Origin of the sequence: Streptomyces sp. NPDC087422 (assembly GCF_044744145.1) — a bacterium.
In the GTDB taxonomy this organism is placed as follows: Bacteria; Actinomycetota; Actinomycetes; order Streptomycetales; family Streptomycetaceae; genus Actinacidiphila.
In genome coordinates this window covers 114,088-229,430 of sequence record NZ_JBIUXT010000008.1, presented here as the reverse complement: position 1 = coordinate 229,430, position 115,343 = coordinate 114,088, and the positions used below count along the sequence as shown (strand labels likewise).

The window sequence follows — 115,343 nt, the reverse complement described above, 5'->3', positions numbered from 1 at the left end:
GGCAAGACCGGCTACTACTTCGCGGTCATCGCGGCGGGCAACTTCCTCGGCCCGCTGCTGCTCGGCAAGCTCTTCGACACCGTCGGCCGCCGGATCATGATCTCCTCGACGTATCTGATCTCCGGCATCCTGCTGTTCGGCACGGCGTGGCTCTTCCACCGCGGCTCGCTGGACGCCACGACGATGACCGCGTGCTGGTGCGTCGTGCTGTTCTTCGCCTCCGCCGGTGCCAGCAGCGCGTATCTGACCGTCTCGGAGATCTTCCCGATGGAGACCCGCGCCATGGCCATCGCCTTCTTCTACGCGATCGGTACGGCCGCCGGCGGCATCAGCGGTCCGCTGGTCTTCGCCGACCTCACCAAGTCCGGTGTCGTGGACGACACTGTGCTGGCCTTCGTGATCGGCGCGTCCCTGATGTGCGCGGCGGGCCTGGTCGCGGCGGTGCTCGCGGTCAAGGCCGAGGGCCGCTCGCTCGAGGACATCGCCACCCCGCTGTCGTCCGCCGAACCGGCGTCCGCCTCCGCCTAGCGGCGGGCCCCGCGGGGCGAATCGAGTGGACGCGGCCGGATTCCGGTCGCGTCCACTGTCTTGTCCGGGGCCCGGAGCCGGTGCTACGTTCACCGCCAATCGAACGAATCGAATCAGTTCGACAGTCGAGGGACTCGGAGTCGGTCATGACGGTGACGATCGCGGATGTGGCGCGGCACGCGGGCGTTTCGCGCAGCACGGTGTCGTACGTCCTGAGCGGCAACCGGACCATCTCGCCCGAGACCATCAGGCGCGTCGAACTGAGCATCGAGACGCTGGGGTTCAGGCCGCACGCCGGGGCGCGGTCCATCCGCACCCGCCGCACCGGTGTGATCGCGATGGCCCTGCCGATGGTCTACGGCCCGCACAACCAGGTGCAGATGCCGTACGTCTGGGCCGCCCTCACCGCGGCCCAGGACAGCGGGCTCAAGGTGCTGATGCTGACCGACGACGACGGTGAGGCGGCCATCAGGGACGCGGTCGCCAGCGCGCTCGTCGACGGCGTGATGCTGATGGAGGTGCAGCGGCAGGACCCCAGGATCCCGCTGCTCACCGAGTTGAAGTGCCCAGCGGTGCTGGTCGGCACGCCGGACGACCCGCACGGACTGCCGCGCGTCGACTTCGACTTCGCGCTGGCCGCGCGGGCCTGCGCGGAGCATCTGCACGAGTCGGGCCACACCCGGGTCGGCTACCTCGGGCAGGCGCCCGAGGCGTTCGGCCGTGACGTGGCCTACGCGGTGCACGCCCGCGAGTCGGTGCTGGCCGCGCTGGAGAGCGGGGGCAGGACCGCGGTCTGGGCCGCGTGCGAGCCCGCTCCCGGCGGGGTGGTCCGCGCGCTGGACGACCTGCTGACCCGCGAGCCCGAACTGACCGCGCTGATCGTCTACAACGAGCGCGTGCTGCCGCTGGTGATGGACCGGCTCGCCGGTATGGGGTGCGCGGTCCCGCGCGACATCTCCGTCATCGCGATCTGTCCCGACGACGAGGCCGAGCGGTGCACCCCGCCGCTGACCTCGGTGTCGCTGCCCGCCGAGGAACTGGCCAGGGCGGCCGTACGCAGCCTGGCCCGGCGGATCAAGGGCGAGGAGCTGCCCGCGAGCACGCTGCTCGCCCCGACGCTGAAGGTGCGCGGCAGTACGGGTCCAGCCCGCTGAGGCGCGTCCACCGGCGCTTACCGCCTCCGCTCTGACCGGGCGTCACCGCTCTGACCCGGTGTCACCGCACCGACCCGGTGTCACACCGCACCATCCTCTGCGTTTCCTTGCCCACACTCCCTCACGCACGGCGCGGACCGGTGGGCGGTCCCGTGCCCGCGGCGCCACTGTCGAATCAATTCGAAAGGCACGTCGATGAGCCGCTCCCTCCCCTTCCCCCGCCTCTCCCGCACCGCCGCCCGACCCGGCACGCTGGCGGCGCTGGCCGCCGCCGGGGTGCTCGTGCTGGCCGCCTGCGGCACCGGCTCCGGCAGTTCGGGCTCCGGCTCCGACACGCTGACGGAGATCGACTACTACGACGCGGCACCGCAGAACACCCAACTGCCGCGGATACTCGACGAGTGCGCCGCCAAGTCCGGCGTGCACATCAAGCACCAGCAGGTGCCGCGCGCCCAGTTCATGCCGAAACTGCTCCAGCAGGCATCGGCCCGCACCCTCCCCGACCTGGCGCTGATCGACAACCCCGACCTCCAGCAACTGGCCGCCACCGGGGGCCTGGTGTCGCTGTCGAAGGCCGGACTGACCACCGAGGGCCTGTACCCGTCGATCGTCGCCGCGGGGCAGTACGACGGCCAGACGTACGGGATCGCGCCGGGCGTCAACGGCCTGGCGCTCTACTACAACAAGGACCTGTTCACCCGGGCGGGGCTCACGCCGCCGAAGACCTGGGACGAACTGACCGCCGCGGCGCAGAAGTTGACCAAGGGCTCCCGCTACGGCGTCGCGTTCAGCGCGGTCGGCACCGAGGAGGGCAGCTTCCAGTTCGAGCCCTTCTTCTGGACCGCGGGCGCCAGCCTGAAGGCACTGGACTCGCCGCAGGCCGTCAAGGCGCTCACGCTGTGGAAGGACCTGGTCGGTACGGGCTCGGCCTCCAAATCGGTGGTCACCTGGACGCAGGCGGACGTCAACGACCAGTTCCTCGCCGGGAACGCGGCGATGATGGTGAACGGCCCCTGGCAGCTCCCCACGCTCAACGCGGCCAAGGACCTGCACTTCGGCGTGGTGCCCATACCGGTGCTTGATCCCTCCGCGAAGCCGGTCGTGCCGCTGGGCGGCGAGGTCTGGACGGTCGGGCACAGCAACGCGGCGCGCGAGGCCAAGGCCGTCTCCGTGGTGAAGTGCCTGCTCGGCCAGGAGGAGAGCCTGAAGTGGTCCAAGGACGCGGGCTACATCCCCAGCAACCAGCAGGCCGCCGCGCAACTGGCGACCAGTCAGCCGCAGTTGGCGGCCTTCGTGGCGGAGGTCGGCACCGCGCGGGCCAGGACCACGGAACTGGGCACCGACTACCCCAAGGTCAGCCAGGCGCTCGCCGACGCGATCCAGGCCGCGCTCGCGGGCGGCACCAGCCCGCAGTCCGCGCTCGCCCAGGCGCAGCGCTCCGCGCGGAACTAGGCGGGGCCGACCGATGTCCACCACTGTCCGCAACGCCCCGGTGGCACGGGCGAAGCCCGTCGCCGCCCGGCAGGACGGCCACGGCCGCCGCCCCCGGCGCCGCACCGGCCGCTGGGCGGCCTTCGCCTTCATCGCCCCCGCCTGGCTCTACGTCCTCGGCTTCTATCTGTACCCGCTGGCCGGCAACGTCCGGATGGGCTTCCAGAACTACACCGTCTCCTCCTTCTACACCGGCGTCGCGCCGTACGTCGGCTGGGACAACTACACGGCCGTCCTCCACGACAGCCACTTCTCCCGCACCGTCGTCAACACCGTGCTGTTCACGGCCGGTTCGCTGGCCTTCCAGTTCGCCATCGGCTTGGCCCTCGCGGTCTTCTTCAACCGGTCCTTCCCGCTGGGCGGCCCGCTGCGCTCACTGCTGCTGATCCCCTGGCTGCTCCCGCTGGTGGTCTCGGGCACCGCCTGGCGCTGGATCCTCGACACCGACTCGGGCGTGCTCAACCACGCACTGCTGAGCCTGGGTCTGACGGGCCATCCGATCCCGTGGCTCGCCAGCACCCACGACTCGCTGATCGCCGTGACGCTGGTCAACATCTGGGTCGGCATCCCCTTCAACATGGTGATCCTCTACGGCGGACTCCAGAGCATTCCGGGGGAGCTGTACGAGGCCGCGTCGCTGGACGGCGCGAACGCCTGGCGCCGCTTCCGGCACATCACGCTCCCGCTGCTGCGGCCGGTCACCGCCGTGGTGCTGACGCTGGGGCTGATCTACACCATCAAGGTCTTCGACGTGATCATGATCCTCACCCAGGGCGGCCCCGCCGGGTCCTCGCAGACGCTGACCACCTACGCGTACAACCTCTCCTTCCAGCAACTGCTGTTCGGGCGGGGCGCGGCGGTGGGCAACCTGCTCATCGTGGTCGCGGTGGTCTTCGCCGCGGTCTATCTGCGCAGCACCCGTGAGCAGCGGCAGGCGGGACGGTGAGCGCCCCCGCCACCGGCGCGCGCCGGTTCACCCGCCCGCTGAACACCGTGATCGCGCTGCTGATCCTCGCGGTGATGCTCTTCCCGCTGTACTGGATGCTCAACGCGTCGCTGCTGCCCTCGACCGATCTGGTGAAGAGCTCCCCGACCTGGTTCCCGCTGCACGGCACGCTCCAGGGCTACCGCAGGGCGCTGTCCAGCCAGGGCGGCCACCTCCTGGTCAGCCTCGGGGTGTCGGCCGGGACCGTCCTGGTGGTGCTGCTGATCGCGGTGCCCGCCGCGTACGGTATGGCCCAGCTGCGGGCGCCCGGCGGCCGGATGCTCACCTTCGCCTTCCTGGTGGCGCAGATGATCCCCGGCGTGGTGATGGCCAACTCGTTCTACACGATGGCCAACAAGCTCCAGTTGCTGGATTCGCCGCTGGCGCTGATCCTTGCCGACTCCACACTGTGCGTGCCCTTCGCGGCACTCATCCTGAGCACCGCCATGCGCGGTGTGCCCGCGGAACTGAGCGAGGCGGCGGAACTCGACGGCGCGTCACGGCTGCGCACCCTGCTGTCGGTGATCCTGCCGGTCAGCAGGAACGCCGTGGTCACCGCGAGCCTGTTCTCCTTCCTCTTCGCGTGGGCCGACTTCCTGTTCGCCGTCACCCTCACCACCCAGGACGACCGGGCGCCCGTCACCGTCGGCATCTACCGCTTCATCGGCGCCCATCTCAGCGACTGGAACAGCGTGATGGCCACCGGGATCATCGCCTCGCTCCCGGCCGCGGTGCTGCTCGTCATCGCCCAGCGCTACGTGGCGGCGGGCGTGACCAGCGGCGCCGTCAAGGACTGACCCCCACAGCCCCGCCCGGCCCCGCGACCACGACCGGCCCCTGCGACCCCGCCGCCCGCGACCCCGACCACCGAGGAGAGACCTTGCCGTCCGCGTTCACCCGCTCCCCGAACCGCCTGCGGTGGCGTCACGGCCACCACGTGCTGGAGATCCAGCCGTGGGGACCCGACAGCGTCCGCGTGCGGGCCGGTGTCCACCGCGTCACCGACGGCCTGCCCGGCGCGCTGGAGACCGCGCCCGCACCCTCCGCGTGCGTGATCGACGTCCACGACACGCACGCCACCTTGACCAACGGCCTGCTGCGGATCACCGTCGCCGCCTCCGACGGACTGCTCACGGCCGTACGCGCCGACACCGGAGCGGAGTTGCTGCGCGAGGAGCCGCCGCACTTCTGGTGGCCGGGAGCGCGGCACTTCGAGTCGGCGGGCGGCGGCAAGTACCGGATCGAGCAGCGCTTCGCCGCGTACGACGACGAACGGATCCACGGCCTCGGCCAGCACGGCCACGGCCGCTTCGACCAGAAGGGCACGGTCCTCGAACTCCAGCAGCGCAACGGCGAGGTGACCGTCCCCTTCGCCGTGTCCAGCCGAGGCTACGGCTTCCTGTGGAACAGCCCGGCGGTCGGCCGGGTGGAATTCGCCGCCAACGGCACCCGCTGGGTCGCCGACCGCGCCCAGCAGCTCGACTACTGGCTCACCGCGGGCCGCACCCCCGCCGACGTCCTCGGCCACTACGCCGCCGCCACCGGACACGCCCCCGCCTTCCCGCGCTGGGCCTCCGGACTGTGGCAGAGCAAGCTCCGCTACCGCGACCAGGACGAACTCCTCGCCGTCGCCCGCGAATACGCCCGCCGCGGCCTGCCGCTGTCGGTGATCGTCGTCGACTACCTGCACTGGCGCAATCTCGGCGACTGGGACTTCGACCGCCGCGACTGGCCGGACCCGCGCGCCATGGTCGAGGAACTGCGCGCGCTCGGCGTCGAGTTGGCCGTCTCCGTCTGGCCGTCGGTCAGCCCGCTGTCCACCGGCTACGCGGCGCTTCGGGACGCGGGCCAGCTCGTCGCCACGTACAACGGCGTGACCTCGCACGGCGACTGGCCGGACACCGAGGACGCGGCCGAGGGCATCGGCGTCGCCTTCTACGACGCCACCGACCCCGCCGCCCGCGCCGCCCTGTGGGACCGGCTCCAGGAGCACTACTACAAGCTCGGCGTCCGCGCCTTCTGGCTGGACGCCTGCGAACCGGAGATGCGCCCCGGACACCCGCACAATCTCAGCTACGCGGCGGGCTCCGGCAGCGAGGTCGCCAACCTCTACCCGCGCGAACACGCCCGCGGTGTGTACGAACACCTCGCCGAGCAGGGCGAGACGGAGATCCTGTCGCTGGTCAGATCCGCGTGGGCGGGCTCGCAGCGGTACGGCGTCGCGCTCTGGTCCGGCGACATCCCCGCGACCTTCGACGCGCTCGCCGACTCCATCAGGGCCGGGCTCAACGTCGCCATGAGCGGCATCCCGTGGTGGACCACCGACATCGGCGGCTTCCACGGCGGCGACCCGGACGACGAGGACTACCGCGAGCTGATGGTCCGCTGGTTCCAATTCGCCGTGTTCTGCCCGCTGCTGCGGCTGCACGGCCACCGCGAGCCGCGCGTCTTCCACGGCCCGATCGGCACCGGCGGCGGGCCCAACGAGATCTGGTCCTACGGCGCGGTCGCCGAGCGCGCGATGACCGGCGCGCTGGCCCTGCGCGAGCGGCTGCGCCCCTACCTGCACGCCCAGTTGGACGCGGGCCGCGAGGACGGGCTGCCGCTGCTCCGCCCGCTGCTGCTCGCATTCCCCGACGACGCCACCGCCTGGTCGGTGGACGACCAATTCCTGTGCGGACACGACCTGTTGGTGGCCCCGGTCACACGCCCCGGCGCCCGTGAGCGCCGCGTCTACCTCCCCGCGGGCGCCGACTGGACGCACCTCGAAGGCGCCGGGGCCCCGGACCACCCCACAACGCCGACACCGACGCGGTACGCGGGCGGCCGGTGGGTCACCGTCCCCGCCCCGCTCGACGCCGTACCGCTGTTCGTGCGCGACCGCGCCGAACCGCTCGGCCCACCTGCTGACGTACCCCCCACCCCACCTGTCAAGGAGGACAGATGAACCCGTCCACGGCACGACCCCGGTGGCGCGCCACCGCACTGGCGGCGGCGGCGCTGGGCGCCGCCGTCCTGGCCTGCGCCACCCTCGGCCCGTCCCCGGCCGCCGCGGCCGACACCACCGTCTCCGTCGACCTCGGCAACCAGGGCGCGGTGCCCAACCAGGCCGGCTCCGGCTTCCTCTACGGCCTCAGCCAGGACGGCTCGGGGCCCGCCGACAGCCTGCTCCAACCGCTCAAGCCCACCCTCTTCCGCGGCGGCGGCGCCCGGATCGCGGGCGGCGGCTGGCTGGGCGACGGCTACACCGCGGGCTCCGGCTACCGGATACGCGTCGACTCCGCTCTGTCCCAGGCCCGCCGCGTCACCGCCGCGCCCTACCGCGCCACCTACCACCTGCTGGTCTCCGACGTCTGGGGCGCCGACACCACCCAGCCGTCGAACACCGTCTACCCCTGCGACAACGGCGACTGCTCCAACTGGGCGGCCTTCATCGACCGGCTCGTCGCCGACGTCCAGGCGTCCGGGGTGCCCGTCAGCTACGACATCTGGAACGAGCCGGACGGCACCGGCTTCTGGCAGCGCGGTGTCAACAGCGCGCAGTACTACCAGATGTGGGACACGGCGGTGCGCGAGATCCGCCGCCTGGTGCCCTCCGCGCAGATCGTCGGCCCCTCCTACAGCGGCTACAACCACGGCTGGCTCGACGACTTCCTCGGCCGTACCAAGGCCGACAACACCCTGCCGACCGTCGTCAACTGGCATTTCGGCAACGACCCCGCGGCCGACGCCGCCGACGCCCGCGCCCTGCTGTCCGCGCACGGCATCGCCCCGCTCCCGCTGACCATCAACGAGTACCTGTTCTCACAGCAGCAGAACGCCGCGTACACCGCCTGGTTCCTCGACCGGCTCTCCGCCTCGGGCGTCGCGTCCGCCGCGCACGCGATCTGGACCGACTGCTGCGGGGCCGGGACGCTCGACTCCCTGCTCGTCGGCGGCCAGCCGACCGGCCAGTGGTGGGTCTACCAGGCATACGCGCGGATCGGCGGCCACCTGCTGGGCACCACGGGCAGCGGCGGTATCGCCGTCGCCGCGGGCGCGGACACCACCGCCCACCAGGTCCTCGCGCTGATCGGCAACAACTCGGGCCAGGGCGGCACCACCACGGTCACCTTCCAGAATCTGTCCGCCGCCTCCTGGCTGCGCGGCGGCAACGGCAAGGTGCACGCCAAGATCCAGCGCATCCCCGACCAGTCCCCGCTCGGCGCGCCCGCCACCGTCCTGGACTCCGACCTCACCCCCGACGGCAACACCCTGCGCGTCCCCGTCACCCTCACCAGCGGCACCGACGCCTACACGGTCACCCTGACCGCGGGCAACGGCTCCACCGGACCCGTCGACCCGGTGACGACCGTCGTGGACGGCACCGCCACCAACTCCGGCGACGCCAACTACTTCCAGTACGGCGCCAACTGGGGCGTCGCCAACGGCATCACCGACATGTACCAGCAGACCGCCAACTGGACGTTCACCGCGGGCGCCTCGGCGACCTTCCACTTCCACGGGAGCGCCGTCGCCCTGCACGCCGTCCGCGACACCGACCAGGGCATCATGTCGCTCTCGGTCGACGGCGGTTCACCCGTCACCGTCGACAACTACGCGGTTGCCCGCAACGCCTCGGGCACCGTGTGGACCAGCCCCGCGCTCCCGTCCGGCAGCCACACCCTGACCATCACCAACACCGGCGCGCGCAACGCGCACAGCACCGGGAACAACATCGCCGTCGACCGCGCGGACGTCTCGTAGTCCCGAACGCCTCCGCCACGCACACGGGCCCGTCCGCGACCCCCGGCCTTCCGGCCACGGGGCCGCGGACGGGCACGGTCACACGGCCTCGCCGCCCACCGGCTGCCGAAGGACCAGTCGCAACGCGTAAGCGGGCTCCGTCTCCTGGCGCGCCCAGCCGACCGAGGCGACCGTGTAGGCGGGCCCCTCGCGCAGCCAGTCCGTGGCGGCCTGGAAGAGCTCGGCGGCGTCGCCACCGGCGAGGATCAGCACCCCGTCGTCCTCCACCGTCACCCACATGTCGACATGGCTGTTCACGAACGCGCCCGCCCGGTCGCGCAGTTCGTCCGACACCGACTGGCTGTCACTGGCAATGGTCATGGACCGCACCCCTTCGTCATCCGTCATCCGGATCCCTCATCCCGCAATCGTCAACTACCCCTCGCATTCCCCGTTCACTGTCCGTCACACACTTCACGTGTCGCGCAATCGACGGGGGAGCGGTACGGGCAGGCGTGAACGGCTGAGGGGCCTCCCGGTCCGGGAGGCCCCTCAGCCGTTCGTCGTGTTCGCTGCCTGCTTCCGGCTGCCTACTTCTGCGTCATCAGGCCCGCGCGCAGGCCGGCGATGGTGCGGCTCAGCAGCCGCGACACGTGCATTTGCGAGTAGCCCAGCTCCTCGCCGATCTGCGCCTGCGTCATCTCCTCGCCGAAGCGCATCTGGAGGATCTGCCGGTCGCGCTCGGGGAGCTTGGCGATCAGCGGGGCCAGGCTCTGGAAGTTCTCGATGAGGTCCATCGCGTAGTCGCACTCGCCGAAGGTGTCGGCCAGCGTGCGGCCCTCGCCGTCACCGCCGCTCTCACCGTCGTTGTACGGCGTGTCCAGCGAGCCCGCGGTGTAGCCGTTGGCGGCGACCAGGCCCTCGATGACCTCTTCCTCGGTCAGGTCGAGGTGCGCGGCCAGCTCGGCCACCGTCGGGTCGCGGTCCAGCACCAGCGCGAGCGCTTCCTTGGCCTTGCTCAGCTCGACGCGCAGCTCCTGGAGGCGGCGCGGCACGTGCACGGCCCAGGAGGTGTCGCGGAAGAACCGCTTCATCTCGCCGACGATGTATGGGATGGCGAAGGTGGTGAACTCGTTCTCCCGCGACAGGTCGAACCGGTCGATGGCCTTGATCAGGCCGATCGTGCCGACCTGGACGATCTCCTCCATGTCGGTGGCCGGCCGGTTGCGGTAGCGCCCGGCGGCGAAGTGCACCAACGAGAGGTTCATCTCGATCAGCGTGTTGCGGGCGTACTGGTATTCACGAGTGCCCTCCTCGACGGCCTGGAGCCGGTCGAAGAAGAGCTTCGACAGCGCCCGCGCGTCCTTGGGGGCTACCGCCGTGGCGTCGTCGATCCGCGGAAGTTCACCAATCAAGCCGCCCTCGGATCGCGGTGATGCCTCAAGCGTCGCCGTTTCGTACGCGCTGTCCGACTGCTGAACCTGTGTGGTCACGTCATCGCCTCGCCTCGGTAAGACTGTCCACAAGCCGCTTGCCCGCTGTCGAACGTCCTATGCCAACTTTTTTTTCGAGCAATTTTTCCGGGCCCCGAACGGGTCCGAGCGGCGGCCTGTTTCGCGTCCTTGTCCGTGTTCTGCCGGGTCCCGTCGCGCGTCCCGTCTCCGGCCGCGCGCCGCGACTACTGCCCCGCACGGTAGCGCAATCCGTCCATGAGCAGGTCCAGCAGGCGTCCCGCCTGCGCCCTGCGCTCCGGACCGGCCGCCGACAGCGCCACCCCGCCGAGCCCGACGAGCACGTCTTCGGGGTCGGCGTCCGCCCGCAGCGTCCCGGCCTCCGCGCCCGCCCGCAGCAGGGTGCCGACCGCGCCGAGCAGCGCCTCACGGCTGTGCGCGAAGGGGTCGCCGCCGGACGCGATCACGGCGCGCAGTGCGTCGGCCATGCCGCGCTTGGTCGTCATGTAGTCGATGAAGTGGTCCATCCAGGCGCGCGCCGCCACGTCGGGGGGAGCGGCGGTGAGCAGCCGGGGCGCGGCGTCGCACAGCCGGGTCAGCTCGTTGCGGTACGCGGCCTCGACCAGCGCCTCTCGGGTCGGGAAGTTCCGGTAGAGCGTGCCGATGCCGACCCCCGCGTCCTTGGCGATGGCCTCGAGCGTCACCTCGGGGCCGTCGTGGGCGAACGCGCGCACGGCGGCGGCCAGCAGCCGGTCGCGATTGCGCTGCGCGTCGGCGCGCAGGGGGCGGGGTGAGGTGCCCGGCACGGTGTCTCTCCTCGGTGGGACGCGGATCGTCGGGGCACGGCGGCCCGGCGAATTTGCAAGCGGAGGTTCCTCCGCTTACGGTGGATCTGAGCGGAGGTTCCTCCGGTTTTTATCGTACCGGCAGTGCCATGCCCTCCGCGCTACCGAGGAGACGCACGGATCATGACGTCAAACCCCCTCATCACCACCCCCTTCACCAGGGAGTCCACCGCCGCCGACGTGCTGGCGGGCATCGATCTGACCGGCCGCCGCGCCGTCGTGACCGGTGGCGCGTCCGGCATCGGTGTCGAGACCGCCCGCGCCCTGGCCGCCGCCGGGGCCGAGGTGACGCTGGCCGTACGGGACGCGGAGGCAGGCCGGCGGACCGCCGAGGACATCACGAGGACCACCGGGAACGAGCAGGTGCGGGTCGCTCCGCTCGACCTGGCCGACCAGGCGTCCGTCGCCGCCTTCGTCGCGGACTGGCAGGGCCCGCTGCACATGCTGGTCAACAACGCCGGAATCATGGCCTCGCCCGAGATGCGCACCCCGCAGGGCTGGGAGATGCAGTTCGCCACCAACCACCTGGGCCACTTCGCCCTGGCCACCGGCCTGCGCCCGGCGCTCGCCGCGGCGGGCGGCGCCCGCGTGGTCGCGGTCAGCTCCAGCGCCCATCTGCGCTCGCCCGTCGTCTTCGACGACATCCACTTCCGCGAGCGGCCGTACGAGCCCTGGTCCGCGTACGGCCAGTCCAAGACCGCCAACGTGCTGTTCGCCGTCGAGGCCACCAAGCGCTGGGCGAGCGACGGCATCACCGTCAACGCGCTGATGCCGGGCGGGATCAGGACCAAGCTCCAGCGCTATGTGTCCGACGAGGAGCTGAACCGGCTGCGCGCCGAGCGCGGCCCCGACCTCCCCCGGTGGAAGACCCCGGAGCAGGGCGCGGCGACCTCGGTGCTGGTCGCGGCCTCTCCGCTGCTCGACGGCGTCGGCGGCCGGTACTTCGAGGACTGCGACGAGGCGGCGGAGAACCGGCCCGGCGCCCCCGACGGCGTCGCGGCCTACGCCCTCGACCCGGAGGCGGCGCGGCGGCTGTGGGAGGTGTCCGTGGCGACCCTGGCCGCCGGATAGCGCGGCGGGGGCATCTCCGGGGACAACGGTGGGGACATCTCCGGTGGCATCGGCGGGACATCTCCGGGAACGCACGGAGACTTCCGTATATACGGTGGCGCCGCGGTACGTCACGCACCGCGGCGCCCGGCCGATGGCCGCTCACCCGCGCTTCTGACCGCCTTCGCGCCCGGTGCGGTCGGGGTCGGTGGTGCACCCGCCTTTACGGCAGTTCACGTCGGAGCATGACATCGTGGATCACCTCCTCTCGTCCGGCTCGGTCCCCGGCAGGTCGCCGGGGACGCAGTCCAGCAGGAGTTTGTCGACGCGCCTGCCCTGCCACAGCGCGGCGCTGCGCAGCCGCCCGGCGTCACGGAAACCGGCCTTGAGGTAGGCGTGCACCGCGGCGGTGTGCGGAGCGAGTACCTCCAGCCACACCGCGCTCAGCGACGCGATGGTGAAAGCCCAGTCGAGGGTGAGTGCGGTGGCCTCGGCGGCGTAGCCCAGGCCGCGGTGCTCCGGGGCGATGACAAGGGTGTACTCGGCGCTGTTGGCCGACTGGTCGACGCTCAGCGCGGTGGTCCCGACCGGAATGCCACTGTCCGTGGTGATCACTTCGAAGAGTTGGTAGTGGGTGGAGGTATGGCCACTGTGGAAACGAGCCTGGAAGACTTCCCAGGACACCGGCCAGCGGGCCCCGAATCCGACGACGGTCGCCGGATCGGTCTCCCACCGGTGGTAGTCCTGCATCATCTCTTCCCTCGCCAGTGCCAGCGCCAACCGTGCCCCGCTGCGCAGCGGAACGGGTGCGGCGGAGCGGCTGTTGGTCATCACGCGCGGTCTCTCCTCCGTGTGCCCTGTCCGGCTCCGGACAGCCGTCCGTAAAGCGTCATTCCACTTTCCGCGTCACCTGGGCAGATCCGCTGTATTGGCCATCGCCCGGTGGGCCGTGTGCTTGCGCCCCCGGCACGCGGGCGGCCCGGCCGGCCCCGGCGCACGTCGGCCGGGCGGCTCGCCGGATCTGGCGGGAAAACGATGCACCTGTTCCGCGCACGCCCGCCTGCGCGTGCCCCTGCGTCGTACGCGGTGCGGGTGACCGGTGTGACGCGTGGTCCAGTGCGATCCGGACGATTTCCCGCAGAACGGCCGCACCGCCGTCCGAGGCCCGCGCGACGCACGCCCGTTCGGGGGAATGCCGGGCCAGGGGCTCGCGTTCGCGGATACGGAGAACGGGCCGGCCGCTTGGCTAAGGTGACCGGTGGGACCCGTATTGACCACATCTGTCAGGAGCGGTGAATGAGCGACGGCGACGACTTCAATGCCCGGATCACGGCCGAGTTCCGGGCCAACCACGGGAAGGTCGGCGGCCCCTTCGAGGGCGCGCCGATGGTGCTGCTGCACACCCGCGGCGCCCGTACCGGCATCGAGCGCGTCAACCCGCTGATGTACATGGCCGACGGGGACCGCTATCTGGTCTTCGCCTCGAAGGGCGGCGCCGACACCCACCCCGCCTGGTACCTCAACCTCCTCGCGCACCCCGACATCGACATCGAGATCGGCGACGAGACCATCCCCGTGCACGCCGAGGAGCTCAAGGGCGCCGAGCGCGACGAGAAGTACGCCGAGCAGGCGTCCCGCTTCCCCGGCTTCGCCGACTACCAGAAGAAGACCAGCCGGGTCATCCCGGTGATCGCGCTCAGCCGCCGCTAGGACCGCGCGCGGCGGGTGCGACCTGCCGTCGGACCGCGCGGACGGCGGAATTACGTCACGCTCCCGCGCGGTAGGCCGCGTCCAACCGGGGAAGGCAACAGGGGCACACGGTTGTCGACGGCAGGAGGTCTCGGTGAAGGTGGGTCTGTTGACCCGGGAATATCCGCCGGATGTATACGGCGGAGCCGGGGTCCACGTGGAGTTCCTGGCCCGTGAACTGCGCTCATTGGTGGATGTCGCCGTGCACTGCTGGGGCGACGGGGCGGACAGCCCCGACACCGGGGTGACCCGGCACCACGCCCCGTCCACGCTCGACGGCGCCAACGACGCGCTGCGCACCTTCTCCGTCGACCTGGCCATGGCCGCCGGTCTTCAGGGCCGCGACCTCGTCCACTCGCACACCTGGTACGCCAACCTCGCGGGCCATCTGAGCAAGCTGCTCTACGGCATACCGCACGTGCTCACCGCCCACTCGCTGGAGCCGCTGCGGCCCTGGAAGGCGGAGCAGCTCGGCGGCGGCTACGCCCTGTCGAGCTGGGCCGAGCGCACGGCGATGGAGTCGGCCGACGCGGTGGTCGCGGTCTCCGACGGCATGCGCGGCGACATCCTGGGCTGCTATCCGGCGCTCGACCCCGACCGGGTGCACGTCATCCGCAACGGGATCGACACCGCCACCTACCGCCCCGACCCGCGCACCGACGTGCTCAGCCGGATCGGCATCGATCCGCAGCGCCCCTACGTGCTCTTCGTCGGCCGGATCACCCGGCAGAAGGGCGTGCCCCATCTCCTGCGGGCCGCCCGCGAACTCGACCCGTCCGCGCAGCTCGTGCTGTGCGCGGGAGCGCCGGACACCCCCGCGCTCGACCGCGAATTCCGCGCGCTCTTCGACGAGCTGAACGCGGTACGCGACGGCGTGCACTGGATCCCGGCGATGCTGCCACGCCCCGCCGTGGTCCAACTCCTCACCCACGCGGCGGTGTTCGCGTGTCCTTCGGTGTACGAGCCGCTGGGCATCGTGAATCTGGAGGCGATGGGCTGCGGCACACCCGTGGTCGCCTCCGCGGTCGGCGGCATCCCCGAGGTCGTCGAGGACGGCGTCACCGGGCTGCTCGTGCCCTATAGCGAGGAGGACCCCGCCGCGTTCGAGGCGGGACTCGCGCGGGCGCTCAACCGGGTGATCGGCGACCGCGCCGAGGCGGAGCGGATGGGGGCGGCGGGCCGGGACCGCGCGGTGCGCGAATTCGGCTGGGACACCGTGGCACGGCGTACGGCGGAGCTGTACGCGTCGGTGCTGGCGCAGGGCCGGTAGGCGGAGTGAGCCGGTGAACGCCGGAACACGGGACCGGGATCAGGCACGAGAACGGCACGAGGAGCAGATATGAGCGGCAGAGACGACAAGGGGGGGTCTCGATGCGTGGAGGACCTTCGGTACTGGGCATAGTGCTGGCCGGTGGCGCGGGAAAGCGGCTGATGCCGCTGACCGCCGACCGGGCCAAACCAGCGGTGACCTTCGGCGGCACGTACCGCCTGGTCGATTTCGTCCTGTCGAACCTGGTGAACGCGGACATCCTGCGGATCTGCGTGCTGACGCAGTACAAGTCCCACTCGCTCGACCGCCATGTGACCACCACCTGGCGGATGTCCAGCCTGCTGGGCAACTACGTGACCCCGGTACCGGCACAGCAGCGGCTCGGCCCGCGCTGGTACCTCGGCAGCGCGGACGCGATCCTTCAGTCCCTCAATCTCGTGCACGACGAACAGCCGGACTACATCGCGGTGTTCGGCGCCGACCATGTGTACCGGATGGACCCCCGGCAGATGCTGGCGCAGCACATCGAGCACGGCGCGGGCGTCACCGTCGCGGGAATCAAGGTGCCCAGAGCCGACGCGGCGGGCTTCGGCGTGATCTCGCCCGCCGCCGACGGCATACAAGTGGAACGCTTCCTGGAGAAACCCCTCGACCCGCCGGGGCTGCCCGGCGACCCCCAGCATGTCTTCGCCTCGATGGGCAACTACCTGTTCAGTACGAAGACCCTGATCGACGCCCTGCACGAGGACGCGGAGGACCCGCAGTCCGTGCACGACATGGGCGGCAGCATCCTGCCCCGGCTCACCGACCAGGGCGTCGCCCAGGTCTACGACTTCGACAACAACCACGTGCCGGGCGAGACCGCCCGCGACCACGGCTACTGGCGCGACGTCGGCACGCTGGACGCGTACTACGACGCGCACATGGACCTGATCTCCGACCAGCCCGCCTTCAGCCTGCACAACCGGCGCTGGCCCATCTACACCCACTCTGGGCAGCTCCCGCCCGCCAAGATCGCCGCGGGCGGCATCGTGGGCGAGTCGGTGGTGAGCCCCGGCTGTGAGATCCGCGGGCAGGTCACCCGCTCGGTGCTGTCGCCCGGCGTGGTCGTGGACACCGGCGCCGTCGTCCAGGGCTCGGTACTGCACGACAACGTACGGGTCGGGCGCGGCGCCATCGTCAGGGGCGCGGTGCTCGACAAGAACGTCGACGTGCCGCCGGGCGCCACCATCGGCGTCAACCCGGACCGCGACCGCGAGCTGTACACGGTCTCCGCGGCGGGGGTGATCGCGCTGGGCAAGGCCCAGTTGGTGCTCTGACACGCACCGCCCGTCCGCGGAACGGCGGCCACCCCTCGCACCGAGGGGTGGCCGCCGTTCCCGTGCGGCCGGGGGAGCGCCGCCTAGCTGCCGTACACCTCCAACTCGTAGATCCGCGCCGCCGGATCGGTGTTCTGGGTCGGCGTGATCACGCTGAGCCGCACATAACGGGCCGTAGCGCTCACCGCGTTGGTCGTGGAGTCAGCGGTGTTGCCGCGGACCTGGGCGACGGTGGTCCAGGTGCTGCCGTCGGCGGAGACGGCGAGGTCGAAGTCCTTGGTGTTCCAGCTCGGGTCCTCACCGCCCGCCCCGGCGTGCCGGACGGTCAGCGAGGACAGCGCGTGCGAGGCGCCGAGGTCGACCTGGAGGGTCTTGGTGCCCGACACCTTCGAGCACCACTTGTCGCTGTTGCCGCCGGTGTAACTGCCGTTGACCGCCTTGTCGGGCGTCTCGGTGGTGCCGCACGCGTCGGAGCCGGTCGCGGTGCGGCCGAGCGCGAGATCGGCCTGGCCGCCGCCGTACACCTCCAGTTCGTAGAGCCGGGCGGCCACGGTCGAGCCGGCCGCGTCGTTGACCGGCGAGGAGATGGCGACCTTCACATAGCGGGCCTGGCGCGCCGAGACCGGGTGGTAGGTACGGCTGGAGCGCGAGCCCGTGACGGTGGCCGCGGTGGTCCAGTTGGCGCCGTCGGTACTGGTCTGGATGGTGAACGCGGCCGTGTTCCAGCCGGTGTTCTCCCCGCCGAGCCCGGCGTGCTTGAGCACGAACGACGACACGGTCTGCACCGAGCCGAGGTCCACCTGGAGGGACGGATTGGCCACCGTGGAGCACCACTTGCTGTTGTCCTTCAGCGTGCCGTCCACGGCCTTGTCGCCGGACTCCGCGGTCGCGCACGGCGCCGAGGCCGTCACCGGCTTGCCCTTGGCCAGGTCCGTGCCCAGTTCGGGCGCGGCCGGCACCGGGGTCGCTCCGTCGGTGAAGGACGGCGGGACGTCGCCCGCGCCCGTTCCCCAACTCGCGCTCGGCGTACCGCCCATGGTGAAGTTCAGCGTCCCGCCGCCCGCCACGTCCGGGTAGCGCAGGTAATTGTGGCTGGTGGCCGTCCCGTTGACGCTGACGCCCTGCACATAGCCGCCGCTGCCCGAGGAGTTGATGGTGATGTTGCCGCCGGGCCGCTGGAGCAGCACGGACGGGAACTGCGGGCCGTGGATCGCCAGTGTGTCCGCGCCGGGCGTCGCCGGGTACACCCCGAGCGCGGCCCACACGTACCAGGCCGAGGTCGCGCCCAGGTCGTCGTTGCCCGGCAGGCCGCCGGGACCGGTGGTGTACGACTCGGTCATCACCTTGCGCACCGCGTCCGAGGCGCCCGCGGGGTCCCGCGCGTAGTTGTACGCCCACGGCACACCGTGCTCCGGCTCGTTGCCGATGTAGTAGTACGGCAGGCTCTGGCCCGCGTTGACCTGCGTGAAGTGGTGGTCGAGGCGCTGCACCGCCGTCTGCCGGCCGCCCATGTCGTTGATCAGGTCGGAGAAGTCGTACGGCACCATCCAGGTGTACTGCGACGCGTTGCCCTCGGTGAAGTTGTTCTGGCTGGCCGGATTCAGCGGCCACGCCCAGCTCCCGTCGGAGTTGCGCGGCTGCGTGTAGCCGGACTCGGTGCTGTACGTGTTGCGCCACCACTGCGCGCGCGTCATGTGCGTGGAGTAACTGGACGTGTTCCCCAGTGCCTTGGCGAACTGCGCGACCGCGAAGTCCGACGCGGAGTACTCGAGGGAGTCCGAGGGCGCGCCGGGCAGATAGTGCAGGTTGGTGTACGTGCCCTGATTGCCGCGGATCGGCGAGCCCTGCATCGTGCCGCCGTTGGACGCCTTCTCCATCAGCGACAGCGCGCTCGCGGTGTCGAAGTCCCTGGCCCCGAAGGCGTAGAGACTGCTCACGATGATCGGACCCGGATCGCCCGTCATCACGAAGTCCTCGTTGGTCTGCTGCGACCACTTCGGCAGCAGACCGCCCTGCTGCCCGTCCAGGACCATCGACTTGGCGATGTCGCTCGCCTCGGTCGGCGCGATCAGCGCGACCAGCGCCGCCCAGGACCGGTAGATGTCCCAGCCCGAGTAGTTCTGGTAGACCGGCCGGGTCGAATTGTGCACCGCGCCGTCGAAGCCCCGGTAGTCGCCGTTGACGTCACTGGAGACGTTGGGGCTCTGGAAGACGTGGTAGAGCGAGGTGTAGAACTTCTTGAGGTCGGCGGTCGCGCCGCCGGTGACCTGCGCCCGGTTGAGGATCTGGTTCCACGAGGTGTCGGCGGCCGTGCGCACCGCGCCGAAGTCCCAGCCGTTGTTCTCCGCCACCACGTTGGCCTGCGCGTTCGCCACGCTCACGTAGCTCAGCCCGACCTTGAACTGCACGGCCGCGTTGCCGGTCGTGTCGAAGGTGACGTACGCGCCGGTGTTGGTGCCGCTCGCGCTGGACGAGCCGTCGGTGACCGTGCCGCCCGACCAGGTGCCGTGCCCGGTCGGGGCGCGGTCGAAGCGGATGTCGAAGTAGATCTGGAAGGTCTTCGTGGAGCCGCAGAAGCCGCCCGCGGTGACGCTGCCGGTCACTTCGGAACCGTTGACGTTCACCGTGCCGCTGCGGTTTCCCGTCGCGCTGCGGCTGGTGTTGATCAGCAGCCGGGACGACGTGGACGAGGGGTAGGTCAGCTTCCCCATGCCGGTACGGGTGGTGGCCGTCAGCTCGACATTGGTCGCGTACTTGTCCAGCCGGTTCTTGTAGTAGCCGGGAGCGGCCGACTCGTTCGCCTTGGTGTAACCGGACGCGTAACTCGTCCAGTTGGTGCCCGGTGAGGTGCTGACCGCGCCGGTGACCGGCATCAGCGGCAGGTCCTCGTTGTTCGGGCAGCCCGCGCCGTCGAAGTGCGTGAGGCTGAAGTCCTCGATCGAGGTGTCGGAGTAGCGGTAGCCGGAGGGCGAGGCCGTCGGGGTGTCGGGGCTGAACTGCACACCGCCGAATGGCACCACCGCGCCCGGATACGTGCTGCCGCCCGCGCCGCCCGGCACGGGGTTGGGGGCCGAGCTGTCGTCGGTGCCGACGAACGGGTCGGCGTACTGCGTCAGCGGCAGCGTCGCGGCGTGCGCGGGGGCCGCGGCCAGGCCGCCGACGCCGAAGGCGGCCAGTAACAGGGCGCTCGCGGCGCCGACGGTTCTGATGCGGAACGGAGTGGGGGGCACGGAGGAGACCACCTTCTCGCGGAGGCGGCGCGCCGTCGTCCTTGCGGGCCGCCTCGGGGCACGGGGGGCTGCGCGAAGTGCATGTGAACGTTACCAAGCAGAACCGAATTGTTGAGGTGTACCTGACTGGATGTCAAGGGTGCGGACCAGGCCGGGACATCGGGTGTTTCCGGCCGTACGAGGCCCGTGCGGAGCCGCCGACGAGGTCCACGCGAAAGCGGCGTGACGATGCGTCGGGTCGAACGCGCGAGGGCCTGACATTTTGTGAACGTTACCAAGCACTCCACCACGGACGATGGTTGTCCGCGCCGTGGCCTGACATCATCGACACCAGCCCGTACGGCGGTCGGCCCGAAGCACGCCGAGGAGGAGGCCCGTGAAGCGCCCGACGATGAAGGACGTGGCCCGGACCGCGGGGGTGAGCCCCATGACGGTCTCCCGCGTCGTCTCGGGCGAGCCGGGCGTCTCGCCGGACACCGCCGCCAGGGTCGAGTGGGCGGTCAGGAAGCTCGGTTACCAGCGCAACGACAACGCGCGCAATCTGCGCCAGAAGAACCTCGGCACCTCCACCATCGCGCTCGTCGTCGACGACCTCGCCAACCCCTTCTACGCGCTGATGGCCCGCTCGGTCGAGGACGAGGCGCACCGCCGCGGCTACGTCGTGCTCGTCGGCAGCACCAACGACGAACCGCGGCGCGAACGCGAGGTCATCGCCGCCTTCACCGCCCGTCAGGTGGACGGCCTGATCATCGTGCCGACCAGCGGCGGCCACGGTTTCCTCAAGCAGCCCATGGAGGGCGGCACCCAGGTGGTCTGCGTGGACCGGCCCGCCAAGGGCCTCGCCGTGGACACCGTCACCGTCGACAACCGCGCGGGCGCCGAACGCGCGGTCAGCCACCTGCTCGGCCACGGCCACACCCGTATCGCCTACCTGGGCGACCGCTACGGCATCTGGACCCAGCGGGAGCGCCACCTCGGCTACCTCGACGCGCTGGCCGCGCACGGCATACCCGAGGACCCCGACCTCGTCCGGCACGAACTGCGCTCCCACCGCGAGGCGCGCGGCGCGCTCGCCGGGCTGCGCGCCCTGCCGGACCCGCCGACCGCGCTGTTCGCCAGCAACGACCTGATCACCATGGGCGTGCTCGACGGCCTCGACCACCCGGCCCCGGTGGCCATCGTCGGCTTCGACGACCTGCCGCTCGCCGAACGGCTCAGCCCGCCGCTGACCGTGGTCAGCCAGGACCCGGTGGCCATCGGCGGCACGGCGGCCAATCTGCTCTTCGCCCGGATCGGCGGCGACCGCTCCGCACCCCGCTCCGTGGTGCTGCTGACCCGTCTCGTGATCCGCGGCTCCGGCGAATTCCGCGGCCTCCGGCCTCCCCAACCCGCCCCGGATCAGCGGTGATTACCGTCAGCAGCGGAAGTCCACTGTCGCGTCATTGACATGCACACCATTCCCCATCAGGGTGAGAGCGCTCTCAGAACCGCTGCGGAGGAACGGATTCCGCGATGTCCGGCGACGTCTGTCCTCCGCGGTGCCCCAACTGATGAGGAGTACAGAGCGTGTACATCACCAAACGGAAACTGTTCGTACCGCTGGCCGCGGCCACGCTGATCGGCGGCGGGCTGACCGCCGCGGGGCTCGCGTCGACCGCCTCGGCCTCGGTGCCGGACACCATTCCGCTCACCTTCACCAACAACTCCGGCCGCGGCGACCAGGTCTACGTCTACGACATCGGTACCAACCTCGCCACCGGAGAACAGGGCTGGGCCGACGCGGACGGCGCCTTCCACGCGTGGCCGGCCGGCGGCAATCCCCCCACCGAGGCGCCCGACGCGTCCATCGCGGGCCCCGCCGACGGCCAGTCGCTCACCTTGAAGCTCCCCAAGTTCTCCGGCCGGGTGTACTTCTCCTACGGCCAGAAGCTGGTCTTCAAGCTGACCACCGGCGGCCTCGTCCAGCCCGCCGTGCAGAATCCGGACGACCCGAACCACGACATCCTGTTCAACTGGACCGAGTACACGCTCAACGACTCGGGCCTGTGGATCAACAGCACGCAGGTCGACATGTTCTCCGCCCCCTACGCGGTCGGCGTGAAGACCGCGGACGGGACGACGAAGACCACGGGACGCCTCAAGCCCGGCGGCTACAACGGGTTCTTCGACGGCCTCAAGGCGCGGCCCGGCGGCTGGGCGGGCCTGGTCGAGACCGCGCCCGACGGGAGCGTCCTGCGCGCGCTCGCGCCCGGCCACGGCATCGAGTCCGGCGCGCTGCCCGCCTCGGTGATGGACGACTACATCAACCGGGTCTGGGACAAGTACAGTTCCTCGACCCTGACGGTCACGCCCTTCGGCGACCAGCCGGACACCAAGTACTTCGGCCGGGTCTCCGGTGACGTCATGAACTTCACCGACTCCTCGGGCGCGGTCGTCACCAGCTTCCAGAAGCCGGACTCCGACAGCGTCTTCGGCTGCTACAAGCTGCTGGACGCGCCGAACGACCAGGTGCGCGGCCCCATCTCCCGTACGCTGTGCGCCGGTTACAACCGCACGACGCTGCTGACCAACTCCGAGCAGCCCGACGCGGACGCGTCCGACTTCTACCAGGACGCGGACACCAACCAGTACGCCCGCGAGATCCACGAGCAGATGGCCGACGGGAGCGCGTACGCCTTCGCCTTCGACGACGTCGGCAACCACGAGTCGCTGGTCCACGACGGCGACCCGCAGGAGGCGTCGATCACGCTCGACCCGTTCGACTGAGCCGCGTCAGCGGCCCGGTGGGGTGACGACGACGGCCGCGGCGGCGGGTGCTGTCGCCGCGGCGTTGTCGTTGTTGTTCCCGTTCCAGTCGGTCACGGTGTCGCCGACGATGTGGCCCGCGAGACCGACCGCCAGGAAGACCCCGACGAGGACCTTCGCCGCGGTGCTCATCAGCAGCGGCCGGGTGGCGGAGGCGAGGGCGCCGGGAACGGCTCCGGGCACCGCCCCGTAGGTGTCGCCCGGCACGGCGCCCGGCATGCCCGGCCGCACCGCGCCCGGTACGGCCCCAGGCGCGTCGCCGTCGCCGAAGAGCCGCTTGGGGTAGGCGGAGGTCAGCAGGAGCACGTAGGCGCTGAACCGCATGCTGTAGCGCAGCGTCGCGGCGCTCGCCTCGAACAGCGGCCGGGGCATGCGGCCGAGCACCAGCGTGATCAGCCAGATGATGAAGGCGAGCGCGTACCAGCCGGAGGTCACCAGGCCCTGCACGATGCCGGCCGGGATCATCAAGATGATGCGGAAGAACACCGCGAGCCGGTTCAGCGGCCCCGGCCGCAGCTCGATCCGCACCGGATAGTGCTCGGCGGGCCGCAGCGCGAACGGCGGATACCGGTCGACCAGCAGCATCGCGCTGGCGTGCACACGCGTCTCGTACGCCAGGAACGCGCCGAGGTAGCGGGCCACGCCCTCGGGCAGGTGCCCGGTGAACAGCGCGGCGAACCAGCCGACGATGACGGTGAAGAACGCGCCGACGCCGAGCACGAACACCACGATGAACTGCGGGATCAGCAGCAGCCAGCGCAGCAGCACCGTCAGCCGCCGCTGGCGGCCCGGGTCCGGCATGTCCAGTTCCGGCAGCCACTCCACCGGCTCGGCCCCCTCGGGCCTCGCCCACATCGGTTGCGTCATGCCCGGCGCTCCGTCCCGGGGCGTCCACGAAGACGCCCTCGTGGACGAACCTCGCAGTACGGAGCACCCCTCGCATGTCCAGCAGGGCGGCCGGGTGACGCCCGGACGGGCCGCACCGCCGTGCGGGCGCTCCCGCGGGCGGTGACCATGGAGCGCGAAGGGGGCTTCCGTGTAGGCCCGCACGTGCCGGGCAGGCGCGGGAACAGGGGCGCCGCGCGTGACCCGCGGGCGCCGCCGCAGCGATGACGACGACCGAGAGGTGCGAGCCATGCCCAGGGGATCGAGTGCCAAGCGCGAGCGCCAGTACGAGCACATCAAGGAGAGCGTCGAGGACCGCGGCGGGTCCGAGAAGCGGGCGAAGGAGATCGCGGCGCGCACCGTCAACAAGGAGCGCGCACGCTCCGGCGAGGCGCGCACCGCGAGCCGCAGTTCCACCCACGACATGTCGTCGGGCCGCCGCGGCGGCCTGCGCTCGCACTCCGGCGCGCAGGGCCCGACGAAGGAGCAGCTCTACAACGAGGCCAGGCAGCGGAACATCAAGGGCCGCTCGTCGATGACGAAGGCGGAGCTGTCCAAGGCGCTCGGCCGCTGACGCCCGTCCGCTGACGCCCACCGGGCGTCGGACGACTCGGGTCCAGGTCCAGGTCTAGGTCCCGGTCCAGGTCCGGGCTCAGGCTCGGGCTCAGTTGAAGGTGTCCGGGTCGGGGCCCGTGCGCTCACCGCGGTCGAGTGCGGTGATGGCGGCCATGTCGGCCTCGGGCAGTTCGAAGTCGAAGAGCCGGAAGTTCTCCTCGACGCGGGCGCGGGTGACCGACTTCGGGAAGACGATGTCGCCGCGCTGGATGTGCCAGCGGAGTGTGACCTGGGCGGGTGTGCGGCCCAGCCGTTCCGCGGCGGCCACCAGCACCGGGTCCTTGAGCACGTTGCCCTTGGCGATCGGGGACCACGCCTCGGTCGCGATCTCGTGCTCGGCGTTGAAGGCCCGTACGTCGTCCTGCACCAGGTACGGGTGCACCTCGATCTGGTTGACCGCGGGGACGACCGTGCACTTCTGGAGCAGGCGGCTGATGTGCGGCGGCTGGAAGTTGGACACCCCGATGGCCTTGGCGCGGCCCGAGGCGTAGATCTCCTCCAGCGCCCGCCAGGTCTCGGTGAAGTCGCCCACCGCGGGCCTCGGCCAGTGGATCAGGAAGAGGTCCAGATACGGCGTGTCCAGGTCGTCGAGCGAGCGGGCGAAGGCCGTGAGGGCGTCGCCGTACGCGTGGTAGGAGTTGTCGAGCTTGCTGGTGACGAAGACCTCCTCGCGCGGCAGGCCCGATGCGCCGACGGCCTGGCCGACTTCCTTCTCGTTGCCGTACATCTCGGCGGTGTCGATGTGGCGGTAGCCGATCTCCAGGGCGGTGGTGACCGCCTCCCGGGTGTCTTTCGGCGGGATCTGGAACGTCCCGAAGCCGAGCTGGGGGATGGCGACGCCGTTGTTGAGCGTGAGAGCGGGCACAGCAGACATGTGCGCGACTTCCTTGCGTGTCTCGGCGGATGATTCCCGGTGGAGCCGCCTGACCTGCGGCGACGAGCCCGGAGTGACAGGGCGGCCTTCACCCACCGTAACTTCTGCCGACGTATCCGGCCTGCCGACGGCAGACCCCGGCGCGCGGACCCTGAGCGGGTCATGAGGGGCGCCCAGCCGATACGACCGGACGACGGGGGGGATGCCGCCGGCCGTATCGGCTTGTGAGGCGGGGGGGTGCCTCAAAGGTTCGGGTGCCCGGGTCCCGCACCGCCAAACACCCCGAATCCGGGAGCGGGCCGAATTCGCTTCGGAGAGCGCTCTCTCGGTAGGGGTGTAACCCGTTACGCTGTGCCTGTTCCGTGCCACGCCGCCCCGCGTGAAGGAGACGTCCCTTGTCCGACCCGAGCTTCGCGCCGCGTCCTACGCTGGAGGCCGTCGCCGCGCGGGCCGGGGTGTCGCGTGCCACCGCCTCGCGGGTGGTCAACGGGGGAGCGGGGGTACGGGGACCGCTGGTGGAGCGGGTGCGCAAGGCCGTGGACGAGCTGGGGTATGTGCCCAATCAGGCGGCCCGCACGTTGGTGACGCGGCGCAATGACGCCATCGCGGTGGTGGTGGCCGAGCCGGAGACGCGGTTCTTCACCGACCCGTTCTTCGCGCAGCAGGTGCGCGGGATCAGCAAGGAACTCACCGCGCGGGACAACCAGTTGGTGCTGCTGCTGACCGAGGGGGCCGCGGATTACGAGCGGGTCGGCCGCTATCTGGCGGGCGGACACGTCGACGGCGCGCTGATCTTCTCGCTGCACACCGACGGTTCGCTGCCCGTGCTCTCCAGCAGGGGAGACGTGCCGATCGTCATCGGCGGCCGTCCCACCTGGTCCGATCAGGAGTCCGGCCGCCGCGCCCTGTACGTGGACTGCGACAACCGGGGCGGCGCGCGGGACGCGGTACGGCACCTGCTGGGCATCGGCCGCCGCCGGATCGCCCACATCGCGGGACCGCTCGACCAACTGGCGTCGGTGGACCGGCTGGACGGGTTCCGTGACGTGCTGCCGGAGACCGACCCGCGGATGATCGCCGAGGGCGACTTCACCCCGGAAGGCGGCGCCCGCGCCATGGCCGAACTCCTCCAGCGCTGCCCCGACCTGGACGCCGTCTTCGCCGCCTCCGACGTCATGGCCTCCGGCGCCCTGCGCGTCCTGCGCACCTCAGGACACCGCGTCCCCGACGACATCGCCGTCGTCGGCTTCGACGACATGGTCTCCGTCGCCGAATGGACCGACCCGCCCCTGACCACCGTCCGCCAGGACATCGAGGAAATGGGCCGCCTCATGGCCCGCCTCCTCCTGCGCACCCTGGAGCCCGCGCTGGCCGCCGAGGCCGTTCCGGCGCTGTCGTCCATCGTCACCCCGACCCGGCTGGTCGTCCGCGCCTCCGCCTGAGGCCGCCGGGCCGGATCGGCCGGACAGGATCAGACGGGCCGGACCAGTCGGGCCCGCACGGCCGGGCCGGACCCGACGGACCGGATCGGCCGGATCAGACGCGTCGGACGGACTGGTCCCGCTCGGCCGGGGCCGGATCCGACGGACCGTCACCACTCCACCGCGCGGGCCGAATTGCGGCACTCCTCCCGTATTCGTCGTGCGACGGCTCTTGACGAGGGGTCGCCGGAGCGGGCACGCTCCTTCTGGTGGCCTGAGAGCGCTCTCAGACGGAGCGGCCCCCCGACTCTCGGCGCACCGAACCCGCCCGTTCCGCCCGACCGTCGCGTATCCGCGACCCACCCGCTATGGGAGCGCTTCCAGATGACCGCTGTCGACGACCACGCCACTGCCGAGGAGCTGCGGTTCCCGGCCGGATTCCGGTGGGGGACGGCCACGGCCGCGTATCAGATCGAAGGAGGCGCGACGGAGGACGGGCGGACACCGTCGATCTGGGACACCTTCAGCAGCACGCCGGGGCGGGTGCGCAACGGGGACACCGGCGACATCGCCGCCGACCACCGGCACCGGATGCCCGAGGACGTCGAGCTGATGCGCGAACTCGGCGTCACGGACTACCGGTTCTCGGTGTCCTGGCCCCGCGTCCAGCCGACCGGCCGGGGCCCCGCGGTGCAGCGCGGCCTGGACTTCTACCGGCAGCTCACCGACCGGCTGCTGGAGGCGGGAATCCGGCCGGTGGTCACGCTCTACCACTGGGATCTGCCGCAGGAGCTGGAGGACGCGGGCGGCTGGCCCGAGCGCGACACGGCGGCGCGGTTCGCGGACTACGCGGAGCTCGTCGGCGAGGCGCTGGGGGACCGCATCCCGCTGTGGACGACCCTCAACGAGCCCTGGTGCAGCGCCTTTCTGGGCTACGGCTCCGGCGCGCACGCGCCCGGCAGGACCGACCCGGCCGCCGCACTGCGCGCCGCGCACCACCTCAACCTCGGGCACGGCATGGCCGTCGGCGCCCTGCGCGCACTGCTCCCCGACACGGCCGCGGTCTCGCTGGTGCTCAACCTGGCGGCGGTGCGCGGCCGTTCCGACTCCGCGGCCGACCGCGACGCGGTGCGCAGGATCGAGGCGCTGGCCAACCGGATCTTCCTCGACCCGGTCTTCCACGCGCGCTACCCGCGCGACCTGATGGAGGACACGGCGGCGCTCACCGACTGGTCGTTCGTACGGGACGGCGACCTCGCCGAGATCTCCCGGCCGATCGACGTTCTCGGCCTCAATTACTACAGCCCCACCGTGGTCGCCGCCGCGGCGGCCTCGCCCTCCGCCGTGCCCGGCCGCCCCTCCCCGGCGGAGCCCTCGCCGTGGCCGGGCACCGACGGCGTCGTCCGCTTCCTGCCCGCGGAGGGCCCGCGCACCGCGATGGGCTGGCCGGTCGACGCCGAGGGCCTGACCGGACTGCTGCGCCGCCTGGGCAGGGAACTGCCCCGCGTGCCGCTGATGATCACCGAGAACGGCGCCGCGTACCACGACTACGCCGACCCGTCGGGCGCCGTCCACGACCCGGAGCGGATCGCCTACCTGGCCGGCCATCTGGCCGCCGTGCTGGAGGCGGTGCGCTCGGGCGTGGACGTCCGCGGCTACTTCCTCTGGTCGCTGCTCGACAACTTCGAGTGGTCCTACGGCTACAGCAAGCGCTTCGGCATCGTGCACGTCGACTTCGCCAGCCAGCGCCGCACCCTCAAGGACAGCGCCCGGTGGTACGCCGACCTGATCGCGGCCAACCGCGCCGCGCCCGGCGCGCCGGGACCGCGCCACCCGCACCGCCGCCGTGCCGGAGTCCGCGCGGTGTGAGGCGGGCGGGGCGCGCGGGGGCCGGTCAGCGCGCGGCGGGCCCGGCCGGGTCGACGCGGTGCCGCTGTACGTGCTCGTACGCCATCGTCGTCTGCACATCGGCGATCTCGCGGCGCTCGGTGAGCCGGTCGATGACGAAGGCGTAGACGCCGTTCACGTCGGGGACGGCGATGTGGATCAGGAAGTCGTGCGGGCCCGAGGTGACGAACAGGCCGATCACCTCGGGCAGCGTGGCGGCCCACTCGCGGAAGCCCTCGATGACCGGCCTGGCGGGCGGCCTGACCCGTACCGCGATCAGCGCCTGCACCGGGCGGCCGATCGCTTCGAGGTCCAGGGTCGCGTGGTAGCCGGTGATCACCCCGCGGTCGCGCAGCTGCTTGACGCGTTCGAGCGAGGTGGAGGGGGAGACGCCGGTCTTGGCGGCGAGATCGCGGTTGGTCTGCCGTGCGTCGTGCTGCAGTTCCCCCAGCAGAGCCTGGTCCAGCGCATCAAATTCCACGAGAGTCCCTATCTGCCTGATGAAGTTCGGTGGCTCTGAGAGAAGACGGCACGTGTGCCTAGTCTAGGCGGCGGATTCCCGATCGGATGGAGGGCGCCGCATGGACGTGCGCACGGACCTGTCGACCCGGCAGGCGAAACTCAAATGGGTCATCGTCGTGGACGAGGAGCTGCCCGCCGGGCGGCTGGTGAACGCCGCCGCCTGCATGGCCGCCTCGGTCGGCAAGGAACTGCCCGACTTGGTGGGGCGCGGCGGCGAGGACGCCTCGGGCGGCGTGCACCCCGGCCTGCCCTGGGCGGGCTGCTCCGTCCTCGCCGCGGACGCCGGCACGCTGCGTGAGCTGCGCGGCAAGGCGGCGGCCAAGGACGGTGTCCTGGTGGTCGACATGCCCGAGGCGGCCCAGACCTCACGGGTCTACGACCAGTATCTGGACCAGCTCGCGGGCACCAAGGGCGAGGACGTGGCGTACAGCGCGATCAGCCTGGTGGGCCCGCGCAACGCGGTGGACCGGCTGGTCGGCAGGCTCCCGCTGCTGCGCTGAGCGCGAGTACGGGCCGCGGGCGCGTACGCACGGGCCGCCGCGTATCCGCCGGTAGGTGTCCGCGCGTGCGTCCCGTACCCGCGGTGTGCGCCCCGTACCCGCCGCGTGCGTCCCGTACCCGCCGGTACGTACTCGTCCCGGCGCTCCCGACGCGCCCGTCGGCGTCAGTCGAGCGATGATCGAGGGATGAGGCGTACCGGTCGCGAGATGGGCGTCCCCGAGCTGGAGCCCGAGGTGTTCGACCGTGCCATCGTGTCCGTGGCCCTGACGTCGGGGCCCGAGCACCGGCTGGTGTACTACAACGACGCCTTCCACGACCTGTTCGGACCGCGCCCGCTCGGCGTCCCGGCGGGCGAGGTGTTCGACGAGCCGCACGAGTCGCCGTACCTCGACCTGCTCGACGTGGTCTACACCGACAAGGCGCCGCGCCAGGTGACCACCCCGCGCACCACGCGCGGCAGCACGCCCGGTGCGCCCGGGCGGCGGCATTTCGTGTACAGCCTCTCGCCCGTGGTGTCCCGGCACGGCCCCGGCGTGCTGACCGTCGCGATCGACACCACCGCGCACATCGAGGCCGCCGAGCGGGCCGAGGAGCTGTCGGAGGAGCGCCACCAGGCGTTGCAGCGCTACGAGGCGCTGATGTCGGCCGTCTCGCAGATCGTCTGGCTGATGCGGCCAGACGGCGCGATCACCGAGCTGGTCGGCGGCTTCGAGGAGTTCACGGGGCTGCCGTGGCGGTCCAGGATCGACGAGGTGTGGCTGGAGTCGGTGCACCCGCACGACCGCGCCGGGCTCCTCCAGACCTTCCAGGAGGCGGCGACCGGGCCGGCCACGATGTTCGTGTGCACCTTCCGGATGCGTACGGCGACCGGCGCGTACCGGCGCGTGCAGTCGCGGGCGGTGCCGGTCGTGCGCGACGGCGAGACCGTCGAGTGGATCGGCACCACCTCCGACGTCGAGGACCAGTGGCGCAACCGGCTGCGCGAGCGGCTGCTGGCCCGGGTCGCCACCGTCACCGCCGCGCAGGACGTGGCCCAGGCGTTCGCCGCGACGGCCTCGGCGGTCGTACCGGAGCTGACCGACGCCTGCGTGGTGTTCCTGCTGCCCGCCGTGGGGCTGCCTCCCGGTCCCGGCGGGGCGGCCACCGCCACCCGGATCGCCGAGACGGCCAGAGCGGGACTGCCCGACCTGCCGCCGCTGAACGACCAGCCGTACCAGGTCGGCCCGGTCGTCCAGCAGGTGATCGAGAGCCGCAGGCCCCGGCTGGTGACCTTCCCCAGCGGCGAACCGCCGCCCGGCATCGTCCCCGACGCGTCCACCGCCTGGCTGCGCAAGGTCAGGGCCACCAGCCTCACCATCGTGCCGATCGTCATCGACGCGGCCGTGGTCGCCTTCGCCGTCGCGGCGGCCTGCGCCGACAGCCCGCCGCCGGGCCCCGCCGACCTCGCGCTGCTCGGCGAGATCCTGCACGAGGTGCGCGACCGGCTGCGGCAGGCGCTGGAGCTCCAGCGCACCCGGCACACCGCCCTCACCCTCCAGCGGGCCCTGCTCACCCCCACCCCGCGCGTGCCGGGCGCCGAACTGGCCGCGCACTACCAGCCCGCCAGCAAGACCGCCGAGATCGGCGGCGACTGGTACGACGCGCTGCTGCTCCCCGACGGCTCCGTCGCCCTCACCATCGGCGACATCGCGGGCCACGACCTGGAGGCGGCCACGTCGATGAGCCAGCTGCGCAGCATGCTCCGCGTCATCGCCTACGACCAGGTCCACCCCGGCACGCCCGCCGACAGCCTCGCCCGGCTCGACCGCGTCGCCGACGGCCTGGGCATCGCGCCGCTGGTCACCGCCGTCCACGCACAGCTCACGCCGGGGCCGGGCGGCGGCTGGCACGCGGCCTGGTCCAACGCGGGCCACCCGCCGCCGCTGCTGCTCCCGGTCTCAGGGGCGCCGCGCTTCCTCCAGGGCGAAGGGCCCGACCTGCCGCTGTGCGTCGACCCGGCGCTGCCGCGCGCCACCTGGCACCACGAACTGCGCCTGGGCGACACGCTGTTGCTCTACACCGACGGGCTGATCGAGGTGCCGGGCACCGACCTCACCGAGGGCATGGCGCATCTGGCCGCGCACGCGGAGGAGGCGCAGTCCGACGGGGTGCCGCTGGCCGCGCTCTGCGCCAGGCTGCTGGCCGCCGCCGACTCGCGGCGCGACGACGCGGCCGTGATCGGCTTCCGGCCGACCGCGCAGGGGCGGGTGTGGGAGGGGATGTGGGGCTGAGGACGGGCCGGGGCATCGGCCGCGGTCACCGGCGGTTCCTCAGAGCCGCACCACCATCACCACGCCCAGCGTCACCATCGTGACGGCGATGACCCCGTCGAGGACCCGCCAGGAGCCGGGCCGGGAGAACGGCCGCCGCAGCAGCCGGGCGCCGAAGCCGAGCGCGCCGAACCACAGGACGCTGCCCGAAGCGGCGCCGACGGCGAACGGCCAGCGGCCACCGCCGTACCCGTTGGCCACCGACCCCAGCAGGAGGACGGTGTCCAGGTACACATGCGGATTGAGCCAGGTCATGGCGAGGCAGGTGAGGACGGCCGCGCGCAGGGTGCCGCCGCTCGCGCCCGCCGGGTCGAGGTGTTCCGGGCGCAGCGCGCGGCGGGCGGCGAGCACGCCGTAGCCGACCAGGAAGGCGCCGCCGACCCAGGCCGCGACCGTGACGGCCGAGGGCCAGGCGTGCACCACGGCGCCGATCCCGCTCACGCCGAGGGTGATCAGTGCCGCGTCCGACAGCGCGCAGATCGCGACGACCGCGGCGACGTGCTCCCGGCGGATGCCCTGCCGGAGGACGAAGGCGTTCTGGGCGCCGATGGCGACGATGAGCGACAGGCCGGTACCGAGACCCGCCAGAGCCGCGAGAAGGGCTGCGTGCATGGTGACGAGGCTAGGAGAGCCACTATCATCAATCCAGCTAATGATTCTTAGGTAGCATAAGGGATCGTGATGATCGATCTCCCGCTGGACCAGGTCCGCACGCTGCTCGCCGCCGTCGACGAGGGCACCTTCGAGGCCGCGGCGCAGACCCTGCACGTCACGCCGTCCGCGGTCAGCCAGCGCGTCAAGGCGCTGGAACAGCGCACCGGACGCGTCCTGCTGCTGCGCACCAAGCCGGTACGGCTGACCGAGTCCGGCGAGATCGTCGTCCGTTTCGCACGCCAGCTGACCCGGCTGGAGCGGGACGCCAGCGCCGAACTGGGGCTGTCCGACGAGACCGCCGGCACGACGGCGCTGCCGATCGCGGTCAACGCCGACTCGCTCGCCACCTGGTTCCTGCCCGCCCTCGCCGAGGTCCCGGCGGGGCTGCCGGTCTGCTTCGACCTGCGCTGCGACGACCAGGACCACACCGCCGGGTGGCTGCGGCAGGGGCTGGTGATGGCGGCGGTCACCTCTTCGCCGGAGCCCGTGCAGGGCTGTACGGTCCGCGCGCTCGGCCGCATGCGGTACCGCGCCATGGCCGCGCCCGCCTTCCACACGCGGTGGCTGTCGGGGGCGCCGCTGCGGGAGGCGCTGCCGGACGCGCCGCTGGTGGACTTCGACCGCAAGGACGACCTCCAGGACCGCTTCCTGCGCGCCCTCGCGCCGCGCCGCGCCGCGAACACCCCGGTCGCGGGCCGCGCCGCGAGCACCCCGGTCACCCGGCGCGCCCGGCACTACGTCCCCTCCTCCGACTCCTTCGTGACGGCCGTCGCGGCGGGGCTCGGCTGGGGCATGATCCCCGAGGTGCAGGCCGTGGGGCACCGCAGGGACGGGACGCTGGTCGACCTCGCCTTCGAACGGCCCGTCGACGTCCCCCTCTACTGGCAGCAGTGGAAGCTCGACTCCCCGGCGCTGGCCGCCGTCGCCGAGGCCGTGGTGCGGACGGCGGCGGTCGCGCTCAAGGACACCGACGGCGCGCGGGCGGCGGGCTGACGCGGACCGGCCGGGGCGTGTGTGCGCACGCCCCGGCCGGTCACCGCCGGATGCCCACCGGCGAGTCACTCGTACGCGTCGGCTACCCGTACGCGTTGAACTCCGCGATCGACCACCAGGACGTGGCGCTGCCGGTCTGCGTCACCCGGATGTAGCGGGCGGCCTGCGCGGGGAACGACGCCGTGACGAGCGCGGCGGAACCCGTGCCGGTGGCCACCGGGGCGCTCCAGGTGGTGCCGTTGGCCGACAGCGCGACCTGATAGCCGCGGGCGTAGTCGCTCGCGCTGCCCGCCGAGTCCATCGTGATCTGGTCGACGGTGTGCGACGCGCCCATGTCGACGGTCACCGTCTGGCCGTTGGCCATCGGCGTGCCGGTGCTCCAGCGCGTCGACGAGTCCCCGTCCAGCATCCGCGCGGCCACGTCACCGCCGCCGGTCGCCGAGGCGGACGCCGTCCACCCCGTACGCGACAGCAGGGAGTGACCGCCGCCGCCGTTGCCCGCGGGGATGGTGGTCTGGCCGGTGAGGCGGATGTCGCGGGAGGAGGAGCCGACGTAGACGGCGTTGGTGCCGGCCGCGTTGGTCCAGGCGTTCGTCCAGTACTGGAAGCTGCGCGCGTCCAGGGTGACCGAGACGTGCTGGCTCTGGCCGGGGTTGAGGCTGACCCGCTGGAAGCCCCGCAGACTCTTGGGCGGTTCACCCGTCGTGGCGGGCTGTCCGACGTAGACCTGCGCGACCTCGGCGCCCGCTCGCGTACCGGTGTTGGTGACGTCGAAGCCGACCGCCACATTGCCGTTCGCGTCAGGAGCGCCGACCGTCAGACCCGAGTAGCCGAAGGTCGTGTAGGACAGGCCGAAGCCGAACGGGTACGCGGGCGTCTTGTTCTGCGAGTCGTACCAGCGGTAGCCGACGTTCACGCCCTCGCTGTACTGCACCGTGTTGTTCTGGCCGGGCCACTGCGCGGTGGTGTGCGCCGGGACGTCGGCGATCGAGGCGGGGAAGGTCACCGGCAGCTTGCCGGAGAAATTCGTGTCGCCGTACAGCAGCCGGGCGATGGCCGTGCCGTCCTCCTGGCCCGGATACCAGTTCTCGACGATGCCCCGCACCGCGTTGGCCCACGGCATCGTCACCGCCGAACCGCTGTTGACGACCACAACCGTGTTGGGGTTGGCCGCCGCCACATCGGTGACGAGCTGATTCTGCGCGGAGGACAGGTCGATGGACGACAGGTCGCCGCCCTCGGACTCGAAGTTGCTCACGAAGACCACCGCGAGGTCCGAGGAGCGCGCCGTCGCGACCGCCTGGTCGTGCAGCGACAGGCCCGGAATCTGCCAGCCGAGCGTGGCGTTGCTGCCGCCGCCCGCCTGGTAGTAGTCCACCTCGATGCTCACCGGCTGATTGGCCGTCAGACTGATCGTGCCCGTCCGGGTGGTCGGACCCTGGTCGAACCAGTTGTTGATGATCTGCTGGCCGTTGACGAACAGCCTGCTGCCGTCGTCGCTGTTGAGCGAGAAGGTGTACGTGCCGGTGGTCGGCGGGGTCAGCGTGCCGGTCCACTTCGCCGACCAGTTGGTGGTGTTGACCCCGGGGGCCGGGGACTGGCCGCCCCACACGTTGTCGACGGTCGAGTCCACGCGGCTCGCCACCACCGCGCCCGACAGGTCCTTGCTGTTGTGGTACTCGCCGTACAGGCCGCTGCCGGTGCCCTGCGACGGCTTGAGATACGTACTGCCGACCGGCGACAGCGAACCGTTCGCCGACGCGACGCCCTGCGCGTACGTCACCGTGGTGCCGCTGCCCGCACGGGACTTGAGGCCCTGGTACGGCGTGATCACATGCGGCGCGTTCACGCCCGCGCTGCCGCCGCCCTGCGTCATCGCGCCGGTGCCCGCGTCGTCACCGATCACGGCCATGGACTTGACCGACGAGGCGACCGGCAGCACCGAGGAGCCGTTCTTCAGCAGGACGCTGCCCTCCTCGGCGACCTGCTGCGAGATCGCCGCGTGCGCGGGGGAGGTCACGACCGCGTTCGTGGAGCCGTTGTTGGGGTTGTCGAACAGGCCCTGGCGGAACATCGACAGCAGGATGCGGCGCACATGGTCGTCGATCGTGGCCTGCGAGACCTGGCCGTTGTTCACCGCGTTGGTCAGCGCGGTGCCGTAGTAGTCCTTGCCCGGCATCTCCATGTCCAGGCCGTTGTTGGCCGAGGCGACCGTGGAGTGGGTGCCGCCCCAGTCGGAGGTGATGAAGCCGGTGAAGCCGAGGTCGCCCTTGAGCAGGCCGTTCTGCAACGGGCCGTTCTCGCAGGCGAAGGGGCCGTTGATCGCCGAGTAGGAGCACATCACCGAGTCGGCCTGGCCCTGCTTGACCGACGTCTCGAACGCCGGGGTGTAGATCTCGCGGATGGCGCGGTCGGAGACGATCGCGTTGTCCGAGGCGTTGTTGCGGTTGGTCTCCTGGTTGTAGACCACATAGTGCTTGACCTGGGCCATCGGGCCCTGGCTCTGGATGCCCTGGATGTCGGCGGCACCCAACTGGCCCGCCAGATACGGGTCTTCGCCCATCGACTCGAAGGCGCGGCCCCAGCGCGGGTCGCGCACGATGTTGATCGTCGGCGCCAGCACCACATTGGTGCCCTTGCCCCACTGCTCCGAACCCAGCACCTTGCCGTAGTTCTGCATCAGCGCGGGGTCCCAGCTCGCCGCGCCCGCGACCGGGGCGGCCATCTGCGTCACGTCGTTGAAGCCGTCACCCGCACCGACCGGGCCGTCCTGAAGGTGCAGCGGCGGAATGCCCAGGCGCGTGTTCCCGTCCACGCACCCGACGTACCCGCACGACGCCCCGCCGTGCAGCATCGTCAGCTTCTCCGCCTGCGTCATCGCCGCCAGCAGCTCGTCGGCCCGCTGCGCGGGCGTCTGCGCCGTGTTCATCCACGGCTGCGTCGCGGCCTGCGCGGGACTTCGGCTCGCGGAGACAGCGCTTGCTCCGGTCACAAGTAAGAGCGCTGCCGCTATGGGCAGCGCCGTTCGTATCCAAGGACGTGTTCGACGCATGGGGGGACTCCTGTGTGCGGCTCGACAGCGCGTGGGAGAGCGACGGAACGCACAGCCCGCACGACGCGTGGGGGCGCCGACAGCGGACTGCGCAAGCGACGATCGTCCCCCGCAGACCCCGTGTCAAGACTGACAGAGAGCGCTCTCCCGCGGCCGACGCGGGTTGCGTGACGGGCCGTGCGGGAAAGCGCGCCCGGCGGCCCGGCGAGGTCAGGGAGCGGCGCCCTCGGACGGCTCGCAGGCCAGGCCGTCGTGATCGCGGTCGAGCTTCGGCCGATAGCGCGGATCGCTGCTCGGAATGTCGCTCGCGCCGTGGTCGTGCGCGTCCGTGCAGTCCTTGTACGTGGTCGCGGGCGGACCGGTCGTCTCTGCTCCTGAGCCTGGCACCGCGTGGACACTGGCCCCGGTGATCCGCCCGCCGTCGACGGAGTACGTGCCCTCGAAGGACTTGACGGTGCCGTCGGTCTGGGTGGCGTCCAAGCGGACGGTGACAGTGGTGGGGGTGCTGGCGAGGACGGTCACGACGTCTTCTGAGGTGGACGAGAAGCCGTTGACGAAGGCCGAGTAGGAGGAGCTGACGTTCTTGCCGCCGAGAGCCCACGCCCGGCCGAAGTCGCGGGCGTTGATCGCGGCGAAGTAGTCGCTGACGACCGTCGTCGGGTCCGTGGCGGTGGCGGTGGCGGTGGCCGTCGCTGTCGTGGTCGTCGTGGGAGCGGTCGGGGTGGGCGTGGGTGTCGCAGGCGGCGGATTCGGCGTGGTCACGGTGGTCGTCACCGTCGCTCCGGGCGCGCTCGGAGCGACGGTGACGCCCGCCGACGAGTTGCCGTCCGTGCTGCCGCAGGCCGCGGCCGTGGCCGCCGTGACGGCGACCAGCAGCGTGGCGGGCAGGAGTCGTACACGGGCCATGGGACTCACCTCGCGGGTGGCTGTCCCCTTGTCCCAGAGTGCGCCGCCCCGGCCGGTACCGCTCGCCGATCAAGGACGGACGCGCGCCTCAGCGGGTGCGGTCCTCGTCGGGGGCCGGTGGGGTGTCGGGGGTGTCCTCGGCCATGGAGCCGGGGCTGGAGAAGTCGGGGCTGGAGAAGCCGTGGGGGGAGATGCCGACCTCCTGGGGGACGAGGTCGTCGGCGGAGTCGGCCTCGTAGTCGGGGCCCTCGAAGGGCGGGACGACGTAGTCGGGCGGGGTGTAGTCGTGGATCTCGGGCGCGTCGGGGCCCGTGAAGTCGGGACTGGAGAAGTCCGGACTGGAGAAACCGGGGCTGGAGAAGTCCGGCGCGTCCGCGTCCTTACCGCCCGCGTCGCCGCTTCCGCCGCCGTGCTGTTCGTCGCTCATCTCGGTCCCCTCACGGCGGTCCGCACCGCCTGTCCGCGGAACGGAATGAACCCGGCCGCATCACCGTTGCCATGCACACAACGAACAGTACGAGACTGTACGAGCAGGAAGGTGTCCCATGAAGGTCCGTAATTCGCTGCGCTCGCTCAAGAGCCGTCCGGGCGCCCAGATCGTCCGCCGGCGCGGCAAGGTCTATGTGATCAACCGCAAGGACCCCCGCTTCAAGGCCCGTCAGGGCTGACCCCCGCGACCGGGGCGGAATGCCGGGATCCGCCCCAACTCCCCTGTATCGGGCATGAGCCGGTTGAGCGTGTCGTGCACCGAACAGGGTGTGCGACAGTATCCCTTGCCCGGGATCGGGCGGCAGTACAGGGCGCGCCGAACAGGCCCGGTGAGAACCGGACGGCGCGTTCGGAAACCGGCGTGGGGTGCGGGGCGTCCGTGCTGGTGGGGGTACCGGCGGGTCAGGGGGCCCGACCGGAGGTGCGCGCGCGGTGGAGGCGTGGGAATGAGTTCCGAGATCTACTTCAGCAACAACTACCGGGATCTGTGCCAGGAGCACGGCACGGGAGCGGGCTTCCAGTTCGAGTTCTCGTGCCGGCGCTGCCAGGACACCTGGCGCTCGGCCTTCGAGCCGTACACCAGCGGCCGGGTCGCGGGCTGGCTCGGCAAGGGTGTCAGCGCGGCCTACGGCGTGCTCGGCCGTGGCGGCTACGGCATGTCCAGCGCCGCCGACGGCCTGGCGGGCGCGGGCTTCGGCAGCGCGCGCGACAAGTCCTTCCAGCGGGCGATCACCAACGCCGAGGGCCACTTCAACCGCTGCCCGCGCTGCACCGACTACGTCTGCAACCGCTGCTGGAACGCCGCTCAGGGCATCTGCCTGACCTGCGCCCCGGACACCGCCGCCGAGGCCCTCGCCGCCCAGCAGCGCGGCCTCAACGACATGGTCTCCGAGCGGGCCTACACCGTGGGCCAGCAGAGCGGCCAGGCGTTCGACGTGACCGCCGCGCGCCAGCTCGTCTGCCCGCAGTGCGGTACGGAGACGCGGGGCGCCGCCTTCTGCTCCGGCTGCGGCCACCGGCTCGCCCAGCCCGACAACTGCGCCTCGTGCAGCGCCCCGATCCCCGAGGGCGCCGCCTTCTGCCCGGGGTGCGGCACCCGCCGCTGACGACGCGCGCCGCCACCCCCTCGCGTCGGCCGACGCGTGAGGGGGAGCGGCGCCATCAGGTGAGGGCCGCGCCAGGGGCGCTTACGCGTCCCGCGCGCAGCTCGCGCGCCCCGCACCACTGCTGATGAGCGTCAACTGCTCGCGCGTGGCCGGGGCGTGGATCGCGGGCGTGCCGTGGGCGCGCAGCCCCGCGAGGTGGATGTCCAGATGCCGCTGCCACGCCTCCGGCGCGACCGGGCCCGCGGTCTCCACGATGCCGCGCAGCGCCCACGAGATGGCCATGATGTCGCCGAGCACGATGTCGGGACCGATCCGCCCGAACTCCTGCGCCTGGGCCAGGAGCTCGGTGATCAGGTCGCGCAACTGCTCGACGCAGGCCGCCTTGGAGTGGCCGACCGCCTTGACCGCGTAGCCCCGGTGGGTGCTCAGCGACTGGCCCATGGCCCGCAGATAGACCTCGAGCCCGGTGCCGTCGCCGAGCGCGAGCGCACGGCGCGCCTCGGCGACCAGCTCGCTGAGCATCTGCCCGACGATCTCCTCGACCAGCGCCTCCTTGTTGGGGAAGCGCCGGTAGACCGTACCGACGCCCACCCCCGCGCGCGAGGCGATCAGCTCCACGCTCGCTTCCGTGCCGAATTCGGAGACGACCTCACGCGCGGCCTCGATGACCAACTGCTGGTTGCGTACGGCGTCCCGCCGCATCGGCCGGTCCTGCGTGTCGCGCGCTGTCATCCGTCACTCCCGGTGGGTGCGGCCGTTCGTACGCCGGAGCTCACTCCGGCTTGTCACCCACGACCGTACCGCCGGGTACCACCGCCAACTCCGGATGCGCGGGCTCGTCCGCGAAATCCACCAGCCTGGTCTGCTGCCGGGTGACCGGGATCAGCATCGCGGCGAAGGCCGCGATCAGCAGCGCGACACCGAGCATCGCGAAGCCGTTGGTGTACCCCGACTCGCGCGGCAGGCCGTCGGCGGCCGGGTTCGAGGTGACGATGCTGGCCATCAGCGCCGCGCCGATCGAGCCGCCGATGGTGCGGATGTTGGCGTTCATGCCGCTGGCCACGCCGGTCTGCTCCGGCGGCACCGCGGCGACGATCAGGCTCGACATGGCCGAGAAGGCCAGGCCGAAACCGACGCCCATCACGCCGGTGGCGATGTACAGCTCCCAGGTCGCGCCGTGCGCGAAGGCGATCATCGCCAGCGAGACGGTGCCGATCAGCGAGCCGAGCAGGACGACGATCTTGCCGCCGATCCGCTGGGCGAGACGGCTCGCGCCCAGGCCGACGGCGAACATGGTCACCGACATCGGCAGCAGGATCAGGCCGGACTCGGTGATGCTCGATCCGAAGCCGTAGCCGGTGGACTTCGGGGTCTGCACGAATTCGGTGAGGAAGGCGAAGGTCGCGTACATACCGACACCGAAGAGCAGCGCGACCAGGTTGTTGGTCCACACCGCGGGCAGCCGCATCATCTTCATGTCGATCAGCGGTACGGCGGAGCGCAGTTCGACCTGCACCCAGGCGACGGCCAGGACGACGGCGGCGATCAGCAGGCCGATCACCTTGCCTGAGGCCCAGCCCCACACCGACGCCTGGCTCAGCGCGACCAGCAGGGCGACCAGCCAGCCGGAGAGCAGCACGGCGGGCAGCCAACTGATGCGTCCCGGTGTGCGGATCGGGGACTCGGGGACGAAGAAGTGCGCGGCCACGGCCGCGAGGATCGTCATGATCATCGGCAGCCAGAACAGCCAGTGGTAGTCCAGCACGCTGACGATGGGTCCCGCGAGGACGATGCCGAGGCCGGAGCCGACCGCGATCAGCGAGGCGATGGCGCCGACCGCGCCGTTCAGCTTCTCGCGCGGGAACTCGTCGCGGATGATGCCGAAGGCCAGCGGCAGCACACCGCCGCCGATGCCCTGGATCACGCGGGCGATGATCATCACCTGCACGTTGGACGCGAGCGCGGCCAGCAGCGAGCCGACCGCGAGGGCGGACATCGTCGCCACGAAGACGCGTTCCTTGCCGATCATGTCGCCGACGCGGCCCATGATCGGGGTGAATATCGACGCCGACAGAAGGTAGGCGGTCAGCACCCAGGTGACGGTGTTCTGGTTGGTGTGCAGGCTCTCCTGGATCGTCGGCAGGACGGGGGTGACCAGGGACTGCAACAGCGCGTAGGCGGCGACACCCGCCGCCAGGACCGCGAACGTGACCTGGTGGTGCGGTCGCCGGGTCTCGGACGCCATGGAACTCCTCAAGCTTGAACCGGAACGAACATTCCGTTAAGCCAGCAGAATATCGCATCAGGAATGACGCTTCCGTTTCGTGGAGGTCAGGTGTAATGCACACCTCACTTCGCCCCCGCCGGGAATAAACGGCGGGAACGCCGCCCCGAGGGCCCGTCCACGCTGGCCTGCCGCCGCCTCCCCGATCCACCCGGGCGGCGGGCCGGGCGTTCGCCGCGACACGGCGTCGCACGGCTTCGCACGGCCTAAGGTGGCCGGATGTTCTCCGATCAGGGGCCGAGCCTCCGCGAGTTGGCGGTGCAGGCGCTCTCCTCCGTCGACCGCGGCTACGACCTGCTCGCGCCGAAGTTCGACCACACACCGTTCCGCACGCCCGATGCCTTCCTCGACGCGGTGGCGGGCGCTCTCGCGCCCCTCGGGCCCTTCGACACGGGACTCGACGTCTGCTGCGGTACGGGCGCGGGCGTCGGGACGCTGCGGTCGCTGTGCGGGAAACGCGTCACCGGCGTGGACTTCAGCGCGGGGATGCTGGCCGCCGCGCGCGCCGCGTACACCGGCCGGGACACCGCCGAAGGACCGGAGCCGGAGTGGGTCCGCGCCGACGTCCGCGCGCTGCCCTTCGACGCGGAGTTCGACCTCGCCGTCAGCTTCGGCGCCTTCGGGCACTTCCTGCCCGCCGAACGCCCCCGGCTGTTCGCCGAGGTGCGCCGCGCGCTGCGCCCCGGCGGGCTCTTCGCCTTCCCGGTCACCGCGCCGCCGCCGGTCGACTCGGCCCTGTACTGGGCACTGTGGGGCTTCGACGCCGGAATGCGGGTGCGCAATCTGGTCTGGCGCCCGCAATTCGTCATGTACTACCGGACGTTCCCGCTGCGCGGGGTGCTCGACGACCTCGCGGGGGCCGGATTCACCGTGACCCACACGGCACTTGAGGAGTTCGGCCGCCGCCCGGACGGCAGCCCGCGCTGTCGGCTGGTGCTGGCCCGCAGCACCTGACCGGTACGGGGTCCGTACCCGGTCGGTGCCGCGGGCCGGGGCGCGGCCGGGGTCAGGCCGAGCAGCCGCTGTCGGCGATTACGTAGTAACCGGCCGCGGTCTCCTTCAAGGTGTGCGTGACGAAGACATTCCACAGCCCCATGTTCTGGTTGGAGCCGTTGGCGTACGCGTATCCGCCGCTCTGATGCGCGCGGCCCGCCGCCACCTGGGCGTAGTTCGTGGCGGTGAAGCACTGCCCGGAACCGCCGCCGCCCGACCCGGTGGTGGTCGCCGTGACCGCGCCGGACGCGGCGCCGACCGTCCCGGCAGAGTCGACCGCGGCGACGGTGTAGGCGTACGAAGTCCCCGCCGTCAGACCGCTGTCGGTGTACGCGGCCGAGGTGCTGGTGCCGACCTTGGTCCCGGCGCGGTAGACGGTGTACGAGGCGGCCCCGGTCACCGCCGCCCAACTCAGGCTCGCCGTCGTGTCGGTGGTGCCGGTGACCTTCAGCCCGGTGGGCGCGGGCAGCGCGCCCGTGCCGCCGCCGGAACCGGAGTCCAGGCCCCAGAAACGGGCGGTGTAGTAGCTGGAGCAGATCGTGTCGAGGTAGTACGCGCCGGTAGCGCCGCACTGCTCGGTGCCCGAGCCGGGGTCGACGGCCAGGCCGTGCCCCATGCCGGCGATCGAGTACATCTGCACCGCGGGCTTGCCGGAAGCGTCGTTGTACGTGGTCAGCGTGGTGTTGCCGGGCAGGCTCTGGGTGCTCGACGGGGTCTGGCCGATGCCCCACACATTGGTCCACTGGTCGCGCAGTTCGGTGGCGTTGACCGGGTAGACCGTGTAGTCGGAAGCGCCCTGCCAGATCGCCACCCGCGGCCACGGCCCGGTGTAACCGGGGTAGGAGGCGCGGACCTTGTCGCCCCACTGCGCCGGGGTGAGATTGAGGCTGCCGTACTGGCAACCGGAGGCCGCCGTCTGACTGGTGGCGCACTGCGCGGGCAGCCCCGAGTCCACCGAGCCGCCCGCGAAGACGTCCGGGTAGTCCGCCAGCAGGTCGGCGGTCATGCCGCCGCCCGCCGACAGGCCGGTGACGTACACGCGACGGCTGTCCGAGCCGTACTGCGTGACGGCGTGGCCGACCATCGACACGACGGACGCCGCCTCGCCCTTGCCGCGGGTGTCCTTCGCGGGGTCGAACCAACTGAAGCAGGACAGCGAGTTGTTGGCCGAGCTGGTCTGCGGCAGCACGAGCGCGAAGCCCCACAGGTCGGCGTACTTCTGCCAGCCGGAGTTGGCGAAGTAGTCGCTCGCGCTCTGCCCGCAGCCGTGCAGCGCGACCACGACGGGCGCGTTCGCGGGCAGACCGGCGGGTGCGTACTCGTACATCGCCAGATTGCCGGGGTTGGAGCCGAAGGACGTGACCTGGGTGAGACCGGCCGCGGCGGCCGGACCGGCGGTGACGACCGCGCCGAGGCAGGCGGTGAGCAGGGCGAGGACACCGAGGAGCGCGGTGGTCACGGCGCGGGCGGTACGGGGGAGGGGCGAACGGGCGCTGCCGGGCGGCGGGTTGGGGGGCATGCGGACTCCTCAGGACGGGGGGCGGCTCACGGTCGGCGGACACCGGCACGTCGGACGACAGCGGTAGGGGGCGTTCCTGATGTGACGGGGACCACGTGTCGGCTGGACGGTAGAACCGCCGCGGCGGCCCCAGACACGTGAAGGACCGCCACCCCTGCGCGGCGGAAGTGGGGGCCGCCGCCATTGCGTCCGCCGCGCCGCGGTGCGCCCGGCGGCGCGGCCGGCCGGCCGCCGCCCGCGCCGCGCGGCCGTACCGGCATGGGCCCTGGAGGGCCCGCGCGACATGGCTGCGGACGCCACCTCGGGACGGGGAAGTATGGTCACCGGCCACGTGTGCGGGCCCCCGCATCGTTTCTAGCGTGGCGGCCATGGAGAGCACTCAGAGCCCCGGCGCCGAGGGGCCGCCCGCTGCGCCGCCCGCCGCAGTCACCCCCGACGACCCGCCCGGCGCGCGGTTCCTGGCCGGGCGGACCGCCCTGGTCACCGGAGCCGCCAGCGGTATCGGACGGGCCTGCGCGGTGGCCCTCGCCGAGGCGGGCGCCGCCGTCTACGTGGTGGACATCGCGGCGGACGCGGCCAAGGAAGTGGCGGCGGAGATCGGCGGCACCTGCTGCGTCACCGACCTCGCCGACCCCGCCGCCGTGGACGCGCTGCCCGACGACGCCGACATCGTGGTCAACAACGCGGGCCTTCAGCACATCGCGCCCGTCCACGAATTCCCCCCGGAGCGCTTCGCGTTGATCCAGCGGGTGATGGTCGAGGCGCCGTTCCGGATCCTGCGCCGCACCCTGCCGCACATGTACGCGGGCGGCTGGGGCCGGGTGGTCAACATCTCGTCGGTGCACGGCCTGCGCGCCAGCCCGTACAAGTCCGCGTACGTCGTCGCCAAGCACGCGCTCGAAGGGCTCAGCAAGACCGTCGCGCTCGAAGCCGCGCCGCACGGCGTGACCAGCAACTGCATCAACCCCGGCTATGTCCGCACCCCGCTCGTCGAGGACCAGATCGCCACCCAGGCCGTCGCGCACGGCATCCCCGAGGCGGAGGTGGTGACCCGGGTGATGCTGGAGCGCACCGCGATCAAGCGGCTGATCGAGCCGGTGGAGGTCGCGGCGGCGGCCCTGTGGTTCTGCTCCCCGCACACCGGCTACATCACCGGGGCCTCGCTGCCGCTGGACGGCGGGTGGACCGCCCACTGACCCGCGCGCACCGAGCCGACCGTCGGGCCAGCCACGGGCCGACCACGAGCCGGCCACCGGGCGGCCCACTGATCCGGCCGTCGATCCGGCTACTGATCCGGCCACTGACCTCGCCTTTTACGGCGGCCGGTCGATAGGGTCGGCGTCTGCGGCGGCCGTCGTCCCGTCCCGGCGGGGCGGCGAGCCCCACCGCGCGTCCGTCGCACCAGCCGTGCGGCGCGACGGTCCCGACCGCCGCGCCGCACGGACCGTTCTTCGTCCCTCCGGCACGGTGACCCCTGATGTCCGCAGAATCCGCAGATCCCGCAGCCGTACCGGCGCCCGAGTCCGTAGCGGCACCGGCACCGGCACCCGCCCTCGGGCCCGCGGCCGAGCCCGCGCCCATCGCCCGCCATATGCGTCGGCTGCTCGAAATGGTCGCGGCCGACGCGCCCGCGGAGGACTTCGGGGCGGTCGCCGCGCAGGCGAGGATCAACGGGGCGGGCGCGTCCGACCTGTCGGAGCTGGAACAGGCCACCGGGATCGCGCTGCGGGTCCGCCGGGTGCTGCGGCAGCACCGCCGCCGCGAGACCGAACTCGCCGCGCTCTTCGACACCGCGAGCGACCTGGCCGCGCTCCGCGACCTCGACGCCGTCCTCCAGTCCATCGTGCGCAGGGCCAGGATGCTGCTCGGCACGGACACCGCGTATCTGACGCTGCGTGACGAGGAGGCGGGCGACACGTACATGCGGGTCACCGACGGCTCGGTCTCACCGCTCTTCCAGAACCTCCGGCTGTCGTACGGCGACGGTCTCGGCGGTCTGGTCGCGCTGACCGCCCGCCCGTACGCGACCCCCGACTACCGCACCGACGAGCGCTTCCGGCACACCGGCTCCATCGACGAGGGCGTGCTGGACGAGGGCCTGGTCGGCATCCTGGGGGTGCCGCTGCTGCTCGGGTCCCGCGGCGCGGGCGGTCACGCGGGCGGCGCCGTCGGCAGCGACGTGATCGGGGTGCTCTTCGCCGCCGACCGCACCCCGCGCCCCTTCTCGCCCGACGAGGTCGCGCTGCTGTGCTCGCTGGCCGCGCACGCCGCCATCGCCATCGACACCGCCAAGGCCATCACCGACCTCGCCGAGGCGGGCGCCGTGATCCGCGAGCACGCCGCCGCGATGCAGCGCGCCGAGGAGGCGCACGACCGGCTCACCGACCTGGTGCTGCGCGGCGGCGACCTGTCGGAAGTGGCCGCCGCCGTCGCGGGACTGCTGGACGGCGCCCTCACCATCCACGACCCGGAGGGCCGACGGCTGGCCGCCGTCGGGCGCGGCGGCGGCGACTTCGACGGTCTGCCCCCGCAGCCGGCGGCCCTGGTCAGGCACGCCGCCGACTCGCACGCCGCGGCCCGCGCGGTGTTCCGCGACGGCCGCTGGACCTGCGCCGTGCTCGCGGGACAGGAACTCCTCGGCAGCCTCGTGCTGTACGGGCGCGAACGGCTCGACGACTCCGACCGGCGGCTGTTCGAGCGCGCCGGGGTCGTCACCGCGCTCCTGCTGCTGCTCAGCCGCTCCGTCGCGGAGACCGAGAACCGGGTGCGCGGCGAGCTGATCACCGACCTGCTGACCGCGGCGGGGCGCGACCCGGCCGGTCTCGTCGTGCGCGGTCGCAGGCTCGGCGTCGACCTCGACCGGCCGTGCCTGCTGCTCGTCGCCGAGACCGTCACCGCCTGCCACGACAAACTGCCGGGCGCCGCCGTCCAGTACCTCTTCGGCGGCGACGGCATCAGCGCCGAGCAGTCCGGCACCGTCGTCCTGCTCCTCCCGTACGACGGCGCGCCGCCCGGCGAGGCCGCCAGGGCCGCCGTCGCCCAGCTCGGCCACCTGGTGGGCGCGCCCGTCACGGTCGCCGCGGGCGGACCGGCCGCGGGACCGCGGGCCCTGGCCGACGCCCACGCCGAGGCGCTGCGCTGCCTGCGCGCCCTCCAGTCGCTCGGCCGCGTCGGCGACGGCGCGAGCGCCGACGAACTCGGCTTCCTCGGCGTGCTGTTGGGCAACGAACGGGACGTCGACTCCTACGTCACCGCGACGCTCGGACCGCTCCTCGACTACGACGCGCGACGCGGCACGGAACTGGTCCGTACCCTCGGCGCCTACTTCGCCTGCGGCGGCACCCTCACCCGTACCAAGGACGAACTCCACCTCCACGTCAACACCGTCGTCCAGCGCCTCGACCGCGTCCAGGCCCTCCTCGGCCCCGACTGGAACGCCCCCGACCGGGCGCTGGAACTCCAACTCGCCCTCCGTCTGCACCTGTTGTCCACACCTCGCGGCTAGGAGCGGCGCCCGGCTAGGGGCGGCGCCCGACCGGGACCGCCTCCCGGCCGGGACCGCCTCCCGGTCAGCTCCTCTTCCGCGCCGCCGCGCGCAGCCGTTGCGGCAGGCGGGCCACGCCGCCGGGCAGCACGTAGACGACCACGACGAACAACGTGCCGAGCAGGAACAGGGGCTGGGAGAGCGGGACCCGCAGGACCGAGGGCAGACCGGCGACCGAGCCGGAGCCCGCGAGGTCGCCGAGCCGGTGGTCGGCCCAGGTGTAGAGGACCCCGCCGATCAGCGGGCCCCAGCGCGAGCCGGAGCCGCCGAGGACGACCATCACCAGCAGCGACAAGGTGAAGTCGGAGGTGGTGGTCTGCGGGGTGGCGCCGCCGGTCAGCAGCAGATGGACGATGCCGCCGACCGCGGCCAGCGCGCCCGCCAGCACGAAGGCCGTCAGCTTGAAACCGTACGGCCGCAGGCCCAGCACCTCCACCCGGCGCTCGTTCTCCTTGATGCCCTCCCAGACCCGCCCGGTGGGGGAGCGGACCGCCCAGTGCACGACGGCGACAGTCACCACGAGGTAGGCGAGCGCGATCCAGTAGAGATTGACGGTGTGCTCGATGCCGACGAGTGACGCGGGCAGCCTGTCCGCGGGCACCGCCCGGCCCTCCTCGCCGCCGGTCACCCCGCCCGGGTCGCGCTCCACCAGGATCGAACCGGCCTGCGCGAAGGCGAGTGTGACCATCGAGAAGGCGATCCCGGTCACCCGCAGCGACACCGAGCCCAGCAGCGCGGCCAGCGCGATCCCGAAGAGCAGCCCCAGCACGGCGGCGGCGGCGAACGGCAGCCCGGCCTCGATCATGATGACGTCGGTGGCGTACGAGCCCGCGGCAAAGTACAGCGCGTGGCCGAACGAGAGCAGGCCCGTACGGCCGAGCAGCAGGTCGTATCCGGTCGCGAGCGCGCCGAACACCAGGCACAGGGCGAGGAGTTGAAGGCTGCCCGCGCTGCCGATCGGCCCGTCGAGCAGGCCCGGCAGCGGCAGCGAGCTGTACGGGGCCGCGAGCAGCGCGGCCAGGGCGGCGGCGGGCCACCAGCGGGTGACCCGGCGCAGTTGTCCGGCCGGCGCGGGCGCCGCCTGGACGCGCGGCTCCTCGCGGGTCGGGGTTGCGGTGGTCATGCGAGCCTCCCGGTGGCGCCGTGCGGCCGGAGCAGCAGCAGCGCCGCGAGCAGGACGACGACCGCGAGATCGCCGAGCCCCGACGCGGTGTAGTAGTTGGCGAACTGCTGGACGAGGCCCACGCCGACGGCCGCGAGCGCGGCGCCCGACACCGACCCCATGCCGCCCATGACGACCACGACGAAGGCGAAGATCAGCAGCGAGGTGCCCTGGCCCGGGTCCACCGAGCCGTAGTACAGGCCGCCCAGCGCGCCGCCGAGCGCCGCCGCGGCCCCGCCGATCGCGAAGACCAGGGTGAAGGCGCGCCGGACGTCGATGCCGAGCGCGGTGACCATCGCCCGGTCCTCGACCCCGGCCCTGACGACGAGGCCGTGCCGGGCGCGGCCGAGGAACAGCCGCAGCGCCAGCAGGACGAGCACCGCGGCGCCGACCAGCACCAGCCGGTTGACGGGGACGCGCGCGCCGAACAGCCCGAAGGTGCCGGACAGGGCCGCGGGTCCGGGGAAGGTGCGCGCGTCGGCGCCCCAGATCGCCGACAGCAGCGCGGGCACCGCGAGCCCCACCCCGACGGTGGCGAGGACCTGCTCGCGCGGCCGTTCGTACAACGGGCGGATCAGGGCGAGTTCGAGCACCATCGCGGCGACGGTGCCCACAGCGGTGCCGAAGGCGACGGCGAGGACGAAGCCGAATCCGCCGGAGCCCGCGCCCGGCAGATGCCCGGAGGCGGCCCACCAGGTGCCGTACGCGCCGATGGACAGCAGCGCGCCGTGCGCGAAGTTCAGCACGTCCATCAGGCCGAAGATCAGGGAGAGGCCGGAGGCCACCAGGAAGTACAGGGCGCCGAGGCCGAGACCGGTGGCCGTGAGCAGCACGACGGTCGACATCAGGCGCCCGCCTCCCGTGCCGCGGACGGCGGTGGGTACGACCCGGCCGCGGCCTGGACGTGCGTCCCGGCGGCGTCGGTGGCGGATTCCCTGGCGGGATCGGATGACACGGCCTCTGCCTCTCTCACGTGCGCGTCCGCGCCCTTGCGTCCGACGCCCAGCAGCCTGCGGGTCGCCTCGGGATCGGCGAGCAGGTCGGCGGCGGGGCCGCGGTGCGCGGTCCTGCCGTCCGCCAGCACCACGCAGTGCTCGGCGAGCCGCCGTACCATCGCCAGATTCTGCTCGACCAGCAGCACCGGCACCGCCTGCGCGGCCCGCTCCAGCACCCGCGCCACCTCGGTGACGACCTTCGGCGCCAGGCCCTTGGTGGGCTCGTCGGCGATGATCAGCCGGTTGCCGTTGAGCAGGGTGCGGCCGATCGCGACCATCTGCTGCTGCCCGCCGGACAGCGTTCCCGCGCGCTGCGCCGCCCGCTGCCGCAGCTCGGGGAACAGTTCGTGCACCAGCGCGTAGGCGGGCTCGCCCGCGCCGCGCCGCTCGGCCAGCCGCAGATTCTCCGCGACGGTCAGTGCCGCGAAGACCCCGCGGTCCTCCGGCGCGTAGCCGATCCCTCGCCGCACCAGGGCGTGCGTGGCGAGCCGTACCGTCTCCTGACCGGCGAAGCGCACGCTGCCGCTGCGCGGCACCAGGCCCAGCACGCCGCGCACCGTCGTGGTCTTGCCCGCGCCGTTGCGGCCGAGCAGCGCGGTCACCCCGCTCGCGGCGACATCGAGGTCCACGCCGTGCAGGATGTGACGGCCGCCGATGACGACCTTCAAGTCCCGTACGGCCAACAGGGGTTCGACGGTCACAGCGCCTCCCCGAGATAGGCCCGCTGCACGGTGGCGTCGGCCGTGACGGCCTGCGGGGTGTCGAGCGCGAGCAGGGTGCCGTGGTGCATCACCGCGAGCCGGTCGGCCAGGCCGAGCAGCACGTCCATGTGGTGCTCGACCATCAGGACCGTGCGGCCCTCGTCGCGGTGCAGCGAGCGGATCAGCGCGGTCAGGGCCGGCACCTCCTCGGCGCTGACCCCGGCCATCGGCTCGTCGAGCAGCATCACGCGCGGCTCGCCGACCAGCAGCACCGCCAGCTCCAGCTTCCGTTTCTCGCCGTGCGACAGCGCGCTCGACAGCGCCTCGGCGCGGTGCCCGAGCCCCGTGCGCTCCAGCACCTGCCCGACCTGCCGCGCGTATCCCGCGGCGCGCCGCCAGATCCGGTACGAGCCGCCGCCCGCCGCCTGGGCGGCCAGCCGCACATGGTCGGCGACCGTCATGCCGGGCCACAGACTGGACGTCTGGAACGTCCGCCCCAGCCCGCGCCGCGCCCTGGCCGGGACGCTCTCTGCGGTGATGTCCGCGCCGTCGAGCCCGATGGACCCGCGACTGGCCGGTACGAGACCGCTGATCAGGTTGAACAGGGACGTCTTTCCCGCGCCGTTGGGACCGATGAAGGCCAGGAACTCGCCCTCGCGCACCTCGAAGGACACCTCGTCCACGATGGTCGCGCCGCCGACCGACCAGCCCACGTCACGCAGCCGGAGTACCGGGGCCGTGCTCGTCACCGGTCAGCCCGCCATCTGCTTCGAGGGCGGGTTCACCGCGTCCTTGGGCAGCCTGCTGATCAGCTCCGGCTTCGCGGCGGCGCCCGTGCCGTTCAGCTTCGCCGTGAACATCGGCTGGAGCAGCGCGTGGTCCACCGCCCTGATCTGCTCGTCGCCCTTGGGGCCTTCGAACGACCAGCCCTCCAGCGCCTTCGCCATCGCGGTCGGGCTGTCCGCGCCGCCCGCCTCCACCGCGTGCACGATCATCTGCGCGGCGGTGAAGCCGTCCGGGCTGAACAGGTCGGGCGTGCCGCCCGCCTTGGTGATGCCGTCGAGCATCGCCGTCTCCACCGCGTTGTGCGCGGCGCCGGGGAAGTAGTGCGCGAGGAAGGAGATCTTGGACCCGGCCGCGCCGAACAGCGGGTACGAGGCGGTGCCCGCCAGGCCCGTCACGACCTTGGTCGAGGTCACCACGCCCTGCTGGTCGAGCGCCGTCCACAGCGCGGGCGCGCTGGCCCCGGCCCAGGCGACGAAGACCAGATCCGGTTTCTTCGACTTGACCTGCTGCGCGAACGGCGTCAGATCGCCCGCGCTCGGCGGCGCCAGCACCGAGTCCACGGTCGCGCCCTGCCCGCCCAGCACCTCCTTCACGGCGGTGACATTCGCCTGCCCGAAGGCGGAGTTCTGGGTCAGCACGGTGACCCTCTTGCCCTTGGAGTCGCCCAGCAGCGACCCGGCGGTGAGGATGTCCTGGTACGACTGCCTGCCGGAGCGGAAGGTGTACGCGTTCACGCCGGTCAACGCGTCGGTGGCGGCGGGTCCCGCGATGTACAGCACCTTGTTCTGGGCGGCCAGCGGGGCCAGTTGGAGCGCCACGCCCGAGTCGGTGGTGCCCGCGATGATGTGCGTGCCCTTGCCGATCAGGGTCTTGGCCGCGGCGACGGCCTTCGCGGGGTCGCCCGCGTCGTCCTGCTCGACCACCTCGATCCGGTGGCCGCCCGCCGTGCCCTTGCCGTGAGTGGCGTACGCCAGACCGGCGTTGAAGCCGTCCAGATACTGCTTGCCGTAGGCGGCCAGCGGCCCGCTGCGCGAGTAGACCAGGCCCACCTTGACCGCCGAGTCGCTCGTGCCGTCGGAGGACTTGGCGCTGCCCGCCGTCCCCGCGGCGCTGCATCCGGCGAGCAGCACACCCGCGGTCAGCACGGCCAGCGCCGGTACGGTCCGCGTACGGAAGGCGCCCGGCCCGTTCGTCGGGCGCGGCCGACGGGACGCGGCCGGATCGCTCGAACGGCTCGCTCGGCTCGATCTGTTGGTGCTCGATGTGCTGCGACGCATGGCGACCGGCTCCCGGGGAGGTGGATTGTTGCGCAAACCGTAGAAGCGCCCCGCCGAACCGGACATGTGGGCGGCACACGCTCCTTCCCCGCGAGCCATGTCGACAGGGACCATGGCGGCGCCGCTGCGCCGTCGCAAAGGTGACAGGGCGGGCGCCAGGGGCCGGTCACGCCCGGCACGGCGGCCCGACGCACCCTCAACTCACGCTCGACACACCCTCGATGACCCCTGCGGGGAAGGCGGACGCATGGACAAGGTGGTGGCCTCGGCCGCCCGCGCGGTGGCGGACATCCCGGACGGCGCGACACTCGCCGTCGGCGGATTCGGCCTGTGCGGCATCCCGTCGGCGCTGATCGCGGCGCTCGCCGCGGCGGGTCCGACGGATCTGCGGGTCGTCTCCAACAACTGCGGAGTGGACGACTGGGGGCTCGGCCTGCTGCTCGGACTCGGCCGGATCTCGCGGGCCACCTCCTCGTACGTCGGCGAGAACAAGGAGTTCGCCCGGCGCTATCTGACGGGCGAGCTGGAGGTGGAACTCACCCCGCAGGGCACCCTCGCGGAACGGCTGCGCGCGGGCGGCTGCGGCATCCCGGCCTTCTACACCCCGGCGGGCGCCGGCACCCAGGTCGAGGAGGGCGGCCTGCCCTGGCGGTACGCGGCGGACGGCACGGTCGCGGTCGCCTCGCCGCCCAAGGAGGTACGGGACTTCGGCGGCGTACGCCATCTGCTGGAGGAGGCCATCACCGCCGACTTCGCGCTGGTCCGGGCGGCCGTCGCCGACCGGCACGGCAACTGCGCCTTCCACGCCGCCGCCCGCAACTTCAACCCGCTGTGCGCGATGGCCGGCCGGATCACCCTGGTGGAGGCCGAACGCATCGTGGAACCGGGCGAGTTGCCGCCGGACGCCGTCCACCTGCCCGGTGTGTACGTCGACCGCGTCGTGGCCGCCGATCCGACCGACAAACGCGTCGAGCGACGCACCGTCCGTACCGCCCACGCCACCTCCGACCGGGAGAACTGACCGTGCCACTCGACCGCGACCGACTCGCCGCCCGCGCCGCCCGCGAACTGCGCGACGGCCAGTACGTGAACCTCGGCATCGGCCTGCCCACGCTCGTCCCTGGCCACCTGCCCGCCGGGACCCAGGTGGTGCTGCACTCGGAGAACGGCGTCCTGGGCGTCGGCCCCTACCCGTACGACGGCGACGAGCACCCCGACCTGATCAACGCGGGCAAGGAGACGGTCACCGTGGCACCCGGCGCCGCGTACTTCGACTCCGCCGCCTCCTTCGGCATGGTGCGCTCCGGCCGGATCGACGTGTCCGTGCTCGGCGCCATGCAGGTCTCCGCCCGCGGTGACCTGGCGAACTGGATGATCCCCGGCAAGATGGTCAAGGGCATGGGCGGGGCCATGGACCTCGTGCACGGCGCCCGCCGGATCGTGGTGGTCATGGAACACACCGCCAAGGACGGCTCCCCGAAGATCGTCGGGGAACTGACCCTGCCCGCCACCGGCCGCCGCGTCGTGCACCGCGTGATCACCGACCTCGCGGTCCTCGACGTCACCCCCGAGGGACTGCGGCTGGCCGAACTGGCCCCCGGCGTCGGCGTGGAGGAGGTACGGGCGGCGACCGGGGCGGACCTGCTGGTGCCGGACGCGGTGGCGCGGGGCTGACCGCCCCGCGCCGTACGGGCCGCGGCCCGGAGGATCAGCTCCGGGCCGCGGCCGCCGTGCGCCGTACCGCGTCCGTCAGGTGCCCGGCCACCAGGCGGGCGCCGGGCCCGCCGAGCAGCACCGAGTAGTGGTTGACGCCCGGGACGAAGTGCAGGGCGATCCCCTCCGCCACCAGGCCGCTCGCCGCGATCACCTCGGGCGCGTACAGCCCGGTCGGCTCGTCCGACAGCCCCCGCTCGGCCCACAACAGCCGCGTGGGGACGGTGATTTCGTGGATCGCGGCGAAGACGTCCGGGTTGCGCAGCTCGTCCGCCGCGTCCTCCCGGATCGCGTCCGCCCGGCACGCCGACCTCAAGTGCGGTGCCTCGCCGGTGAGATCGCGGTCGAGATACGCGGCGAGCAGCGGCCCGCCGAGCGTGCTGAACGCCGGGTGCTCCGCCCAGAAGGCGTGGTAAGCGGCCCGGTCGGCGAACTCCATCTCCAGCTTGCGCATCGCGGGTCCGACCACGGCGTGCAGCACCGCGTCGATGTCCACGCCCGCGGGTACGGGGAAGCCCAAGCCGCCGTCGACCAGCACGAGTTCGCAGTAGCGGCCCGGATCGCGGCGCGCGGCGACGCACGCCGCGTAGCCGCCCATGGAGTGCCCGGCCAGCACCGCCCGTTCGACGCCGAAGCGGTCGAGCACCGCGAGCATGTCGTCGGCGTGCCGGGCCATCGAACAGGCGCCCGCCACCTCCCGGCTGAGCCCGCGCCCGCGCAGGTCGGGCGCCAGGATCTCGACCCCGTCGAGCGCTTCGGCGACCTGCGCCCAGGCCAGGCCGTTGCTGGCGATCCCGTGCAGCGCCAGCACCACAGGGCCGCCCGCGGGGCCCGGCCAGCGCCGTACCGCCAGCCGTCCGCCCGGCACCTCGACGCCGACATCCTCGAATTCCCGCATGCGCGCTCCCGCGATCCGCTCGCGCCGTCCCGTACGGCCCGAGCAGGATAGGGGCCGATCCGGCGGCCGGGCATGGGCGCGGCCCACACAGCGGGGGTTCAGGGTGTGTGGGCGGCGGTGGTCACGCCGTAACCGGCGGTCTGCCATGTGGCGCCGTCCGCCGCGACCGCGAAGCCCTCGGTGTCGGGGAGGGATTCGAGCCAGCGGCGGGCGCGGGCGGGACCCATCGCGTAGCCGGCGGTGGCGCGGGCGTCCGCGTCGGTCAGGCCGCGGCAGACCACGGTGAGGGAGGCGAGCGCGGGGGCGGGCGGCTGATGGGTGAAGGGGTCCAGGATGTGGCAGCCGCGCTCGGCGGGACCCGAGGTGGCGACGGCCAGTTCGCCGTCGGTGTGCACCACGCGGACCAGCGCGCCCGGCCGCAGCGGGTCGGCGACACCGATCCGCCAGGGGCCGCCGTACACCTGTACGTCGCCCCCGCCGTTGAGGCACACCGCGTCGGCGCCCGCGGAGGCCAGCATGGCGACGGCCCGCTCCACCGCCCACCCCTTCACCAGCCCGGTCGGGTCGAAGCCGCCCGCGTACCCGGTACTGAACCAGCCGTGACTGAGCCGTCCGGCCGTCTCGCACAGCGCCAGCACCTCCCGCACGTCGGGGGAGCAGGCCGACATCGTGAGTGTGCCGGCGGCGAGCCGGCTGATCTGGCTGTCGGGGCGGTAGGTGGAGAAGACCTCGTCGACGTGGTGCAGCCAGGCCGCCGCCGCGTGCAGCGCCGCCGCCACGCGGTCGCCGCCGCCCCGCACGTCGAAGGAGAAGACCGTGCCCATCGTGTGTTCCACCCGGCGCGGCCGGGCCCGCGTGTCGGACACGGTCAGCCCCCCGCCTTGTCCAACGCGCTCTGGAGCGACCGCACATACCCCTCGCTGGTGTACGTCGCCCCGGACACGGTGTCGATCTTCGCGCTCTGCGCGGCCAGCGTCTCCTGGGTGAGCTGCGGGATCGCGAAACCGGAGATCTCACCGTCCCTGGGATTGTCGTTCGGCAACTGAACGGCCTTCACCGCGGTGATCTTGCCGCCGGTGAGGGTGAGCCGGAGCTGGACGGGACCGTAGCGGGTCTGCGCGGTGTCGCCGTCGACCGTCCTGGTGCCCGAAGTCCCCTTCGAGGACGAGCCGTTGGACGAGCCGTTGGAGGAACCGCTGGACGAGCCGCTGGACGGGCCGTTGGAGGAGCCGGACGTCCCCGACGTCGCGGACGGCGCCGGTGCGGGGGCCGCGGAGCCCGCGGCCACGTCACCCGCGCTGGCCGTCGTGTGCGGCTTGAGGGTCAGCAGCACCACCACACCGGCGACGGTGGCCAGGGTGCTCAACAGGACGCGCCGCAAAGGGCGGGCGGGAAAGGCGCTCATGGACGGCTCTCACCTCGGTTCACCATCTGGCTCACGGCACGGCTCACGGCACGGCTCACGGCATGGCTCACAGTTCGAAGGACTCGTGATGGATGTGGCGGGCCGGGACACCCGCCGCGCGCAGCGCCTCGTACGACGCCCGCGCCATTCCGGGCGGCCCGCACAGGAACACGTCGTGCCGCGCGATGTCCGGCAGCGTGGCGCGCAGGGTGTCCGCGCTGAGGACGGGCCGCCGGCCGTCGGGCGCGTTGACCGCGAAGTGCAGACGGGCGCCGCGCACGGCGGCGATCCGCTCCAGTTCGCCGCGCAGCGCCAGATCGGCCTCGGTGCGCGCCCGGTAGACCAGCGTCAGGTCGCCGGGCCCCGCGGGCAGCGACTCGAACAGCGCCCGCAATGGGGTCACCCCGACCCCGCCCGCGAGCAGCAGCACCTTCTGCCGGGTCCTGCGCTCCGCGGTCAGCGCGCCGTACGGTCCCTCGGCCCAGATGCGGGTGCCGGGCCGCAGCCCGGCCAGCGCCGTACTGTGCTCGCCCACCGCCTTCACGGCGGCCCGCGGGACCCGTGGTGACGGCGCCGCGCGGGCGGCTCGCTCACCGATCGGCGACAGGACTCCCACGACCCACAGGACTCACAGGGAACGCAGAGGCGCCCGCCCTCGCCGCGCGACCGCCCGCCGGGCGATGCTGGAAGGACCATGGACATCACAGACAGCGCGGCACCGCACCCCCTCGCCCACCCGGACGGCTCTCCGGTCCGGGTCCTCGTCGTGGACGACGAACCCGACCTCGCCGAAGTGCTGTCCGGTGTCCTCGCCTACGAGGGCTGGCAGGTGCGCACCGCCGGTGACGTCGCCTCCGCGGTCGCCGAGGCGCGGGCCTTCCGTCCCGACGCGGTCGTGCTCGACGTGATGCTTCCCGACGGCGACGGCCTGTCCGTACTGCGCCAACTCCGCGCGAGCCAGCCCGAGGTGTGCGTGCTGTTCCTCACCGCGCGCGACTCCGTCGAGGACCGGATCGCGGGTATCACGGCGGGCGGCGACGACTACGTCACCAAGCCGTTCAGCCTGGAGGAACTGCTGGCCAGGCTGCGCGGACTGCTGCGCCGGGCGGGCATGACCAGGGCGCGCGGCGACGCGGCCGTCCTCACCGTCGGCGATCTCGTGATGGACGAGGACGCGCGGGAGGTGACGCGCGGCGGGGCGGTCGTCGAGCTGTCCCCGACCGAGTTCGAGCTGCTGCGGTACCTGATGCGCAATCCGCGCCGGGTACTGAGCAAGGCACAGATCCTCGACCGCGTGTGGTCGTACGACTTCGGCGGCCAGGCGCATGTGGTCGAGCTGTACATCAGCTACCTGCGCCGCAAGATCGACAGCGGGCGCGAGCCGATGATCCACACGGTGCGCGGCGCGGGCTACCTGCTGAAGGCGCCGCCGTGGTGAGGCGGCCGTCGCCGCGCACCGGCCGTCGCTCCACGCCGCTCGCTTTCGCGTCGCGGGTCCTCGTACCGCGCACGCTGCGCGCCCGGCTCACCTGCGGCCTCGTGGTGCTGCTCGCGCTGAGCTGCGCCGCCGTGGGCATCGCGGCGGTCGTCGCACTGCGGTCCTTCCTCGGCGAACGGCTCGACCAGCAGCTCTCGGAGGCCGGGGGCGCGTTCCCCGCCAGCCTGGAACACGCGCACGGCGCGGGGGAGCCGGACGCGGACAACGTCCATGTGGACACCCGCCGCCAGGCGCGCGGCACTTTCGGTGCGCGGCTGCTCAAAGGCCGGGTCACGGCCGCCGCCGTGGTCCGCGCGGGCACGGACACCACGGTACGGCTGACCCCCGACGACCGGACCGCCCTCGCGGCGGTCCCCGTCGACGGCCACTGCCACCGGGTCGATCTGTCCTCGCTCGGCGACTACCAGGTCAAAGCGGTGGCGGGCGACGACGGGGACGTCCTGATCACCGGGCTGCCCCGGCAGGGCATCGAGGACGCCGAGACGCGGCTGATCGCGGTGGAGGCGGCCGTCTTCGGCGGCGCGCTGGTCGTGGCGGGGGCCGCGGGCGCCTTCTGGGTGCGCTGGTCGCTGCGACCGCTGCGCCGGGTGGCCGCGACCGCCGCCTCGGTGACCGCGCTGCCGCTGGACAGCGGAGAGGTGGCGCTGCCCGACCGGGTGCCCGACACCGACCCCGGGACCGAGGTCGGGCAGGTCGGCGCGGCCTTCAACCGCATGCTCGGACATGTCGAGGGCGCGCTGACCACCCGGCACGCCAGCGAGGAACGGCTGCGGCGCTTCGCCGCCGACGCCAGCCACGAACTGCGCACCCCGGTCGCCGCGATCCGCGGCCACGCGGAGCTGGCGCAGCGGCACCCCGGCCCGGTGCCGCCCGGTGTGACGCGGGCACTGGACCGGATCGCGGCGGAGTCCGCGCGGATGGGCGGCATGGTCGACGACCTGCTGCTGCTCGCCCGGCTCGACGCGGGCCGCCCGCTGGCCCGTGAGCCGGTCGACCTGACGCGCCTCGTCCTCGACGCGGTCGACGACGCCAGGGCCGCTGGCCCCGGCCACCGCTGGCTGCTGGACCTGCCCGCCGAACCGGTCACCGTCACCGGTGACGCCGCCCGGCTCCAGCAGATCACCGGGAATCTGCTGACCAACGCCCGTGTGCACACCCGCGAGGGGACCCGCGTCACGGTACGGCTGCGCCACGACGGCGCCGCGACCGTCCTCACCGTCGCGGACAACGGCGGCGGTGTCCCGCCCGCCATCCAGCGCACCGTCTTCGAACGCTTCGCCCGCGCCGACCACCACCGCGCCGACGACCGGCGCGCCGACCCCGCCGCCGGCCACGGCGCCGGTCTGGGCCTGGCCATCGTCACGGCGGTCGCCGCGGCCCACGGCGGCACGGTCACCCTCACCAGCGAGCCGGGCGACACCTCTTTCACGGTGACGCTCCCGGACGCGCCGCCCGAGCGGCCGGGAGCGTCGGCGGTCTGACGCGGGGTTCCGGGAGGCTTCCCGCGAGGCCGCCGCGCCGGTCCGGACACCGCCGCCCCGGCCGTTTCCTCAGCGGGCCGACGCCACCGCCAGCAGGAACCAGCCGGTGTGCGGGATCCACTGCTCGGCCCAGCGCCAGACCTCGTCCTCGGGGGCGTCGGCGGGAAGGAAGGCGATGTCGTCCTCGTCGGTCCAGCCGGAGGTGATGCCGTTGACGATGCCGCCGGGGATGTTGGGGAAGTCCGACTCGTAGTCGACATTGTGACGGCCGCGGCCGTGCAGCATCGAGACGTCGAAGGGGTTGCGGCCGGTGATCCAGGCGAGCTGGTCGTCGGCGAAGCCGAGCAGCAGGTCGCGGTCGGCCTCCGCCGTGCCGGGCAGGTCGGCGCAGGTGTTCGCGGCGGCGGCCAGCGAGGCGATGGTGGCGTTCTCGCCCTGCCACCAGTAGCCGGTCTCGTTGTCGTGCGGGAAGAAGAAGGCGTCGCGCGGTGTGCCCCCCGCGGGCTGCACGCGCTGTCGGGGATAGCCGAAGGGATTCGGCACCGAACGGGTCCTGGCCACGGTGTCGAGCACGGCCTCCAGGGCGAGCGCGCTCGCGGCCCCGGCCTCGGGCGCGTCCGGCAGCACGGCGGCGAAGCGGGCGAGGGCGAGCGCGGGCAGCCCGGCCTCGGCGGCGTGGAAGAACGGCCGCCCCTCGGCGTCCGCTCCGAACCAGCCGGGGCCGTGCGCGGGCCGTACGTACCGCGCCAGCAGCGACCGTACGCGCAGCCGGGCCGCGTCCCGCGCCGCGGCCGGGACCGTACCGCCGCCCGCCGCGACCAGCTCGCAGGCGGCCAGCAGCGCCGTGTAGTCGTCGAGGACCGTCTCGGCCCCGCCGACGACGTATTCCGTGTTGTGCGCCTCGAGGTGCGTGAAGCCCTCGACGGCCGCCGCCAGGTACTCGGGTCCGGTGAAGTCGCCGTGGTCGTCCAGGGTCGAGGCGCGGGCGAGGGCCGCGATGGCCAGGCCGCCGCCGTGCCGGTACGCGGCCTGGTAGCGGTCGGTGCGCACGCACTCCGGGAGCGGCGCCGTCACGACGCGTTCTTCGAGCCGCTTGGTGAGCGCGTCGAAGATTCCGGTGTAGAAGTAGCCCTCGGGGGAGCGGAAGCGGACCAGGAAGTCGGCGCCCCACAGCGCCTCGTCGCGCAGCCGCGCGCTCAACGAGCGGACCAGCAGTGGGTGTCGCTCGGCGACCGCGTCCCGCGCGGCCATCATGGCCCACGCGCACAGCGGGATCTGCTGCGGACTCATGGTGCGGGTGTACGTGAGGTGGCTGAGGAATTTGCTGGTGTCGCCGCTCGCGTCGAGCCAGCCGCCGCGCGCGTCGACCTCCCGGCCGCTGTCGTCGCCCCACAGCGCGGCGCGCCGGTCCTTGCGGTCGATCTCGCCGCTGGAGCGCATCGCCTTGAAGTACGCCAGCACGTCGGACATCGTCTGCCGCTGGAGCCGGTCGGCGGCCACCTCGAAGTCGTCCGAGACACAGGTACGGCCGCGGCCGTCGACCAAGCGGACCGCGTACCGGCCGGGCGCGAGGCCGGTGGGCAGCGGCACCCGGGCGAAGGGACCGCCGTGCCAGCCGGGCACGGACTCCAGCGGGCCGGGTTCCAGCTCATGCAGCGAGCCGCCGTCGGCGCCGAGCAACTGCACGCGCCGCGGGGCCCTTCCGTCGGGCAGGACCGCCACGACCGCGGGTGCGCCGCCGAGTCCGTAACCGAGGTGCGCTACGCGTACCGCCGAGGTCTCCAAGCCGGTTTCGATGGGCACCTGCGGGCACCGTCCCTTCTCTCGTGCCCGCAAAGGTATGCAGTGGACTGCTATTGGTCAACAGTGATCGTCGGGGCGGCCGGGCACGCGCCCGGCCGCCCGGGAACAGCGCGCGACCTCAGTGCCGGCCGCCGTCCGACCGCTTGCGGTGCAGCGTGAACGTCTCGAAGACCGACAGCTCGCCGTTCGGCTTGTTCACGTTGTAGTACGTGACGTGCATCCGCGTGGTGTCGCCCGCGTGACGGCCCGGATCGACGGTGAACGCCGCGAAGCCGTAGGGGTGGTCGACATCGCGCACGCCCGCCCAGACCGCCTGCTCCCGCACGTACGTGGCCGTCCGCTTGCCGTTGGAGCCGGGCGTCGAGGAGACCGCGGTGATGACCTTGCCGGTGCCGTCCTTGAAGAACGACTGGTTGGTCGTGCCCGAGACCCCGCCGCCGCCGAGCACCATGTGCACGGTGCCGAGACCGGTGTCGATGTCGTCGGTGGCGTGCGACACCGGGTTCGGCGTCAGCGTCTCGCTGCCGCCGACCACACCGCGGACGGCCAGCGACCGCTCGTAGTTGTGCTCGTGGCCGCAGACCACCAGGTCGACGCCGTAGCGGTCGAACAGCGGCCCGTACTTCTCGCGCAGGCCCAGGTCGGCGCCGTTGGCGTCCGTCGAGCTGACCATCACCTGGTGCATGGCGACGACCACCCAGTCGATGTCGCGGTCGGCCCGCGCCGTCCGCAACTCCTTCTCCAGGAAGGCGAGTTGACGGCCGCCGGAGTAGCCGTTGATGTAGACGTCGCCGCCGTCCTGAAGGCAGTTGTCGTCGTTCTGGAGCACGATCACCCGCACCGAACCGGCGGTGAACGCGTACCAGAGGTTGGCCAGTTCGCGGTCGCTCTCGGTCGACGGGAGCTGGAAGTACGTCTGGTACGCGCCGAGGCCGAGCGGGCCGTTCGCGGACTCGATCTCGTGGTTGCCCGCGGCGGGCATCCACGGCCGGAAGCGCGCCGAACGGCTGTTGTTGGTGAAGAAGTTGTTCCAGGTGCGGACCCGGTCGACGTCCAGATTCGCGTAGCACAGGTCGCCGTTGAGCAGGTGGAACAGCGGCGCGACCTGCTCGATGCCGGTGACGATGTCCTTGGTGGCGGGCGTGGAGTTGGCGTCGAGGCCCACCGCGCCGGTGCTGGTCCAGGTGACCTGCGGCGCCGACTGGTCGCCGAAGCTGGTGAAGGTCAGCGGCTGACGGCCGCGCGGCGCGGTCCTGAAAGTGCCGCTGTCCGGCGCGGCGCCGTCGTGCGACACCAGGTACAGGTACTCGGTGCCGGGCGAGAGCCGGTCGATCGCGGCGTGGTGCACGTACACGACCCGGCCGGACTTGCCGTCGCTGTAGGAGCGGGTCCGCGCCGAGGCGACCGACCCCAGACCGTGGCCGATCGTGCCGTACCGCACCCGCGGGCGCTTGACCGGGCCGTCGGTCAGCCAGGACACCACCATCTGGCTGCCGGGGTCCTTGCCGAAGGTGAGGTGCAGCCCCTGCACCGGGGACGCGCCGCTCGCGTCGGGCGTGGGGTGGAAGGCGGGGGCGGCGCTCGCTGGTGTGCCGGACGGGGACGGCGCGGCGGCGGACGCGGGGCCCGCGGTCAGCAGCGGCGCCGCGACCGCGCCGACACCCGCGGTGCCGAGCAGGCCGACGGCCGTACGGCGGCTGAGGCGGTCTCCTGACGGACCCGGTGTCTCCATCTGTGCGACCATCGTTGCTCCTTGGTGCGGTGCGGGGTCTCGCGACACGAACCTCCGAAGGCTCCCGCCCGTCGGCGACGGCCAGTTGAACGCCGCCTGTCGCACACGCGGCGGAATCCTGTGACCCGCCGGGCGCGGCGAGAACCCGCCCCCCCGTCGGGCGAACGGCCGTGTGCGCCGGGCCTGTTCGTGACGCGTACCGCCCGCTGTCACGCGCCGGACACCGGCAGGTCGCCTGTGGTCGCTGCTGTGGGAGGACCCTGCACTGCGCGCATCCCCCTACCGCGAAGAGGTCCTCGGATCCATGTCTGAACTCAACCGGCGGCGGTTCCTCCAGATAGCCGGTGCCACCGCGGGCTTCACCGCCCTGTCCAGCAGCATCGCCCGCGCCGCCGCGATCCCGGCCAGCCGCAGGACCGGCACCCTCAAGGACATCGACCACATCGTCGTCCTGATGCAGGAGAACCGGTCCTTCGACCACTACTTCGGCGCGATGAAGGGGGTCCGCGGCTTCGGCGACCCGCGCCCGGTGTCCCTGCCCAACGGCAAGTCGGTGTTCCACCAGCCGGACGGCGACAAGGAGGTGCTGCCCTTCCACCCGGACGTGGACGACCTCGGCCTCCAGTTCATCGAGGGCCTCAACCACGAGTGGATCGGCAGCCACGCGGCCGTCAACGACGGCAAGTACGACCAGTGGATCCCCGCCAAGGGCACCGGCACGATGGCGCACCTGACGCGCGGCGACATCCCGTTCCACTACGCGCTCGCCGACGCCTTCACCGTCTGCGACGCGTACCACTGCTCGTTCACCGGCGGCACCGACCCCAACCGCTACTACATGTGGTCGGGATACACGGGCAACGACGGCAGGGGCAACGGCCCGGTGCTCGACAACTCCGAGGCGGGGTACGACTGGACGACGTACCCGGAGCGGCTGGAGAAGGCGAAGATCTCCTGGAAGGTCTACCAGGACATCGGCGACGGCCTGGACGGTGACCACTCCTGGGGCTGGATCCCGGACGCCTACCGCGGCAACTACGGGGACAACTCCCTGCTCTACTTCGACAATTACCGCAACGCCAAGCCCGGCGACGCGCTCTACGAGAAGGCCCGCACCGGAACCGACGCCAAGGCGGGCGACGGCTTCTTCGACGTGCTCAAGGCCGACGTCACGGCGGGCAGGCTGCCGCAGATCTCCTGGATCGCCGCGCCCGAGGCGTTCTCGGAGCACCCCAACTGGCCCGCGAACTACGGCGCCTGGTACATCTCGCAGGTCCTGGACGCGCTCACCTCCAACCCCGAGGTGTGGAGCAGGACCGCGCTGTTCATCACCTACGACGAGAACGACGGGTACTTCGACCACGTCGTCCCGCCCTTCGCCCCGCTCACCGCGGACGGCGGCGCCTCCACCGTCAGCACGCGGGGTGAGATCTTCCCGGGCAACGGCACCTACGCGGCCGGCGCGTACGGGCTCGGCCAGCGCGTCCCCATGCTGGTGGTCTCGCCCTGGAGCACCGGCGGCTACGTCTGCTCCGAGGTCTTCGACCACACCTCGATCATCCGCTTCATGGAGCGCCGCTTCGGCGTGCACGAGCCCAACATCTCGCCCTGGCGGCGTACCGTCTGCGGCGATCTGACCTCCGCCTTCGACTTCAAGCTCACGCGGGACCGGCCCCCGCACCTGCCCGGCACCGACGGCTACCGGCCGCCGGACGGCGACCGGCACGACAGCTACGTCCCGGTGCCGCCCGCCCGCCAGGCCGTGCCCACGCAGGAGCGCGGCGCCCGGCCGACCCGCCCGCTGCCGTACGCGCCGCTGGTCGACGCGGCCGTCACGCCGTCCACCGGCCTGGTCACCCTCACCTTCGGCGGCGGTGTCGCCGCAGGCGTCTGCTTCCACGTCACCGCCGCGGACCGCGCCGACGGCCCGTGGACGTACACCACCGAGGCGGGCAAGAAGCTCTCCGGCGCCTGGGATACGGCCGCGACCGGCGGCGGCTACGACCTCACCGTGCACGGCCCCAACGGCTTCCTGCGCGCCTTCCGCGGCGTGGCCGCCACATCCGGCGCGGAGGTGACGGCCCGTCACGACGCCGCGAGCGAAAGGGTGGAGCTGACCATGAGCAACTCCGGCCGCCGCGACGTCCGGCTCACGGTCACCAACTCCTACGACGGCCGCCACCACACGTACGTGGTCCGCGCCGGGCGCCGCGAGACGCACTCGGTCGACGTCCGCGCGGGCAAGCGCTGGTACGACCTCACGGTGGTCGCCGACCACGACGCCGCGTTCCTGCGGCGCTTCGCGGGCCACGTCGAGACGGGCCGCCCCGGCGTGAGCGACCCGGCGATCAGGACGCACTGACGGCGACCTGGGCAGCGGGCCTGGGCAGCCGTTCCGACAGCCGTCCCCGAGGACACCGACGAGCTGTTCCTGGTCGTCAGCGGCCGTCTCACCATCCAGCTCCGCGACGGCGACGTCGTCCTCGGCCCCGGTGAGCTGTACGTCGTCCCCGAGGGCGTCGAGCACTGCCCCCGCGCCGACAAGGAGACCGCCATCCTCCTGCTGGAGCCCGCGGGCACCCTCAACACCGGCAGCGCGGGCGGCCCGCTGACCCTGGCGGCCGTCCCGCTGGACTGAGGTCTCCCGCGCGGCTTCAGGTCTCCCGGTGGGCCGCGGTCAGAAGGACTTCCTGGAGGACCCGGGCGGCCCGTGGCGGAGCCACGTCACTGCGGTGGGCCAGGGCGATGGTGCGGCGCAGCCCCGGCCGGGCCAGCGGTGTGACCCGCAGGTCGTGACCCGCGCGGGCGGCGACCATGCTGGGGACGACGCCCAGACCGAGCCCGGCCCGCACGAAGCCGAGCACGGCGTCCATCTCGCCGCCCTCGACGGTGAGGTAGGGCTCGAAGCCCGCGGAGCGGCAGGCGGCCAGGGTCAGGTCCCGCAGGTCGTAGCCGTGCCGGAACATCACCATCGGGCGGCCTTCGAGGTCGGCGATCCTGACCGGTGAGCGCGGCGGCTCGGCCGCGGCCGAGGAGATGACGACCAGATCCTCCTGGAAGAGCTCGACGGTGGTCAGGGCGGGCGACGGGTTCGGCAGCGGCAGCACCACCAGCGCCAGGTCGAGGCCGCCGCGCGCCAGCTCCCGTACGAGATCGTGCGACCCGCTCTCCTCGATCAGCAGCCGCACCCCGGGGTGCCGGTCGTGGAAGACGCGCAGCACGTCGGGGAGCAGGCCGGTGCACAGGCTCGGGGTGGCGCCGAGCCGGACCCGGCCGCGCCGCAGCTGAGCCAGCTCCAGCACCTCGTGGCGGGCGGTTTCGGCGTCGGCGAGGATCCGCCGGGCCAGCGGCAGCAGCGCCTCCCCGGCGTCGGTGAGCGCGATGTTGCCGCGCGCCCGGCTGAACAGGGGCGCGCCCAGCTCCGTCTCCAGCGCGCGGATCTGCTGCGACAGCGACGGCTGCGAGACATGCACCCGCTCGGCGGCGCGGGTGAAGTGCCGGGCGTCGGCGACGGCCACGAAGTACGCGAGCTGCTGGAACTGCATGGGTCCCACGATAGCCCGGCGATAGGCCCAGGCTATGGACACGAGCCAGATCATGTCTTGGACCACTCGACTCCGGTGACCGTAACGTCTGTGGACATGGCACTGGCAACGCGGACGGACCGACGTCCGTCGATGGCGCGCACGGTCTGGGGCTCGACCGTCGGCAAGAAGACGATCATGGCGGTGAGCGGCCTGATCATGCTGCTGTACCTGGTCGTCCACATGTTCGGCAACCTCAAGATCTTCTTCGGGTCCGGCAGCTTCAACGAGTACGCGCACTGGCTGCGCACCATCGGCGAGCCGTTCCTGCACTACGAGTGGGCGCTGTGGATCATCCGCGTCGTGCTGGTCGCCGCCGTCGTGCTGCACGGCGTGTGCGCGTACCAGCTCAGCCGCCTCGACCGGCGCGCCCGGCCGGTCGCCTACGCCCATCCGCGACCGCGCGCCAGCTACGCCACCCGCACCATGCGCTGGGGCGGCGTGATCCTGCTGCTGTTCATCGTCTGGCACATCCTCGACTTGACCACCGGCACCGTGCAGCGCGGCTTCGTGCCCGGCCACCCGTACCAGAACGTCGTGGCCGCCTTCCACGACTGGTGGAACAACGTCATCTACATCGTGGCGATGCTCGCCCTCGGCCTGCACATCAGGCACGGCTTCTGGAGCGCCGCCCAGACCCTCGGCGCGGGCAGTGCCACCCGTGACCGGGTGCTCAAGGCCACCGCGAACGCACTCGCACTGGTGCTGACGGCCGGCTTCATCGCCGTACCCGTCGGCGTCATGACCGGAATCGTGAGCTGACTGACATGCCCGAGACGCCCGAGACGCCCGAGACCCCCGACAGCCCCGAGCTTTCCGCGACGACCGCCGCGACCGACGCCGCGCCCGCGCCGTCCGACTACGCGCCGTCCGACTACGCGCGGTACGCGACCGGCGAGCCCCTCGCCGACACCAAGGCACCCGAAGGCCCGATCGAGGACCGCTGGGACACCCGCCGCTTCACCGCGAAGCTGGTCAACCCCGCCAACCGCCGCAAGCACACCGTGATCGTCGTCGGCACCGGGCTCGCGGGCGGCTCCGCGGGCGCCACGCTCGCCGAACAGGGCTACCACGTCGTGCAGTTCTGCTACCAGGACTCCCCGCGCCGCGCCCACTCGATCGCCGCGCAGGGCGGCATCAACGCCGCGAAGAACTACCGCAACGACGGCGACTCCGTCCACCGGCTCTTCTACGACACCGTCAAGGGCGGCGACTTCAGGGCCCGCGAGTCCAACGTCCGCCGCCTCGCCCAGATCTCGGTGGAGATCATCGACCAGTGCGTCGCGCAGGGCGTGCCCTTCGCCCGTGAGTACGGCGGCCTGCTCGACACCCGCTCCTTCGGCGGTGTCCAGGTCTCCCGCACCTTCTACGCCCGCGGCCAGACCGGCCAGCAACTGCTGCTCGGCGCTTACCAGGCGCTGTCCCGGCAGATCGCCGCGGGCAACGTCGAGATGCACCCGCGGACCGAAATGCTCGACCTGATCGTCATCGACGGCAGGGCCCGCGGCATCGTCGCCCGCGACCTGATCACCGGCGAGATCCGCAGCCACTTCGCGGACGCCGTGGTGCTGGCCTCCGGCGGCTACGGCAACGTCTTCTACCTGTCGACCAACGCCATGAACTCCAACGCGACCGCCGTCTGGCGGGCGCACCGCCGCGGCGCGTACTTCGCCAACCCCTGCTTCACCCAGATCCACCCCACCTGCATCCCGCGCACCGGCGACCACCAGTCCAAGCTCACGCTGATGAGCGAGTCGCTGCGCAACGACGGCCGGATCTGGGTGCCGCGCACCAAGGGCGACACCCGCCCGCCCGGCGAGATCCCCGAGGACGAGCGCGACTACTACCTGGAGCGGATCTACCCCTCCTTCGGCAACCTCGTACCGCGCGACATCGCCTCCCGCGCCGCGAAGAACGTCTGCGACGAGGGCCGCGGCGTCGGCCCCGGCGGCCAGGGCGTCTACCTGGACTTCGCCGACGCCATCGCGCGGATGGGCCGCAGGGCGGTCGAGGAGAAGTACGGCAACCTCTTCGAGATGTACGCGCGGATCACCGCCGAGGACCCGTACGAGGTCCCGATGCGGATCTACCCGGCCGTGCACTACACGATGGGCGGCCTGTGGGTGGACTACGACCTCCAGACCACCGTGCCCGGCCTCTTCGCGATCGGCGAGGCCAACTTCTCCGACCACGGCGCCAACCGGCTCGGCGCCTCCGCGCTGATGCAGGGCCTGGCCGACGGCTACTTCGTGCTGCCGGCCACCATCAACGACTACCTGGCCCGCCACCCGGGGCGCGAGGAGATCGGCGCCGAACACCCCGTCGTCCAGGAGGTCCTCGCGGAGACCGAGGACCGGCTCAATCTGCTCCTCGCCGTCGACGGCGACCGCACCGCCGACTCCTTCCACCGCGAGATCGGCGAGCTGATGTGGGAGTTCTGCGGGATGGCCAGGACGGAGGAGGGGCTGCGCAAGGCGCTGGACCGGATTCCGCAGATCCGGGACGAATTCTGGCGCCGGATCAAGGTGCCGGGCAGCGGTGCGGAGTTCAACCAGTCGCTGGAGCGCGCCAACCGCGTCGTGGACTACCTGGAGCTGGCCGAGCTGATGTGCCTCGACGCGCTGCACCGCGCCGAGTCCTGCGGCGGCCACTTCCGCGAGGAGTCCCAGACCCCGGACGGCGAGGCCGCCCGCCGGGACGAGGAGTTCTCCTACGCCGCCGCGTGGGAGTTCACCCGGACCGGCGACGCGCCCGTCCTGCACAAGGAAGACCTCGTCTTCGACTACGTCCACCCCACCCAGCGGAGCTACGCATGAAGCTCACCCTGCGCGTCTGGCGCCAGAAGAACACCGAAGCGCCCGGCGCCATGGCCACCTACCAGGTCGACGACGTCTCACCCGACATGTCGTTCCTGGAAATGCTCGACACGCTCAACGAACGGCTCACCGTCGAGGGCGAGGACCCGGTCGCCTTCGACCACGACTGCCGTGAGGGCATCTGCGGCGCGTGCAGCCTGGTGATCAACGGCGACGCGCACGGCCCGGAGCGCACCACGAGCTGCCAGCTCCACATGCGGTCCTTCCGGGACGGCGACACCATCGACGTCGAGCCGTGGCGGGCCGCCGCCTTCCCCGTCGTCCGCGACCTGGTCGTGGACCGCTCGTCGTTCGACCGGATCATCCAGTCCGGCGGCTACGTCAGCGTGCCCACCGGCGCGGCGCCCGAAGCACACGCCACGCCCGTACCCAAGGCCGCCGCCGACTCCGCGTTCGAACACGCCGAGTGCATCGGCTGCGGCGCCTGCGTCGCCGCCTGCCCCAACGGCTCCGCGATGCTCTTCACCTCCGCGAAGGTCAACCACCTCAACGTGCTGCCGCAGGGCGCGCCGGAGCGCGAGACCCGTGTCCTCGACATGGTCGCGCGGATGGACGAGGAGGGATTCGGCGGCTGCACGCTCACGGGGGAGTGCGCCACCGCCTGCCCCAAGGGCATCCCGCTGACCTCGATCACCGCGATGAACAAGGAGTGGCTGCGGGCGGCCCGCAAGGTCCCACGCCGTTAGGAACCTTCGGGGTCCCCACGCCGTTGGAACCTCAGAGGTTGGTGAGCTTGGTGTACGGGCTCATGATGCGCTTCTGGAGCGAGCCGAAGTCGACGATCACCGCGACGCCTTCCTCGACTCCGGTGACCCGGCCGAGGCCGTACACATCGTGGGTGACCCGATTGCCCACGGCGAACTCCTTCGGTGGCGGCGCCACCGGGGCTTTGAAGGGACTGGTGGGCAAAAAGCGCTTCGCTGCATCAGGCTTTGTCATTGTCACCAGTATGCGCCAGTCGGCGGTCCGATTGTCCCGTCGGACGACGCATCTGCGACTACCCGCCAGCCGTCCTTGACCCGTATAGACCTGTCTGTCTACCCTCGGTGGGTATCGCCCAGGACAGGCGGACCGCGGCAGATCCCCCCAGGTCACCTCGGGTCCATCCAGGTTCTACTCATGGAGCCCCCCATGGCACGCACGGTCAAGACACCCGGTCCCGACCACCCCATCACGGTCGAGCCGAACCCGGAGCGCATCGTGGTCAGGGCCGCGGGCAAGGTCATCGCCGACACCACCCACGCCCTGACCCTGCGCGAGGCCGACTACCCGCCGGTGCAGTACATCCCGCTCGCCGACGTCGAGGCCGACGCCCTGCGCCCGACCGAGTCCCAGACGTACTGCCCCTACAAGGGCGACGCCTCCTACTACTCCCTCGTGACCGCGGACGGCGAGATCACCGACGCGGTGTGGACGTACGAGAAGCCGTACGACGCGGTCGGCACGATCGCCGGACACGTCGCCTTCTACCCGCAGCACGTCGAGGTCGCCGCGCGGTAGCGCTCGCGTGGCAGTCGCCGTGTCGCAGCCGTCGCACGCGAGATAAGGAGGGCCCGTCCGGTCGGACGGGCCCTCCTCGCGTGCCGCTGCCTCAGTCCCGGTATCCCACGGGCTCGCGGGGCCGCTCAGGGGTGCGCGGGTCCCGCCGAGACCGGATCGGACCCCGGGCGAGTCGGTGCGCGCCCAGACCGGCCAGAGCGGCCAGCAGACCGCCGCCGCCGGTCCACAGCCAGCGCGGCGACCACCAGGTGCCCGCCCAGCCGTCGCCCGGCGCCACATGCGGCGCGTACGCCGACACCACGGGCGTCACCGAGCCGTCGACCGCCTGCTGCCCCGCCGTGCCCTCCGAGGTGGCCTTCACGGCCGCCTTGACCGGCTGGCCGAGGTCGGCCGCGGGCAGGTCGAGCACGGTCAGCCGCAGGAAGTAGCCGCCGCGCAGCGGATCGTTGGACCAGGTGTCGGCCCACGAGCGGATCGCCCGCAGGTGGCAGACCAGCTCGACCGAGCCCGCGTCGGCCGCCACGGACCTGCTCTGCGCGCCGTATCTGCACGGCTGGCGGCGCCGCAGCCCGTCGTACACATCGAGCTGCCAGGTGGACGCGCCGTGCCGGGCCGCGGTCTCGGGGAAGGTGACGGTGGCCTTCACCGTCACGTTCTGCCCGCTGTCGGCGGGGAACGTCCAGTACAGGTAGTCGCCCGCCGACGCGTCCGCGGTCGCCTCCTGCCCCTGCCGGACGACGGCGGCGGTACGGAAACTCGTCCCCGCCTCCGTCGGCGCGGTGTCGCCGTCGCCGGGAGCGGCCGTACCCGTGCTCGCGCTCGGGTCGGCCGACGGGTCGTCGGCGACCGCGCCGCCCGCGCTCAGGGCCAGCGCCGCGGCGGCCAGCAGCCCCGCCGCGGTGACCGTCAGCAGCCGTACGGCCTTACGTGGTGACGTACGCATCAGACGGTCCTCCCCGTGTTCAGACGCCAGCGGGACACCCAGCCCGACAGCAGGCCGAGGACCGCGCCGGCCACGGCCAGCGTGCCCAGCAGCCACCAGCCGCGCCCGAGGCCGAAGAAGGCCACGTCGGAGGGCTGGTCGGGGGAGTCCACCAGGTCGATGGAGAGCTCCACCGGCAGACCGGGGGTGGTCTTGACCGACGGCGCGGCCGAGAAGGAGTTGCCGACCTGGAGGCAGACCGTCTCCGGCGGGGTGTCGGAGTCCGCGTGCGGCTTGGGGTAGCGGATACCGGCGGACACGACGTCGGTACGGCCGGTGCCGCCCTCGTCGTCCCTGACGATCTCCCGGCCGTGCGTGGTCACGCCACGCAGCAGGACGCCGTAGTTCGCGTTCACCGCGCGGTCGGCGGAGACGCTCACCGAGGCGCGCAGCTCCTGCCCCGGCGGCACGTCCACCCGGTACCAGCGGTTCTCCGAGAACAGCTCGCGGTCGGTGTAGATCCCCGCCTTGAGCTGCGGCGCGTCCGCGCACTGCGCGGCGCCCCGGGTGGCCACCGGGGCCACCACGGCGTCGGTGCTGCGGCCCACCAACTGCTTCACCTTGGTGGTGAGCTGCTGCCGGTGCTGGACGGCGGTGTACGTGCCGCCGGTCGCCTCCGCGATGCACGTCAACTGGTTACGGGTCGAGGAGTCCGGGATCAGGCCCAGCGTGTCGATGACCAGATGGATGCCCTTGGCGGCGATGTCCCGCGCGACGTCGCACGGGTTGAGCGGCGCGCAGGTGTCCTCGCCGTCGGTGATCAGCACCAGGCGGCGGGTGCCGTCGCCGCCCTGGAGATCGTCGGCCGCCTTGAGCAGCGCGGGGCCGATCGGCGTCCAGCCGGTGGGCGCCAGCGTCGCCACCGCGGCCTTGGCCTCGGTGCGGTTCAGCGGGCCGACCGGGTAGAGCTGCCGGGTGTCCTTGCACCCGGTCTTGCGGTCGTTGCCCGGATAGTCGGCGCCGAGCGTCCTGATGCCCAGCTCCACGTTCTCCGGCACCGAGTCCAGCACGTCGTCGAACGCCTGCTTCGCGGCGGCCATCCGCGACTGCCCGTCGATGTCCTTCGCCCGCATGGAGCCGCTGACATCGAGCAGCAGTTCCACCTTCGGGGCGGCTTGCGCCGTCGGCGTCGCCGGTGTCGTGGGTTCGTCGGCGACCGCGCTCGCGGGCAGCAGACCGCAAGCCAGGACGACCAGCAGGCCGCAGCCAACTCCGGCCGTCAGTAACCTTCTTATGATCATCGCCGGATCGTAGTGAAGGTAGTGTCAAAACCTGAAGTCGGCCGGTCGGCGGCCGGTGCGGGACCGTGCCAAAGCGGACGGACGGGGACGGACCACGGGCGGGGACGACGAGCGCGCGCCGGGCCGGGGAGCCGCCGGGGCCGCGCGCCGGCAGGTGGTGCGCCGGGGGTGGACGTGCGCGGCGATCTCAGTAAAGTGGCGGATATGACGCTACTGGCCGGTAGGAAATGTTTCCGGGTGCTCGAACCGCTGCACTCGATGGTGTACTTCGCGCCCGAGACGCAGGCGGCGCTGGTCGCGGCCGGGCTGGAGAACAACCGCATGTGCTACTTCGCGGGCCGCGCCGCCGCCCTCGGCCCGGTCGGCCCCGCCGTGGTGACGAGCACCTTCTACAACTTCAGCCCGTCCCTGGTGGCCCGGCACATCCCGCTCGCCTGGACCCTGGCCGCCCCCGAGGACATCACCGCGGCGCGGCTGCGCGCGGTCGACGCCGTACAGCGCCGTCTGCTCGGCGACGCCGTCGACTCCCCGGAGATGGCCGAGGCCGCCGAACTCGCCCAGCGGGCCGCCGAGGCGTGCACCGGCGGCGACCGTATCCTCTACGCCGCCCACGCGGCCCTGCCGTCGCCGAAGGAGCCGCACCTGGCCTTCTGGCACGCCACCACGCTGCTGCGCGAGTACCGCGGCGACGGACACCTCGCCGTCCTGCTCTGCGCCGAACTCGACGGCCTGGAAGCCCTCGTCACCCACACCGCGACCGGCAAGGGCTTCCTGCCGGGCTTCGCCAGGACCCACCGCGGCTGGAGCGAGCAGGAGTGGGACGCGGCCGTCGCCCGACTGCGCGACCGCGGCCTTCTCGACGCCGACGGCTCGCTCACCGACCAGGGTGTCGAACTGCGCCGCCACATCGAGTCCGAGACCGACCGTCTCGGCCGCGCCCCCTACGAGCACCTCGGCGAGGCCGGCACCGCCCGTCTGACCGAGATCGCCCAGGGCCTCACCATGCGCGCGCTGGCCGCGGGCGCCTTCCCCGAGGGCGTCTTCGCGACCGGCCCCAAGCGCTGACGCACCTGTCGCCGACTCCGGGCGGCCCACCGGCCCCGGACGTCCTCCCCCCCCCCCCGCGTCAGCGGGGAGGCGCCGGGGCCGGGCCCGTCGAGCCGCGGACCACCAGGTGGGTGGCCAGTTCGACGTGGAGGGTGTCGACCGTGTGGCGGTCCAGGAGCCGCATCAGCAGGGAGACCGCCATCCGGCCCATCTCTTCGAGCGGCTGGCGGACGGTGGTGAGGCGGGGCACGGTGCTGCGGCTGAGGTCGATGTCGTCGAAGCCGGTGATGGAGAGGTCCTCGGGGACGCGCAGGCCGCGTTCGTAGGCGGCGCGCAGCGCGCCGACGGCGGCCTTGTCGTTGAACGCGACGAGCGCGGTGGGGGGTTGGGGGAGGTCGAGGAGTTCGCAGGCGGCCCCGTAGCCCCAGTCGGCGGTCGGCTCGATGCTGCGCAGGAGTTCGGGGGAGGGCAGCACCCCTGCGTCGGCGAGGGCCGAAGTGTGGCCCGCGAGACGGGACTTGCTGGCGAGCCAGTCGCCCGGTCCGCCGATGACGCCGATCCGGCGGTGGCCGAACTCCACCAGGTGCGCGGTGACACTGCGGGCCGCGGCGAGGTTGGCGGCCGAGACCGAGGCGATGTCACGGGGGAGCGGGGTGCGCGGGTCGACGACCACGAAGGGGAAGTCCTGGGCCCGCAGGACCTCCAACTCCCTTTCCGGCTCGGGCGGGACGATGAGGATCGCGCCCGCGATGCCCGGGTCGCCCGGCAGCCCCGGCAGCACCTGGACCTCGCGCGCCGCGTCGCCCGCGCTGAGCACCACGCGCCTGCCGTGCAGGTCCAGCGTCTCGGCGATCGAGGAGACGATCACACCGAAGTAGTCGGTGAGGACATACGGGCAGCGCACGTAGATCGCGCCGTCCGCCGCGCCGCGCCGGACGGGGGCCGGGGCCCCCAGTCGTTCGACCGCCCGGCGGACCAGCGCCTGGGTGTCGGGGGCCACGTTGGCCTGTCCTGTCATGACCCGCGACACGGTGGCGATGGAGACGCCCGCCTCCGCCGCGATGGCGCGGACCGTCACGCGGGTGCCCGGTGACCTAGCCAACTGTTACACCCGTTCGTTTCATGTGTGCAGCTTAGCGCCCCGACCCATCAGGGTCACGGCAGGATCGGTACAAGGCATTGACAGCGCACGCCGCCGACCGCTTACCTGATTTTCGCCACGTTTCCAGAAAACGTTTCATTCCGTTTCAGAGTGAGTGCTGCCCGAGGAGAACGATGAGGAGACGCGCCGTAGGTGCCGCCGCTGCCACAGCCGCCGCACTCTGCCTGGCCTGCGTACCGGCCGCCCAGACGGCCGCCGTCACCCCGACGGCCGCCACCGCGGCCTCCCCCTCCCGCCCGGCGCCGCCACCCCGCGCCCAGGTGTGGCTGACCACGGCCGACGGCGCCCAGGAACTACGGCAGCAGGCGCCGGTCGACTTCGGCCGGGGACCGTCCGACCTCACCACCATCACCGTCGACCCGAACCAGAGCTACCAGAGCGTGGACGGCTTCGGCGGCGCGCTCACCGACTCCTCGGCCGCCGTCCTGAGCCGACTGCCGCGCACGACGCGGGACTCCGCGATGCGGCAGCTCTTCGACCCCGCCCGCGGCATCGGCGTCAGCTTCCTGCGCCAGCCCATCGGCTCCTCCGACTTCACGGCCGCCGCCGCCCACTACACCTACGACGACATGCCCGCGGGGCAGACCGACTTCGCGCTGCGCCACTTCAGCATCGCGCACGACCAACGGCAGATCCTGCCGCTGCTGCGCCAGGCGAAGCGGCTCAACCCCCGGCTCACCGTCATGGCCACGCCCTGGAGCCCGCCCGCGTGGATGAAGGACGGCGACTCGCTGGTCGGCGGCCACCTCAAGGACGACCCCAAGGTCTACGACGCCTACGCCCGCTACCTGGTGAAGTTCGTCCAGGCGTACGCGGCGGCGGGCGTGCCCGTCGACTACCTGACGGTGCAGAACGAGCCGCAGAACCGTAAGCCCTCCGCGTACCCCGGCACCGACCTGCCCGTGCAGGCGCAGGTCAAGGTGATCGAGGCGCTGGGACCGCTGCTGCACCGGGCCAGCCCGCGCACCAAGATCCTCGCGTACGACCACAACTGGACCACGCACCCCGACGACATCAAGACCGCCGAGCAGATGGGCGAGGACCCGCAGACCGACTACCCGTACGAGGTGCTGGACAGCCCGGCCGCCCGGTGGATCGCGGGCACCGCCTACCACTGCTACTCGGGCGACCCCAGCGCGCAGAGCGCGCTGCACGACGCGCACCCCGACAAGGGCATCTGGTTCACGGAGTGCTCCGGCTCGCACGGCGCGACCGACACGCCCGCGCAGATCTTCCGCGGCACGCTGACCTGGCACGCGCGCACGATCACCGTCGGCACCACGCGCAACTGGGCGAAGTCCGTCGCCGACTGGAACCTCGCGCTGGACGCCGACGGCGGCCCGCACAACGGCGGCTGCGACACCTGCACCGCCCTGCTGACCGTCCAGCCGGACGGCACGGTCACCCGCAGCGCCGAGTTCTTCACCATCGGCCACCTGTCGAAGTTCGTCCGGCCGGGCGCGGTACGGATCGGCAGCACCAACTACGGCACGACCGGCTGGAACGGCCAGCTCACCGATGTCGCCTTCCGCAACCCCGACGGCTCCACCGCGCTCGTCGTGCACAACGAGAACGACGACCCGCGCTCCTTCGCCGTCGCCGTCGGCGACCGGACCTTCGCATACTCCCTGCCCGGCGGTGCGCTGGCGACCTTCACGTGGCCCAGGTCGGCTGATCTGACCAGCCGGTCGCACGCGGTGCCGCTGAACGGCGCGAGCGCCACCTCCCAGCCCGCCGGGCAGGGCGCCCCCGACCTCGCGATCGACGCCGACGGCTCGACCCGCTGGTCCAGCGGCGCGGCCCAGACCCCCGGTCAGTACGTGCAGATCGACCTCAAGAAGCGCACCGCGTTCTCCCGCGTCGCCGTCGACAGCGGCGACAACCTCGGCGACTACGCCCGCGGCTGGCAGATCTCGACCAGCGACGACGCCGTCACCTGGCGGACGGCCGCCGCCGGTACGGGAACCGGGCAGCTCACCGTCGCCGACCTGCCCCGTACGACCACGGCACGCTATGTGCGCGTCACATCGACGGGCACGGCGGCCAACTGGTGGAGCCTGGCCGATCTGCGGCTCTACCGCTGAGCCGAGGCGTTCAGACCCGACGCGTCACCCCGGGGCAGCCGCGACCTCCAGGAGGTCGCGGCTGCCGCCGCGTGTCACGCGTCCGCCTCCGGTACGGGACGCGCCGCCGCTTCCGGCCCGGCGTCCGCCGCTGCCGCCCGCTCCGTCCGGCGCGCCTGCCACTGCCGCGTCGCGTACAGCGCGCCGCCCGCGCCCAGGCCCCAGAAGGCGCCGCTGACGCCGAAGAAGGTCACGCCCGAGACGGTGACGACGAGCGTGACGACCGCCGACTCGCGGTGGTCGGCGTCGGCCATCGCGCCGGTCAGGGAATTGCCGAGGGCGCCGAGCAGCGCGAGTCCCGCGACGGCCTCGATGACATTGGGCGGTGAGGCGTTGACGAAGGCGACCGCCGCCGCCGCGCCCAGGCCCAGCAGGATGTACGCGCCGCCGGCGACGACCGCGGCCCGGTACCGCTTGCGCGGGTCGGGCCCCGCCTCCTCGCCCGCGCACAGCGCGGCGGTGATCGCCGCCAGGTTGACCGCGTGCCCGCCGAAGGGCGCCGACAGCAGGCTGAAGACGCCGGTCCAGCCGAACAGCGGCCCCGGCTCCGGGTGGTAGCCGTTGACATTGAGCACCGCGATGCCGGGGATGTTCTGCGACGCCATCGTCACCACGTACAGCGGCAGCGCGATGCCGATCACCGCGGAGGCGGTGAAGTGCGGGGTGACCAGCACCGGGTGCGGCCACAGCGGGCCGAGCGCGGCCGTGTCGATGTGCGTGGTGGCGGCGATCAGGACGACGGCCACGACCACCGCGGCGGGCACCGCGTACAGCTTCCGGACACTGCCGACGACCGCCCAGGCGAGGATCACACCGAGGCCCACCGCCGGGTCGGACTTGACCGCGTGCGCCGGAGCCAGGCACAGCGGCAGCAGGATGCCCGCGAGCATCGCGTTCGCCAGCGGCTTCGGGATCGCCGAGACCCACCGGCCGAGGGGCTTCCACAGCCCGGAGATCACGACGAGCACCCCCGTGAGCAGGAACGCGCCCACGGCCGCCGCGAATCCGCCGTGCGTACCCGCGGAGCCCGCCAGCAGCGCCGCGCCCGGCGTCGACCAGGCGATGCTGATCGGCAGCCGGGAGCGCAGGCTCAGGTAGATCGCGCACAGGCCCATCGCCACGCACAGCGCCATCAGTCCCGACGCGGCCTCGGCGTGCGACGCGCCGACCTTGGTGAGCCCTTCGAGCACCACCGCGAAGGAGCTGGAGAAGCCGACGAAGGCGGCGATCAGGCCCGCCGTCGAGGCCCGGAGGAGGCCGGAGCGCGCGGAGTCACCGCCGGGCTCGTCCCGGACGGGCTCCGGGGCGGTGGTGCGGACGGGCATCAGGTCTCCTCCGGGGCCGGCCGGCGCGCGTGGGCGGCGAGCAGGGCCGTGCGGTCGATCTTGCCGCTGGCGGTCAACGGCAGGGTGTCACAGAGCTGGATGCGGGCCGGGACCATGAAGCCGGGCAGCAGCGCGCGCAGATGGGCGCGGAGCGCCTGCGGGGTGCAGGCCGGGTCGTCGGTGACGACGAACGCCCACACCGGCTTCTCGCCGCGGGCGCTCGCGGTGACGAAGCTGCGCCGGACGGCCGGGTGCCGGTCCAGATGGTGGGCGATCTCGCCCAGTTCGATGCGGTAGCCGTTCACCTTCACCTGGTCGTCCCTGCGGCCGTGGAACACCGCCGCTCCGTCCGCCCGCAGATGCCCGTAGTCGCCCGTCCGGTACAGCCGTTCGCGTACGCCGTCGACCTCGCGCTCCACGAACAGCCGGGCGGTCAGCTCCGGCATCCCCAGATATCCGGGCGACAGACCGTCCCCCGCCAGCCAGATCTCGCCCGGCCGCCCCGGCTCGCACAGCTCACCGCCGTCGTCGCCGTCCGTGTCGATCACGTACAGGCGGGTGTTCTGGATCGGCCGGCCGATCGGCAGTTCCGCCGCGTCGGCGGGGAGCGCGTCGACCCGGTGGTACGTGGCGAAGGTGGTCGACTCGGTCGGTCCGTAGACGTGCACCAGGCGGCCGGGGCCGTAGCGGCGTACGGCCTGCGCCAGCCGCGGCACCGAGGCGCGCTCGCCGCCGGTCAGCACGGTGGCCACCGTGTCGAGGGCTTCGGGCGCCTCGTCCAGCACGGAGTTGAACAGCGCCGTGGTCAGGAACAGCACATTGACCCGGCTCTCGCGCAGCACCCGCCCCAGCTTCGACAGGCTCAGCCGCGCGTCGGGGTAGAGCACGCAGGTGCCGCCGGTCAGCAGCGCGCCCCAGATCTCGAAGGTCGCCGCGTCGAAGGTCACCGGCGCCAGTTGCAGCAGCCTGCCGCCCTCGCCGAGCCGGGCGTAGCGGGCGCCGGACACCAGCCGGACCACACCGCGGTGCCGGACCGGCACCCCCTTGGGGCGGCCGGTCGAACCCGAGGTGAAGTTGACGTACGCGACGGCGTCGCCCGCGACCTCGACCTCCGGGCCGCGCTCGCTCTCCGCGACACCGCCCCGCGTCACCGGGACGGTCCGGCAGCCGTCGAGCCGGTCGGCCAGCTCCGCCGGCCGGTCGGTGAGCACCCACCGGCAGTCGGCGTCCGACAGCAGCGCGCGCAGCCGCTCGTCCGGCCAGGACGCGTCGAACGGCAGGTAGCAGCCGCCGCATTTGAGGACGGCGAGCAGCGCGACGACCAGTTCGGGAGAGCGGTCGAGGCACACGCCGACGGTCGCGCCCGGCGGGAGTCCGCGCGCCAGCAGGTCACGGGCGAGGCCGTTGGCGAGGCGGTCGAGCTGCCCGTAGCCGACCGTGCGCGCGCCCTGTTCGACCGCGGGCGCTTCGGGCCGCAGCCGCGCGCGCTCCTCGAACAGGGCGGGCACACCGCTGTCGCGCGGATAGCCGACCGCCGTGGCGTTGATCTGCCGGTGCGCGGCCAGGGCCGCCTCGGACGCGGTCACCCGGCGCAGCGCCGACACCTCCGGACGGATACGGCGTGCCGTCGGCGGTGTGCTCGACGAACCATCACGTCCCGCGCTTTCCCAGGCTCGGCGTTTGCTTGACCACCGGGCCCGCGCGCCGTGGCAGGTGACAACGGCGAAGGGGACGGCTCGGGCATCGTAATCCGCGGCCCCGAAGGAGCGCGCGCCAATTCCGATACCCGGACCGTCCCCGGCGCCGACCGGCCCGCCGCGCGGGCGGGCCGGTCGATCCGCTACCGGAGCAGGCTCTTGTACTTCGGGCAGAGATACGTGATCGCGTCCTTCGCGTCCGCGATCTCGCCGTCCGCGATGGCCTCCTTCGCCAGCTTCGGACTCGCGTCCGCGGTGTTGGCGATCCGGTCGCAGGACTCCTGGCCGGTCTGGAGAACGGCGGCCGGGTCCATGCCCTTGGGCACCTTTCCGACCAGATAGCTCTTCTGCTGGTCGGTGAACGTGCCGGTGGCCGGGGTGAGCTGGGATTCGGGCAGGGTCGACTCCTTGGCGTCGGCGCCGTTCGCACCGCCGTCGCCGCCCGGACCGGCCGAGGCCGAGGCGGACGGCTCCGCGGTGCCGTCGGGGCCGATGGCGGGCGCGGAGGAGGCCGGGCGCTCGCTGGTGGGGGCGGCGCGGTCCCGCGCCGCGTCCGCGTGTCCGCCGCCGCATCCGGCCAGGACGGCCGCGGCCGTCGTCACGATGACGACGGCCGCGGCGAACCGGCCTCTGGTCGCGGTCACGGCTTCGCGAAGGTCAGGACGAGCTGCGGATGTCCCGACGTGCCGGGCGCGTCCTTCGACCAGAACCAGGCCGAGTCCGTGCCGGTGGACGTCACCGCGAGGTCGTACGGACCGCCGAGCCCCGGCGTCAGCGCCGCCGCGGTGAGCGTCGCGGTGTAGTCGGTCTGGAGCGCGGTGGGCGCGGGCACCGTGCCGAGCACCGTCGGGTCGAGCGTGGGACGGGTGTTCCAGGTCACCCCGGTCTCCGTCCAGCTCCCCGTCACACGCTGCACATTGAGCGTGTCGACCGAGTTCGCGATGGCGTCGGAGCTGGTGCGCAGGGTCAGTCGCGCGCTCGTGAGCACCATGCCGCCGGGCGCGGCGGGCAGGTCGAACCGCAGGTACGTGTGGTACGCGGACGTGCCGCGCACCGCGAGCTGCTGGTCAGGCCCGTAATTCGCCGAGGGCGCGCCCGCGTTGACGTAACTGTCCGCTATCGCGTTGAGCGTCACCGTCGAGGACGTCGGCGCGCCCGGCGTCGTGACGGCCGCCGCAGCCGACTTGGCACTGGTGTTGCCGGGCGCGTCACCCGCCGTGACCTGGTACGCGTACGTGGTGCCGGGTGAGGCGGCGGTGTCGGTGAAGGTCAGCGTCGGGCGGATCCAGAACTTGGAGTCACCGGTGACCGTGCCGACCTGCGTGCCGTCGCGGTAGATCCTGTACGTCAGCGTCGAGTCGTCGAGGTCGAGGCTGGCCTGCCAGCTCACCCGTACCCCGCCGGACACGTTCGCCGCGGTCACCTGGAGCGGTACGGACGGCGCGCGCGTGTCGGGGCCGCTCGGGAAGCGGACCAGGCCCTGCTGGAGCCGGTTGCCGTTGCTGGCGATCCGGGTGAACTCGCCACCCACCCACAGGTAGTCCGTGCCGCCGCTGGAGGCGGTGGTGAGGGCGCGCGGGCCGATCTTCTCGGTGCCCGCCGGGCCGTCGTCGGTGTCGGGGAACCAGCCCAGCAGCGGCCTCGGGTTGTCGACGGACTCCGCGAGCAGGTGCTGCCGGTCGTTGTTGAGCTGCGGGAACTGCTGCATGCTGGAGCAGTCGTGCGCGTGCGAGCCGCTGTACAGCACGCCCTTGTAGACGGTGACGGCCTGGGTCGCGCCCAGGCAGGTGTCGCGCCAGCGCTGGTTGAGGTCGCTGAAGTTGAGCGCGATGCGGCCGTCGAAGACACCGCCGCCCGTGCCCTCGTTGGCGGTGAAGAAGCCGGTGGCGTCCCTCGTGAGGTCCTGCACGGTGGAGGTCGCCGAGATGAAGCCCGGATAGGTCTTCACAATGGCGCCGGTCGTGGCGTTGACCACGGCCAGCGCGTGCGAATTGACCCCGTTGACGGTGTTGAAGTCGCCGCCGATGACGAGCCTGGTGCCGTCCGGGCTGAGCACCATGGCCTTGCCCGCCTTGTCGGCGTTGGCCGTGAACGGCTTGAGCGCGCCCGTGGTCGTCAGCGCGGCGAAGCGCTGCCGGGGCTGCCCGGCGACGGTGAGGAAATTGCCGCCGATGTACACCGTGTCGTTCGTCGCCACGATGCTGCGGACCTGCGCCGAGACCGACACCTTGAACGTGGTCCTCACGGTGCAGGTGGCGATGTCGATCGCCGCCAGGCTGCTCGACGGAACGCCGTTCACCGAACCGAAGGTGCCCCCCGCGTACAGCGTCGACTCGTCCGGTGAGACGGCCAGCGCCCGAATCGTCGCCGTGCCCGAGCCGACCGTGAAGGACAGCTTGCAGGACGTCGGCGCGCCCGTGGCGGCGTCGAACGCCTGGAAGTTGAGCGCCTGCTGCTCGCCGGTGCCCGCGGCGGCGCCCGGCGGCCGGACGGTGGAGAAGGTGCCGCCCGCGAAGACCACACCGTGCGCCTGGGCCAGCGCCCACACGACGCCGTTGGTCTGCCAGGTCGGCAGGTCGTCCGCGGTCATCGCGACCGGCGCGGTGAGCGCGGACGCGGACTGCGCGGCGGTGAATCCGATCATCGAAGCCGCCGCCAGTGAGAAGGCAGCGGTTATTGCCCCAGCTCTTCGCATGAGCCCCCCTGAGCTCTGTGCTGTTCCCCCAGCGGTCCCAAACGGCCGCAAGATGCGACAAGGTTAACGTTTGGTCCGCTTTGGGATCAGCCTCCCCGTAACGACTGTTGCACTCCTGTAGCCCAGCGGCCGGGGAGGGGGACACGGCGGGCACGCAGCGGCGCCGCGCCGATTCCGCTTCGGCCGGATCCGGTCCCCGCCGGGCGGTCCCGAAATGTTTCGGTGCGGTGCCAAGAACGACTATGACCCGGCATGACCTGCGGGCACAAGGCCGAGCGGCCCGCGCGGTCCCGGTCGCGACGGTGATGCGCGACACTCCCGCTGGACTCCGGATGTGGCCTGAATGTCACCTCGACGTCCCTCGGGGGCGACTGTGGGCCGCCGTGGGAGAATCCTCCGATGACTTCTGGGACGACGATCACCGCGGACGCCGCGGGCACGTGGACGCTCGGCGATCTGACCGTCAACCGGATGGGCTTCGGGGCGATGCGGCTGCCGCAGGACGGCAGGGCGTTCGCTCCCGACAGCGGCTCCAGCGACCGCGAGCGCGCGATCGGCGTGCTGCGGCGCGCGGTCGAACTCGGTGTGAACCACATCGACACCGCCGCCTTCTACTTCTCCGCCCTGCGCTCGGCCAACGAGCTGATCAACCGGGCGCTGGCGCCGTACCCCGACGACCTCGTCATCACCACCAAGGTCGGCCCGGGGCGCGACCCTTCGGGCGCCTGGCTGCCCGCCGCGACGCCCGCGCAGTTGCGCGGACAGGTCGAGGAGAATCTGCGGCAGCTCGGCCGGGACCACCTCGACGTGGTCAACTACCGCAATCAGGGCGCGGACTCCATCGCCGAGCACTTCGGCGCGCTCGCCGAACTGCGCGAGCGCGGGCTGATCCGCCACCTCGGGATCTCCAACGTCGGGCCGCGCCACCTCGCCGAGGCCCGCGCCATCGCGCCGGTGGTGTGCGTACAGAACAAGTACGCGCTCGGACTGCCCGGCGAGGACGACGACTTCCTGGACCTGTGCGGTGAACAGGGCGTCGCCTTCGTGCCGTTCTTCGCCATCGCGGGCGCGGGCCGCGAGTCGGGGGCGGGCGCCGCGGAGAGCGAGCAGGTACTGGCCGCGGCCCGCGCCCACGGCGTGACCGCCGCCCAGATCAGGACCGCCTGGACACTCCAGCGCGGCCCGCACGTCCTGGCCATCCCCGGCACCGGCAACCCCGACCACCTGGTGGAGAACGTGGCCGCGGGCGCGCTGCGGTTCACCGCCGACGAACTGGCCGCCCTGGACGCGCTGCACCACGGGGGCGCCTGAGGAGCCGAGGCCCGGCCGGGACCGGAGTTGACGCGTGTGCACCGTGGGTCGTCTGTGGAATCGTGTGCCCGCGGTGCCAATTCGCGACGGCTTGCCGAGATCGGATGCCGGGCCGCGCGCGGCTGGCTACCGTCGGTGGAGACGAGTGAGCGCATGGGGGTACGGGGTGACGGGTGTCGAGGCCGCGGTCGGCCATGTCTGCGTGTGGCTCACGTGGCGAGCGAGCGGTGCCGAGCAGCGGCGGCACGACCTGGACGAGGTCCAGGTCGGCGAACTCGACCGGCTGTACTCGCTGGTCCGCGTGCTGCTCGGCGAGGACCCCGCCCTGCGGCTGGCCACCGAGGAGTGCGCCGCCCCTGACGGCGCGGTCACCGAGCGGACCAGGCGCCGCCTGACCGACGCGCTCGACGAGGCCGTCGAGCGGGACGCGGCGCTGGCCACGGCGCTCCGGCAGGCGGTGGACCGGCTGCGGGACCGCCCCTACGGCGGCGGACCGCCGGGCGGCCCGCCCGCCGGGACGGCGGCGGCCACCGGTGACGGGATCGCGGTCGGCGGCGACGTCGACGTACGAGCCCGGGACGGGTCCGCGGCGTCGTTACGGATGGGGGACGTACGGATGGGGGACGTACGGATGGAAAACCCTCCTCTGCCGGGTCCGCCCCAGGGCTGAGCGCACCCGGAGCCGTCCCCGCCCCTTTGTCCGCGCCGCCGTACGCACCGCCCGCACCGCCGTACGCACCCGCGCCGGTGGCGCCGCCGCGCGCCCCGGAGCCTTCGGACACCGTCCCGACGCTGCCGATGCTGCCCGCGGCCACCCCGTCGCGGGTCCCCGCCGAGGGCCGGAGCCGCACGGAGGCCGAGGCCCGGCCCCGTACCGACGCCGAGGCCCGGTCCCAGGCGGCCCCGGTCCCTGCCCCGGCCCCTTCCGCCGTCACCGCGGCCGGCGGCGGTGTCGCGGCGGGCGTCGCGGGGGACATCCACCAGCACCACCACTGGCATGTCGTGCCGCGCTCGCCGGTCAACTGGCCGGTCAGGGTCGGCGTGGTGCCCCGGTCGGCCGACTGGTTCCAGCACCGGGACGTGATCCACGCCCTGGACACCGCGCTGACCGGCCCCGGCACCGCCGTGGTCTGCCAGGTGCTCACCGGCATGGGCGGCGTCGGCAAGACGCAGCTCGCCGCCCGGCGCGCCCACCACGCCTGGCGGGCGGGCGAGGTCGACCTGCTGATGTGGGTCACGGCCTCGACGCGGCAGGCCGTCATCGACGCGTACGCCGACGCCGCCGCGCGGGTGCTGCACATCGAGCGGGACGAACCGGCGCGCGCCGCGCAGGAGTTCCTGGCCTGGCTGGAGCCCGGCCCCGGCGCGGCGGCCGGACACTGCCGCTGGCTGCTGGTCCTCGACAATGTGACGGACCCCGCCGACCTCACCGGCCTGTGGCCGCCCGACCACCCCCTCGGCCGTACGGTCGTCACCACCCGCAGCCGGGACGCCGCCCTGACCGGCGCCGGCCGCCGCATGGTGACCGTCGGCCTGTTCACCCCGCGGGAGGCGACCGGCTATCTGACGGAGGCGCTCGCCGCGCGCGGCCGGGTGGAGGCGCCCGAGGAGGTCGCGCTGCTCGCCGAGGACCTGGGCAGACTGCCGCTGGCCCTGTCCCAGGCCGCCGCGTATCTCATCGACGCCGACATCGGCTGCCACGACTACCGCGCGCTGCTGGCGAACCGGGCCCGGCTGGCCGACCTCAGGCCGCCGACCCTGCCCGACGACCAGACCGCGGGCGTGGCCGCCGTCTGGTCGCTGTCGGTGGACCGCGCCGACGCCCGCGGTCCCCGGGGTCTGGCCAGGTCCCTGCTGGAGCTGGCCGCGCTGCTCGACCCGAACGGCATCCCGCAGCCGGTGCTCACCAGCGGGCCGGTCCGCGACCACCTCACCCGCGTCGTGCGCCGGGCCGCCCCCGAGCAGTGCCCGGCGCGCGGGATCACCGAGCAGCAGACCGTACGGGCCCTGCGCGATCTGCACGGGCTCAATCTGATCGACCACACCCCGAAGACCGGGCACCGGGCGGTCCATGTCCACCAGCTCATCCAGCGGGCCGTCCGGGACACGCTCGGCGAGGCGGACCACGACGCGCTGGCCCGTACCGCGGCCGACGCACTGACCGCGGTCTGGCCCGAGGTCGAGCGCGACACCGACCTCGCGCAGGCGCTGCGCGCCAACACCACGGCGCTGACCGGCAAGGCGGAGAGCGCCCTGCACCGCCCGCACGCGCACGCGCTGCTCTACCGGGTCGGCGAGAGCCTGGGCGTCGCGGGCCAGGTGGCCGCCGCGGCCGGGCACTTCAGGCTGCTGGCCAGGACCACCCACCAGCACCTGGGCCCCGACCACCCCGACACCCTCGCCGCCCGGCACGACCTGGCGTACTGGCGGGGCGCGGCGGGCGACGCGCAGGGCGCGATCAGTGCCTTCCGCGAACTGTTCGCGGACCGGCTGCGGGTGCTCGGCCCCGACCACCCGCACACGCTCACCACCCGCGGCAACATCGCCTACTGGAGCGGCGAGGCGGAGTACGCGCAGGACGCGGAGGACGCCGCCACCGCGCTGGAGGAGCTGCTGGCGGACCGGCTGCGGGTGCTGGGCCCCGATCATCCGGACACGCTCAGCACGCGGCACAACATGGCCCGGCTGCGCGGTCGCGCGGGGGAGACGGCCGAAGCGGCGGAGGGGCTACGGGAGTTGCTGGTCGACATGGTGCGGGTGCTGGGCCAGGACCACCCCGACACCCTGACCACCCGGCACGACCTGGCCTACTGGCAGGGGCGCGCGGGGGACGCCGAGGGCGCGGCGCGCGCCTTCGAGGAACTGCTGGCCGACGCGGCGCGGGTGCTGGGCCCGGACCATCCGGACACGCTCACCACCCGGCACAACATCGCGCGGCTGCGCGGCCGGGCCGGGGACGTCAGCGGCGCGGCGCGCGCCTTCGAGGAGCTGCTGGCGGACCGGCTCCGCGTGCTGGGCCCGGACCATCCGCACACGCTCACCACCCGGCACAATGTCGCGCGGCTGCGGGGGCGGGCGGGGGACGCGGCAGGCGCGGCGCGCGCCTTCGAGGAGCTGCTGGTCGACATGGAGCGGGTGCTCGGTCCCGAGCACGGCGACACGGTCATCACCCGGCACAACATCGCCTACTGGCGTGAGGAGTCGGAGGTGCTGACCCTGCGCGTCAGGCGCGCCCCGGCGCCGTGAACGACGGTCGGCGCGCCCCGGCACCCTGAAACAGCGGTCGGCGCTTCCCGGCACCCTGAACAGCGGTCGGCGCGCCCCCGCACAGCACGCGGCCGACCGTGGCGAGGAGAAGCGCTCAGCCGACCGTCACCCGTACGCCCGCGCCCGCGATACGGGCCAGCTCGGCGTCCGGCGCCGCGCCGTCGGTCACCAGGTCGTGGATCTCGGCGAGCGGGCAGATCTTGGCGAGCGTGGCCCGGCCGATCTTCGTGTGGTCGGCGACCACGACCGTACGGTCGCTGTTGTCGGCGAAGGCGCGGTCGGTGCCGCCCTCCAACTGGTCGTGCGTGGTGCAGCCGTGGGCCGCGCTGATGCCGTCGACGCCGAGGAAGGCGATGTCGGTGTGGTAGCTGGCCAGGGTCTTCTCGGCGATCGGGCCCACCAGCTCATAACTGGCGTTTCTGGCGTTGCCGCCGATCACGACGAGCGTCACGTGCTTGTGCAGAACCAACTCGGCCGCGATGTTCACGGCGTTGGTGACGACGGTGAGCGGTCCGCGGGCGGCCAGCAGCCGGGCCACCTCCGTCACCGTACTGCCGCCGTTCATGCCGACCACCGCGCCGTCCGGCACCAGGGCCGCCGCCGCCCTCGCGATGGCCTGCTTCTCCGGTCGGCTGCGGCCCGCGCGGTGCTGGAGCGGGACCTCCAGGTCGACCGGGCCGACCGCCGCCCCGCCGTGGGTGCGGCGCAGCAGGTGGAGTTCGCTCAGGTGCTGGAGGTCGCGGCGGACGGTGGCCGTGGAGACGCCGAGCAGCCGGGACAGCTCGTGGACGTCGATGCCGCCCCTGGCGGAGACATGCTCAAGTATGCGCGCATGACGCTCAGTTCTCAGCATGCGTGCAGCATAATGCGCACTCCGATGCGTAAGTGAGCATGATTTGCGCAGAAGAGGGCGGTTGACATGACGAATTCTGCGCGGTTAACTCCTGGCGAACGTCGGAGTTGAGCACCGACGTCAGAGGTACGCCTAGCCGGTGGGCGGCCGTGCGCCGCAAGCCCGGACAAAGTCGCCAGGATCGCTGTCAGCGTCCGAGGCGGGGACGTACCCCCCATCATCAGGAGCTCGATGATGCGCATGAATCGTGTCCGGTCCCGTCGGAGTCTGGCCGCCCTCGCGGCCGTCGCCGCAGTCGTGGCTGTCCCCTCACTCGCTCCCGATTCCGCAGGGGCCGCGCCCCAGTCCGTCTCCCCGCCTCCGGCGCACGCCGGATTCGACTACCAGATCGGGGGCCCCTACACCCCGCCCGCCGGTGTCTCCGTGGTCAGCCGCGACTACACCGCTCCGGCCGCCGCCGGGGTCTACAACATCTGTTACGTCAACGCCTTCCAGGCCCAGGAGGGCGCCGAGGGCCAGTGGGACGCCGACCTGCTGCTGCGGGACTCCAAGGGCGCCGTCGTCAAGGACAAGGACTGGAACGAGGCGATCCTCGACATCCGCACCGCCGACAAGCGGCAGCGGATCGCCGCCAAGGTCAACGGCTGGGTCGACCAGTGCGCGGCCAAGGGCTTCCAGGGCGTCGAACCCGACAACTTCGACACCTACGACCGCTTCTCCGGCTACCTGACCAAGGCCGAGGCCGAGTCGTACATCAAGCTCCTCTCCGCCCACGCGCACTCCAAGAACATGGCGATCGCGCAGAAGAACACCCCGCAACTGTCCGGCGACCGGGTCGCCAACGGCCTGGACTTCGCCGTCGCCGAGGAATGCGCCACGTACAACGAGTGCGGCGACTACACCTCCGGCTTCGGCAACAACGTGATCGTCATCGAGTACACCGCCAAGGGCCTCCAGAAGGCGTGCTCGGGTTACGGCACGAAGCTCAGCGTCGTCCGCCGCGATGTGGACGTCGTACCGCTGGGCACCAGCGGATACGTCCGCCAGACCTGCTGACCCGCTGAACCCGCCGACCGGCTGTTCCGCCCGCCCGGCCGACCACGCCGGCCGTCGGGACCGCCGGCCGGCCGCGGCCGGCCCGGTGCGCCGCCCCCGTCGGCGCACCGGGCCCCCGCCGCCCGGCACGGGCAACGGCCCCGCCCCCCAGCCGCCGCCCGGCACCCGCACTCGCACTTCCGCCTTCTGGAGGCACCGATGACCGCAGGCCCCGTCCTGCCCCGCAGCCCGCTCCCCGGCGACCCGCCGCCCGCCGGGCACCCGCGCCGGGACACCGGACTCTCCCGCCGTGACGTCCTGCGCCGCGGCACAGGACTGCTCTCCGGCGCCGCCGCGGGCGCGCTACTCGCGGGCTGCGGCACCGGCGAGAGCGACGGCGTGGGCGCGGACGGCCGGGTCACCGTCGAGCTGTGGCACGGCCAGACCGACACCGGCCGCGCCGCGATCCAGCAACTGGTGGCCGAGTTCAACCGCACCCACCCGAAGATCAGGGTCGACCCCGGCGGCGGCGTCCTGTCCGACGCCATGCTCCAGAAGGTCACCGCCGCGCTCGCCTCCGGCTCGTACCCCGACATCGCCTACATCTTCGGCTCGGACCTGGCCAGCATCGCCCGCAGCCCCAAGGTCGTGGACCTCACGGCGACGATGGCCCACGGCCCCACCCCCTGGAACGACTTCTGGACCCCGGCCCGCGAGGCCGTCACCGTCAACAAGCGGGTACGCGCCGCGCCCGCGCTCATCGACTCGCTCGCCGTCGTCTGCAACAAGAAGCTCTTCGCCCGCGCCGGAGTGCCGCTGCCCGAGCCCGGCTGGACCTGGGACGAGTTCACGGCCACCGCGAAGAAGCTCACCAGCCACGCCGACGGCACCTTCGGCACCGGCTGGCCGGGCGTCGGCGACGAGGACACCGTCTGGCGGATCTGGCCGATGATCTGGGACCTCGGCGGCGAGGTCATCTCCGCCGACGGCCACGGCATCGGCTTCGAGGACACCGGCGTCCGCGCCCTGGAGACCATCGCCACCCTCGCCTCCGACAAGAGCGTCTACATCGACCCCAAGCCCGGCAGCGAGCAGATGTACCAGGTCTTCCTCTCCGGCCGGATGGGCATGGTCCCCACCGGCCCCTGGCAACTGCCCGACGTCATCCAGGCCAAGATCGACTACCACGTCGTCCCGCTGCCCAGCTACAGCGGGAAAGAGGTCACCATCTCCGGGCCCGACACCTGGACGGTCTTCGACAACGGCTCGGCGCGCGTCGCCGCCGCCCGCACCTTCGTCGAGTGGCTGATCCAGCCGCCGCAGGACGTGCGATGGGACATCCAGGCCGGCAGCCTCCCGCTCAGCCGCAGCACCCAGGCGCTGCCCGCGTGGCAGGACCGCAGCTCCCGCACGGAGGGTCTGTCGGTCTTCACCAAGGCCCTGGAGACCGCGCGGGTACGCCCCGCCCACCCCGCCTACCCGCAGATCTCCGAGGCGCTCGGCCAGGCGATCACCGCGGTGCTGCTCGGCCGCAGCACCCCCGCCAAGGCACTGCGCGACTGTGCGCACGAAGCCAACGCCGCACTGCTCATCCCGCGTTGAGGAGACCCATGTCGAGAACCACGCCGCGGCTGCTGCCCCGGCACAGGCCGGGCCCCGCGCAGCGCCGCCCCGCCCCGCTCACCCTGTCCGACCAGGACCGCGACCGCGAGCACGCACAGCAACTGCGCGCCCGCCGCCGCAGGCTGCGCGGCGAGTCCGCGACCGCGTGGACCTTCATCGCGCCCTCGATCGTGGTCATCCTCGGCCTCAGCGTCGTCCCCGTGGTCTGGTCGCTGCTGCTGTCCTTCCGCGCGGACGACCTGGTCACCCCCAGCCGCTGGGTGGGCCTGGCCAACTACCGGGCCCTGTCCAAGGACCCGCACTTCAGCCAGGCGGTGCGCAACACCCTGGAGTACACCGCGCTCTACGTCCCGCTGAGCATGCTGCTGGGCCTGGCGCTCGCCCTCGCGCTCAACCGGCGCATCCGGCTCGTCGGCGTCTACCGCACCCTGATCTTCGTACCGTTCGTCATCTCGGCCACCGCGCAGGGCGTGCTGTTCTCCTTCATCCTCGACCCGCAGTTCGGCGCCGCCAACTCCGTACTGCACTCCATCGGCGTCTCCCCGCAGGGGTTCCTCACCGATCCGTCGCAGGCCCTCCTCGTCCTCGTCGCGATCTCCCTGTGGAGCGGCACCGGCTTCTGCGTCGTGGTCTACCTCGCCGCGCTCCAGGACGTGCCGCAGTCCCTCATCGAGGCCGCCAGACTCGACGGGGCGGGACGCCGCCAACTGCTGCGCCACGTCGTGCTGCCGACGCTCACCCCGGTCAACGTCTTCCTGCTGCTGTGGCAGACCATCAACTCCCTCCAGGTCTTCGACCTCGTCTACGTCACCACCAAGGGCGGACCGCTCGGCTCCACCACCGTGATCGTCTACTTCATCTGGGAGCAGGCGTTCAAGAACTTCACCGCCGGTTACGGGGCAGCCGCCGCCTACGTGCTCGCGCTCGCCCTGCTGGTGATCGCCGTCGGCACGCGGGCCCTGCGCCGCCGCGAGCCCGTACGCCTCGAAGGAGCCCCGCGATGACCGTCACCTCAGCCCTGCCCGACGCGGCGCCGCCCGGCGCCGAGAACGCCGACGCCCCGCGGCCGAGCGCGCCCCGCCCCCGGCGGTCGCGGCTGCCCTTCAGCGGCTGGCACCTGCTGCTCGCCCCGCTCGCCCTGCTCTTCGCGGTCCCGCTGATCTGGCTGCTGGTCAGCTCGGTGATGAGCAACGCCGAGATCAACCGCTTCCCGCCCGCGCTGTGGCCCTCCCGCATCGACCTCGGCGGCTACCGCTACGTGCTCGGCAACGCGCTGTTCCCGCGCTGGTTCGCCAACTCGCTGATCGTCTCCGTCGTCGCGGTCGTCTCCAACCTCGTCTTCGGCGCGCTCGGCGGATACGCCTTCGCCCGGATGCGGTTCGCCGGCTCGCGCACCCTGCTGGTGCTGATGCTGGCCACCATGGCGATCCCGTTCCAGCTCACCATGATCCCGACCTTCCTGGTGATGAAGCGGCTCGGCCTGATCGACACCCTCGGCGCGCTCATCGTGCCGTCGCTGGTCACGCCCTTCGCGGTCTTCCTGCTGCGGCAGTTCTTCCTCTCGCTGCCCAGGGAGCTGGAGGAGGCCGCGTGGATCGACGGCTGCTCACGGCTGCGCGTGCTGCTGCTCATCGTGCTGCCGCTGTCACGGCCCGCGCTGAGCACGGTCGCGGTGCTGACCTTCCTCAGCACCTGGAACGACCTGACCTGGCCGCTGATCGCCATCAACCACGACACGCAGTACACGCTGCAACTCGGCCTGACCACCTTCCAGGGCCTGCACCACACCCGCTGGTCCGCGGTGATGGCGGGCAACGTCCTGACCGTCCTGCCGGTGCTGCTCGCCTTCCTCGCGGCGCAGAAGCAGTTCATCCAGTCGATCACCTCCAGCGGCCTGAAGGGCTGACGGGACACCGCCTCGTCGCCCGAGGACGGACGGACCCGCTCCGTCGCCCGAAGGGACGACGGGACACCGCCCGGACTCCCGCCGCCGGACTTCCGCCCCACCACCACAGAAAGCCAGCTCATGCCGGACACGTTCGACCTGCTCGTCATCGGGGACGCCAATCCCGACATCGTCCTGGGGCCGCTGGACGCCCCGCTCGCCTTCGGCCAGCGCGAACAGCTCGTCCCCACCGGCCTGCTGACCCTCGGCGGCTCCGCCGCGATCATGGCGTGCGGCGCCGCCCGGCTCGGCCTGAAGGTCGCCATCGCCGGCCGGATCGGCGACGACGACACCGGCCGGTACGTCCGTACCGCCCTGGCCGAGCGCGGCGTCGACACCGCGGCGCTGCGGGTGGACCCGGACCTGCCGACGCCGCTGACCACCGTGCTCACCCGCGGCGACGACCGCGCCATCCTCACCGCGCCCGGCACCCTCACGGCCACCGTCGGCGCCGACGTGCCCCAGGCGCTGCTCGCGCACAGCCGCCATGTGCACGCCGCCTCGTACTTCCTGCTGCCGGGACTCGCGACCGCGCTGCCCGACCTCTTCCGCACCGCCCGCGCGCACGGCGCCACCACCTCGCTCGACACCAACGACGACCCGGCGGGCGACTGGGACCCGGCCGGAATCGCCGCGCTGCTCCCCGTCACCGACATCCTGCTGCCGAACGCCAGGGAGGCGTGCGCCCTGGCGGCCGGCGGGGAGGCCGCGTCCGGTGACCCCGAGGCGCACGGGAAGATCCCGGCGGGGGACCCCGAGCCCGCCGACGTCGAGCGGGCCGCGGCCCTGCTCGCCGCGCGCGGTCCGCTGGTGGTGGTGAAGAACGGCGCGGACGGCGCCCTGGCCCACGACGGCCGCGGCCCGCTGCGCGCCCCCGCCGTCCCCGTACGGCCGCTCGACACCGTCGGCGCGGGCGACAGCTTCGACGCCGGCTTCGTCGCCGCCACCCTGGCGGGCCTGCCCCTGGCAGCCGCCCTCGCCCTGGCCGCCGCCTGCGGCGCCCTGTCCACCCGAGCGCACGGCGGCACCACCGCCCAACCCACCTGGGACGAGGCGCTCGGCGCCTCCCGCGCCGCCACCACCCGCAACGGAAAGAACCCGTCATGAGCACAGCCAGCACCACACCCCGCACGACGACCAGCGGCGCCACCCGTACGACCAAGATCGCCTTCATCGGTGCCGGAAGCGTCGTCTTCACCCAGGGCCTGCTCGCCGACCTCTTCGCCTTCCCCGAGCTCAAGGACGTGCACATCGCGCTGCACGACATCGACGCCGAGCGGCTGGCCACCGCCGACGGGGCGGCACGGCACATCGCGGCCGAGCGCGGCGCGGCGCCGCTGATCACCGCGCACGCCGAGCGCCGCGCGGCCCTGGAAGGCGCCGACTTCGTCATCAACATCATCCAGGTCGGCATGGGCGAGGCGACCCGTACCGACTTCGACGTCCCCGCCCGCCACGGCCTGCGCCAGACCATCGGCGACACTCTCGGCGTCGGCGGCATCTTCCGCGCGCTGCGCACCTTCCCCGTCCTGCGGGAACTCGGCCGGGACATCGCGGAGGTCTGCCCCGACGCCTGGCTGCTCAACTACACCAACCCGATGGCGATGAACGTGCAGTACCTCGCCGAGGCCACCGGACTGACCCGGGTCGTCGGCCTGTGCCACTCGGTGTACTGGACGATGCACGACCTCGCGGAACTGCTGCGCATCCCGCTGGAAGAGGTCACTTACCACGCGGCGGGCGTCAACCACCAGGCGTGGGTGCTGCGCTTCGAGTACCAGGGCGAGGACGTCTACCCGCGGCTCGACGCGCTCATCGCGCAGGACCCGCAACTGCGCCGCAGGGTCCGCGTCGACATGTACCGGCGGCTCGGCTACTACCCGACCGAGACCAGCGAGCACTCCTCCGAGTACGTGCCCTGGTACCTGCACCACGACAGCGAGATCGAGCGGCTGCGGCTGCCCGTCGGCGCGTACCTCGGCATCGTGGACGAGAACGTCGCCGCGTACGAGAAGACCCGCGCCGCGCTCGCCGCCGGACTCCCGCTGCCGGTCGAGGGCACGATGGAGTACGCGCCGCAGGTGATCCACAGCATCACCACCGGCACCCCGCGCACCATCTACGGCAATGTGCCCAACCACGGCCTCATCGACGACCTCCCGGCCGCCGGTACGGTCGAAGTGCCGTGCCTGGTCGACGCGTTGGGCGTCCAGCCCACCCGGATCGGCGCGCTGCCGCCGCAGTGCGCCGCGCTGAACCGCACCTACCTCAGCACCACCGACCTCGTCGTCCGCGCCGCGATCGAGGGCGACCCCCGCCACATCCGGCACGCCGCCATGACCGACCCGGCGACGGCCGCCTCGCTCCCCGTCGAACGGATCTGGGAGCTGTGCGACGACATGGTGCGCGCCCACGGTGACGCGCTCCAGCCGGAGTTGCGAGCCGTCCTGGGCACGTGAGGCGGCGGGCCGCGCGCCGGGCCGGTGGGCTGAGTCGGCCCGACGCGGCCCGGCTCCACGCGGCCCGGCTCCACGCGGCCCGGCTCGGCCCGGTTCGGTTCGACGGGGCTCGGCTCAGTGCGCGAGGGCGCTCATCAGGTGGCGCATGGCCCGGATGAGCGCCGGGCGCAGCGCGATGGTGTCGGCGGGGGTCGCCTCGATGGGGGAGCCGTCGGCGTTCAGCGGGCGGGCGGCCACGCCGTTCCACTGCTTGATGCCGTCCACGCTGAGCGAGAAGACGGCGCCGCCGTGCCGGACGGTGACGGCCTGCCGCGCGGTGCCGTAGATCGTGAACGCCTGGTCGCCGAGGCCGCGCAGCGCCTTGGTGACCTCGGGCGAGTCGGTCATGAACAGGAAGTCGCCGGAACCCGCGGTCGTGGGGTCGGGGACGATCACATGCGAGAGGTCGGCGAATTCGGCGTGCACGTCGGACTTCTTGTGCAGGTCGACGGTGACGGTGACCGTGTACGTCGTCTCCCAGTCGCCGCTCCCGGTCACCGACGTGGTCAGGGTGCAGGCGGCGTGATCGAGGGCGGGACCCTTGGTGATCACGGGGATGCCCTGGAGGAATTCGGTGCCGAAGGCGTCGGACAGCGGCTGGAGATTGTCGCTGGTGCACGGGTTGTCCGCGAGGTGATAGCCGTGCAGGTCCGGCCGCGGGCCGCCGTACCCGGTGAACTGGAGGACCGCGAGCCAGACCGCCGACGCCGTGACGACGCCGCCGAGCGCCCACAGCACGCGGCCCCGGCGTCCCTCGGGCCGTGGCCGCCAGGGTTTGAGGGTCGGTCCTCTGTCCTCGCCGCCGTGACCGCCGCCCGTGTCGCGGACGCGGTACGGGTCCGCGGGGGAGCGCGGCGGCGGGAGGCGGGTGCGCAGCCGGGAGAGCGCGGAGCGCAGCGACGGCGGCGCGTGGCCCGCGCCGCTCAGGATGTCGGGGGCGGGGCGGTCGGGCTCCGGCTCCTCGACCATCTCCGGCTCGGTGATCATGCCGAATCCCCTCGTCGCGGTGTGCCGGACACTGTACGGCGGGGCGGACGCCGCATCGGGACCCCTGCTCCCAGGCTGCCCATGGGCGGCGGCGGGTAACAGGCGGGTTCGCGCCAGGGGGGATCGGGGCCGGACGGGTGCGGTGCCGGGGGAGTGCGGGCCGGGCGTCGGGCCGCGGTCAGCCGCCGGTCTCCGCGCCGCCGTTGTCCCCGTCCTCCGGGAGGTCCGCCTCGACCCCGTTCGCGCGGGCGATCCGGAGCGCGTCGTCCAACTCGTCGCAGGCCACGGCCAACGCGTACGCGTCCCCCGCCCGCCCCGCGGCGGCCACCGCCTCCCGAGCCACGCGCACCCGCTCCAGCATCGCCTCGGCGAAACCGTCCACCCGGACCTCCATCCGACGTCATCGGCCGCCCTCCGCCCTGGCCCCGATCGCACGGAGAGCCAGGGGAGATCGCGGATCTCCGGACATGCTAACGACGCCGCCGCGGCCCGGCGCCACCCGAACCCCCGTATGGCGTAGGGCGGTTCGGCCCGCTTCACCTGCTGTCCAAGGTCCGTCCACCGCCCGTCCGCGCTCGGGTCGGACGGTGGACGGACGGCGTGCGAGCCGGGGCGGCGGCGGACCTCCGGGCACGGCGGAAATCGGTGTCGCGCGCGCCGGTCGGTGGACATGATCGGATCAGCGGACAGCATGAGAATCGCACCGACGCGCCGGTGCCCACGGCCGTCAACCGGCGCCGCGCCGGGGCGAATTGACAGAGTTAGGCATGCCTAACCTAGGCTCGTCGCGCCCCTGGTCATCGGTCGTCCCACGACCGTCGGCCCGAATGACTGCGCGCCCGGAAGTGGACCCCCATGCGGCTCTATGTGCTGGCTCTGAACCCGACCGACTCGGTCACCGAGGGATTCCTCCCGGCCGCCCGCCGCCTCGGCCTGGACGTCACGGTCCTCACCGACCAGCCCGCCGCGCACCGGGCCGCGTACGGCGACGATCCGGCGGTCGGCGTCCTGGAGTGCGACGTACGCGACTTCCGCGCCGTCATCACCCGCGTCTCCGCCTATCGGCCGCCGGACGCCGTCTTCACCAACAGCGACCACCTCCAGGTCCAAGCCGCCCTGGCCGCCGACTACTTCGGCCTGCCCGCCAAGAGCTGGCAGGCCGCGCTGCGCACCAAGGACAAGGCCGAGACGCGCCGGGTCCTGGCCGCCTCGGGCGTCGACACGGTGTGGTCGGCGCAGGTGCCCGCGGGCCAGGACCCGGCGGCCTGCCTCGCCGGACTCGACGTGCCGTACCCCTGCGTCGTCAAACCGCGCGAGGGCGTGGCGAGCGAGGACGTCGTACGCGCCGAGGACCCGGCGGACCTGGAGCGCCGCGTCCGGCGGATCCAGGCCGACCGGCCGGGCGCCGCACTGGTCGTGGAGGAGTTCCTGCCCGGCGAACTGCTCACCCTGGAAACCCTCGGCGACGGTACGACCCGCCATGTGCTGGGCGGCTTCCGCACCACGCTGTCCCCGCCGCCGTACTTCATCGAGGAGCGGCTGACCTTCGTCCCCGCGCACCCCGCGCCCGTCGTCGACCAGGTCCTCGCCCAACTCGACGCCCTCGGTGTCGGATTCGGCGCCTGCCACACCGAATTCGTGCTGCACGAAGGGCGCGCGCGCCTGATCGAGGTCAACTACCGCGCCATCGGCGACCAGTGCGACCTGCTGCTGGCCGAACTGCTCGACCTGCCGCTCTTCGAACACATCCTCCGCACCCATCTGGGCGAACCCCTCCCGGCCGACCTGCGCACCGCGACCGGCCGCGCCGCCCGGCTCGACTACCCCTACGCGCGGCAGGCGGGCACCCTCACCGCCGCCCCCGGCCCGGCCGACCTGACGGCCGACGGCGTGCGCCTGACCTACCGGCCGTTGCGGGCGGTCGGCGAACGGCATCCGCTGCACCGCACCAACCGCGACCTGCTGGGCGTCGTCCGGGCCATCGGACCCGACGAGGACGCCGTGGAGCGGGCCGTCACCGGCTTCCTCGCCGAGCACCGCTGGGAGATCACCCCGTGACGGTGACCGGCCGGGCCGCCGGAGACGAAGAACGCGCCCTGCTGCTCGACGTGTTGAGCACGCTGCTGCGCGAGGACGTCGTGCGCCTGCGCACCGGCAGCGCCCTTGTCCGCCGCCCAGACGGCGACTGGCTGCGACTGCCGGTCCCCGAGGCCGGCTCGGACGGCGGGGCGGCAGCGCTGCGGCATCAGAGGGCCGAGGCGGAATCGGGCCGGGGGTCAGCCGCGCTGCGACTGCCGGTCCCCGAGGCCGATGCGGACGCGCTGCCGCTGCCGCTGCCCGTGACCGACCCGGCAGGGGAGGAGTCGGCGCTCCTGCTGCCGGTCACGGCGGACGGCTTCCAGAGCGAGTACGCCGCCCGGCTTCCGCTGCTGCTCCAGGAGCCCGGCGGGCGGGAGTTGACGACCGGCGAGGACGTCCTGGCGGCGCTGCGCACTCTCGCGGCGCCCGAGGACCGCGCGGGCTTCACCGCCTTCGCGGACGAGTACCGGGACGCGCTGACCGCCCTGCGGCTGCGGACCGCGACCCGCGCCGACACCGTTGCCCGGCTCACCGCACGCCACGGCGGCGACCCCGCCGGGTGGACCGGACTCACCGGCGCCCTCGCGTACGACACCCTGGCCGCCCGGCACGGCCACCCGGTGCACCCGACCTCCGCCGCCCGCAGCGGACTGACGGAACATCAACTGCTCGCCCACGCGCCCGAATTCGCGCCACGCTTCGCCCTGCGCTGGCTCGCCCTGCCCAGGGAGGCCGTCACCGTGCAGGGCGCGGACGGCGATCGGGCACCCGACGGCCTCGGCCTCGGCGATCTGCGGCCGTCCGCCCTCACCCTCGGCCTGCCGCAGGAGCTGGACGGCACCCATGTCGCTTTCCCCGTCCACCCCCTCACGGCGGACGGCCCGCTGCGGGACGCGCTGCGCGCCACCGGCCTCGACGGCAGGTCCGTACTGGCCGACCGCACCTACTTGGACGTGGCGCCCACACTTTCGACCCGCACCGTCGCGGTCCTCGCCGACCCCGGCACCCACCTCAAACTGCCCCTGGCCACCTCGACGTTGGGGCTGCTCAACCGGCGCACGATCAAACCGGGCAGCCTGATCGACGGCGCGGCCGGGCAGCGGCTGCTGGAGGCGGTGACCGCGCGCGAACCGCGCTTCCGCGACAGCGTGCTGCACGCCGACGAGACCCGGTTCGCGCACGCGGGCCACGAACTCCTCGCCGTGCTCGTCCGCCGCCACCCGCCCGGCCTCGACGGCTGCGCCGTCCTGCCCATGGCCGCGCTGCTCGCCGAGGCCCCCGACGGCCGGCCGGTCATCGACCACCTCGCCGACCGCTACTACGGCGGTGACCCGCTCGCCCTGCTCGACGCGGTCCTCACCCTGCTCCTCGACTGGCAGACCACGCTCTTCGGATACGGCATCGCCCTGGAGTCCCACCAGCAGAACATCTCGCTGCTGCTGGACGACCCCGAAGGCCGCACCCGGCTGCGCCTGCTCCTCAAGGACGACGACGGCCTGCGCGTCAACCGCGTGCGGCTGCGCGCGGCCCTCGGCCCCGACGCGCCGGAGCGCGCCGCCTTCGACGACCCGCGCATCCTGGTCGACGACGACGGCCCGGTGGCCGACCTGTTCACCACCATCACCGTCCATCTGTGCGCGGGCGCCTACGCGTTCGCCCTCGCGCGGCTCGGCCGCGCCCCGCTGGAAGACCTGCTCGACCGCGTACGCGACCTGCTCGACCGGGCCGCGCGGCGGCTCGGCACCGGGCCGGGCGAAGCGGGCGAGACCCTGCGCGCGCGTGTGCTCGACGCACCGCGCCTGCCCGTCAAAGCGATGGTGAGCGCGGGCACGCTGCTCACCAAGGACCGCTCAGGAGCCACCGACATCAACAAGCACTACACCACCGGACCCAACTACCTTCTGCGGAGCCGTTGATGACGCTGCCCACCATCACCGGACCCGCCGACTGCGCCCGGCACGCGGGACTGCCCGACGCGGACCGGGCCGTGGCCCACACCCTGCTGAACTGCCTGCTCCGCGAGGTGTCGGGGCCCGAGCACCAGACCGCCGTCATCGACGGCCGCCTGCTGGTACGGCTGCCCCGCACCGGAGTACGGCTGCGGGTCGCGCTGCGCCGCACCTCACTGCTCGGCGCGCACCGCTTCGCGGGACCGGTCACGGAACAGACCGGCCACGACGACTGGACCGAGATCGACTGGCGACGGCTGGCCGAACACACCCACGCCGAGCTGACCTCGCTCACCGGCGTGCCCAACGACGAATTCCTCGACCAGGTGGAGTCCAGCCACCACGGAGTCGCCACCGCGCTGCGCGCCCCGCGCCCCGTCGCGGCCGGTCTCCCGCTCGCCGGATACCTCGCCTCCGAACAGTCGCTCGTCTACGGCCACCGCTTCCACCCGGCCCCCAAGTCCCGTGGCGGCGACCCCGGTTCATGGGCCGCCTACGCACCGGAGACCTCGGCGTCCTTCCCGCTGCGGCTGCTCGCCGTGCGCGAGGATCTGACCGTCCAGGAGTGCGCCGAGCCCGGCGCCACCGACCCGCTGGACCGGCTCGCGGCCGTGCCCACGGGCTACCGGCTGCTGCCCGCCCACCCCTGGCAGTACGACCTGCTGCGCCGCCACCCCGCGCTGCGCGCCGCCCTGGACCGCCGCGACGTGCTGGACCTGGGCCCCGGCAGGACCCGTTTCGCCGCCACCGCCTCCGTCCGCACCCTCTACGACGGCGACACCTTCCTCAAATTCAGCCTCAATGTGCGGATCACCAACTGCCTGCGCAAGAACGCCAGTTACGAACTGGCCGGGGCCGTCGCCCTGACCCGGATGCTGCGGCCCGCCTTCGCCGACCTCGCCGCCCGCTTCCCCGGCGCCGACGTCCTGCGCGAGCCCGCCTACCGCAGCCTGGCCCTGCCCGGCCGCGACGGCCGCCCCGACCAGTCGCTGCTCGAAGGCTTCGGCGTGATCGTCAGGGAAGGGCTCGACCGGAGGCTCGGGCCCGGCGGCACCGCGCTGCTGGCCGCCGCCGTCGCCGACGAGTACCCGACAGGACCGGGGCACATCTCCCGGCTGGTCGCGGACGGCGGCCCGGCGGCGGCCCTGCGCTGGTGGCGCGCCTACCTGCGGCTGCTCGTACCCCCGGTGCTTGCCGCCTACTTCGACCACGGCGTGGTGCTCGAACCCCACCTCCAGAACGTGCTGGTCTGCGTCGACACCGACGGCGACCCCGTCCAGGTGCTCTTCCGCGACCTGGAGGGCACCAAACTGGTCCCCGAACTGCTCTCGAGCCCCTGCGCCGACGCGCTCGCCGCGCTGCCGCCCGAGGTCGCGGAGCCCCTGCGCTACGACGCCGACCGGGGCTGGGACCGGGTGGTCTACTGCCTGCTGGTCAACCACGTCGCCGAGATGCTGGCCGCCCTCGCCGACCTCCACCCGGACACCGAACCCGCCCTGTGGGCCGAGGTCCGCCGCGCCATCCGCGACCACGCGGACGAGCACGGCCATCACCCCCGGCTCGACGCCCTGCTCGCCGGAGCGCCGCTGCCCGCCAAGGCCAATCTCCTCACCCGCTGGGAACGCGCGGCCGACCGGTTCGCGGGATACGTACGCCTGCCGTCACCCCTCGCCGAGGACGTCCTGCCGGCACCGCTCGCCGGGCACGCCCTTCCGGCACCGGACGGCGGACCCGGACACCCCGTGCGCGGCGCCGACCGCGATCCCGACGACGCGAGGACGCAGTCATGACCGCACCCGCACCCGCACCTGTCGCCGTCCCCGACTCCGTACGGACCACGGCTCTCGCCCTTCCGACCGCCCAACTGCCCTCCTACCTCTACGACCTGGCGGCGCTGCGCGCGCACGCGGCGGCCGTGCGGGCGGCGCTGCCCGAGCGGGCGGAGCTGTACTACGCGGCGAAGGCCAACCCGGAGCCGGAGATCCTGGCGGCGCTCGGCCCGTACGTGACCGGCTACGAGGTCTCGTCCGGCGGCGAGGCCGCCCATGTGGCGGCGGCGGTGCCGGGCCGCCCGCTGGCCTTCGGCGGACCGGGGAAGACCCCCGCCGAGATCACGGCCGCGCTCGACCTCGGCGTGGACCGCTTCCACGTGGAAAGCGCGTACGAACTGCGCGTGCTCGCGCATCTCGTGGCCGCGCGCGGGACCCGCGTCGGCGTGCTGCTGCGCTTCAACCTCGCTGTCGCACCGGGGGAGTTGGCGACGGGAGTGCTGGCCATGGGCGGCGGACCCTCGCCCTTCGGCCTCGATCCGGCGCAGGCCGACGCGGCCGTCCGCGCGCTCACCGACGGCAGCCATCCGCACCTCGAACTGTTCGGTGTGCACGCCCATTTGGCCAGCGGCCTCCCGGCGCCGCGATTGCTCGCCGTCGCCGAGGCCGTGGTCGCCTGGGCGAGTGACCTCACGGCGCGGCACGGCGTCCCGCTCCGGGAGGTCAACGTCGGCGGCGGCATGGCCGTCGACTACACCCGCCCGGCGGACCGCTTCGACTGGGCCGCGTACGGCGAGGGGCTCGCCCGGCTGCTCGACGCCCACCCCGGACCGCTGCTGCGCATCGAACCGGGCCGCGCCCTGACGGCGTACTGCGGCTGGTACGCCACCGACGTGCTGGACGTGAAGCCCAGCCACGGCGAGGAGTTCGCGGTGCTGCGCGGCGGCACCCACCATCTGCGGACCCCGGCGGCCAAGGGCCACGACCAGCCCTGCGCGCTGCTGCCGGTCGACGACTGGCCACACCCGTGGCCGCGCTCGGCGGCCGACGGCGAACTGGTCACGCTGGCGGGCCAGTTGTGCACGCCCAAGGACGTGCTCGCCCGGCGGGTCCCGGCGGCGGGACTCCGCGCGGGCGACCGGGTGCTGTTCGCGCTCGCCGGGGCGTACGCCTGGAACATCTCGCACCACGACTTCCTGATGCACCCCCGGCCGACCGTCCACTACGTCGATTCCACGGATGTCCCGGATTCCACGGCTCTCCCGGAATCCACGGACCGCTCCTGAGACCGGCCTCTCCCGGCCCGTTCCTGAGACCGGCCTCTCCCGGCCCGGCCGAGGCGCCGGGTCCGGGAGAGGGCGTGTGCGGCGGACGGTTCAGGACGCCTTGCCGGTCACCGTGATCGTGTGGCTGCCCGCCGGGATGCCGCGCAGCGTCACCCGGCCGTCCTGGAGCGTGGCCTGGAAGGCGTGCGCCCCCGAGCCGTCCCAGGCGACCCGGCCGTCGACCTTGACGGTGACGCGCGTGCCCGTCGCGGGCAGGTCGACGACACCGGACGTCCCCTTGGGCGCCGTCAGGTCGAGCGTGAACTGCCGGTCACCGCCGCCGCGCTTCCAGTCGACGATCAACGGACCGTGCGGTGTGGGAAGTTGACCGCGTGCCCAGGTGACGGAGCCCGGGTGCGGTGCGACGCTCCAGGTGGCGAAGCCGGGAGTGACGGGCGTCGCGCCGAGCAGGTCGTTGGTCAGTGCCGGGACCACCCCGGTCGACCAGCCGTGCGCCGCCGAGGTGAAGCCGCCCTCGTACATCGAACCGCCCGGGCCGATGCCCTCCCAGTCGGTGATGCCGGGCCCGTGACCAGCCATCCAGCCGTACAGCCGCTTGATCTCGTCGATGGCGGAGTCGGCCTTGCCCGCCAGGAAGCGGGCCTGGATCTCGGGGTACGAGGTGAAGGCGTAGACCCGCTGGGAGCCGTCCGGGACCAGGGTGTTGTTGTCCATGAAGGCGTTGCCGTACGGCTGGGCGGTGGTCCGGGACAGGTGGTCGAGCGCCGAGGCGGCGCGCGTCGGGTCGGCGACCCCGGCGACCACGGCCAGGCCGTTGCCGTCCTGCCCGTGCCGTACCGGGCCTGTCGCCGAGTCGAGATAGGCGCCCGCCGCGCTGTCCCACAGACGGGTGTTGATCGCCGTGCTCACGGTGGCGGCGCGCTTCTGCCAGCGGTCGGCGTCCGCGCCGTGGCCCAGTGACGTCGCCAGCGCCGCCGCGTCCTTGAGCGCCTGGACGTAGAGGGTGTTGTAGTAGGTGACCTCGCCGCTGCGGGGCAGGAAGGCGTAGTCGCCGTAACCGTCGGTGCCGTTCAGGCCCTTGGACAGCAGGCCGTTGGCGTCGGTGACACTCGGGTACCAACTGTCCAGCGTCTTGACGAGGTTGGCGTAGTAGTCGCGGGCGTAGGCCGTGTCGCCGGTGTACAGCACGTAGTCCCAGCTACTGGTCACCCACCACAGCGGGTAGTCGAAGAGCGGGAGCGTGTAGTTGTTGATCGAGGCGGGCGGTATCCAGCCGTCGCCGCGCTGGTGGTCGGCGAGGTCGGCCAGCACGTTCTTGGCGGCGACCGCCGCGTCATGGGTCAGGTACGTGGTGCGGCCGGAGACCGCGACATCGCCCACGTACGGGTCGCGGTCGCGCTTGGCGCCGTCGTGCAGCACGAGCTTGCCGTCCAGCGTCGGGCTGTCGGCGTTGCGCGGGTCGACGTCTTCCGACCGGAAGGTGTCGGTGACCAGTTCGTTGGTGTACGAGGCGTCGTACCAGTACTGGTTCAGCTCGGCGTCCGAGGACTCGAACCAGCCGGTGTAGGAGTCCGGGGTGCCGAGGAACGGGGTGAAGTCGAGCGAGACACCGTCGATCCGCACGGTGCCCGACGGCTGCGCGAGCGGCGCGTCGGAGGGGAGCGCGTCCAGGCTGATCCTCATGTAGCGGAAGCCGTGCAGACCGTCGGCGCACACCTTCGTACCGCTCAGGCAGCTCTTGTGGTCGGTCCAGATCCCGCCCTGCCGGGGGACCGCGTACTGATCGGTGCCGGGGCCGCCGGAGACGTCGGAGCGCGTGTAGTCGGAGCGGTCGGTGAGGTAGTCGAGCGTCTCGGAGAAGGCCACCCGCACGCCGGGGCTGTTGTCCGAGGCGCCCGCGAAGCTGATCCGGGGGTAGCCGGAGACGACCTTGCCGAAGTCGAGCGTGACGCTGGGCACCGGCTCGGCGGCGACCAGCCCCGGCCACACCTCGTTGATCCTGGTGTACTCGCCCTTGCCCGAGGACTGGTCCTTGGTCACGGTGATCCGCACCCGCGCGGTGGTCACGGACGAGGAGAAGGCGACTGCGCGCCGCACGTCGGAGTTGCCGGTGACGGTGGCGCGGGTGGTCCAGGCAGAGCCGTCCCAGGTCTCGACGGTGAAGTCCTGCGGGACGCCGTCGCTGTTGGACAGCACCGTGATGCCGGGGAGCGTGACCGGGGTCGGGCTGGTGATCTCCAGCCAGGCGGGATACGTGGCCGCGTTCGCGTCGTTCCAGAACGTGTCGGTGTCGCCGTCGACCGCGTTGCCTGGCACGTAGGTACGGGGCTTGCCGTCGTTGCCGTTGTTGCCGTCGTGGTACGAGGAGGCGGTGGCCGTGGTGTCGGCCGGCCACGTCGGCTCGGGCTTGGGGGCGGGCCTGTTGAGGGTGGCGGTGCCCTTGCCGAGGACGCCCTGAGGGTGGGCGACGTCGCCGGTGGTGGCCGTCACGGCGACCGGCCGCACCTCGCGGCTCGACGGTGCCCGTACGTACTTCCGCCAGGAGGCGGAGTGGGGGGAGTTGGCGGAGGCCGGCCCCGACAGGGCCATGGTCGCGGTGAGCGCGCCGACGACGGCGACGGCCTGCGCGATGCGGACCGACCGTCGGGAGAGCGTGCCACGGAGGGGATGCGCAGAGGACAAGAGGGCTCCAGGTGTTCCACGAGCCGCGTCCCGCAGCCCGCACCACTAAGAACGATTCAATTCGGCGCCGCTGAACCTATGGCGCGATTGAACTGGGGGTCAATACATCCTTCGGCCAAGGCTTCGCATTGTCGCGGCGCTGAATTGAAACGTCATTGAAACGGTGCGGCAGAGCCGCCCCCGCGTCCGGCCCGCCGTCGGCCCCGCTCGCCGGTCTCGTCCCGTGTTCCGACCTCTTTCTCGAAACTGTCGAAGCCGACACCGCGTCAGTTCGGTGGTCCGAACGGGTGTTGGGTCACGCTTTGGTAACCCGTGGCACGAGCCTTGACCCTCTCTCCGGGCGCACTTTACCGTCACAGCGCGCAGCAAATTTCGGCGATGATGCCGAATCTTTCGAAAGGCTGGACCGATGAAGAAGCGCGCATTGCTCTCCCGCGCCGCGACCGCCAGAGCCCTGGCCGGCGGCGTGGCGCTCGTGCTCGGAATGTCCCTGGCCGCCTGTGGCGGCAGCAGCGGCGGCGACTCGGGCGGCGCCGGCTCGTTCCACGTGCTGGTCTACGGGGACGCGACCAACAAGGTCGAGAAGCAGATCGTCGCGACGTTCAACAAGACGTCCAAGGTCAAGGCGGTCCTCGACACCATCCCCGGCGCGGACTACCAGCAGAAGCTGCAGACGCTCATCAGCACCAAGCAGGCGCCCGACGTCTTCTTCAACTGGGGCGGAGGCAGCATCGCCCCCTTCGTCAAGAAGGGGCTTCTGCTGCCGCTTGACGAGATGATCGCCAAGGACCCGGGGCTCAAGAACAACTTCCTGACGTCGGTGTTCGACAGCGCCAAGGTGGACGGCAAGCCCTACGGCATCCCGATGCGCGGCACCCAGCCCGTCCTGCTCTTCAACAACAAGAAGGTGCTGGCCGACGCGGGCCTGACCGAGCCCAAGACGTGGGACGACCTGCTCAACGCGGTCAAGGTCCTGAAGTCCAAGCACATCACCCCGATCGCGCTCGGCGGCGGCGACCAGTGGCCGACCCTGATGTGGTACGAGTACGTCTACGACCGCGTCGCGGGCCCCGGCCTGTTCGAGAAGGCGCTCGCGGGCGACAAGAGCGCCTGGGCCAGCGCCGACAGCAAGAAGGCGCTGTCGATGCTCAAGGAGCTGGTCGACGCCGGTGCCTTCGGCACCAACTACGACTCGGTGAAGTTCACCGACAACGGCTCCGCGGCCCTGGTCGCCACCGGCAAGGCCGGGTTCGAGCTGATGGGCTCCTGGTACTACTCCACCCAGCAGGACGCCAACGCCGACTTCGCCAAGAACGACCTCGGCTTCAGCACCTTCCCGACCGTGACCGGCGGCGTCGGCGACCCGACCGACGTGGTGGGCAACACCAACAACTTCTACTCGGTGCTGAAGAAGACCAAGTACCCGGACGCGATAGCCGAATTCCTCAAGCTCCAGTACAGCGACGAATTCGTGCAGGCACAGCTCGGCATCGGCAATCTGCCGACGACGAGGAACACCGAGAAGTTCCTCGACACCTCGGCCGATCCCGCCTACTCCAAGTACCAGTACAACCTGGTCAAGGACGCGAAGTCCTTCCAGCTCTCCTGGGACCAGGCGTACCCGCAGTCGGCGAGCACCGCGATGCACACGGCGGTCCAGCAGTTCTTCGACGGCAAGCTCGACGCCGACGGGTTCATCAAGGCCATGCAGGCCCTGCCGTCGTCCTGACCAGGGAACCCTCCACATGATCACCACATCGCCCCCTGCGGCACGGAGCGGCACGGCCCACCGGGCCGGGATGAGCCGCCGCTCCGGCTCCGCGGTGACCCGCCCAGGTCTGGCCTGGGCGGTTCCCGCCACCTTGTTCTTCGTCTGCTTCGCCGTCGTTCCGCTGCTGCTGGTCGCCGTGCTGTCCTTCACGAGCTGGGACGGACTCGGCTCACCCCAGTGGGTGGGCGTGGCCAACTGGAAGGCGCTGATCCACGACCACACCATGATCCAGAGCCTGTGGCTCAGCGCGCTGATCACGGTGCTCGGCGTCGTGATCCAGACACCGTTGAGCCTGCTGCTCGGCGTCTGGGCCGCGGGCCACCAGCGCAACCGCGCGATCCTCTCGGCGGTCTACTTCATCCCGCTGCTGCTGTCGGCCACCGCGATCTCGGTCCTGTGGCGGGCGATGCTCGACCCCAACTTCGGTGTGCCCGCACAGGCCAGATGGCTCTTCGGGGACGGAAATCTGCTCGGCATGCGGTCCGGCGCCATCGGCGTGCTCGTCTTCGTCGGCGCCTGGCAGTACACCCCGTTCCACACCCTGATCTACCAGGGCGCCGCGCGCGCCGTCCCGCCCGTGCTCTACCAGGCGGCGGCCATCGACGGCGCGGGAACCATCCGGCAGTTCTGGCACATCACCCTGCCGCAACTGCGCAACACCATGATCACCTCGATGATCCTGATGGTCGTCGGCGGCCTCACCACCTTCGACACCGTGCTGATCCTCACCCAGGGCGGCCCCGGCACCGACACCACCATCAGCGCCTACTACATGTACCAAAAGGCGTTCAAGAGCTTCGACTTCGGCGGCGGTTCCGCCATCGCCCTGGTCCTCGTCGTGATCGCCACGATCGTCTCGCTGATCGTCGTCAAGGTCTCCGGATACGACAAGATGCGCAGCTCGGCGGAGGGCCTGTGATGACACGCCGAACCAACCGCCACCGCCCCAACTACCTGGCCGGGCTCGGCTCCCTGGTCTGGCTCTTCCTCGTGGGCCTGCCGCTGTACGTGATGCTCGCCGCGACCCTCCAGAGCCGCAGCGACTACTTCAAGAGCGGCCCGCTGGGCTTCCCCCGGCACTTCACGCTGAAGAACTACACGCAGGACTTCCACAACGGCTTCGGCCAGTACTTCCTCAACACGGTGCTGGTCACCCTTGCCGTCGTCGCCATCGTGCTGCTGCTCGTGCCGCCGCTGGCGTACGCGATCGTCCGCGGCCGAGGGCGCCTCACCACCGGCGTCTTCCGGGTCTTCCTGCTGGGCCTGGCCATCCCCGCGCAGGCCGTGATCGTGCCGATGTTCTACGTCATCACCAAGGCCGGTCTCTACGACAACCTCATCGGCGTCATCCTGCCGACCGCCGCGTTCTCCATGCCGGTGTGCGCGCTGATCCTGTCCGGCGTCATGCGCGACATCACCCCCGACCTCTACGAGGCCATGGCGATGGACGGCGCCGCGCCCTGGCGGGTCTTCTTCCAGCTCGTGCTGCCGCTGTCCAAGGGCGGCCTGTCCACCATCGTGGTCTTCTCCGCGCTCCAGTCCTGGAACGGCTTCCTGTTCCCGCTGGTCCTGACGCAGTCCGACTCGTCCAAGGTCATCACCCTCGGCCTCTACAACTTCCAGACAGAGCACGGCATCGACGTCCCCGGCCTGCTGGCCGCGGTGGTGCTGTCGATGCTGCCCATCTTCATCGTCTACCTGTTCGCCCGGCGCGCCCTGGTCCAGGGCCTCATGGGCGTCGGAGGAAAGTGACCGACACCGTGGTCGAAGAGACAGAACCCGTCACCGAACCCTGGCGCGACCCCGACCTGGCCCCCGAACTGCGGGCCGACGCGCTGATCTCCGCGATGACCTTGCGGGAGAAGGCCGCGCAACTCGTCGGCGTCTGGGTCGGAGCGTCCGACGACGGCGGCGAAGTCGCCCCGTTCCAGCACGAGATGGAAGCACCGGTCGACCTGGAGGCGCTGCTGCCGCAAGGACTCGGGCAGCTCACCCGGTCGTTCGGGACCGCGCCGGTCGACCCCGCGCTCGGCGCGCTGTCGCTGCTGCGCACCCAGCGCGCCATCGCCGGGGCCAACCGCTTCGGCATCCCCGCGCTCGCCCACGAGGAGTGCCTGGCCGGTTTCGCCGCCTGGGGCGCCACCGCCTACCCCGTGCCGCTGGCCTGGGGCGCCACCTTCGACCGCGCGCTGATCCGCCGCATGGCTCGCGCCATCGGCGACGACATGCGCTCGGTCGGCGTGCACCAGGGCCTGGCCCCGGTCCTCGACGTGGTGCGCGACGCCCGCTGGGGCCGCGTCGAGGAGACGATCGGAGAGGACCCGTACCTCGTCGGAACCCTCGGCACCGCCTACGTCCAGGGTTTGGAGTCCGCCGGAGTCGTCGCCACCCTCAAGCACTTCGCGGGCTACTCCGCCTCCACCGCGGGCCGCAATCTCGCCCCGGTCGGCATGGGCGTACGAGAGCGCGCCGACGTGATCCTGCCGCCGTTCGAGATGGCGATCCGGGAGAGCGGGGTGCGCTCGGTCATGCACGCCTACACCGACACCGACGGCGTCCCCTCCGCCGCCGACGAACACCTGCTGACCGAACTCCTGCGGGACACCTGGGGGTTCACCGGCACCGTGGTCGCCGACTACTTCGGCATCGCCTTCCTCCAGACGCTGCACGGCGTGGCGGGCACCCTCGGCGAAGCGGCGGGCGCCGCCCTCGCGGCCGGCGTGGACGTCGAACTGCCCACCGTGAAGGCGTACGGCGAACCCCTGCTCAAGGCCGTCGCCGACGGGAAGGTGCCCGAAGCCCTCGTCGACCGCGCGGTACGCCGGGTGCTGATCCAGAAGGCACAGCTCGGACTCCTCGACGCCGACTGGGACCCGACTCCCGCCGCCCTCAAGGGCCTTGGCGCGGCCTCCGCCGACGGCACAGCCTCCGCCGACGGCACAGCCTCCGTCCACGGCACGGCCGACCTCACCGACGCCGGGATCGACACCGAGGCGCTGCGCGGCCGGGTCGACCTCGACCCGCCCGCCAACCGCGCCATCGCCCGGCAGGTCGCCGAGCAGAGCGTCGTCCTGCTGCGCAACGACGGCGACACCCTGCCGCTGGACCGCCCCGCGACCATCGCCGTCATCGGCCCCAACGCCCACACCCCCACCGCCGTGCTGGGCTGCTACGCCTTCCCCGTACACGTCGGCGGACAGCACCCCGACACCCCGCTCGGCATCGAACTGCCCACCCTGCGCGAGGCGTTGGTCGCCGAATTCCCCGGCGCGCGGATCGTCTCGGCGCTCGGCGCGAGCATCGACGGCGCGGACACCGACGGCTTCGCCGAGGCGGTCCGGGTGGCACGCGGCGCGGACGCCGTCGTCCTCGCCCTCGGCGACCGGGCGGGCCTGTTCGGACGCGGCACCAGCGGCGAGGGCTGCGACGCGGAGTCGCTGACGCTGCCCGGCGTGCAGCAGCAGCTCCTCGACACCCTGCTGGACACGCTCGCGGGCACCGGCACCCCGTTGATCGTCACCCTGCTGGCCGGGCGGCCCTACGCGCTCGGCCGCGCCGCCACCGAGGCCGCCGCCGTCGTGCAGTCCTTCTTCCCCGGCGAGGAGGGCACCGCCGCTGTCGCCGGAATCCTCAGCGGCCGGGTCGAGCCCTCCGGCCGACTGCCCGTCAGCGTCCCGCGCCGCCCCGGCGTCCAGCCGTCCACGTATCTGGCGGCGCGGCTCGGCAAGGCCAGCGAGGTCTCCAGCATCGACCCCACCGCGGCCTTCGCCTTCGGTCACGGGCTGACGTACACCCGATTCCAGTGGACGGACCTGGACGTGCCGCGCCTGCACACCGGGACGGACGGGGAGATCGCGCTCGCCTTCACCGTGCGCAACACCGGTCGTCGGGACGGCACCGAGGTCGTCCAGCTCTACCTCCACGACCCGGTCGCCTCGGTCGTGCAGCCCGTGCAGCGACTGGTCGGCTACCACCGGGTCGCCCTCGCGCCCGGCGAGTCGGCCCGCGTCGAGGTCACCGTGCCCGCCGACCTGGCCGCGTTCACCGGCCGCGACGGCCGACGCGTCGTGGAACCGGGGGAGTTGGAGCTGCGGCTCGGCGCCTCCTCCACCGATCTGCGGCTCACCGTCGTCTGCGCCCTGACCGGCCCGGCCCGCACGGTGGACCACACCCGCAGGCTGCACGCCGACTTCACGACGGATCGCGAACGGGACTCCGTGTCCTGAACGCCACTTCTGTAGCGGTGACTTGACGGACCGACAGCCGTGCCCCGCCCTGCGCGGAGGCGCGGCTGTCGGCGTTGCGGAACCGGCGCCAACGGGGGAGCGGCGGGTCCCTCCCGTAGCGCCCGCGCCTCCAGGTGCCGCCACATCGCCGACACGTTGAACCCCGCTCCCCGGCCCGCGGCTGGACGCCCTGCACGCGCTGAGCGCCGTGCTGGACCTTGGCCACGCCTTCTTCGCCCCCGCCGGGCTGCCGCGGGACCGCCTCGCGGCCCTGCGCGACGCCTTCCTCGCCTCGACGCCCGCCGCCTTGGTGAGCGTGACGCCGAAGTCGTCGGAGCAGAAGACGCCGCCGTAGCCGCCGCGCCAGATCCGGCCGCGCCGGTTCGGATCGGCCACGACGGCGCGGTAGACGTCGTCCTTGCGCAGCCCCTTCTAGTGCCCGCCGCCGTCGGCGGTGGTCCAGCCGCCGACGGAGTCCAGCCGCTGGCAGCCGACTACTGGCAGCTGTGCTGGCAGCGGGCCGCCCCGCTGAACGCCCCGGCCGAGGACCCGCCGGCCGGGGAGGACCGGCTGATGCTGTCGCTGCTGGTCGGCGGCCTGAAGGACGAGGCCATCGCCCGTCAGCTCGGCTGGTCCATCCGTACGATGCGCCGCCGGATGAGCGGCCTGGACGGACGTCTCGGGGTCACCAACCGCTTCCAGGCCGGGGCGGTCGCGACCCGGCGCGGCTGGATCTGACCGGCGGTCGCATGCGCCGGGAGCGGAGGCCGGGCTCACGGCCGGGTACGGGGTCGGGTACGGGGTCGGATGCCGCCTGGATACGAGGCCGGACGCGTGCCCGCGCGGACTCACCCATTCGGCGATCCGAGTGACGGAGCGTCGGGCGGAGCCGTGATACCACGCTGACCTGTGGAATTGCCGCATGTCGAGCGCGACACGCTGCCGGATGCCGCCAGAAGTGACGTGTTGTCAGCAGGCGCGGTGCCCGGCCGCCGGGTTGCCTCGGAAGCGCGAGCACGGATTTCCCCCGTTGCGGTGCACCGGCATCCGCGTCCGGACTCGCTGGAGGATCACTCATGCGTTCGATCAACACGCTTCTGGGCACCGCCGTTCTCGGTGCGAGCATCGCGCTGGCCGCTCCGGCCGCTCACGCCGCCGCCGCGCTGCCGCAGACCACGGCCGAGTGCACCAAGGCGGTGGCCGCCGCCGACAAGGCGCAGGCCGACTACGACGCCGCGCTGGCGGACTACAAGAAGCAGGTCGCGGCGGGCGGTCACCCCGGCACCGCCGAGCAGGACAACCTCTCCGCGCTGGAGAACCAGGTCAACGTCACGGCCTCCGACGCCTCGCGCGTCTGCCCGGACGCCAAGGTCCCGTCCGGCACCGTGCACACCGGCATCGGCAGCACGAGCGAGGGCGGCAACACCACCGAGATCGCGCTCGGCGCCGGTCTGCTCGGTGTCGTCGGCGCGGGCACCCTCGTACTGCGCCGCCGCCGCGCCGGTGGCCAGGTTTGACGAAGGTCCGACGCGAGGTCGCCGACGCGGGGCGCGCAGCCCTGACGCAGCCCTGACGCGGTCCTGGTCACCGGCCGTCACGGCCTCGCCGGCCCGTCGCCGTCGCACCCGTGCCCCGTACCCCGTGGTCGTACCGCGCGGTGCGGGGCCGCGCCCCGGCGCCTTCTCGCCGCGTCATCCGATTGGCCGCGTCCCCCCGCAGGCCGCGTCTTTCGGCAGCCCGAGCCGCCTCCCCCCTACGTGACGTCAGATAGGCAGACCCCGTGGACCACAACGCCCCCGCAGGCAGCGGCCTGCTCCGCCGTATCGCGCTGACCGTGCTGACGACGGTCGCGGTGTCCGTCGGGATCACCCTGATCAGCAACGGCGCCCAGTCGCAGACGCCCCCGCCGCAGCCGGGCGCAGCCCAGGCGTTCGCGGCGCAGGACGACACGCCGAGCCCCGCGCCGACGCGGCCCGGCGTCCCGGCGATCACGGTGCTGCCGCCCTCGGTGCCGACCGAGGTCCGGATTCCCTCCATCCGCCTCGACGCCCCGGTGACCGGCCTCGACCTGCGACAGGACGGCCACCTCGACGCGCCGCCGGACGACAACCGGAATCTGGCGGGCTGGTACCGGGGCGGTACGGCGCCCGGAGCCGTCGGCACCGCGATCCTCGCCGGTCACGTCGACACCCGGCAGGGCTCCGCCGTCTTCTACAACCTCGGCGCCCTCAAGAAGGGCGCCGCCGTCGAGGTGGACCGCCAGGACGGCCGTACCGCCCTGTTCACGATCGACGCCATCGAGGTCTACGCGGCCAAGGACTTCCCGAACAACAAGGTCTACGGCCCCGCCTCCCGGCCGGAGCTGCGCCTGATCACCTGCGGCGGCGGATTCGACAAGAAGCGGCAGCAGTACCTGGGCAATGTCGTCGTCTACGCCCACCTGACCGGGGCCCGCCTCTGAGGCCGTGACGTGCGCGGCGTACCTGCTCCGACGTACCGGCCGACACCGACGTACCTGCTCCGACGTACCGACCGACACCGACGCACCGAACGTTCCGACGTACCGAACGACACCGATCGAGGAGTGGCTGTGGCCAAGGCATATCTGGTGGGAAGCGGAATCGCGTCGCTCTCGGCGGCGGCGTTCCTGATCCGCGAGGGCGGATTCACGGGCTCCGACATCGTGATCCTGGAGGAGCAGGACCGCGAGGGCGGCAGCCTGGACGCGGCGGGCACGCCCGAGAGCGGCTACACCATGCGCGGCGGTCGGATGTTCGAGGTGCACTTCGACTGCACCTATGACCTGCTGTCCTCCGTCCCCTCCCTCGACGACCCCACCAAATCCGTCACCGAGGACACCTTCGCCTTCCACGAGGACTTCGCCTGGAACGACCACGCCCGGCTGGTGGACGCGGAAGGGAAGGTGATCGACGCGCACTCGATGACCTTCTCCGAGCGCGACCGGCTGGAGTTGGTGGCGTGCGTGGCGACCCCGGAGAAGCTGCTGGACGGCAAGCGCATCGCGGACTGCTTCCACGAGGAGTTCTTCCACACCAACTTCTGGGCGATGTGGTGCACCACCTTCGCCTTCGAGCCCTGGCACAGCGCGATCGAGTTCCGCCGCTATCTGAACCGCTTCGTGCACCTGTTCAAGACCTTCGACAGCATGTCGGGGATCTACCGCACGCGGTTCAACCAGTTCGACTCGATCGTGCGCCCGCTG

At 72.4% G+C, this 115,343-nt stretch carries 96 protein-coding genes and 1 pseudogene (2 of these 97 only partly in view); 58 read left to right on the top strand and 39 right to left on the bottom strand.

Annotated features, from left to right (window positions below; translation table 11 throughout):
• From ACIO6U_RS25615 to ACIO6U_RS25585, 7 genes are all read left to right on the top strand, one after another.
• Positions 1-528, top strand: the 3' end of a protein-coding gene (locus ACIO6U_RS25615; RefSeq protein WP_355345865.1) for an MFS transporter. The gene continues 948 nt to the left of window position 1, outside the view; 528 of the gene's 1,476 nt are visible here — the last part of the coding sequence; the start codon falls outside the window, past its left edge; the stop codon is at positions 526-528.
• 146 nt (positions 529-674) lie between these two features.
• Positions 675-1,682 carry a substrate-binding domain-containing protein gene (locus ACIO6U_RS25610; protein ID WP_391052369.1) on the top strand — a complete coding sequence of 336 codons (1,008 nt, stop codon included), beginning with the start codon at positions 675-677 and terminating at the stop codon, positions 1,680-1,682.
• 195 nt (positions 1,683-1,877) lie between these two features.
• On the top strand, positions 1,878-3,134 hold the full coding sequence (locus tag ACIO6U_RS25605; protein ID WP_401722582.1) for an extracellular solute-binding protein: 1,257 nt from the start codon (positions 1,878-1,880) through the stop codon (positions 3,132-3,134).
• 13 nt (positions 3,135-3,147) lie between these two features.
• Complete coding sequence (locus ACIO6U_RS25600) at positions 3,148-4,119, top strand: carbohydrate ABC transporter permease (protein WP_401722579.1); 972 nt, start codon at positions 3,148-3,150, stop codon at positions 4,117-4,119.
• Between the two features lie 74 nt (positions 4,120-4,193).
• On the top strand, positions 4,194-4,955 hold the full coding sequence (locus tag ACIO6U_RS25595) for a carbohydrate ABC transporter permease (RefSeq protein ID WP_401722761.1): 762 nt from the start codon (positions 4,194-4,196) through the stop codon (positions 4,953-4,955).
• Positions 4,956-5,038: 83 nt separating this feature from the next.
• Positions 5,039-7,105 carry a TIM-barrel domain-containing protein gene (locus tag ACIO6U_RS25590; RefSeq protein WP_401722576.1) on the top strand — a complete coding sequence of 689 codons (2,067 nt, stop codon included), beginning with the start codon at positions 5,039-5,041 and terminating at the stop codon, positions 7,103-7,105.
• A complete protein-coding gene (locus ACIO6U_RS25585) occupies positions 7,102-8,904 on the top strand; it encodes a beta-xylosidase (protein WP_401722573.1) in 1,803 nt (600 codons plus the stop codon). The genes ACIO6U_RS25590 and ACIO6U_RS25585 overlap by 4 nt, the downstream gene beginning before the upstream one ends.
• Positions 8,905-8,982: 78 nt before the next feature.
• Here ACIO6U_RS25585 and ACIO6U_RS25580 read toward each other — a convergent pair whose 3' ends face one another.
• From ACIO6U_RS25580 to ACIO6U_RS25570, 3 genes are all read right to left on the bottom strand, one after another.
• Positions 8,983-9,264, bottom strand: coding sequence for a hypothetical protein (locus ACIO6U_RS25580; protein ID WP_391052382.1), 282 nt, complete (start codon positions 9,262-9,264; stop codon positions 8,983-8,985).
• 209 nt (positions 9,265-9,473) lie between these two features.
• Positions 9,474-10,376, bottom strand: a complete 903-nt coding sequence (locus tag ACIO6U_RS25575; RefSeq protein WP_391052386.1) for a SigB/SigF/SigG family RNA polymerase sigma factor — start codon at positions 10,374-10,376, stop codon at positions 9,474-9,476.
• A 185-nt stretch (positions 10,377-10,561) separates the two neighbouring features.
• Entirely contained in the window at positions 10,562-11,140 is a 579-nt protein-coding gene (locus ACIO6U_RS25570; RefSeq protein ID WP_355345886.1) for a helix-turn-helix domain-containing protein, read from the bottom strand.
• A gap of 162 nt (positions 11,141-11,302) precedes the next feature.
• Between ACIO6U_RS25570 and ACIO6U_RS25565 the strand changes: the two genes are divergently transcribed.
• Complete coding sequence (locus ACIO6U_RS25565; protein WP_391052390.1) at positions 11,303-12,250, top strand: SDR family NAD(P)-dependent oxidoreductase; 948 nt, start codon at positions 11,303-11,305, stop codon at positions 12,248-12,250.
• 237 nt (positions 12,251-12,487) lie between these two features.
• Here the strand turns inward: ACIO6U_RS25565 and ACIO6U_RS25560 are convergent, their stop codons facing one another.
• Positions 12,488-13,060: a GNAT family N-acetyltransferase gene (locus tag ACIO6U_RS25560; protein ID WP_391052393.1), complete on the bottom strand. Its 573-nt coding sequence runs from the start codon at positions 13,058-13,060 to the stop codon at positions 12,488-12,490.
• A 465-nt stretch (positions 13,061-13,525) separates the two neighbouring features.
• Here ACIO6U_RS25560 and ACIO6U_RS25555 point away from each other — a divergent pair, with 465 nt between their 5' ends.
• The 3 genes from ACIO6U_RS25555 (at position 13,526) to glgC (ending at position 16,567) form a co-directional block, all read left to right on the top strand.
• Positions 13,526-13,939, top strand: a complete 414-nt coding sequence (locus ACIO6U_RS25555; RefSeq protein ID WP_355345895.1) for a nitroreductase family deazaflavin-dependent oxidoreductase — start codon at positions 13,526-13,528, stop codon at positions 13,937-13,939.
• A gap of 133 nt (positions 13,940-14,072) precedes the next feature.
• Positions 14,073-15,248 (top strand): glycogen synthase, encoded by a 1,176-nt coding sequence (gene glgA / locus ACIO6U_RS25550; protein ID WP_401722567.1) that lies wholly within the window; start codon positions 14,073-14,075, stop codon positions 15,246-15,248.
• A gap of 101 nt (positions 15,249-15,349) precedes the next feature.
• Complete coding sequence (glgC, locus tag ACIO6U_RS25545) at positions 15,350-16,567, top strand: glucose-1-phosphate adenylyltransferase (protein WP_355345901.1); 1,218 nt, start codon at positions 15,350-15,352, stop codon at positions 16,565-16,567.
• Between the two features lie 83 nt (positions 16,568-16,650).
• Here glgC and ACIO6U_RS25540 read toward each other — a convergent pair whose 3' ends face one another.
• Positions 16,651-19,797 carry a GH92 family glycosyl hydrolase gene (locus tag ACIO6U_RS25540; protein ID WP_401722564.1) on the bottom strand — a complete coding sequence of 1,049 codons (3,147 nt, stop codon included), beginning with the start codon at positions 19,795-19,797 and terminating at the stop codon, positions 16,651-16,653.
• A 376-nt stretch (positions 19,798-20,173) separates the two neighbouring features.
• Here ACIO6U_RS25540 and ACIO6U_RS25535 point away from each other — a divergent pair, with 376 nt between their 5' ends.
• Positions 20,174-21,205 carry a LacI family DNA-binding transcriptional regulator gene (locus tag ACIO6U_RS25535; RefSeq protein WP_401722561.1) on the top strand — a complete coding sequence of 344 codons (1,032 nt, stop codon included), beginning with the start codon at positions 20,174-20,176 and terminating at the stop codon, positions 21,203-21,205.
• A 158-nt stretch (positions 21,206-21,363) separates the two neighbouring features.
• Positions 21,364-22,563, top strand: coding sequence for a glycoside hydrolase family 64 protein (locus ACIO6U_RS25530; RefSeq protein WP_401722558.1), 1,200 nt, complete (start codon positions 21,364-21,366; stop codon positions 22,561-22,563).
• Between the two features lie 6 nt (positions 22,564-22,569).
• On the opposite strand, the gene ACIO6U_RS25525 is transcribed toward ACIO6U_RS25530, so the two are convergent.
• Entirely contained in the window at positions 22,570-23,469 is a 900-nt protein-coding gene (locus ACIO6U_RS25525) for a DUF4389 domain-containing protein (protein WP_401722555.1), read from the bottom strand.
• A 268-nt stretch (positions 23,470-23,737) separates the two neighbouring features.
• Here ACIO6U_RS25525 and ACIO6U_RS25520 point away from each other — a divergent pair, with 268 nt between their 5' ends.
• Entirely contained in the window at positions 23,738-24,061 is a 324-nt protein-coding gene (locus ACIO6U_RS25520; protein ID WP_355345913.1) for a plasmid stabilization protein, read from the top strand.
• 90 nt (positions 24,062-24,151) lie between these two features.
• Here ACIO6U_RS25520 and ACIO6U_RS25515 read toward each other — a convergent pair whose 3' ends face one another.
• Positions 24,152-24,976 carry an aldo/keto reductase gene (locus tag ACIO6U_RS25515; RefSeq protein ID WP_355345915.1) on the bottom strand — a complete coding sequence of 275 codons (825 nt, stop codon included), beginning with the start codon at positions 24,974-24,976 and terminating at the stop codon, positions 24,152-24,154.
• A gap of 395 nt (positions 24,977-25,371) precedes the next feature.
• On the opposite strand from ACIO6U_RS25515, the gene ACIO6U_RS25510 reads away from it, so the two are divergent.
• Both ACIO6U_RS25510 and ACIO6U_RS25505 read left to right on the top strand, forming a co-directional pair.
• The gene (locus ACIO6U_RS25510) at positions 25,372-26,418 is read left to right on the top strand and encodes a LacI family DNA-binding transcriptional regulator (protein ID WP_401722552.1); all 1,047 of its coding nucleotides are present in this window, start codon (positions 25,372-25,374) and stop codon (positions 26,416-26,418) included.
• Positions 26,419-26,781: 363 nt separating this feature from the next.
• A complete protein-coding gene (locus tag ACIO6U_RS25505) occupies positions 26,782-28,266 on the top strand; it encodes a GH1 family beta-glucosidase (protein ID WP_355345921.1) in 1,485 nt (494 codons plus the stop codon).
• Positions 28,267-28,291: 25 nt separating this feature from the next.
• Here the strand turns inward: ACIO6U_RS25505 and ACIO6U_RS25500 are convergent, their stop codons facing one another.
• Positions 28,292-28,765 (bottom strand): Lrp/AsnC family transcriptional regulator, encoded by a 474-nt coding sequence (locus tag ACIO6U_RS25500; protein WP_355345924.1) that lies wholly within the window; start codon positions 28,763-28,765, stop codon positions 28,292-28,294.
• A gap of 100 nt (positions 28,766-28,865) precedes the next feature.
• On the opposite strand from ACIO6U_RS25500, the gene ACIO6U_RS25495 reads away from it, so the two are divergent.
• Together ACIO6U_RS25495 and ACIO6U_RS25490 are read left to right on the top strand one after the other, a co-directional pair.
• Positions 28,866-29,306, top strand: a complete 441-nt coding sequence (locus ACIO6U_RS25495) for a DUF2000 family protein (protein ID WP_391045598.1) — start codon at positions 28,866-28,868, stop codon at positions 29,304-29,306.
• A 186-nt stretch (positions 29,307-29,492) separates the two neighbouring features.
• Positions 29,493-31,577: a SpoIIE family protein phosphatase gene (locus ACIO6U_RS25490; RefSeq protein ID WP_401722547.1), complete on the top strand. Its 2,085-nt coding sequence runs from the start codon at positions 29,493-29,495 to the stop codon at positions 31,575-31,577.
• 39 nt (positions 31,578-31,616) lie between these two features.
• Here ACIO6U_RS25490 and ACIO6U_RS25485 read toward each other — a convergent pair whose 3' ends face one another.
• A complete protein-coding gene (locus tag ACIO6U_RS25485; RefSeq protein WP_391045594.1) occupies positions 31,617-32,228 on the bottom strand; it encodes a LysE family transporter in 612 nt (203 codons plus the stop codon).
• Between the two features lie 69 nt (positions 32,229-32,297).
• On the opposite strand from ACIO6U_RS25485, the gene ACIO6U_RS25480 reads away from it, so the two are divergent.
• Positions 32,298-33,263, top strand: a complete 966-nt coding sequence (locus ACIO6U_RS25480; protein WP_401722758.1) for a LysR family transcriptional regulator ArgP — start codon at positions 32,298-32,300, stop codon at positions 33,261-33,263.
• Between the two features lie 82 nt (positions 33,264-33,345).
• Here ACIO6U_RS25480 and ACIO6U_RS25475 read toward each other — a convergent pair whose 3' ends face one another.
• The 3 genes from ACIO6U_RS25475 to ACIO6U_RS25465 form a co-directional block, all read right to left on the bottom strand.
• Positions 33,346-36,192, bottom strand: a complete 2,847-nt coding sequence (locus tag ACIO6U_RS25475; RefSeq protein ID WP_391162156.1) for a glycoside hydrolase family 3 C-terminal domain-containing protein — start codon at positions 36,190-36,192, stop codon at positions 33,346-33,348.
• 333 nt (positions 36,193-36,525) lie between these two features.
• A complete protein-coding gene (locus ACIO6U_RS25470) occupies positions 36,526-37,221 on the bottom strand; it encodes an excalibur calcium-binding domain-containing protein (RefSeq protein ID WP_401722543.1) in 696 nt (231 codons plus the stop codon).
• An 88-nt stretch (positions 37,222-37,309) separates the two neighbouring features.
• Entirely contained in the window at positions 37,310-37,648 is a 339-nt protein-coding gene (locus ACIO6U_RS25465) for a hypothetical protein (protein ID WP_401722540.1), read from the bottom strand.
• A gap of 118 nt (positions 37,649-37,766) precedes the next feature.
• On the opposite strand from ACIO6U_RS25465, the gene ykgO reads away from it, so the two are divergent.
• Both ykgO and ACIO6U_RS25455 read left to right on the top strand, forming a co-directional pair.
• The gene (ykgO, locus tag ACIO6U_RS25460) at positions 37,767-37,889 is read left to right on the top strand and encodes a type B 50S ribosomal protein L36 (protein WP_188285404.1); all 123 of its coding nucleotides are present in this window, start codon (positions 37,767-37,769) and stop codon (positions 37,887-37,889) included.
• A gap of 267 nt (positions 37,890-38,156) precedes the next feature.
• On the top strand, positions 38,157-38,816 hold the full coding sequence (locus tag ACIO6U_RS25455) for a zinc ribbon domain-containing protein (RefSeq protein WP_355345949.1): 660 nt from the start codon (positions 38,157-38,159) through the stop codon (positions 38,814-38,816).
• A gap of 81 nt (positions 38,817-38,897) precedes the next feature.
• On the opposite strand, the gene ACIO6U_RS25450 is transcribed toward ACIO6U_RS25455, so the two are convergent.
• Together ACIO6U_RS25450 and ACIO6U_RS25445 are read right to left on the bottom strand one after the other, a co-directional pair.
• Positions 38,898-39,548 (bottom strand): TetR family transcriptional regulator, encoded by a 651-nt coding sequence (locus ACIO6U_RS25450; RefSeq protein WP_391045581.1) that lies wholly within the window; start codon positions 39,546-39,548, stop codon positions 38,898-38,900.
• Positions 39,549-39,588: 40 nt separating this feature from the next.
• Positions 39,589-41,061: an MFS transporter gene (locus ACIO6U_RS25445; protein ID WP_391045579.1), complete on the bottom strand. Its 1,473-nt coding sequence runs from the start codon at positions 41,059-41,061 to the stop codon at positions 39,589-39,591.
• A gap of 258 nt (positions 41,062-41,319) precedes the next feature.
• On the opposite strand from ACIO6U_RS25445, the gene ACIO6U_RS25440 reads away from it, so the two are divergent.
• A complete protein-coding gene (locus tag ACIO6U_RS25440) occupies positions 41,320-42,054 on the top strand; it encodes a class I SAM-dependent methyltransferase (protein ID WP_401722535.1) in 735 nt (244 codons plus the stop codon).
• Between the two features lie 52 nt (positions 42,055-42,106).
• On the opposite strand, the gene ACIO6U_RS25435 is transcribed toward ACIO6U_RS25440, so the two are convergent.
• Positions 42,107-43,612, bottom strand: a complete 1,506-nt coding sequence (locus ACIO6U_RS25435; RefSeq protein ID WP_401722533.1) for a PHB depolymerase family esterase — start codon at positions 43,610-43,612, stop codon at positions 42,107-42,109.
• Positions 43,613-43,980: 368 nt separating this feature from the next.
• Here ACIO6U_RS25435 and ACIO6U_RS25430 point away from each other — a divergent pair, with 368 nt between their 5' ends.
• Both ACIO6U_RS25430 and ACIO6U_RS25425 read left to right on the top strand, forming a co-directional pair.
• Complete coding sequence (locus ACIO6U_RS25430; protein WP_355345965.1) at positions 43,981-44,808, top strand: 3-hydroxybutyrate dehydrogenase; 828 nt, start codon at positions 43,981-43,983, stop codon at positions 44,806-44,808.
• Positions 44,809-45,203: 395 nt separating this feature from the next.
• The gene (locus ACIO6U_RS25425; RefSeq protein WP_391045659.1) at positions 45,204-47,117 is read left to right on the top strand and encodes a GAF domain-containing protein; all 1,914 of its coding nucleotides are present in this window, start codon (positions 45,204-45,206) and stop codon (positions 47,115-47,117) included.
• A gap of 64 nt (positions 47,118-47,181) precedes the next feature.
• Here the strand turns inward: ACIO6U_RS25425 and ACIO6U_RS25420 are convergent, their stop codons facing one another.
• The 5 genes from ACIO6U_RS25420 to ACIO6U_RS25400 are packed head-to-tail and all read right to left on the bottom strand — an operon-like array spanning position 47,182 to position 52,077.
• Positions 47,182-48,279 carry a branched-chain amino acid ABC transporter permease gene (locus tag ACIO6U_RS25420; RefSeq protein WP_401722530.1) on the bottom strand — a complete coding sequence of 366 codons (1,098 nt, stop codon included), beginning with the start codon at positions 48,277-48,279 and terminating at the stop codon, positions 47,182-47,184.
• Positions 48,276-49,163, bottom strand: a complete 888-nt coding sequence (locus ACIO6U_RS25415) for a branched-chain amino acid ABC transporter permease (RefSeq protein WP_401722527.1) — start codon at positions 49,161-49,163, stop codon at positions 48,276-48,278. Before ACIO6U_RS25415 ends, ACIO6U_RS25420 begins: the two co-directional genes overlap by 4 nt.
• A complete protein-coding gene (locus tag ACIO6U_RS25410; RefSeq protein ID WP_391045563.1) occupies positions 49,163-50,014 on the bottom strand; it encodes an ATP-binding cassette domain-containing protein in 852 nt (283 codons plus the stop codon). The genes ACIO6U_RS25415 and ACIO6U_RS25410 overlap by 1 nt, the downstream gene beginning before the upstream one ends.
• Positions 50,011-50,763, bottom strand: a complete 753-nt coding sequence (locus tag ACIO6U_RS25405) for an ATP-binding cassette domain-containing protein (protein WP_391162146.1) — start codon at positions 50,761-50,763, stop codon at positions 50,011-50,013. The genes ACIO6U_RS25410 and ACIO6U_RS25405 overlap by 4 nt, the downstream gene beginning before the upstream one ends.
• Before the next feature lie 3 nt (positions 50,764-50,766).
• Positions 50,767-52,077, bottom strand: coding sequence for a substrate-binding domain-containing protein (locus ACIO6U_RS25400; protein ID WP_401722522.1), 1,311 nt, complete (start codon positions 52,075-52,077; stop codon positions 50,767-50,769).
• 247 nt (positions 52,078-52,324) lie between these two features.
• Between ACIO6U_RS25400 and ACIO6U_RS25395 the strand changes: the two genes are divergently transcribed.
• Positions 52,325-53,098, top strand: coding sequence for a 3-oxoacid CoA-transferase subunit A (locus ACIO6U_RS25395; RefSeq protein ID WP_391045555.1), 774 nt, complete (start codon positions 52,325-52,327; stop codon positions 53,096-53,098).
• A 2-nt stretch (positions 53,099-53,100) separates the two neighbouring features.
• Positions 53,101-53,751 carry a 3-oxoacid CoA-transferase subunit B gene (locus tag ACIO6U_RS25390; RefSeq protein ID WP_355345986.1) on the top strand — a complete coding sequence of 217 codons (651 nt, stop codon included), beginning with the start codon at positions 53,101-53,103 and terminating at the stop codon, positions 53,749-53,751.
• Between the two features lie 34 nt (positions 53,752-53,785).
• On the opposite strand, the gene ACIO6U_RS25385 is transcribed toward ACIO6U_RS25390, so the two are convergent.
• The 4 genes and pseudogenes from ACIO6U_RS25385 to ACIO6U_RS25370 form a co-directional block, all read right to left on the bottom strand.
• Entirely contained in the window at positions 53,786-54,688 is a 903-nt protein-coding gene (locus tag ACIO6U_RS25385; RefSeq protein ID WP_401722518.1) for an alpha/beta fold hydrolase, read from the bottom strand.
• 98 nt (positions 54,689-54,786) lie between these two features.
• Positions 54,787-55,512, bottom strand: a complete 726-nt coding sequence (locus ACIO6U_RS25380; protein WP_401722755.1) for an FAD:protein FMN transferase — start codon at positions 55,510-55,512, stop codon at positions 54,787-54,789.
• A 44-nt stretch (positions 55,513-55,556) separates the two neighbouring features.
• Complete coding sequence (locus tag ACIO6U_RS25375) at positions 55,557-56,093, bottom strand: FMN-binding protein (protein WP_401722515.1); 537 nt, start codon at positions 56,091-56,093, stop codon at positions 55,557-55,559.
• 67 nt (positions 56,094-56,160) lie between these two features.
• Positions 56,161-56,670, bottom strand: a pseudogene (locus ACIO6U_RS25370) (ferric reductase); the annotation flags it as partial.
• A 117-nt stretch (positions 56,671-56,787) separates the two neighbouring features.
• Here ACIO6U_RS25370 and ACIO6U_RS25365 point away from each other — a divergent pair.
• The gene (locus tag ACIO6U_RS25365) at positions 56,788-57,531 is read left to right on the top strand and encodes a response regulator (protein ID WP_391045547.1); all 744 of its coding nucleotides are present in this window, start codon (positions 56,788-56,790) and stop codon (positions 57,529-57,531) included.
• 101 nt (positions 57,532-57,632) lie between these two features.
• Positions 57,633-59,072, top strand: coding sequence for a sensor histidine kinase (locus ACIO6U_RS25360; RefSeq protein WP_401722753.1), 1,440 nt, complete (start codon positions 57,633-57,635; stop codon positions 59,070-59,072).
• Positions 59,073-59,141: 69 nt separating this feature from the next.
• Here the strand turns inward: ACIO6U_RS25360 and ACIO6U_RS25355 are convergent, their stop codons facing one another.
• Together ACIO6U_RS25355 and ACIO6U_RS25350 are read right to left on the bottom strand one after the other, a co-directional pair.
• Positions 59,142-60,875 carry a glycoside hydrolase family 9 protein gene (locus tag ACIO6U_RS25355; RefSeq protein WP_401722512.1) on the bottom strand — a complete coding sequence of 578 codons (1,734 nt, stop codon included), beginning with the start codon at positions 60,873-60,875 and terminating at the stop codon, positions 59,142-59,144.
• Between the two features lie 118 nt (positions 60,876-60,993).
• Positions 60,994-62,619, bottom strand: a complete 1,626-nt coding sequence (locus tag ACIO6U_RS25350) for a fibronectin type III domain-containing protein (protein ID WP_391162137.1) — start codon at positions 62,617-62,619, stop codon at positions 60,994-60,996.
• Positions 62,620-62,911: 292 nt separating this feature from the next.
• Here ACIO6U_RS25350 and ACIO6U_RS25345 point away from each other — a divergent pair, with 292 nt between their 5' ends.
• Positions 62,912-64,969 carry a phosphocholine-specific phospholipase C gene (locus tag ACIO6U_RS25345; protein ID WP_401722509.1) on the top strand — a complete coding sequence of 686 codons (2,058 nt, stop codon included), beginning with the start codon at positions 62,912-62,914 and terminating at the stop codon, positions 64,967-64,969.
• Between the two features lie 63 nt (positions 64,970-65,032).
• Positions 65,033-65,245 carry a cupin domain-containing protein gene (locus tag ACIO6U_RS25340; protein ID WP_401722750.1) on the top strand — a complete coding sequence of 71 codons (213 nt, stop codon included), beginning with the start codon at positions 65,033-65,035 and terminating at the stop codon, positions 65,243-65,245.
• Between the two features lie 16 nt (positions 65,246-65,261).
• Here the strand turns inward: ACIO6U_RS25340 and ACIO6U_RS25335 are convergent, their stop codons facing one another.
• Complete coding sequence (locus ACIO6U_RS25335; RefSeq protein WP_355346010.1) at positions 65,262-66,152, bottom strand: LysR substrate-binding domain-containing protein; 891 nt, start codon at positions 66,150-66,152, stop codon at positions 65,262-65,264.
• Positions 66,153-66,248: 96 nt separating this feature from the next.
• Here ACIO6U_RS25335 and ACIO6U_RS25330 point away from each other — a divergent pair, with 96 nt between their 5' ends.
• Genes ACIO6U_RS25330 through ACIO6U_RS25320 form a run of 3 tightly spaced genes read left to right on the top strand, consistent with a single transcriptional unit; the run spans position 66,249 to position 69,753 of the window.
• On the top strand, positions 66,249-66,953 hold the full coding sequence (locus tag ACIO6U_RS25330) for a succinate dehydrogenase cytochrome b subunit (RefSeq protein WP_355346013.1): 705 nt from the start codon (positions 66,249-66,251) through the stop codon (positions 66,951-66,953).
• A 5-nt stretch (positions 66,954-66,958) separates the two neighbouring features.
• A complete protein-coding gene (locus ACIO6U_RS25325) occupies positions 66,959-69,007 on the top strand; it encodes a fumarate reductase/succinate dehydrogenase flavoprotein subunit (RefSeq protein WP_401722506.1) in 2,049 nt (682 codons plus the stop codon).
• Complete coding sequence (locus ACIO6U_RS25320; protein WP_355346019.1) at positions 69,004-69,753, top strand: succinate dehydrogenase/fumarate reductase iron-sulfur subunit; 750 nt, start codon at positions 69,004-69,006, stop codon at positions 69,751-69,753. Before ACIO6U_RS25325 ends, ACIO6U_RS25320 begins: the two co-directional genes overlap by 4 nt.
• A gap of 31 nt (positions 69,754-69,784) precedes the next feature.
• Here ACIO6U_RS25320 and ACIO6U_RS25315 read toward each other — a convergent pair whose 3' ends face one another.
• A complete protein-coding gene (locus ACIO6U_RS25315; protein ID WP_188282053.1) occupies positions 69,785-70,006 on the bottom strand; it encodes a hypothetical protein in 222 nt (73 codons plus the stop codon).
• A gap of 192 nt (positions 70,007-70,198) precedes the next feature.
• Here ACIO6U_RS25315 and ACIO6U_RS25310 point away from each other — a divergent pair, with 192 nt between their 5' ends.
• On the top strand, positions 70,199-70,567 hold the full coding sequence (locus tag ACIO6U_RS25310) for a DUF427 domain-containing protein (protein WP_355346023.1): 369 nt from the start codon (positions 70,199-70,201) through the stop codon (positions 70,565-70,567).
• A 91-nt stretch (positions 70,568-70,658) separates the two neighbouring features.
• Here the strand turns inward: ACIO6U_RS25310 and ACIO6U_RS25305 are convergent, their stop codons facing one another.
• Both ACIO6U_RS25305 and ACIO6U_RS25300 read right to left on the bottom strand, forming a co-directional pair.
• Positions 70,659-71,510: a hypothetical protein gene (locus ACIO6U_RS25305; RefSeq protein ID WP_355346026.1), complete on the bottom strand. Its 852-nt coding sequence runs from the start codon at positions 71,508-71,510 to the stop codon at positions 70,659-70,661.
• Positions 71,510-72,790 (bottom strand): VWA domain-containing protein, encoded by a 1,281-nt coding sequence (locus ACIO6U_RS25300; RefSeq protein WP_401310811.1) that lies wholly within the window; start codon positions 72,788-72,790, stop codon positions 71,510-71,512. Before ACIO6U_RS25300 ends, ACIO6U_RS25305 begins: the two co-directional genes overlap by 1 nt.
• Before the next feature lie 204 nt (positions 72,791-72,994).
• On the opposite strand from ACIO6U_RS25300, the gene ACIO6U_RS25295 reads away from it, so the two are divergent.
• Positions 72,995-73,855 carry an SCO6745 family protein gene (locus ACIO6U_RS25295; RefSeq protein WP_391045532.1) on the top strand — a complete coding sequence of 287 codons (861 nt, stop codon included), beginning with the start codon at positions 72,995-72,997 and terminating at the stop codon, positions 73,853-73,855.
• A 61-nt stretch (positions 73,856-73,916) separates the two neighbouring features.
• On the opposite strand, the gene ACIO6U_RS25290 is transcribed toward ACIO6U_RS25295, so the two are convergent.
• Positions 73,917-74,939: a substrate-binding domain-containing protein gene (locus ACIO6U_RS25290; RefSeq protein ID WP_391045528.1), complete on the bottom strand. Its 1,023-nt coding sequence runs from the start codon at positions 74,937-74,939 to the stop codon at positions 73,917-73,919.
• Positions 74,940-75,112: 173 nt separating this feature from the next.
• Between ACIO6U_RS25290 and ACIO6U_RS25285 the strand changes: the two genes are divergently transcribed.
• Positions 75,113-77,083, top strand: coding sequence for a discoidin domain-containing protein (locus ACIO6U_RS25285; RefSeq protein ID WP_401722500.1), 1,971 nt, complete (start codon positions 75,113-75,115; stop codon positions 77,081-77,083).
• 74 nt (positions 77,084-77,157) lie between these two features.
• Here the strand turns inward: ACIO6U_RS25285 and ACIO6U_RS25280 are convergent, their stop codons facing one another.
• The 4 genes from ACIO6U_RS25280 to ACIO6U_RS25265 form a co-directional block, all read right to left on the bottom strand.
• On the bottom strand, positions 77,158-78,447 hold the full coding sequence (locus ACIO6U_RS25280; RefSeq protein WP_401722497.1) for a benzoate/H(+) symporter BenE family transporter: 1,290 nt from the start codon (positions 78,445-78,447) through the stop codon (positions 77,158-77,160).
• On the bottom strand, positions 78,447-80,051 hold the full coding sequence (locus tag ACIO6U_RS25275; protein WP_401722494.1) for an amino acid adenylation domain-containing protein: 1,605 nt from the start codon (positions 80,049-80,051) through the stop codon (positions 78,447-78,449). The genes ACIO6U_RS25280 and ACIO6U_RS25275 overlap by 1 nt, the downstream gene beginning before the upstream one ends.
• 236 nt (positions 80,052-80,287) lie before the next feature.
• Positions 80,288-80,788, bottom strand: coding sequence for a hypothetical protein (locus ACIO6U_RS25270; protein WP_401722491.1), 501 nt, complete (start codon positions 80,786-80,788; stop codon positions 80,288-80,290).
• A complete protein-coding gene (locus tag ACIO6U_RS25265; protein WP_401722488.1) occupies positions 80,785-82,839 on the bottom strand; it encodes a DNRLRE domain-containing protein in 2,055 nt (684 codons plus the stop codon). The genes ACIO6U_RS25270 and ACIO6U_RS25265 overlap by 4 nt, the downstream gene beginning before the upstream one ends.
• 399 nt (positions 82,840-83,238) lie before the next feature.
• On the opposite strand from ACIO6U_RS25265, the gene ACIO6U_RS25260 reads away from it, so the two are divergent.
• The 3 genes from ACIO6U_RS25260 (at position 83,239) to ACIO6U_RS25250 (ending at position 87,396) form a co-directional block, all read left to right on the top strand.
• Positions 83,239-84,150 carry an oxidoreductase gene (locus tag ACIO6U_RS25260; RefSeq protein WP_401722485.1) on the top strand — a complete coding sequence of 304 codons (912 nt, stop codon included), beginning with the start codon at positions 83,239-83,241 and terminating at the stop codon, positions 84,148-84,150.
• A 145-nt stretch (positions 84,151-84,295) separates the two neighbouring features.
• Positions 84,296-84,820 carry a hypothetical protein gene (locus ACIO6U_RS25255; RefSeq protein WP_401722483.1) on the top strand — a complete coding sequence of 175 codons (525 nt, stop codon included), beginning with the start codon at positions 84,296-84,298 and terminating at the stop codon, positions 84,818-84,820.
• A 77-nt stretch (positions 84,821-84,897) separates the two neighbouring features.
• Entirely contained in the window at positions 84,898-87,396 is a 2,499-nt protein-coding gene (locus tag ACIO6U_RS25250; protein ID WP_401722480.1) for a tetratricopeptide repeat protein, read from the top strand.
• A gap of 115 nt (positions 87,397-87,511) precedes the next feature.
• Here ACIO6U_RS25250 and ACIO6U_RS25245 read toward each other — a convergent pair whose 3' ends face one another.
• On the bottom strand, positions 87,512-88,270 hold the full coding sequence (locus ACIO6U_RS25245; protein ID WP_355346062.1) for a DeoR/GlpR family DNA-binding transcription regulator: 759 nt from the start codon (positions 88,268-88,270) through the stop codon (positions 87,512-87,514).
• Positions 88,271-88,504: 234 nt separating this feature from the next.
• Between ACIO6U_RS25245 and ACIO6U_RS25240 the strand changes: the two genes are divergently transcribed.
• The 6 genes from ACIO6U_RS25240 to ACIO6U_RS25215 all read left to right on the top strand — a co-directional run bounded on the left by ACIO6U_RS25240 (position 88,505) and on the right by ACIO6U_RS25215 (position 95,332).
• Positions 88,505-89,326, top strand: a complete 822-nt coding sequence (locus ACIO6U_RS25240; protein ID WP_355346065.1) for an endo alpha-1,4 polygalactosaminidase — start codon at positions 88,505-88,507, stop codon at positions 89,324-89,326.
• Positions 89,327-89,524: 198 nt separating this feature from the next.
• A complete protein-coding gene (locus ACIO6U_RS25235) occupies positions 89,525-90,907 on the top strand; it encodes an ABC transporter substrate-binding protein (RefSeq protein WP_401310835.1) in 1,383 nt (460 codons plus the stop codon).
• Positions 90,908-90,915: 8 nt separating this feature from the next.
• Complete coding sequence (locus tag ACIO6U_RS25230; protein ID WP_355345765.1) at positions 90,916-91,932, top strand: sugar ABC transporter permease; 1,017 nt, start codon at positions 90,916-90,918, stop codon at positions 91,930-91,932.
• Positions 91,929-92,834: a carbohydrate ABC transporter permease gene (locus tag ACIO6U_RS25225; protein WP_401722476.1), complete on the top strand. Its 906-nt coding sequence runs from the start codon at positions 91,929-91,931 to the stop codon at positions 92,832-92,834. Before ACIO6U_RS25230 ends, ACIO6U_RS25225 begins: the two co-directional genes overlap by 4 nt.
• Before the next feature lie 120 nt (positions 92,835-92,954).
• Positions 92,955-93,980: a PfkB family carbohydrate kinase gene (locus tag ACIO6U_RS25220; RefSeq protein ID WP_391045498.1), complete on the top strand. Its 1,026-nt coding sequence runs from the start codon at positions 92,955-92,957 to the stop codon at positions 93,978-93,980.
• Positions 93,977-95,332, top strand: a complete 1,356-nt coding sequence (locus tag ACIO6U_RS25215; RefSeq protein ID WP_355345756.1) for an alpha-glucosidase/alpha-galactosidase — start codon at positions 93,977-93,979, stop codon at positions 95,330-95,332. The genes ACIO6U_RS25220 and ACIO6U_RS25215 overlap by 4 nt, the downstream gene beginning before the upstream one ends.
• A 114-nt stretch (positions 95,333-95,446) precedes the next feature.
• Here the strand turns inward: ACIO6U_RS25215 and ACIO6U_RS25210 are convergent, their stop codons facing one another.
• Together ACIO6U_RS25210 and ACIO6U_RS25205 are read right to left on the bottom strand one after the other, a co-directional pair.
• Positions 95,447-96,358, bottom strand: coding sequence for a hypothetical protein (locus ACIO6U_RS25210; RefSeq protein ID WP_391162115.1), 912 nt, complete (start codon positions 96,356-96,358; stop codon positions 95,447-95,449).
• A gap of 178 nt (positions 96,359-96,536) precedes the next feature.
• Positions 96,537-96,740: a hypothetical protein gene (locus ACIO6U_RS25205; protein WP_391162114.1), complete on the bottom strand. Its 204-nt coding sequence runs from the start codon at positions 96,738-96,740 to the stop codon at positions 96,537-96,539.
• Positions 96,741-97,213: 473 nt separating this feature from the next.
• Here ACIO6U_RS25205 and ACIO6U_RS25200 point away from each other — a divergent pair, with 473 nt between their 5' ends.
• From ACIO6U_RS25200 to ACIO6U_RS25185, 4 genes are read left to right on the top strand one after another with little or no spacing between them, the layout of a single operon-like run.
• A complete protein-coding gene (locus ACIO6U_RS25200) occupies positions 97,214-98,416 on the top strand; it encodes an acetyl-CoA carboxylase biotin carboxylase subunit family protein (RefSeq protein WP_401722471.1) in 1,203 nt (400 codons plus the stop codon).
• A complete protein-coding gene (locus ACIO6U_RS25195) occupies positions 98,413-100,353 on the top strand; it encodes an IucA/IucC family protein (protein ID WP_401722468.1) in 1,941 nt (646 codons plus the stop codon). Before ACIO6U_RS25200 ends, ACIO6U_RS25195 begins: the two co-directional genes overlap by 4 nt.
• The gene (locus tag ACIO6U_RS25190; RefSeq protein ID WP_401722466.1) at positions 100,353-102,176 is read left to right on the top strand and encodes an IucA/IucC family protein; all 1,824 of its coding nucleotides are present in this window, start codon (positions 100,353-100,355) and stop codon (positions 102,174-102,176) included. The genes ACIO6U_RS25195 and ACIO6U_RS25190 overlap by 1 nt, the downstream gene beginning before the upstream one ends.
• Positions 102,173-103,441: a type III PLP-dependent enzyme gene (locus tag ACIO6U_RS25185; RefSeq protein ID WP_401722463.1), complete on the top strand. Its 1,269-nt coding sequence runs from the start codon at positions 102,173-102,175 to the stop codon at positions 103,439-103,441. The genes ACIO6U_RS25190 and ACIO6U_RS25185 overlap by 4 nt, the downstream gene beginning before the upstream one ends.
• Positions 103,442-103,531: 90 nt before the next feature.
• On the opposite strand, the gene ACIO6U_RS25180 is transcribed toward ACIO6U_RS25185, so the two are convergent.
• The gene (locus tag ACIO6U_RS25180) at positions 103,532-106,123 is read right to left on the bottom strand and encodes an alpha-L-rhamnosidase C-terminal domain-containing protein (protein ID WP_401722460.1); all 2,592 of its coding nucleotides are present in this window, start codon (positions 106,121-106,123) and stop codon (positions 103,532-103,534) included.
• Positions 106,124-106,532: 409 nt separating this feature from the next.
• On the opposite strand from ACIO6U_RS25180, the gene ACIO6U_RS25175 reads away from it, so the two are divergent.
• The 9 genes from ACIO6U_RS25175 to ACIO6U_RS25135 form a co-directional block, all read left to right on the top strand.
• A complete protein-coding gene (locus ACIO6U_RS25175; protein WP_355345733.1) occupies positions 106,533-107,852 on the top strand; it encodes an extracellular solute-binding protein in 1,320 nt (439 codons plus the stop codon).
• Between the two features lie 19 nt (positions 107,853-107,871).
• A complete protein-coding gene (locus ACIO6U_RS25170) occupies positions 107,872-108,813 on the top strand; it encodes a carbohydrate ABC transporter permease (RefSeq protein ID WP_401722747.1) in 942 nt (313 codons plus the stop codon).
• The gene (locus ACIO6U_RS25165) at positions 108,813-109,646 is read left to right on the top strand and encodes an ABC transporter permease subunit (RefSeq protein WP_391045476.1); all 834 of its coding nucleotides are present in this window, start codon (positions 108,813-108,815) and stop codon (positions 109,644-109,646) included. Before ACIO6U_RS25170 ends, ACIO6U_RS25165 begins: the two co-directional genes overlap by 1 nt.
• Complete coding sequence (locus tag ACIO6U_RS25160) at positions 109,643-112,120, top strand: beta-glucosidase (RefSeq protein WP_401722457.1); 2,478 nt, start codon at positions 109,643-109,645, stop codon at positions 112,118-112,120. The genes ACIO6U_RS25165 and ACIO6U_RS25160 overlap by 4 nt, the downstream gene beginning before the upstream one ends.
• Before the next feature lie 208 nt (positions 112,121-112,328).
• A complete protein-coding gene (locus tag ACIO6U_RS25155; RefSeq protein WP_401722454.1) occupies positions 112,329-112,475 on the top strand; it encodes a hypothetical protein in 147 nt (48 codons plus the stop codon).
• Between the two features lie 80 nt (positions 112,476-112,555).
• Complete coding sequence (locus ACIO6U_RS25150; RefSeq protein ID WP_401722451.1) at positions 112,556-112,858, top strand: hypothetical protein; 303 nt, start codon at positions 112,556-112,558, stop codon at positions 112,856-112,858.
• 338 nt (positions 112,859-113,196) lie between these two features.
• Entirely contained in the window at positions 113,197-113,637 is a 441-nt protein-coding gene (locus ACIO6U_RS25145; protein ID WP_188279498.1) for a hypothetical protein, read from the top strand.
• Between the two features lie 263 nt (positions 113,638-113,900).
• Positions 113,901-114,581, top strand: a complete 681-nt coding sequence (locus ACIO6U_RS25140) for a class F sortase (protein WP_355345724.1) — start codon at positions 113,901-113,903, stop codon at positions 114,579-114,581.
• A gap of 123 nt (positions 114,582-114,704) precedes the next feature.
• On the top strand, positions 114,705-115,343 hold the 5' end (the start) of the coding sequence (locus tag ACIO6U_RS25135; protein ID WP_401722447.1) for an oleate hydratase. 933 nt of this gene lie beyond the right edge of the window; the window shows 639 of its 1,572 coding nt (coding positions 1-639); its start codon is at positions 114,705-114,707; the stop codon falls past the right edge of the window.

Bases quoted from the DNA above. Each gene is read 5' to 3' on its own strand.
- ACIO6U_RS25610 (WP_391052369.1), top strand. From the start codon at position 675: ATGACGGTGACGATCGCGGATGTGGCGCGGCACGCGGGCGTTTCGCGC.
- ACIO6U_RS25605 (WP_401722582.1), top strand. From the start codon at position 1,878: ATGAGCCGCTCCCTCCCCTTCCCCCGCCTCTCCCGCACCGCCGCCCGA.
- ACIO6U_RS25600 (WP_401722579.1), top strand. From the start codon at position 3,148: ATGTCCACCACTGTCCGCAACGCCCCGGTGGCACGGGCGAAGCCCGTC.
- ACIO6U_RS25595 (WP_401722761.1), top strand. From the start codon at position 4,194: ATGCTCTTCCCGCTGTACTGGATGCTCAACGCGTCGCTGCTGCCCTCG.
- ACIO6U_RS25585 (WP_401722573.1), top strand. From the start codon at position 7,102: ATGAACCCGTCCACGGCACGACCCCGGTGGCGCGCCACCGCACTGGCG.
- ACIO6U_RS25580 (WP_391052382.1), bottom strand. From the start codon at position 9,264: ATGACCATTGCCAGTGACAGCCAGTCGGTGTCGGACGAACTGCGCGAC.
- ACIO6U_RS25565 (WP_391052390.1), top strand. From the start codon at position 11,303: ATGACGTCAAACCCCCTCATCACCACCCCCTTCACCAGGGAGTCCACC.
- ACIO6U_RS25560 (WP_391052393.1), bottom strand. From the start codon at position 13,060: ATGACCAACAGCCGCTCCGCCGCACCCGTTCCGCTGCGCAGCGGGGCA.
- ACIO6U_RS25555 (WP_355345895.1), top strand. From the start codon at position 13,526: ATGAGCGACGGCGACGACTTCAATGCCCGGATCACGGCCGAGTTCCGG.
- glgC (WP_355345901.1), top strand. From the start codon at position 15,350: ATGCGTGGAGGACCTTCGGTACTGGGCATAGTGCTGGCCGGTGGCGCG.
- ACIO6U_RS25525 (WP_401722555.1), bottom strand. From the start codon at position 23,469: ATGACGCAACCGATGTGGGCGAGGCCCGAGGGGGCCGAGCCGGTGGAG.
- ACIO6U_RS25520 (WP_355345913.1), top strand. From the start codon at position 23,738: ATGCCCAGGGGATCGAGTGCCAAGCGCGAGCGCCAGTACGAGCACATC.
- ACIO6U_RS25515 (WP_355345915.1), bottom strand. From the start codon at position 24,976: ATGTCTGCTGTGCCCGCTCTCACGCTCAACAACGGCGTCGCCATCCCC.
- ACIO6U_RS25505 (WP_355345921.1), top strand. From the start codon at position 26,782: ATGACCGCTGTCGACGACCACGCCACTGCCGAGGAGCTGCGGTTCCCG.
- ACIO6U_RS25495 (WP_391045598.1), top strand. From the start codon at position 28,866: ATGGACGTGCGCACGGACCTGTCGACCCGGCAGGCGAAACTCAAATGG.
- ACIO6U_RS25490 (WP_401722547.1), top strand. From the start codon at position 29,493: ATGAGGCGTACCGGTCGCGAGATGGGCGTCCCCGAGCTGGAGCCCGAG.
- ACIO6U_RS25485 (WP_391045594.1), bottom strand. From the start codon at position 32,228: ATGCACGCAGCCCTTCTCGCGGCTCTGGCGGGTCTCGGTACCGGCCTG.
- ACIO6U_RS25480 (WP_401722758.1), top strand. From the start codon at position 32,298: ATGATCGATCTCCCGCTGGACCAGGTCCGCACGCTGCTCGCCGCCGTC.
- ACIO6U_RS25475 (WP_391162156.1), bottom strand. From the start codon at position 36,192: ATGAACACGGCGCAGACGCCCGCGCAGCGGGCCGACGAGCTGCTGGCG.
- ACIO6U_RS25470 (WP_401722543.1), bottom strand. From the start codon at position 37,221: ATGGCCCGTGTACGACTCCTGCCCGCCACGCTGCTGGTCGCCGTCACG.
- ACIO6U_RS25465 (WP_401722540.1), bottom strand. From the start codon at position 37,648: ATGAGCGACGAACAGCACGGCGGCGGAAGCGGCGACGCGGGCGGTAAG.
- ykgO (WP_188285404.1), top strand. From the start codon at position 37,767: ATGAAGGTCCGTAATTCGCTGCGCTCGCTCAAGAGCCGTCCGGGCGCC.
- ACIO6U_RS25455 (WP_355345949.1), top strand. From the start codon at position 38,157: ATGAGTTCCGAGATCTACTTCAGCAACAACTACCGGGATCTGTGCCAG.
- ACIO6U_RS25450 (WP_391045581.1), bottom strand. From the start codon at position 39,548: ATGACAGCGCGCGACACGCAGGACCGGCCGATGCGGCGGGACGCCGTA.
- ACIO6U_RS25445 (WP_391045579.1), bottom strand. From the start codon at position 41,061: ATGGCGTCCGAGACCCGGCGACCGCACCACCAGGTCACGTTCGCGGTC.
- ACIO6U_RS25440 (WP_401722535.1), top strand. From the start codon at position 41,320: ATGTTCTCCGATCAGGGGCCGAGCCTCCGCGAGTTGGCGGTGCAGGCG.
- ACIO6U_RS25435 (WP_401722533.1), bottom strand. From the start codon at position 43,612: ATGCCCCCCAACCCGCCGCCCGGCAGCGCCCGTTCGCCCCTCCCCCGT.
- ACIO6U_RS25430 (WP_355345965.1), top strand. From the start codon at position 43,981: ATGGAGAGCACTCAGAGCCCCGGCGCCGAGGGGCCGCCCGCTGCGCCG.
- ACIO6U_RS25425 (WP_391045659.1), top strand. From the start codon at position 45,204: ATGCGTCGGCTGCTCGAAATGGTCGCGGCCGACGCGCCCGCGGAGGAC.
- ACIO6U_RS25420 (WP_401722530.1), bottom strand. From the start codon at position 48,279: ATGACCACCGCAACCCCGACCCGCGAGGAGCCGCGCGTCCAGGCGGCG.
- ACIO6U_RS25415 (WP_401722527.1), bottom strand. From the start codon at position 49,163: ATGTCGACCGTCGTGCTGCTCACGGCCACCGGTCTCGGCCTCGGCGCC.
- ACIO6U_RS25400 (WP_401722522.1), bottom strand. From the start codon at position 52,077: ATGCGTCGCAGCACATCGAGCACCAACAGATCGAGCCGAGCGAGCCGT.
- ACIO6U_RS25395 (WP_391045555.1), top strand. From the start codon at position 52,325: ATGGACAAGGTGGTGGCCTCGGCCGCCCGCGCGGTGGCGGACATCCCG.
- ACIO6U_RS25385 (WP_401722518.1), bottom strand. From the start codon at position 54,688: ATGCGGGAATTCGAGGATGTCGGCGTCGAGGTGCCGGGCGGACGGCTG.
- ACIO6U_RS25380 (WP_401722755.1), bottom strand. From the start codon at position 55,512: ATGGGCACGGTCTTCTCCTTCGACGTGCGGGGCGGCGGCGACCGCGTG.
- ACIO6U_RS25375 (WP_401722515.1), bottom strand. From the start codon at position 56,093: ATGAGCGCCTTTCCCGCCCGCCCTTTGCGGCGCGTCCTGTTGAGCACC.
- ACIO6U_RS25365 (WP_391045547.1), top strand. From the start codon at position 56,788: ATGGACATCACAGACAGCGCGGCACCGCACCCCCTCGCCCACCCGGAC.
- ACIO6U_RS25350 (WP_391162137.1), bottom strand. From the start codon at position 62,619: ATGGTCGCACAGATGGAGACACCGGGTCCGTCAGGAGACCGCCTCAGC.
- ACIO6U_RS25345 (WP_401722509.1), top strand. From the start codon at position 62,912: ATGTCTGAACTCAACCGGCGGCGGTTCCTCCAGATAGCCGGTGCCACC.
- ACIO6U_RS25335 (WP_355346010.1), bottom strand. From the start codon at position 66,152: ATGCAGTTCCAGCAGCTCGCGTACTTCGTGGCCGTCGCCGACGCCCGG.
- ACIO6U_RS25330 (WP_355346013.1), top strand. From the start codon at position 66,249: ATGGCACTGGCAACGCGGACGGACCGACGTCCGTCGATGGCGCGCACG.
- ACIO6U_RS25325 (WP_401722506.1), top strand. From the start codon at position 66,959: ATGCCCGAGACGCCCGAGACGCCCGAGACCCCCGACAGCCCCGAGCTT.
- ACIO6U_RS25320 (WP_355346019.1), top strand. From the start codon at position 69,004: ATGAAGCTCACCCTGCGCGTCTGGCGCCAGAAGAACACCGAAGCGCCC.
- ACIO6U_RS25315 (WP_188282053.1), bottom strand. From the start codon at position 70,006: ATGACAAAGCCTGATGCAGCGAAGCGCTTTTTGCCCACCAGTCCCTTC.
- ACIO6U_RS25310 (WP_355346023.1), top strand. From the start codon at position 70,199: ATGGCACGCACGGTCAAGACACCCGGTCCCGACCACCCCATCACGGTC.
- ACIO6U_RS25305 (WP_355346026.1), bottom strand. From the start codon at position 71,510: ATGCGTACGTCACCACGTAAGGCCGTACGGCTGCTGACGGTCACCGCG.
- ACIO6U_RS25300 (WP_401310811.1), bottom strand. From the start codon at position 72,790: ATGATCATAAGAAGGTTACTGACGGCCGGAGTTGGCTGCGGCCTGCTG.
- ACIO6U_RS25295 (WP_391045532.1), top strand. From the start codon at position 72,995: ATGACGCTACTGGCCGGTAGGAAATGTTTCCGGGTGCTCGAACCGCTG.
- ACIO6U_RS25285 (WP_401722500.1), top strand. From the start codon at position 75,113: ATGAGGAGACGCGCCGTAGGTGCCGCCGCTGCCACAGCCGCCGCACTC.
- ACIO6U_RS25280 (WP_401722497.1), bottom strand. From the start codon at position 78,447: ATGCCCGTCCGCACCACCGCCCCGGAGCCCGTCCGGGACGAGCCCGGC.
- ACIO6U_RS25265 (WP_401722488.1), bottom strand. From the start codon at position 82,839: ATGCGAAGAGCTGGGGCAATAACCGCTGCCTTCTCACTGGCGGCGGCT.
- ACIO6U_RS25260 (WP_401722485.1), top strand. From the start codon at position 83,239: ATGACTTCTGGGACGACGATCACCGCGGACGCCGCGGGCACGTGGACG.
- ACIO6U_RS25245 (WP_355346062.1), bottom strand. From the start codon at position 88,270: ATGCTGAGAACTGAGCGTCATGCGCGCATACTTGAGCATGTCTCCGCC.
- ACIO6U_RS25240 (WP_355346065.1), top strand. From the start codon at position 88,505: ATGCGCATGAATCGTGTCCGGTCCCGTCGGAGTCTGGCCGCCCTCGCG.
- ACIO6U_RS25235 (WP_401310835.1), top strand. From the start codon at position 89,525: ATGACCGCAGGCCCCGTCCTGCCCCGCAGCCCGCTCCCCGGCGACCCG.
- ACIO6U_RS25230 (WP_355345765.1), top strand. From the start codon at position 90,916: ATGTCGAGAACCACGCCGCGGCTGCTGCCCCGGCACAGGCCGGGCCCC.
- ACIO6U_RS25225 (WP_401722476.1), top strand. From the start codon at position 91,929: ATGACCGTCACCTCAGCCCTGCCCGACGCGGCGCCGCCCGGCGCCGAG.
- ACIO6U_RS25220 (WP_391045498.1), top strand. From the start codon at position 92,955: ATGCCGGACACGTTCGACCTGCTCGTCATCGGGGACGCCAATCCCGAC.
- ACIO6U_RS25215 (WP_355345756.1), top strand. From the start codon at position 93,977: ATGAGCACAGCCAGCACCACACCCCGCACGACGACCAGCGGCGCCACC.
- ACIO6U_RS25210 (WP_391162115.1), bottom strand. From the start codon at position 96,358: ATGATCACCGAGCCGGAGATGGTCGAGGAGCCGGAGCCCGACCGCCCC.
- ACIO6U_RS25200 (WP_401722471.1), top strand. From the start codon at position 97,214: ATGCGGCTCTATGTGCTGGCTCTGAACCCGACCGACTCGGTCACCGAG.
- ACIO6U_RS25190 (WP_401722466.1), top strand. From the start codon at position 100,353: ATGACGCTGCCCACCATCACCGGACCCGCCGACTGCGCCCGGCACGCG.
- ACIO6U_RS25185 (WP_401722463.1), top strand. From the start codon at position 102,173: ATGACCGCACCCGCACCCGCACCTGTCGCCGTCCCCGACTCCGTACGG.
- ACIO6U_RS25175 (WP_355345733.1), top strand. From the start codon at position 106,533: ATGAAGAAGCGCGCATTGCTCTCCCGCGCCGCGACCGCCAGAGCCCTG.
- ACIO6U_RS25165 (WP_391045476.1), top strand. From the start codon at position 108,813: ATGACACGCCGAACCAACCGCCACCGCCCCAACTACCTGGCCGGGCTC.
- ACIO6U_RS25145 (WP_188279498.1), top strand. From the start codon at position 113,197: ATGCGTTCGATCAACACGCTTCTGGGCACCGCCGTTCTCGGTGCGAGC.